Consider the following 115,343-nt stretch of genomic DNA (forward strand, 5'->3'; position numbering starts at 1 on the left):
ATGTTTGTATTTACGAAAGTTTTACGATTTCATCTGCATCTCGATAAAGTTGCCCTCCTTCATGATTTTCCCTCATGTCGAAAATAAGCGTCCTATACTATAATAAAATAGATGAAGTCCGTAAGTCCGTATTCTCACAACACGAAAGGTGATGGAGACACCAATGAACAAGTCTCGAATGTGGTCGCCCATTCAAAAAATATTCCATTCGTTCTCATTAAAACAAAGAATATGGCTTACCTTTGTCGTTCTGATCACCTTAGGTCTTATGGCAACGGGCAGTATTGCGTATTTGATAGCTTCAAAGGAGATTCAGCGTAATGCCCTGCAGTCTAGTCAAGATACCGTTAATCAGTCGGCGCAAATCGTGAATGAACGGTTGAAGAACATTGGTATTGCCATAAGAGCGCTGATGTTCAGCGATGCCTTCAAACAATTAATGAAAGATGTACAAGCTAATGATAGATCTAGCTACTATAAGTCATTAACCTCATTGCAGTATGTCTTTTCCCAGGTAAAATTCAACGATTCTATGATTGATAGCATTCTGATTGCCACACCGATCGGGGATTTTTATCCGACCTCCAGTGTGAGGAACACGGCGAATTCATTTTATAAATCGGAGATGTATGAGCACTTCAAGCAATTGAATCGTGGTTTCTGGAGTCCAGGTCATGTCGATCCATTTTTTACTGGCAAGCAAAGGGTGATATCACTCGTTACAGAAGGCGTAGGCGAAGACTCTTTTTTGGTTTATGAACCGACCAATGTATACGTCGTAGTAAATGTGAAAGAAGATGACCTGCGGGATCTCTTTATGGAAAACTTAACCAAAACGAACAAACAATATTATTTCATTGATGCCAAAGGAGAAGATGTGAATTACGCGGATAGGACGAGTACAGACCATTTCATTCAAAAGCCCGCATTTTTTGAGCAATTGAGCGATCAAATGAAAGGTTCTTTTTTCTACACGAATGATAAAAAGGACTATTTAGTTAATTATTCACGACTGGAAGTAAAGGACGATTGGATGATTGTCAGTGTTCAAGCGAAGTATGACCTGTTGGCCAAATTAAATGGGATTAAAAGAGCGACTACCTATGTGATTATTGGCTTTATTATTTTATCGCTATTCATAACGAATAATTTAACCTATCTGCTTTTAAAACCGCTGTACAGACTTCAAAAGTTGATGAAGCGAGTAGAAGAGAATGATCTTTCTGTTCGTTTTGAAAGCGTTTATAAGGATGAGGTATCCCAGGTAGGATTCCGTTTTAACCGGATGCTGGACGAAATCAAACAGCTGATTGAAGACGTGAAGAACCGTGAGCGTGATAAACGGAAGGCTGAAATTAAAGCGCTATCGGCCCAGATGGACCCTCATTTTTTCTATAATACGTTGAATACCATTTACTGCAAATCGGTTTTGGGCGAAAACGACGACGTGAACGAAATGATACTGGCTTTATCGCAAATGTTTCAATTAAGCCTTAGCGGTGGGCGCGATCTGATTACACTGGGGGATGAATTGGAGCATGTTCGTCAGTATTTGGCCATTCAGCAAAGGTCCTATGAGAATTTGTTCGTGTGCCAATTCGAGGTGGAACCGGAGCTGCTCACATGCTTGGTGCCGAAGATTATGATTCAACCACTCGTTGAAAACTGCATTTTACACGGATTTAAAGATATAACTTCGGGTGGGGATATTCTGATAAGCGCTCAAGCCGAAGAGGACTGGCTGCATATAACGGTGGAAGACAACGGGCATGGGCTAGTGCCTGAGAAGCTCCTTCAGGGTATTGTTCACCCGACAACGTCCAAGCATGGCTACGCGCTGCGCAATATTTATACCCGTTTACAGTTGTATTTTGGCGGTCAACAGCGAATGGAGATTACCAATAACGACTTAGGGGGAGCACGGATTGAACTATGGATCCCTAGCTATGAAGGAGAGGAGGACTTCCATGAACATGAACCGACTGGTTAAATTATGTGTCGTTGATGATATCCGAAGCGTTGTGGACATGATTACGAAGAAGATCCCTTGGCACGAGCACGGCATCGAAATCGCGGGAAGCGCAACGAATGGTGAGGAAGGGTTGTCTGTCATTCGTGAAAGCTTACCAGATATTATTCTAACCGATATTCGGATGCCTAAGATGGACGGATTAGAGATGACACGCAGTATATTAGAGGTGCTGCCTAACAGTAAGGTCATTATTTTAAGTGCTTATACGGATTTTGATTATGCACAAAAAGCCATTCAATATGGCGCGCTTGATTATGTGAAAAAACCTTTCTCCGTCGACCAAATCGTGAAAGCCGTTGTGAAAGCCAAAGAAGTATGGGAGCAGGAAAATCTTAGCCGCACACACGTGCTTGGGCTTCAGAAGAAGATCAAAGAAAGTATGCCAGCCCTGCGGCAGGAATACTTATCTCTACTCGTCCATCATCAAACCAGTGAAGCGGAATTGGCAAGATTATCAGACTTCCTGGACATTAATGAGTTGAATCCTCCCTTTGCGGTGATGACGATCCAGATCGATCAGTTCACGGACAAATACGGCGAGGTCCCTGTTAAGGAGATTGAGCTTGCGCGGTTCTCTCTGCAAAATATCGTGGAGGAGACGATTTCTTTCTACACGACGGCTGTCGTGTTCAGGGAAGCGTTTAATCGATACATTTGCATTTTGAATATGGAGTCGGACGAGCCTCTGGTTGAAATTGCGGATCATTGCTGTGCGAATATCGCGAGACATACCAAGTTCACGATTTCAATTGGCATCGGTCAGAGAGTAAGTGCGGTGCAGGAGCTTCCGAAAAGCTATCAACAATCGTTAAGCGCATTGTCTTATCACTTCTATACAGGCGGCAATGGTGCGTTCAGTTACAACGCCGATTCGCCAGAGCTCCCCGTGGAGTGGATTTATACCGAGGATAGCGAAAATGAGTTTCTGTTCGCTTTCCGTTCAGGTAATCTCGATAAATGTGTGGAGTGGGCGAAGGGCATTTTCAACGAGATGGGCAAAGCGTCTGTCTTACCTGAGCCTGGTGTCGTCGAACGTTTGCTGCAAGGACTGGTGCTACGGATGTTGCGGGTTCTATTGGAAAAATTTCCTCGGGTGAGTATGGTCGATTTCGAGTCGAAAGTCCATGAAATTAGAGGTGAGAGCGGTGCGGATCTGCAAGAGTATCGAGAATGGTTTGTTCAATTGTGCGATATCGGCTGCCGCATGATTAATCAGGAGAGAGCGAGCGAGTCGCAGAAAATCATCTATCGCTCTGCGGAGTACATCAAATCGAATCTTCATTTGGATTTGACCTTGGAACATTGTGCGAAACAGGCTAACTTAAGCTGGGGATATTATTCGAATTTGTTCAAGAAGGTGACCGGAACTGCCTTCCAGCAGTTCGTTACCATAGCGAAGATAGAACGGGCGAAATCAATGCTCATTGAAGACTACCAAGTGCAGGAAATCGCGCAGCAGCTCGGTTATGAGCATAGGCGGTATTTCAGTGAAGTATTCAAGAAACAAACAGGCCTGACGCCGACTGAATTTAAAGATATGTCTCTGGGCAAGTCCTCGAAGCCGTGAGGGCTTGCCTTTTTTTTTATTGAATACAGTAAAATGTAGAAATATCTGCCCTTGTTCATGAGTTGACCTCATTATCAGAATGAACGAATTCTTTTAGTATAAAAGTGTAAACAAAAGCATTTCCAGAACGATACAAAGTGTTCGTAAACAAAAGGGAGGATTACAAATGATAAAAAGAATTGGGACGGTCACTTTAAGCGTTTTACTGGCAGGCAGTTTGGCAGCATGCGGCAGCAACAATGCGGCAACTAGCCCGGCAGCATCCACCAAGGCATCTGAACAACCTGCTAGCTCAGCTCCTGTGAAGAAAGATAAGACGAAGCTTACTTATTGGACGGGTGACCGTCATGATATGGATTATATTAAAGGTGTTGTGCAGAAGTTTAACGAAACGAATGGCGAGAACATTGAAGTCGAAATGGTTGTGAAGACGGAAGATTTCAACCAAGCGATTGATTTGGCCTTCGCTTCCGGACAGGCACCTGATATCATCCGCGTGAAGGAAAACACGATCCAACCTTTTGCGCAAAAAGGATATTTGAAGCCAATTGATTCCTATTTAGATGATGCGATTAAGAAGAAATTCCCAGTCATTGATGATTTCAACCGGATTGATGGGAAAATGTACAGCTTACCGAACTATGGTTCAACACTGAGACTTGTTTACAATAAAGAGCTTTTTGCCAAAGCGGGCATTGCTGCTCCTCCGAAAACATTGAAAGAAATGGTCGAGGATGCGAAGAAAATTACGGCTGTAGGTAAAGCTTCCGGCTCTTATGGTTTTGCTCAAAACTTCAAAAGCCCGGAAAGCGCACTAGGTCGTTCGGCAAGAGTTATTGCTGAAACGAGCGGTTACGGCGGACTTGGCTTTGATTTCAAAACCGCGAAGTTTGATTTCACAGGATTCAAAGATGTTATTTCATCGTTCAAACAGATGGTAGATGACGGCAGTACGCTGCCAGGTATGGAATCGCTGGATATTGACCCGCTGCGTGCGCAATTCGCAGAAGGCAAAATCGGGATGTACATCTCATTCTCATCGGAACCAGGCGTGTATGCGAATCAGTTTCCAGCCAAAATCGAATGGGCAGCTGCACCGGTTCCAACGATCGATGGCACGATTAAAGGCGCTACCTCCTTCTTGGGCGGGCAATGGTTAGCCTTAAGCAACACAACCAAAAATGCAGACCAAGCTTGGAAGTTCATGGCGTACATGTATAATGACGAAGTTTTGAAAACGTATCATGAAAAAGGCTTCGGTCTATCCATGGTGCCATCTGTTTCTTCCGTAGCAAAGAAACCGGAAATCAAAGGTATTGATGGCTTCCTTCCAGTTGGAAACGACGGCACTTGGCCGTTGCAACCTACCGTAACTGTTGAAGGTATGAAAAAAGATGATGCTTTTTTCAAATACATGATCAGTGGTGGGAACTTGGATCAAATTATTCAAGATCTGAACAAGCGCTACAATGATGCTCTCGATAAAGCTGTAGCTAAAGGCTCAGTGAAGGTGCAGCCTAATCCAAGCTTCGATCCGATGAAGCTGATGATGAAATAATAGCTATTGATACGGCGAGAGTGGAGTGAATAGCTCCACTCTCGCTCTCTAAGTATAGATATTACAGGAGGGAACGGGATGAACAGGACACGCCAGATCGGGTTTTCATATTTATTTTTATTTCCAAGTTTTCTACTGACCATGGTGCTGGGCGTCTATCCGATTGCTTGGGCTATTCGATATATGTTTTATGACTACAAAGGGTTCGGGGAAGCGTCATTTATTGGGTTTGATAATTTCAGGAGGCTTTGGCAGGACACGGAGTATTGGCACTCAGTCTTGAATACATTCATTTATGCAGGCGGTAAATTAATCATAACTTTGCCATTATGCTTGGTTCTAGCCGTTATTCTGAATCAAAAGCTGCGCGGCCGCAATTGGCTGAGAGCCATCTATTTCATGCCGACAATTATAAGTTCATCTGTCATGGCTGTCGTATTTTTCATTATTTTCAACTCCTATAACGGCATTCTCAATCAATATTTGCTGAAGTTTAACATCATCTCCGAAAGAATCGATTGGCTCGGTCCCAAAAACGCCCTGTTTACGACGATCATCATCGCTGTATGGGGTGCGGTAGGCAACTACATGCTGCTGTTCCTTGCCGGTCTTCAAAATATCCCGAACGATGTGTATGAAAGCTCGTCGCTGGACGGCGCCAATAAATGGCAGCAATTCTGGTGCTTAACCATTCCAATGTTAGGGCCAGTGCTGCAAATCGTGATCATGCTGGCCATTATTAATTCGCTTAAAGGGTACGAGAGCATTATGGTGTTGACCGAAGGCGGCCCGGTAGGAAAGACGGAAGTGATGTATTTGTACGTGTATAAGCTTTTCTTTCCGACACCTTCAGGGACACTTGTGGACCAACAATTCGGCTACGGAAGTGCCGTTGGATTCGTTACAGCCGTCATTGTAGGCATCATCACACTAGCTTATCACGCGATGTCTAGACGTCTGAACAATCTTCAATGAGGGAGGATGCTGGGAAAATGGAAGTTACTGAAACGTTATCGAATGTACGGATAAATAAACAAACCCAGCCATTTTCATTTGCGAGAATAGGCGGGAGAGTACTGCTCTGGATCTTTTTACTGGTAACAGCCTTACTGATTGTGTTTCCTATTGTTGTGACTTTTCTTGGCTCCTTTATGTCCAATATCGAGATTACGAAAGGCGGGAAGATTTTCCCATCCTCCTGGCAATTCGTGAATTACAAAGAAGCTTGGGTGCAAGCCAATTTCGCTCGGTTTACATGGAATAGTCTATTTCTGAGCGGAGCAACAACGATAGGTACACTGATCGTAGCATCGATGGCCGCTTATGTAGTTGACCGGATTAAATTCCCGGGCAAAGCCATTTTCGTCGCGATTCAGGCATCTACCATGTTCATATCGATAGGCGCTGTTGTCATCCGACCACAATTTGAGCTTATGGTCAAGCTCCACCTGCACACGAATTTATGGGGTGTCGTCCTCATTCTGGTGAGTGGCCACGCGTATATTTTCTTTATTTTACTGAGCTTTTTACAAGGTATTTCCCGGGAATTAGATGAGGCTGCGCGTATAGATGGCTGCTCGAACGGCGGGATATTTTGGCGAATTATTTTACCTTTGATGCGTCCGGGATTGGGTGTAGGGGCACTGTTTACTTTTTGCGGAGCTTGGAATGAATATTTACGTCCATTAGTATTTACGATGACAAATCCCAAGCTGCAAACATTAACCGTTGGATTATCCTATCTTCGGTATGGGGCATCGGCTGCGGTTCAAACGCATTATATGCTGGCAGGAGCTTGTTTATCGATCTTACCGCTGCTTGTCGTGTATATGATCGCGAATAAATCGTTTATGCAGATGACAGCTGGTTCACTGAAAGGCTAGGAGGGGCAGACACTAATATGGATAAAAAACGTCAAGAGCAACTCCGCACAAACGCGGGTAAACCAGAGTTTAGTGAAGCGATGGCTTTCCTGCGGCAAGAAGTGGATGAGGCATCGCTGATTACTTATGAGATCAAGTCGGATGAGCAGGGGCAGTGGACGCATTATTATCATTGTCATGAGGATGGCACTCGATTGACATTTAATTGGGATACGCCACTTAACCATCGTTGCCCAACATGCAGCAAGGAATGTACGGGTGAACCTTTCGATTCCGCATGGACGTCGATTGCGCATTCGAAGATCGGTCGCGCGGTTTACCATATTGCTTTGTTGTACGCCATAGAACCCGATAAGCATCACTTAGATGTGGTGAAATCCTATCTAATGACTTATGCGAGTCATTATGGTACGTATCGTATCCATGGTGATATTCCGTATAACGGTCCAGGTAAATTGTTTGCCCAAACGCTGGATGAAGCTCATTGGATCACGGATCTTGCTCTGGGATTTGATGTCATTAAAGAGCATTTAACGCCTCAAGAAGTGGCTCACATTGGCAGTGGCTTGCTTAAGCCGTGTGCACGGTTTCTAATTGAACACAAAGAAAAGCAAATTCATAATCACTCCGTGTTGATTACATCGGCAATAGCCTCTATTGGCTTGCTACTTCATGATAACGAGATAATGCAGTTGGGACTCGAAGGAGAATACGGCCTGCTGGATCAAATCAGTCGCGGGATTTTTGAGGACGGTTTATGGTACGAAGGCAATGTTCAATATCACTTCTACGCATTCAAATCGATGCTGCATTATGCGTTGATTGCGGAAGGCACGGAGTGGGAGCTTTGGCATCACAAGGCTTTGAAAAGCATGTTTGATTTCCCGCTGTATCTCCTGTTACCAAATGGCGTCATGCCGATACTTAACGATGCGGGTCCGGGTGACCATATGGGCACCTATGCCCCTTATTATGAAATTGCTTTGGATATTTACGGGAATGACATGTACCGTTCACTCCTGCATACGGCCTATGGAACGGAGTGGGCAGATCAGCAATTTACTGGGGTGAACCACGTTAAAAGGGATTCCGTATATGCCTTGATGTTTGGTCAGGAGCTGAGTACTTCGAATGATGAGAGGGGCGTTTCCCTATGGGATACAGCTCATCATACCCGGTCCTTAACGTCTAGCGGCTTGACCAAATTGGTGAATGCAAAAGGGTGGCAGGTTATCCTCAAGCATAGCCGGTTCGGCGGTGAGCACGATCATATGGACCGGCTTGGGTTATCCGTTGTGCGCGGAACGGTTCCTTTGTTGATCGACCCGGGTACAACGGCTTACGGCATCCCGGCGCACTATGGTTGGTTTAAACATACTTATTCGCATAATACGGTAAGTCTGAACGGGGCCGATCAGCCACCACGTGATGGGCGGATTGTTCAGCTCGTTGAGGAGAACTGGGGCGTATGGGCGGAGACGGCTGTTGATTGGCTGTCTGAGGATTACCAGATGAAAGAGAGAATCATCCTGCCTCGTGAGCTTAGCCCATGGGATGATAAGGCCTTTAAGGGCGCTGTTATCCGAAGAATTAACGTGCTTATGGGGGATCAGCTATTGGATATCGTTAGCGTAACTGTTCCTGATACACGAGAAGTTCATCTGACGAATCATTTTAGCGGTAAAATGAGACAGGATTCTCTTGTCCGGTGGGAGTCGACGGATGAGCAGCTGAGCAAGCTTGATCAGAAGTGGCTGAAAGACAAACAAAAGCTGGTATCTGGCGCGCGTTCCTTTTGCTATGAGATGCAAGCAGGAATGTTAGAGCAGCATATCTGGTGTTCGAAGACGTCGGATATTTTCACAGCGTTATCGCCGGATAATCCACTGACTGTGGACCGAACATCACTGATTCAACGAGTCACCGTTGAGGGTAAAGTCCTGTTTGTGCAGGTGCTTAGTTATGACCCGGATCATGGAGAACGATTGAAAGCTGCCAACTCGGCTGATCTTGTTGTTGTTGAGCTGCAAGACGATACGTATCGGATTGAGTTGCAAACGCTGGAAGATCAGCCTGTTTTTTCTGTGGATTTAAGCGGAGGGAAGGCTACGCTCAGCAAGATGGATAAAGAAAGACAATAATCGATTGCATCGCCAAATGTCCTAAGTCGAGGCTATAACAATTGAAGTTATCAAGACATTGGAAGTATGTTCTTGTTGTAAAAAGTGCAACAATTGCGTCTCTATCATGCTTTTCTCCCTGTTTTGTTGCAGAAACTACAACTCCAACATGCAAAATGGGCCTTGGGAGTGGGAAATGTTGCAGAAAATACAACTTCGACATCCTCTGATGCTGACACCCATCTACTTCTACTTTTCCTACTTCTAGTTTAGCCTCGGCCGCTGAACAACTTTTCAACCGGAATTTAGAGTTTCCAGTTTCCTATCCAAAATTAACAATAAAGCCCCTTGTCGGGTAAAGGTGTGAATGATTATGCGAAATCGATTATCATTTCTTAGTCTTTGGTCGATCAATGACGCTCTAAATCTGGAAGAACTGAAAGCTGGGCTCGATGAGCTTCGTCTTGCAGGAGTAGAGGGCGTCATTTTTCATCCGAGATTTTATCCGAATACGCCCGTTTATATGAGTGAATCGTATTTGAACATCATATCTGACTTAATTATCTACGCGAAGACTAGGGGGATGATCTTCTGGATTTATGATGAAAATGGTTGGCCTTCCGGTACGGCAGGCGGTGAAGTCATGAAGAGACTTCCGAATTCAACATGTAATTGGGTCGAATGGGTTTCAGATCAGGACGAGCATGGAGGCCGAATCGCGTTTGGCTCGAAATTGGCGGTCTCCTCCTTAGATCCGGTAGCCACGTACACATTTATTGATATCACTTATGATGGTTATCGCAAAGGGTTATCCGCTGAAGCGTTCGACTATGTGACTGGCTTCTTCTCTGACGAGGTTGCATTTCTCGATGGGCATGGCATCACGGTCAAAACAGGCGCAATTCCTTGGGATGATCGGTTCGCGCAGCAATATGAAGCGAAATACGGGGAAGCGCTGCTTCCTTTATTGTCGCTTCTGTTTATCGAAGGAGAAGGCTATGAGCGCTTCCGTGTCCGCTACTGGGAGCTGTTGACAGACGCGATCCTTGCAGGTTTCTATCATCCAGTGGCAGATTGGTGCGAAACCTATGGCAAGAAATTTACAGCTCATCTTAAAGCGGAGGAAAGTCCATTCTTTCAGCTCTCTTATAGTGGCTCTTGCTTTCAGGTGCTAAAAGCGGTTGAAACGCCGGCCATCGATGCTTTGGAGCGTTACCCAGGGAACAATTACTATCCACGGATCGTTCACTCTGTTGCTATGCAGCAGGGACGGAGTGCTTCTCTCGTTGAAGCCATGGGCGGTAGCGGTTGGGGTGTTTCCCCTGAATCCTTCACGAATTATGTCATGTGGCTGGCGAATCACGGTATTGAGCAATTCGTGCTTCATTTAAATCAACTAAAGCTGAATACGAAAGCCATTCAAGACTGGCCGCCGTCTATGCCCAGCCATGTGACGTGGAAAGATGCCTTTCCAGCGCTGCTGGCATCGCTCCAAGATCAAGCAGCGTTGCTGCCTGATTTGAAGGCGAAACCAGATGTCTTGATCGTTACGCCAACTCGCGGCATTATGGCAACTTTCGACCCAAAAGACACAATGCAAATGAATGAACACGATGGCTCCAACATTCCGAGATCAGCCTCCGGTATCATCAATGAGAAGCTGCTGGCGCTAGTGGAAGCTTGTTATGCGTCTGGGATTCATTACGAATTATCCGAGGAGCGGGTGATCGAGGAAGATGGTATCCTCATGAATGGCACTCTACGGATCGGGAAGCGTGACTATGATCATGTGCTAGTGGCTGATGGCTGCAGATGGAACGATACGGGGATGGAGGATAAGCTGCGCTCAGCAGGCATCCTTATTTATGGTTCGGACAACTGGCAAGAGCTGTTGCCAAGTAGTAGAGTACCTGAGGTGTCGAGCGAAAAGGAAGGTTCTCGTCCGCTGCAGACACCTTGGATGGTTCAACCACCACAGAGAAATCAAATCTATGTAGAGTTTCAAGATCAGCTAGATGGTAAATTAACGGCAGAATTGTCCTTGGAACAGCCGGTGAAGATCAGCGGTATGTCGCTCTTTTTACACGATCTGGTGCAGGAGGTTCGGATTAACGGACAAATGCTTACGATCGTTCCTCAGCATGGCGGTTTTGAAGTCAATGTGCCAGAGATTGTTTTTGCCATAGCAAGCAAGCTAACCATCGGGGTTTCTCCGCTAGAGGGAGGGGAAGGTTGTCCAATTGCTTTTCTGCGCGGCCAATTTGCAGTAATCAGTCAAGATGAGCCGGTGGAAAAGGATGAACATCAGTGGATGCTGAAGGGAGCATTTAAGCTAGTTCCCATGCCCGCATCTATTGACGGGGCTAACCTCATTTCAGCCGGTTTTCCGTTTGCTGGCTTACCGATCACCGTGAGCAAAACGATTCAGATGGATGAAAAAGGCATCACGACCTTGCAGTTAACTGATGTTAAGGCCGCTGCAGCGCATGTTTGGTTGGCGGGTGAAGAGCTGGGATGGTGCTGGGGACCAGACTTTCAAGTTCCGATTCCGAAGGGGCTGGCTGCAGGTTCTTACGAACTAAAGGTTAATCTTTATCCCAGCACATTCAACATGTATGGCCCGCATCGCCACATCGACGGAGATCGATACTTGACTAGTCCTGACCAATATAAAGGAATCAAAAATTTTGCAGATCGCGCGGATGCTCCAGAGCTAACCAAGGTGATAGAGTCGCATTTCGTCAAATGGGGCATTTCGGGTGATGTGCGGCTTATCCATCAGAAATGAGTATGATAATATGACGATTGCAGATCCAAACTCGTATCTGGCCGATAGGGTGGAGGCGTGCAAACGCCACGGGCCTGATAACCAAACGATAATCTAACGGATGTATTGACACAGCGAGAATATCCAATTCAAAGAGGGAATCTACTGATAGAACGAGAAAATGACCCGCTAAGGCTGTTGGCCTATAAGTGGGTCATTTTTTGTCGAATATATAAACTTTTTATCCGAAATAATGTAGCATTTCCACTGGTTTTCAGCTAGACTGAAGGAAGCTATTTACGAATATCATGTTAAATTGGGGTGGCAGCATGGCTAAAAAAGGTTTATCAATAGGGAAAAAGGCAGCATCATTTCGACTAGATTCTACACAAGGTATTAAAGGACTGGAAGATTTCAAGGGCAAGCCGCTAGTTATTATTTTCTTGCGTGGAACATGGTGCCATAATTGCCAGAAACAGATGCCAGAGTTAAATGAGTATTATGAACGTTTTTTGGAAAAGGGCATCAATCTCATTGCCATCGCTGGACAAAAGCTAGCCAACATCAAAGATTATGTGAACGCCAACGGCATCAAATTCCCCATTCTTTCGGACGAAACGAGAGAAGTCATAAAGTCTTATGAGGTTTTCACACCAATTAAATGGGACTCATTCCGAATTGCGATTCCAAGCACTTATATTATTGATGAGCATCAAACCATTCGCTATTCCTATATTGGTGAGAACCAAGCGGACCGACCAACTGCGAAGGAAATTTTAGAAGTGATTGATACCCTTTCTATTGTCTCTGATCAAGATAACTCGATTCAAGAGGAGCTTCCAGTTTTCTTAGCGAATATGAAATCCACCCTTCAACACGTGAATACTTCTGCTGCCTATGTGACGAAGAGTATAGAGAACAATTTACATAATATTGAAGGACTTAAGAAAGCTTCTCTAGGTAATTATGAGCAATTAGAGGAGTTTGTGAGCGATTATGAGAAAAAGTCTGAGGAATTAAACCAGTATAGTCATCAACTGAACACAACATCCAATGAATTCATGGATATTCAACAGTTGAATCAACAACTTAGTCATAACATTCAAACGACACGCGGATTGATGGATGAATTAATTAGTATGACTCTTGTCGTTAATGAGATGAGTGAGGTCATCTCCAAAATTTCCCGACAAACCAAAATTCTAGCGCTAAATGCATCCATTGAAGCTGCTCGTGCAGGCGAGCATGGCAAAGGCTTCGCCGTTGTCGCCCAGGAAGTGAGCAAACTGGCTCATGGAACGGAGGAGTCGGCAGGTAACATCACAGCGCAGCTGCAAGCGATTGATGAGAAAATTAATGAAAGCTTCTCGTCTTTCTCTACGTTTGAAGAAACGATGAATACGGTTAGAGAACGAATTTCCGTAAACTCAGCCCATATCCTTACCATATCGGATGGAGTTAAAGTGATCGCCAATGACACGCTGCAGCTAGGTGCCGAACTGAACCACATCAAGGATAGCCAGCACCAAGCGCAAATTGATCTGAGTGAAATTCAAGAAGTTGAAACGACGATAAATAGTGAAGTAAGTGAGATCTTACAGGATATGCACTATCATGTGGATCAATTGAATGCTTTGGATGAGAGAACGAAAAAGACGAAATAATGATCTCCAGAATAATCGGAAAACCTTTTCATGTACGCATTCTAGCGTATTTTGAAATGTGCATAGGCCTTTCTTGATGGCAATGTCATCAAGAAAGGCCTATGTTTACTTTCCCTTGTTTCTATGCCTGTTCGGATTTAAGCCTTATAACAAAACGGGCTGCCCCAGTTCCACGGATTTGTAACCCGCTAAGGCGACAGCGGTTGAACGTAATCCATCTTCCCCGGTGATCGGCACCTGTTCGCCATTCAGCAGCGCATGAACGAATGATCTTATCAAGTAATCATCCATGGAGTCACCCCAGAAATTCCATACGCCCTTTCCATTTTCCATACTATATAGCTCGTTTTTTTGAGCAAAACCATCAATCGAAATGGTGCCTTTCGTACCGATGATCGTCATCGTCACATCTCCCCAGGTAGGGAATGACGGGTTCCGCGACCAGCTTGTGTCTAAGACGCCAAACACCCCACTTACGAACTTGACATGAATCATACCAGCATCATCGATATCCAGATTATCGTTAAATAAAGTGGCTGAATATGCGTATACTTCTTTCACTTCGGATTTGGTAATCCAATTCATCAAGTCCATGACGTGTACGGTATGGTCCAACAAAGCTCCGCCACCGGATAACTCCGATTGGAGGAACCAACCTGAAGGAAGTGAACCGCGATTGGTACCCTTAATGGCTACGATATCGCCGATCTCTCCCTGTTCGACCGCTTCCTTCGCTTTAATAACCGAAGCCAAATACCGGCATGGAAAAGCAGTCATAAGCTGAACTCCGTTTTCCTTACAAGCGGAAATCATGGCTTCCATTTCGGAGACGGAAATGCCAAGCGGCTTTTCGCATAGCACGTGTTTACCGGATCTTGCAGCCGCTATCGTTATCTCTGCGTGATGGGCATTTTCTGAGCAAATGACAACTGCGTCAAGATCTGTAGCGAGCAAATCCTTATAATTTTCATAATATTGCAAGCCATAATTGGTTGTTACTTCCTCAACTCGGCCTTTGATTTCGTCCGCGATACCAACGATTTCGACATTCGACATGGCCCTGAGCGAATTCAAATAAGAGTATGCATGGCCGTGAGCAAAACTGATCATACCTGCTTTTAACTTCTTCATGTTGTCTCCTCCCCGAGCTTTGAGCTCAGCTGCAGTTGAACAGACTTTCCTGTCCGTACCGATTCCAGCGCAGCCATTGTAATTTCCAACGCTTTATAAGCATCACTAGCCGTTACGATGGATTCGCTTCCATCTCGAATGCATTGAATGAAATGAGCTATCTCCAAGTCATAGGGGCTAGAGAATCCTGGGCTTTGTGGAACTTCTGCGAAACGTCTGTCTTCTGAATCGGAAGGGGCCTTGCAGATTTGCAGAGAACTGCTTTTTTGGCTGTCGCTGCGTATGATGCCTTTGCTGCCCGCAATTTCCACGGCGGTTTGGAAGGGGCCTTGATATCCCCAAAATGCTTCCAGATTGGCAACTGCTCCATTTTCAAAAAGAAGAGTGACCAGTGCGTAGTCGATGTCATTTACGCGTTGATTCAAGCCATATACCGACTTAACTTCACCGACCGCCCAACGTAAAAAGTCAATATCGTGTATCATGAGATCGGCAATGACGCCGCCGCTTTTATCCGCTTCGTAGAACCAAGGTCTGAGATTCCCAGGATGTGAGCCTATCCGTTTGGCATGAACTACGCCGACTCGGCCTAACTTCCCCTCATCGATGGCTTGTTTCATTTGCACATATTCGGGAAAAAAACGAACAACGTGTCCGACAAAAAGATGAACGCCATTTTGTTCGCAGCATTGGATCATAGCTTCTGCATCTTCTAAATTAAGCGCAAGCGGTTTTTCACAAATCACATGTTTACCGGCTTCTGCCGCTTTCAACGTATATTCTTTATGTAAGAAGCTTGGCAATGTCACACTGACGACATCGAAATCAGTCTCTTCCAGCATGGCTTCAAAGGAATTAAAAGCAGGTGCACCTGATTTCGTGGATAGTTCTTGTGCTAGCTCGATATCAATATCGCAGACGCCAACTAGCTTCACATCAGGCATGTTAACGTAACTGAGAGCGTGTACATTTCCCATCCCCCCGCAACCGACAATGGCTACTTTCATGCAAACTCACTCCTCACTTTGATGTATAATTACTTCTAACTAAGTTATATCATATGCGTATTACTGGTTACCGTATATGCGGACATTTATTCTTTTTATATCCATATTAGTGCTGATTGAAAGTGCGGTGATTGATATCTATGGAAATTTTTAAAGAGCCGATCCCCTATCAAAACTCGTCGTTATGTATGAAGGTGTGGAGATTTAGCCAGTCGGGGAAAGAACAGAAGGACGTGAATCCCTGGCATTACCATAAAGAGGTTGAGTTCATTTTGGTTGAAGAAGGGACTCACGAAATTCAGACGCCTAATCACATCTACTCGCTTAATGCCGGGGATGTGGTGGTTATCGGTTCTTCCCAACTGCACAGAGGGCGAAAGATCAGCGACCAGGATCTCGTCTACATCGTGCTGCACATAGATCTTCAGCCTTATTTCGACCCGGCTATGATGATGTATTATAGGCATTTTTTGGAAATATTTCATCCTTTAGAAGAATTGAATTACATTTTCCGGGAAAACGAACAGGTGAAGAAGGAAATTGGCATGATCATCAAGGATACACATAGTGAGGTTATGGAGAAAAATAAAGGCTATGAAATCGCAGTCAGCATGCATATCAAGCATCTGCTCTTGCTGCTGCTTCGCTATGACAACCGGGAGTTGCTAACGACGCATGTCAATGTGGATGCCGATGCTGATATCATTCGATCGCTTGTAGCTTATGTGGACGACCATTTGACAGAGAAAATAGATATGGGAGCGGTGAGTCAAATCGCCGGTATGAGTTATTCTTATTTCTCGAAATATTTCAAAAAAAAGATGGGATCATCGTTTACCGATTACGTCAATCAAAAGCGTATTTCCAAAGCAGAGCGTATGCTCATTACCGAAACCCGTAGTGTGGGCGAAATTGCCGAATCTGTTGGGATAGAGAATATGGCCCATTTCTACGAGTTGTTTAAACGATTCAAAGGATGTACACCTAAACAATATCTTCGCAAAATGAGTGTGGACAGCCAAATCGTTACATAAATTCGGTTAGTGAATCGCTCCGAGGGAGAGATCGCTTTTTCATATATAAAGGTTGTTGAATATGTTACTATGATGAAAGACTCAGCCTTTGAATATAAAGGAGCCTACATCATGATTACCGTGACTGGTATCAAATTCATCAAGTCATTTTAAAGACCCAACGTTATCGTTCTTTTTGGTAAATTGCAGGTCAATAACCGAATGAAGCAGTAGGAATATAAGGACACATTGAAGACTTGTCTTTATTGTATTCGCTTCATACAATGGGAGTAAAGGTAACAACACTATAGGTTAGGAGAGCTGCATGATGCGTTTTAAAGATGTGTTTTCGATCATCGGACCATCTATGATCGGTCCATCAAGCTCTCATACCGCAGGAGCGGTCCGGCTGGGTCGTGTCGCCAGACAACTGCTTGGCGAACAGCCGAAGAAGGTTGAAATCACACTATACGGTTCTTTCGCGGATACCTACCGGGGACATGGAACCGATTTGGCGCTCATTGGCGGTCTACTGGATTATGAAACCGATGATCCGCGTATTCCTACTGCTGCTGAAGAGGCTGAAGCGCTTGGAGTGGAGATTGCCTTCCTTACAAGTAAAGATAAAGCTGATCATCCCAACACCGTTCGATTCCTTCTTTCATCCGATACACGGGAATTGAGTATGACGGGAGCATCGATCGGCGGAGGCAATGTTGAGATTGTTAATGTGAATCAATTTGATGTGAAATTTACTGCGGTATATCCTACGCTAGTTATTTCCCATCATGATCGTCCAGGGATGATTGCAGATATTACCGCCATATTGGGGCGCAGCGAAATCAATATTGGTTTCATGGATTTGGATCGGAAAGGCCGCGATCGGGAAGCGATGACAGTCATCGAAACGGATGTATCGATTCCGGATTCGCTTATACAAGAGCTTAAGGATTTAAGTATGATATACGAAATAAAAAAAGTGGACCTCGCAGAAAGAGGCGAATAAATGAGATTCCGGACATTGAAACAATTAACGGAAGTATGTGCTTCCGAAGGATTAACCATTGCAGAAGTCATGCTTGCTGATCAAAGCCAAGAATCGGGTAAATCGCCTGAGTATGTCTTTGAAAAGATGCGGGCGTATTACCAAATCATGAAAGAAGCCGTCGCCAAAGGATTGACAGAAGATACAACATCCCGAAGCGGGTTGACGGGGAAAGACGCTCAACGTGTTGCGAACTATATGACAACGACAGAAGCGTCTTTAGGCGAAGAAGCCTGCAAAGCGATGGCGTATGCACTCGCCGTTTCAGAAGTTAACGCTTCCATGGGACGAATCATCGCCACGCCGACGGCTGGCTCCTGCGGGATTATTCCAGGTGTTTTCATCAGCAGTCAGCAGCGATTTGGATGGGATGACGACCATATGGTCAATGGCTTGTTAAGCGCTGGCGCCATCGGTTATGTCATCGCCAACAACTCCTTCGTCTCCGGTGCAGAAGGTGGATGCCAGGCTGAAGTTGGGTCCGCCATTGGTATGGCAGCAGGTGCGCTCGTGGAGCTTCGCGGCGGTACGCCTGAACAGGCGATGCACGCAGTGGGGCTTGCGCTGAAGAACACCTTGGGGCTCATATGCGACCCCGTTGGCGGTTTGGTTGAGATTCCATGTATTGTCCGTAATGGTTTTGGGGCGGTTAATGCCATGGCAGCAGCCGACATGGCTTTGGCCGGTGTCAGATCCGTCATCCCTTCGGATGAAGTCGTTCAAGTGATGTATGAAGTAGGTACAGCAATGCCAGAGAAACACCGGGAGACAGCCAAAGGTGGCTTAGCTCAGACACCGACAGGCCAACAAATCATGAAAGAGCTGAATCTGGGTAAGAAGCAGCGGTAGTAATCAAGTCTGTGGGTGAGGTTCACCTGCGGTTTTTTTTTGTGTTGAAAATGTGGATTTCGGTCTTTGTGGATTAACTCCGTAACAATGAAAAACATGCTTAAATTCATCCGATTTGGCCCAATCTGACAAGGAATGCTGCTGAGACGATGTATTTCATCGCTAAAGTGTTTGGAACCCTGTAATCAGATACATGTTGTAGGCTTTTTTCATGTTTGTTTTTACAAAAATTTGGCATCCTAACAGCATCACATGACAAGGGGTTTATTGGATGACTTTGATGATGCGGAAAATCGTCTTTAGTTTGTTGCTGGCCAGCACATTTTCTATACTTAGCGGATGCTCCCAGAAATCAAAAATTGAGCAGCAGGGTATTAAGGAACATTCGAACCTTGCCATAGAGCGTGAGACCGATAATAGAATGTCGGACTGGAATTTAACGAGCAGCGATGCGGAGCTGTATATAGGGGATTTGGGGGTAGATCAGCTCTATACAAGCAACCAGGTGAGGAGCTTGGAGACTGGGAGTTCGAAGCAGGCACTCTTACCTAACGGCTTCCCCTTGATTCAGGCATTCCCCAATCCCTCCATCGTCCCCAAACAAGGAAGCTATGTAGAGAACTTGATAGATACGGCCATCAGTTACCTGGGGACACCTTATGTATATGGTTCTAACAGATTGGAGCCCTCTTCGTTTGACTGCTCTGATTTCACACGTTGGGTGTATTTGAGTGCACTTGGAATGGATTTGCCTTGGGATGCTAGAAATCAAGCCGCTTATGTAGAAGCCTTATCAAAACGCACGTATCGTGATATAAGTAAGGCCCGGCGGGGAGATTTATTATTCTTTACGAGTTTTCGAGGTAATCGGGCAGCGGATTACGCAGGATTGGATGCTTCCCAGAAGCCCATTAGTCATATGGGAATTTATTTAGGGGATGGGAAGATCATTCATTGTGCTTCGAAGAAAACGGGCGGGGTTCGGATTGATAAGATTGTTGAGAATCATTTTCATTTGCAGTACCGCTTTATATTGGGCGGCGGGATACTGGATTAGCAAATAAATGACCCACTACAAGGCCAATTAGCCTTGTAGCGGGTCATTTATTTAAGCACTCGTTTTCGTTAACGACTCGGATGGCTGTTTGATGCGTGTTACACTCTGTCGGCCATCAATCCCCACTGGAATATCGCCGTCTACAGTGACTCGGCGCACAATTCGATGCTGGTCACCGTAATCGTTGATCGCGTAGTGCTGTGTTGCGCGATTGTCCCAGATCACGACATCTCCGGCAGACCATCGCCAACGAACCGTATTTTCCAGCTTAGTAATATGCCCCTGAAGTAGAGACAAGAGTTGAGCAGAATCTGCGGAAGAAAGGCCCAGGATTTTCTTCACAAAATGGCCAAGCACAAGGGTGCGTTCACCCGTCTCGGGATGCACACGAACGATAGGATGCTCGGTTTCATACACCGTGGAAGCAAACACTTCCCGATGATGGCGCTCCTTCTCGGGAGAGACTTCAGGACGCTGCGCGGCATAATCGTAGTCGTTGCTGTGCAGTGCCCATAGCTGATCAACAAGGGTACGCAGCTCTGAGGGGAGGTGCTCATAAGCGGCTGCGGTATTCGCCCAAACCGTGTCACCACCGGAAGCGGGAACCACGACAGCACGAAGAACGGAGGCCTGCGGGTAAGCATCGACGAAGGTCACATCGGTATGCCAAGAATCGGCACGCCCGCCATGAGCGGAATCAAGCTCAAGAACATAATCAGTGCCGGTTTTAATTGGCACCGTCGGATGAGCAACAGGATCACCAAGCAGGCGAGCAAAAGCCTCCTGTCCCGCGTCATCCAGCTGATGCTGATCACGAATGAAAATGACTTTATGCTGCAATAACGCCTCGCGGATCGTCTTAACCGTCTGAGTATCCAGATCAGCGTTAAGGCTCACCCCTTTTATTTCTGCGCCAATTCTGCCTGCAATCGGAAGCACCTCAATGTGACCGGGAGTTACCTTAACTTGTTCATTTGTACTCATACGAATTACCTCCATTAAATTATATTTATGCGCCTCCAACGGCAGCAGTCGCATACTGATTAGCAGGTCGGGACAAGCCCAAATGTCCCCGCAGGGTAGTTCCTGAATATTCCGTGCGGAACAATCCTCTTCGCTGCAGCTCCGGTATGACGAACTGTGCGAATTCTTCCAATCCGGCAGGTAAATAAGGCGGCATCACATTAAAGCCGTCACTGCCCCCGTGTAAGAACCATTCTTCAAGCTGGTCGGCAATTTGGATAGGTGTACCAGCAAACGTACGATGACCACGTCCGCCTGCGAGACGATGAAGAAGGCCGCGAATGGTTAAATTGTCGCGCTTTGCTAAATCAGCGACCAGCTGGAAGCGGCTTTTATTCCCATTGATGTCGGACAAGCTTGGCAGCTCCGGCAGCGGTCCATCCAACGGATATGAGAATAAATCAATGTTCATCATATTGGACAACTGATTCAGCCCATATTCCGGAACGGTTAATTCGTTTAATTCTTGCTCTTTTTCTTTGGCTTCTGATTCGGTTCGACCGATAATAGGGCAGATGCCCGGTAAGATTTTCAACTGCTCAGGAGATCGGCCATACTTGGCAAGTCTTGATTTTACATCTGAATAAAACTGTTGGGCCTCTACAAGTGTTTGCTGAGCAGTGAATATGGCCTCCGCATATTGAGCGGCGAATTCTTTGCCAGATTCGGAAGAACCGGCTTGAACAAGCACAGGATATCCCTGTGGAGACCTTGGTATATTTAGTGGTCCGCGTACTTTGAAGGTGTCGCCGACATGATTGATTTCCCGGACTTTACTTCGATCTGCGAAGGTACCTGATTCTCGATCAATGATCAGGGCTTCATCTTCCCAGCTGTCCCACAGACTGGTCGTTACGTCTAGAAATTCTTTGGCCCGTTCATAGCGCTTGCTGTGCTCCAAATGGTCATCTTTACTGAAATTGCTAGCCTCAAATGAGCTGCCGGAAGTGACGATATTCCAGCCTGCTCGACCTTTGCTTATGTGATCCAACGAGGCAAATTTGCGGGCAACATGAAAGGGTTCATTATACGTTGTAGAGACGGTGCCGATAAGTCCGATATGATCAGTTACCGAGGCTAAGGCAGAAAGCAAAGTGAAGGGTTCAAGCCCAACAAACGCGCCATGCTTAATGTTTTGACTGACCGCCAATCCATCTGCCAAGAAGAGGGAGTCGAATTTAGCCTGTTCTGCAATTTGCGCAATCCGTTGAAAATAACGAATATCCGTAATATTCTCCGGCTCTGTGTTCTTATGTCTCCATGATGCTTCATGATGTCCCGTATTCATGATGAATACATTTAAATGCAGTTGTCTTTTCTCTTTGCTCATGATCACTCACGCACCCTTTTATTTTTTTACTCACTGTAGGTTTGCTTCCAGCCTGTTAATCTCTTCTCCAGCGTAACGAGTAGGTAATTAATGATTAAACCAATAACCGAAATAGAGATAATGCCTGCGTACATATTCGTGATTTGAAAGCTGAACTGTGTGTATTGAATTAAGTAACCGAGACCGGACTTCGCACCGACCATCTCAGCGGCAACGAGCACTAGAATAGAGCCGGCTCCAGCCTGCCGAATGCCTACGAAAATAGTCGGAGTTGCAGCGGGGATAATCACTTTGCGAAATAAGCTGACTGGCGATAAACCCATCGAACGAGCTGACTTGATCAAAAGTGGATCGACATTTTTGACGCCGCTAATGGTGTTCAGTAGAAGCGGGAAAGTGCAGGCATACAGCACGATGGCAATCTTCGAGGTTTCACCCAGACCGAGCAAAAGAATGAAAACCGGCAGTATGGCAAGTGCGGCCGTATTTCGCAATAATTCGAGCAAGGGATTGAGATACTCCGATACGGGCTTCCACCAACCGATGGCGAGGCCAAGAGGGATGCTGATGAGGATTGCCAGCGTAAATCCGCTCAAAGAACGCGATAAGCTGGCTATTGTATGCTCGGTAAGATCACCCGCCAGCAGCAACTGCCACCAAGCAGCCGCTATTTCGGAAATCGGAGGGAAGAACGTTCGATCAACGAGACCTACACGAGGCGCCACTTCCCATACGAATAGCAAGGCAACGATGACAATAGCATTTTTGAACAGTTTTCTGAGCTTCGCTAAGGACCATAGGGCGACATCAAAGCTTTCTTTTTCACGAAGAACCAGGGCTTTCCCCGCATTCACACTAGCCATTACTAACGCCCCCTTTTAACGCAGATTTATTGTGCTCAAAGCCATCCAAGCTCTTGGCTATTTCTTGCTGCTGGGCTCTTGTTACTTCGTCTTTAAGCAAATCCCACACCTCGTGGCGCAGCTTGACGAAGTCAGGATGAGATCGCAAATCTTCTTCACTTCTACGTGATTCAAAAGGGATATCAATGACTTTCTTGATTCTCCCTGGACGAGAGGTCATTACAGCGACACGCTGGCCTAAGTAAACCGCTTCTTCAATGCCATGCGTGATGAAAATAATCGTTTTTTTCGTAGCCTCCCAAATACGCAGCAATTCGCTTTGCAGGGTTTCACGTGTTTGCGCATCAAGCGCAGCGAAGGGTTCATCCATCAGCAGCACTTCGGGATCGTAGGCCAAGCTTCTGGCGATCGCAACCCGCTGTTTCATGCCTCCTGAAATCTCATGGGGATAACGGTTTTCGAAGCCGGCAAGCCCAACTAGATGAATAAACTCTAGGGCTATTTTGCGGCGTTCTTTGCGACCCACCCCTTTGGCTTCGAGGCCAAACTCCACATTCGCAAGCGTCGTCTTCCACGGGAAAAGCGCATACTGCTGAAACACGATACCGCGATCTAGATTCGGTCCTGTAATGGCCTTGCCGTCTAACAAAATCTGCCCGCTGCTTGGCTTCGTTAAACCCGCAAGTAAGTCGAGCAATGTTGATTTGCCGCAGCCGCTAGGGCCGACGATGACCATGAACTCGCCCTTCTTCACCTCCAAATTGATATCCTTTAGGGCGGAAATAGGCTGTGAATCTTCTTTCAAATGCCCTAGGTTTCTTTGGATTCGAAACGATTTCTGCACATGCTGAATGCTTATTTTAGCTGTCATTTGCAGCACCTCCATAACGGTTTCACAAGTCTGAACCAGGCTTCATAAGCCAGATACTTCATCTACTTCTTCTCATTTACAAAAGGATTGAATTCATTCGTGTACAGGTCTTTGATCTTCAATTGCCCTTCTTTAAGGACGCCTTCGTTCTCCAGCCAATGGATCCAAGTATCGAATTCCTTGTCAGAGATCAAGCCGCCTTTACCGGCAACACCGGTGCTTTTCCAAAACTTCACAGTAGAAGTATCTTCTTTTCTGCCTCGGGCGTTAATGATTTTCTCATAACGAGCAACGACTTCATCCCGCGGTGTTATGCGAGCCCACTCAATAGCTTTGGCGGTTGCCTCAACAAATTTACGCGAGGCATTCGGATTCGCTTTGATGAATTTATCAGTCAGCACGTAAACTGCCGGCACTAAAGGTGCCAAACAGATCGATATCCTTAAACAAAGGGTGAATGCCTCCGCGCTCCAGCGCTTTGTCACGCAGCACGCCGCCTAGTGTGGCTACATCGATTTGTTCTGCGCGCAGCGTCTGTTCCGTCGTGACCGGCGGTACGACAACTAGCGTTACTTGCTTAATCTCCTCCGTCGTTAGGCCGGCTCTGTGCAAGTATTCCTTAATGACGAATTCATGGTGAGCACCTAGTGTATTCACTGCAATCTTTTTGCCAATTAAGTCCTTTGCAGATTTGATCGGGCTGCCATCTAAAACGTAATATCCCGTCCACGTATTCTCATCGACACCATAGTAAGCAATAACTGGCTTAATCGGAGCTTTGGCAGATATCAATTTCACGATAGCCCCATTAAAAGCTCCGCCAAAGTCGGTATCCCCCGTAACGACGGCTTGAATATCTTGAGGACCACTAATCGTATTGCCGATAAATTTCAGCTTCAAAGGAGCTAAGTACCCCAGATCATCAGCTAATTCTGGAAAAGTAACGGAGCCAACACCTCCTTGATAACGAAGCTCAGTGACTTCAGGTGCGCCGCCGCTCGCAGATGCAGTCGCTTCTGTTTTGCCGCAGGCTGTCAATAGTAAAGAGGAAGCAAGAAGTAATACGATGGCTGTCGTGCAGCCTTTTTTAGCAAAATGAGTCATGTTCATATCCCCCTAACGATAATTTGCTTTCGTTGATTTCTAACCAAGTTATCTCCAGAGGTCTGGTCGTAAATTGCATAATTCCTATAGACTTACTATGAATATATTTCTATAATGAAATATAATCTCAGCCCACCCAACTGTCAATGAATTGGAAACACATGAACATGAATGACGATGAATGACCATCTTAACCCCGGCAGGAGGCGCGATGACCATGACCAACCAGCGATTCAACCTCATTTCTTTGCATGATGCGATCGATTTGCTTGGTGTAAGCCGATCCACCTTTGACAGATGGCGTAAATTAAAGCAGCTCCCTTTTGTGAAAATAGGGAAAGAAATCTTAATTGATAAGAATGAACTGGAGCAGTGGGTTCGTCTTCACTCTTTTAGCATACAGAATCCGCCATTTGCCTCAGGTGCAGCAACAACTGTCACTTCTCAGGAGCTATCGACGATAACGGTTGGTTATCAGAGCGGAACGGCCCATATGTGGACAGCACTCATCATGAAAGAGCTTGGCTGGTTGGAGGAAGAGCTCATCTTAGTCAATCCTAGCCGTTCTGTGCATGTAAAATGGTTGGATGCAGCTAATGGAACGTTGCTGCTGCAAGGATTGATTGGGGGCAGCATCCAGATTGCTTCCTTGGGAGACTATCCGATTGCACTTAGTCAATCACTGAGTCAGACGCTGCCTGCATTTCGCCCTATTCTACTGGCCTTTGACGGCAAAACCTCCGGTGGGCAAGGGATTTCACTCGTTATGCGCAAAGGGCTGGAGATCAACGATATTTCGGAGATCTGTCAATGGCCGCTTTCATCGGCAGCGCAATCGAGTGCGGGTTATCGTTTATCGAAGCTGCTTCAATCGCTTGGAGGTCATGAGAATCATTTTGAACATAAAGAAATGGATGAATGCATGGCGGGGATCGTGAAGCGGAAGCTTGCCGGAAGTGTCATGTGGGAGCCGTATATTAGCTTGGCTCAATACCACGGCGTAGGTCAGGTGCTTTTTCCAGAGGGAATAGGGGAGAATTATTTGACGGGAATTGTTGCGGATGAGAATTGGGCGCGACATCATGAAGGAGACGCAGTTGCTTTCTTAAAAGCACATGTTCGGGTCCATACGTTTATCCGCAATAATCCTCATGCAGCTGCCGAGCTTATTTCCCGAGCCAAAGGAATTCCTCCAGAAATTACAGCACGCATAATCGCTAAAGTTAGATGGGATGCTGCTTTTTATTCGAAAGATATGAACGCTCTACAGCAGCTATCAGTTCCATTATCCCAAAAAATTTGTTTCAAAGGTGAATATTTACAACAAGCCATTAAGGCATTAAAGCTGCCTCTAGTGAGCTGCGATCCGTTGGAAGGGGATTGGGCCGTGGAGCAGTTGTACTAATTTCAAAGAGGCTTTCGCTTCGCTTCATTTCGGTATATAGTAAAAAAGAATTGAAGTGTTGAAAGGAGTGCCGAATGCTTACAACGATGCGTGATGAACAAAATGGTATTTTCCCAGCCGTATGCTCACTGGATTGTCCAGATCAATGCGGCCTGCTGCTTCATAAAGAAGCTGGAAAGATCGTTAAAATAGAGGGAGACCCGAATCACCCGGTAACACAAGGGGCTATTTGCAATAAAGTCCGGAACATGACGGCACGTATATATGATGATAAAAGGCTGCAGTATCCCATGAAGCGCGTGGGTCCTAAGGGTGAAGGCAGTCAGTTTGAAAGGATTACTTGGGAAGAAGCGATCGAAACCATTACAAGTCGGTGGAAAAAACTAATCGAAGATGAAGGCACAGAATCTATCTTGCCTTACAGCTTTTATGGCAACATGGGTCGGATTGGGACGGAAGGGATGGATCGTCGCTTTTTTAATCGGATGGGAGCAAGCCGACTGCTTTATTCCATCTGCGAATCAGCAGGAACAGAAGGCTACAAGTATACAATGGGAGGCAGCTTCGGGACAGATCCAGAGGATACGGTTCATGCCAAGCTGATTATCATGTGGGGCATTAATGCTGTGAGCACGAATATGCATCAGGTTATGTTGGCTGAGAAAGCCCGTAAGAATGGTGCGCAAATTATCGTGATTGACGCTCATAAGAACCAAACAGGCCGCTGGGCGGACTGGTTTATTCCGATTTTGCCAGGAACAGACGCTGCCCTTGCTCTCGGAATCATGCATATCTTGTTCGATGAGAATTTGGTAGATGAAGCGTTTATGCAGCAATATACCGCTGGGCATGAGGAGCTAAGGGAGCATGTGCGTCAATATGATCCTTCTGTGGTATCTACAATAACGGGCGTACCTGCCCGAGACATTTACCGCTTAGCTCGTTTATACGGTCAGACTTCGCCATCTTTTATTCGAATTGGGAATGGCATTCAGCATCATGATAACGGTGGTATGTGTGTGCGGACCATAGCCTGCCTGCCAGCGTTAACGGGACAGTGGCTGCATAAAGGCGGCGGTGCGATTAAAGGAAATGGCAGCTACTTAGAGCACAATATTCCGGCTTTACAGCGACCTGATTTGCGGGAGAAGGAAGCTCGTCAAATTAATATGAATTTGCTCGGGAGCGCCTTGCTGGAGCTCGATCCGCCAATTCGTTCGCTTTATGTGTACAATTCCAACCCAGCGTTAGTTGCTCCTCATGCGAATAAGGTGAGGGAGGGACTTCAGCGGGAGGAGCTGTTTACCGTGGTTCATGACCTGTTTCTGACCGAAACAGCGAAGTTCGCGGATATTGTGCTTCCAGCAACGTCTTCCTTTGAAAATACGGACTTTTACCGCTCCTATTGGCATCAATATGTGCACCTTCAGCTTCCCGTCACAGCTCCTTATGGAGAAAGCAAAGCGAATGTGGATGTGTTTCGTTTGTTGGCGGCGGGGATGGGCTACGAGGAGGAAGCTTTGCGGGATAGCGATGAAGCTTTGATTCGCCAGGCTTTGGATCATCCTGGAAACCCAGCTCTGAATAACATATCGTACGAAACACTACTGGAAAAACAGTTTATCAAGGCGGATGTTAAGCCCTTGTTCCCTGGGGAATTAAAGACACCAAGCGGGAAGATCGAGCTTTATTCTCATGAGATGGAGAGCAAAGGTTTCCCGCCACTTCCGACATATACGCCACTAGTGGATGAAGGTGACCTGCCATTCTTGTTCGTTCCGGCACCGAATCATAACTTCTTGAATTCGACGTTTGCGCATAATGAGAAGCATATCCGAATGGAAAAAATGCCGAAGCTTCATATGAATGAGGCGGATGCTTCCGCATTAGGCTTGGTCAGTGGTGATGTTGCCCGTGTATGGAATGATCGCGGAGAGTGCGAATTAGTCGTAGCGGCTGGCTCGGATGTGCTGCGAGGCGTGGTTGTAAGCCAAGGACTTTGGGCGGATTTGCCGGGGAACAAAGCATTGGTTAACGCGCTCACGCCAGACCGGGTAGCCGATATGGGCGGCGGTGCTACGTTCTTCTCAGGGCGTGTGCGGGTGGAGAAGCGCGAAGTAAACTGAACCCTTGGGCGCCTCGCCGCATAAGGTACTTTAGGAGGTGATGACCTATGTCCTTACAGCATAAAGCGTATGCCTGGATCGGAAGCCCAGTAGGTGTATCCCTAATGGACGGGACTGGTGTTTCTGGTATTCTGTGCAGTATTCAAGAGGGGTCTATTTACGTAATCGAATATTTATATCACACCCAATTTGCTACCAAACATTATGCATTCAATCAAATTCGAGATATTCTACCGTTCCCGCAATGCACCCAGCCTCAACCGCCTGTGTACCAACCGAAACCTTTATATTAGTTTAAAAAAGAATATTAGTTAAAAAAGTTTCCAAATGCCGATCCGCATGGATCGGTTTTCTTTTTTGCTGCCTTGGACAATCCATCCTTTGGATTGAAAAGCGAACTGCTGCACGTTTAAATTTAGTTTCTCGATAACTCACCCTGTTGTTCCAGGACCATCCAATTAGGTCACACGCAGAGTATTATATCACTTAGAGCAGTTAGCTAGGTGTACTTGGACAGGTACCTGGACTCAGAGGAAGGGTGACAGGTACAGAAAAACAAGGATGAAGATGGTGCGAAAGTGGAGCGAGACGTTTGAAAAAGACTTCTCAACTGTCGAGAGTAGGTAAGTTAGTGGGTTTGCGGCTTGAGAAGGCAGAAAAGGCAGTCTCGGAGGCCCGAATGGAGCGAAGGTGGAGCGAGACGTCTGAAAAAGACTTCCCAACTGTCGAGAGTAGGTAAGTTAGCGGGTTTGCGGGCTTGAGAAGGCAGAAAAGGCAGAAAAGGCTATCTCAGAGGCCCGGTTGGAACGAAAGTGGAGCGAGACGTCTGAAAAAGACTTCTCAACTGCTGAGAGCAGGCAAGTTAGCGGGTTTGCAGCCTGAGAGGGTAGAAAAGGCTGTCTCGGAGGCCCGAATGGAGCGAAAGTGGAGCGAGACGTTTGAAAAAGACTTCTCAACTGTCGAGAGTAGGTAAGTTAGCGGGTTTGCGGCTTGAGAAGGCAGAAAAGGCTGTCTCGGAGGCCCGAATGGAGCGAAAGTGGCACAAGACGTCTGAAAAGGACTTCTTAGTTGCTGAGAGTAGGCAAGTTAGCGGGTTTGCAGCCTGAGAGGGTAGAAAAGGCTGTCTCGGAGGCCCAGTTGGAGCGAAAGTGGAGCGAGACGTCTGAAAAAGACTTCTCAACCGCTGAGAGCAGGTAAGTTAGCGGGTTTGCGGCTTGAGAAGGCAGAAAAGGCTGTCTCGGAGGCCCAGATGGAGCGAGACGTCTGAAAAAGACTTCTCATCTGCTGAGAGCACGCTGTCCGAGGCTAGACTGCACTTTTTGCCTATCGCTGCCTGATGCTTGCTGCCTAAGATAGCCAAATCCCAATAATACCCCTCTAAGACCTAAATAAATGACAATAAAATTAGCTTGAAAGAGAGTATGATGAGGGTCACAAGGCATCTGTATGCGCTTACATAAATATTCAAACATTAAACAGAATAAGGAGCTTGTTGACATGAAAATTTATCTCGTTCAAAGAAAGTTAGCCATGATGTTAATGATTTCAATGGTTTTCTCATTATTCCTCATCCCTTCGCCAGGAAAGGCGACTGATGTTGAGGTGGATGTGGCTGCTCTGCTGCCTACAGCGGATGCGGCTATCGCTATGGACACTACGAATACAGCGATTGCCAATACTAACTTTGATACCAAAACGAGCTCAACAACGGGTATATACAACATCTTGTCCAGCAGCACTGTCAAAAGACAGGCCTACTATAAATTTAACGTGGCTGCGGTTTCGGACAGTGCATACAAGTATTATTTGCAGGTATCTGCAAAACGGGGGAGCGGTGCAAATGACGTGGACACAGCTTTACAAGTGTTCGCTCAGAACGATATTACATGGCAGGAAGCAGCAATTACTTGGAATACAGCGCCCCAAACGGATCTGGCTCAATTAGCTAAGTTAGGGCAAATCACGGTCACTCAGCCTAATACGATATCCAAGCCGGCTCTATATACGGTAGACGTAACTAATTATGTAAGACAGCATTTATCGGATGGTGCAGTATCCTTCGTTGTCGGTGATTCACAAGGCTTAGGCAGATCGGTTAATGTGTATTCCAAAGAAACGACGGCAACCAATCCTAAGCCGCAGTTGGTGGTGAAACGAGTGGTACAAGGTGATAATACACCGCCTACTTGGCCATCAAACGCTGTCTTAAAGTCAAGCAATCTGGGAACGGATTTTGTCCAATTAACCTGGCCAGCAGCTACAGATGATACCTTAGTAACCAACTATTTGGTCTATCAAAATGACTCCGTTCTTTCTACCGTTTATGGGAGTACTTATTATAACGTCGAAGGATTAACACCAAATACGAGTTATACCTATAAGATCATCGCTGGAGACGCGGCTGGAAACTACTCCACAACTCCGTTGATCTACAGCGCGACAACGTTAACTTCTCCTGTTACTCCCCTACAGGTTGTGGAAGTTAATGCTAGCAGCAGCGATGGAAATGTAGAGAGCAATACGCTCGATAACAATCTATACAGCCGCTGGTCCGCTTCAGGTGATGGTCAATATGTGATGTTTGACTTGGGGCAAACGAGGAGTATCGGGTACGTGGGCATAGCTTTTTATAAAGGAGATCAACGCTCTACCCTTATAGATATTCAGACTTCAAATGATGCTATTTCATGGTCGAATGTGTTTAGTGGCAGCAGCCGCGCGAGTACGGTTAACATGCAGGCATTTGATTTCCCGGATATCAATGCTCGTTTCCTAAGAATTGTAGGACATGGCAACTCGGATGGCAGCACCTTTACCAGCTTAACGGAAGTGATGATTTACGCACCTTTTTTATCAGGAGATACACCGGTTGCCATTGTTCCGAATAATACACCTACGGCTCCCCCAGGGACAGTTCCTTTCACGAAGGCTGGCTTGACGAAACCAGATGGTTCCGAGCACCCTATGCATACACCTAACGCTGTAACGGGAAAAACGATTAATGTGGTAGATTATGGCGCCGACCCAGCGGATAATGAACAAGATGACCGGATAGCTATTCAAAATGCCATCAATGCTGCCGCTTTCGGCGATGAAGTCTTTTTACCGAATGGTGTGTATAATTTGAAAACATCGCCTGACGGGTTTATTAACATAAAACTCAAATCCGGAGTGAATGTAAGAGGAGAAAGCCAAACTGGCACGCTATTGAAATCAAGTATTGACGACGTCAAGAATAGTTCAGTCTTGAAGTCATCCAATCAACACGATATTATCGTTTCGTACCTTACAGTAACCTCAACTTGGAATCGTACATTTTCCTTAGAGCATGCTACGAATAATCCAGATGCCGGGGGACCCGACAGTATGATTGCCATAGCGAACTATGGTGAGAATCCGTCCTATAACGTGACCATTGATCAGGTTACTGTTGAACGGTTTAGACGGATGGCGATTCGGATTGAGAACAGCCATGATGTCGTAGTTCGCGGCAGTACGTTCCGCAATGCAACCGATCTCGGTGGCGGCGGAGCAGGTTATGGAACTTCCATTCAAGGAATGCCGAAGGTCGATAGGCTTGGTTTTGATAATGATACGTATTGGAATGTGGTGGAAAATTCTACGTTCGAAGGGCCATATTTGCGTCATGGTTCCCTCATCCAAAATGTAGCGCACAATAACGTTCTGAGAAATAATCTCTATACCAATACCAAATTGGATGCTATTGATCTTCATGGTGAGCTGGAGTACCTGAACGAAGTTCACGGCAATACGATCGAAAACATTTTTACCGGCGGGGGCATAGGTCTTGGAAATACAGGCGGTACAGCGCCAAGCAACCATAGTAAAACGGGTCCTAATAACTACATTCATGACAACCTAATTCGAAACTCACGTGAAGGCATAGTCGTTTCGATGGGTACTCCGGATACATTGATCGAGCACAACACAATTGAAAACACGATAACTGTCAATAATGGCGTTGGGATCAACATTTTAAACGGACCAGGTACTCGGATTATTAATAATCTAATTCGCAATAATACAGCGGGCAATTACTGGGGAATTCTGCTCGAACACGACAACGGTGACCAAAATGCCAATAGTGTAGGACAGGGAGACCCTCAAAACGTACAAATTACAGGGAATACGTTAACAGGAAATACGAATGGGATTCAGCTGCAGGCAGGCTCAAATATTATGGTCAGTAAGAATTTCTTAAACAATATTGGAACCAATTATGAAAAGGCAGCTGGTGTGACGGCTACGGAAATATGGCCTTCGACCGACAACGCGTTAAGCAGTTTGACGATAAGTACAGGTACATTAAGTCCTGCATTTGATGCAGCTGTAACCGAATATACGTCAAGTGTGTCTAATGAGATAGCTCAAATCAGCATCCATCCAACGGCAGCAGACAGTCAAGCGAAGATAACGGTGAACGGAGCATTAGTTATAAGTGGAGAGGTTTCCAGTGACATTCAGCTAAATGTGGGCGAAAATAGGATCGACATTGTTATTACCGCCGAAGATCATTCTGCAAAGACATATCAACTGACAGTAACTCGGCTGTTATCAAACAATGCGAATCTAAGCAGCTTGACGATTAGTGCGGGAACATTAAGTCCGGGATTCGGAGCGAATGTAACAGCATACACGGTGCCAGTGTCAAATGGAACCAGTAAGATCACCGTCACGCCAACTGTTGCAGACAGCCGAGCAAAGGTAACGGCTAACGGTGCATTAGTTGTAAGTGGAGCAGCACCTGAAGTTATTCACTTGAAAAAGGGTGAGAACACGATTGATATTCAGGTGACAGCTGAGGATACCTCCACTAAAACATACAAGCTCATTGTGATGAGAGGCAGCGACAAGGATAGAGACAAGGACAAATAAAGCACTGAACAAGAGTCGGCGGGGTCTTCCCTCCCGACTCTTTACATTGTACGAAAGGCGAAGGAATTTCACATCAAGATCGACCCTATGATACAATACGGAAAAATGAATGTTGAGTGGTGAATCTATGACATTTGAAGAGGTAATGAATAATCTAGAGGAGCTTGGAAGCGAGCAAACGAAGAAAACGTTTCTTCGGCATGGTGCGCAGGAGCCTTTTTTCGGAGTAAAAGTAGGCGATCTGAAGAAGTTGGTCAAATTCGTCAAAAAAGATCGTGAGCTAGTCCTCACTCTTTACAATTCAGGCAATACGGATGCGATGTACTTGGCCGGACTTTCCGTTGATCCAAAAACAATGACGAAGCAAGAACTTCAGAATTGGGCGAAGCAAGCCTATTGGTATATGCTCACCGAATATACGGTAGCGGGCGTGGCTGCAGAAAGCAGCAGCGCGCTTGAATTGGCACGGGAATGGCTGCAATCTCCCGATGAATTAATTGCCACATGTGGATGGAGCACTTATGCCAACTATATTAGTATCACACCAGATGAGAAGCTCGATCTTCATGAAATTGCGCAGCTGTTGGAGCAAGTGAGAACAACGATTCATGCGGAAAGAAATCGCGTTAGATATACAATGAACACCTTCGTTATTACGGTGGGTGCGTATTGTGTTCCTCTATTTGAAGCTGCGACGGAAGTAGCTAATGAGATTGGCAAGGTTCATGTTGACGTCGGTCAAACGGCTTGTAAAGTGCCACTCGTGAGTGAATATATTCATAAAATAGAATCGATGGGCCGAGTAGGGAAGAAGAAGATGACGTGTATTTGTTAATATGCTAAAAAGCTATGACTGAAACGGCAGCGAAAGATGCCGTTTTTAGTCATAGCCTTGTCGTAACGAAAGTTGAGTTGAGTATTAGTCATTGGAATAAATGCGGTCAACGGCTTCTAAATGAATATCCAACTGCAGAGAGTATTCATCACGCAGTTGTTTGAATATCTCAATCGTAAACGCAATTTGTTCATTTGTGTGTGAAGCTGTGGGAATAATTCGGAACATAATTAATTCTTTTGGAATGACAGGATACATCACACATTGTAAAAAGACCCCATGATCCCTTAAAAATTTAACCCAATATTTACCTACAGCCAGATCTCCTCCAGGAACATATACCGAAATAATCGGAGAGGCTGTTTGGGCTACATAGTAACCAAGGTTTCTTAATCCGTTTGATAGCAATTCGGACACTTCAAACAATCTTTCCCGCCTGACGTGGCCCTCTTGGACTAGCTCGAGGGTTTTTCTTAAACTCTTTACATACACCATTGGCAAGCTTTTCGCAAAGATTTGGGTTCTTGCATTATATTGAATCCAATCTACCACTTCTTTTTTAGCTGCTGAAAAGCCGCCAATGGCCGTAAACGCCTTTGCAAATGTCGATAAATAAATGTCTACCTTGTCCTGAACCCCGAAATGCTCAGCAGCCCCTCTGCCATGCGCCCCCATCACACCAAAGCCATGAGCATCATCAACGAATAATCTGGCTTCATACTTGTCCTTGAGCTCACAAATTCGATCCAGTTTGGCCAGATCTCCCGTCATACCGTAGACCCCTTCTGTTAACACGAGGACTCCTTTTTTTCTTGTTTTGTTCACTGTCTGTAACAGCTTCTCGAGACTATCCATATCGTTATGCCGAAAAACTCTCAAATTTCTTGGGTCGGATACAGCCAAACGGGCTGCGTCGATAATAGAAGCATGACACAATTTGTCCATCACGATAATGTCGTCTTTACCTACCAATGAAGCAATCGTTCCAATAATACCCAAGTAACCAAAGTTAAATAAAACGGAGGACTCCTTCTGCGCGTAGGCAGCCAACTCCTCTTCCAATGCTATGTGCTCATGGGTATTACCGCTCACCATTCTACATCCCATGGGGCCGCTTACCCCCCATTCCATAGCGGTTTCCACAGCAACTTGCTTTATTTCATTATTGTCAGCCAGTCCAAGGTAATTATTCGTCGCCCACATGACTTTGTCGTTTCCTTCAAAACGCATAACTGTTCCCGGAACCGATTCTAATACGGGAGAAACAAAATAATTGTCCCCGGCTACTCTGAAATCACCGAAATAACCTTCATTGGTTTGGCACTTGTCAAAAATATCCGTGTATTGTTGCATCGTTTTTTGCATGAGGTTTACTCCTTCTCGATTAAGGCTTGAATTTTTTTATACATAAGATCAGTGGCAAATTGCTGACGACCAATCGATACGTCTGGTTTTATTCGATTTATGCCAAAGTCCCCCTTAATGTTTTTATAGCCGCCACCTGTAATATTTAGTAGGATCGATGACTGCTTGGCAACACTTCCACTGTTTATATTCTTGATAAGCGCCGCAACGGCAGCTCCCGATTCTGGCAAGATATCACAGCCTTCCAGCTTTTCGAATAATGCGCACGCCTCTTTAATCTCCCGGTTGGTGACGCTGAATACATTTCCTTCCGATTTCGTCAGTGCGTCGTATAAGCCTCCAGCCAACCCATAGGGAGGATTTCGATTCGAAAGCACTTTAGCACAGATTTTGCCGATCTGGTACTTCGCATGCTCTTCCTCGATATCTACAGTTCTTATGCGTTGTTTCCAAGCGTCGGCAATAGGTGTAAAAGGGATGTTTTGACTCAGATGCAATTTCATCATTTTGTATCTATAATCTCCACTCTCCACCAATCGCAAATTTGCTTCATATGCCGCAATGGCACCGGCTCCACTACCTATCGCCTGATAGTAGTAGTCTGGAATTTCGCCCATCATCGAAATGGCTGATAGAACGGTTACACCTAACCCATCACGTTTGGCTACATTTCTTGTCCCGCCTGAGTTTTGGAACCCATCCATCGTACTAATCAAATCACTTAATTTAATGGCATCGGAATAATCACAATCTCCGTCGGCTGAAATAACTTTCACACAGTGATTCACCCTGGTAGTTGACCAAAGACGGGTAAGAAGTTTATTAGGAACTACGAGTACAAGAGGCAATTGATTCTCTGAGCATACCTTCATGTACGCTCTTGCCGTATTTCCAGCTGATGCTACAACAAGCGTTTTGCCCAGTTCCCATGGAAACCTGGAACACACCGTGTAGGCCTCACATTCCTTGAAGGTACCCGTTGTCATATCGGCATTACGTTCTTTCCAATAGCCATTGAATGTAATGTGTAATTTCGATAACCCTAGGTAGGACGCCAATTTTGTACTTCGGTAGGTTGAAGGTAAACTGGAACCTTGCAGAATACGACGGATTGGAAGCCAATCTGAATATTGATATAAACCCGGGTGATGATTAATGTTTAGTTTCTTATTCAAATAGATCGTTCTAAGGAGCGAAGGTTCTTCAATTGCACGGTTATGAAATACAAGACCGTCATCATCGATTTCCATTCCTGTTGCCATACACCTTAATTTTTCGTGATTTTTTATCATGGGCATTATCATCGTTTGGTCGACATCCTTTTATGCTCGTAGAATCAATGTGAGAGCGTTTACATTATAGTGGAATAGCCCTTTGGATAGAAATGTTTTTAGGTGTTTTTGAATAATATTTACAGTAATATTTTACCACTCGTCTTAACCCTGTCAAGTAAATATAGTATAATGAAAACCTTGAATATGTGGAACTGAACTAAATCGGGAGAGATGATTATGGATACTAACATGTATGTAAGCATAGCCGTAAAATTGGTTGTTGCTTTGGTTGGACTACTAATCATGACACGGCTTCTGGGAAAGAAAGAGATTTCTCAGCTTACGGCGTTTGATTTTGTCTCCTCCTTAATGCTCAGTGAGTTAGTTGGAAATACGATTTATGATGACAATGTTCATCTCAGCCATCTCGTTTTCGCACTTGTGATCTGGACACTGCTTGCACTTGGCCTCGAGAAGTTTATATGGACCGTCCCTTGGATTTCTCGATATGCAACAGGAACACCCGATTTGCTTATCCGTGATGGGATTATTGACTTTAAGGCGATGAAGCGTAACAATCTAGACTTTGGTCAACTTAGTATGCTGCTGCGGGAAAATGATGTGTTCTCTATGAGGGAAGTCGCCTATGCGTTGTTCGAAACGAATGGTAGTATTAGCGTGCTCCGCCAAAAGGATCCGGCAAGCCAAAACAATGAGGAGGCAGATTCCCCTAAGAAAAGGGTCTGCCTGCCGGAGAGTATTATTGAGAATGGGAGTATCAATGAAGCAGCACTGGAGCGTCTCGGCCGTGACTCGGAATGGCTGAAGCAGCTTTTGCAGCTGAGTGGAATCAGCCATCATGAACGGGTTCTTTTTGCCGAATGGTCTGATTCAAACGGACTTTTCTATCAGCTTAAATAGATTTATTTCTCGATTTTACCTGTGTCAACAACTTCGAAATCGCTGCCCTTCAGCTTACCGAGGTTGTGCAGGTCGTCGTCATCCCATTTCGGATTCGGCGCACCGCTGAGGTAGAGATTACTGCCGTTATCGGCGACGATCATGCCGTATTTCTGCAGTGCGCGAATGATGGTCCGATTCGTTGGCGAAAAGCCTGAGACATCGAAATCGCTTCGCAGTCGCAGCCGCAGTCCCATTGGCGGGTGATTGGGATCCGTACTGCTCGAGGCATAGTGAGTAGCGGGGGCGATGAACCCGCGCTGTGTCTTTTGCACGGTGAAACGCAGTGCATGATTGATTTCTCCTGCGGCGGCTTCTTCATATCGGACGAGTCCTGGGAAAATGGGCAAGCCCGCTGCGTCTGCCGACGTCCAATATTTCGTCCTTAGAGCATTGGAGGTAAGGTCCCATTTGGCACCATTCGAAGCTGTCCACCCATCACTTGTAGAACGCGCATTGTACAGCTCATATAGAAGATGGTTGCTTTTATCGACCACGAGAACATGACGATCGCCGTCGCTAGCGGAGCCTCCCTCTATCGGGGCATTCGCCGGAATGGGGTAAGGCCCCGGATCACTTTCGTCGGCGTAATCCGTGAAGGTAACATTCACTTTGGGTTGATTGCCATCAACAATCGTGTACGGAATGCCAATGGGAGCACCCTCCCAGACCGTCCCGAAATCGGCATGCATCTTCGTATTCAAGCCGATCGAAGCGATGAACCCTGCAGAGTTTGCGTGAACCGGATACTTGGATATGTCCGTATTCCAAGGGTTATCCTTGGGGAATACTTGCAAAGCCGTAGAACTGGATCCGTTTCCCGGCTGTTCAGGCACAGGCAGCTGTTTGGGCTTGTCCCCGACATAGATGGAGCTGGTGGCATCCTCCCAATCGACTGGCTTACCCAACGCTTCAGACATGAAGCGCAGCGGCACATAAGTCGTATTTTTATAAATGAATCCTTGTAATTCAGATGAGGGCTGCTTGTTTAACCCGTCAAAATAATAGCGAATATCGCGTAAATAAACGTTGATGCCAACTGCACCTGACGCCGCGTAGGTAAGCCCGGAGAAAAACACAGCTCCACAAACGAAACCAACTGCGCCTGCCTTCCAACGTCCCATCGTGTTCAACTCCTCATGAGGTTCAGTCAGTTTTGTTCTTAACCTGCTGTATCTCCCATTCTAGCTGTGTAAACTTGGGACAACCATAGGGCATCGAACTCATTTTGTGCCTAGATAAGAAGCAAAAAAAGCCTAACCAACCCCTATTATCCAAGGGACTGACTAGGCTTAATGTTTATAATCAGCCAATTAGCGATTATCAATTTTTTCCGGATAGAGATCATGGTTCATCAATCGATGTTCAGCCATCGCTTCGAACTTCGTGCCGGGTTGACCCCAGTTGCAGTAAGGATCGATTGAAATGCCGCCACGCGGAGTGAATTTGCCCCAAACCTCGATATAACGAGGCGCCATCAGCTCGATCAAATCATTCATAATAATATTGACGCAGTCCTCGTGGAAATCACCATGATTCCGGAAGCTGAATAGGTACAGCTTAAGGGATTTGCTCTCAACCATTTTAATATTCGGGATATAGGAGATGTAGAGTGTAGCAAAATCCGGCTGTCCGGTTACAGGACACAAGCTGGTGAATTCAGGGAAATTAAACTTAACAAAGTAATCCCTGTTCGGGTGCTTGTTATCGAATGCTTCTAATAAAGTGGGATCATAGTTGAACACATATTTGGTTCCTTGATTGCCTAATAAGGTAATCTCTTTCAAATCTTCATTGCTTCTACCTGCTGACATGGGTGGTTCCTCATTTCATAGTTTTTTAGAGAGGGAGTTTGCGAACCTCTTGTATTTTTCATTAGAAATGTACCATATACGTTGAGAAAATGCATCCTTATAGCCATTGGGATTTCGTGGAGGCTTTTATTTTAAGTCAAATTCTTAAATTGTTCACGATTGTGTATGACATGCAGCCAATAAGAGAAAGAGTGGTACAGGAAGAAGAATCTGTGTCGCTCTTTTTTTAGTTATGGGCTTTTAGAATGAATTTATGTGATGTAAGGTAACATTGAATGTCATATATTTTTTGTAATTATGATAGCTATCAGGTATGATCTTAGTAATTATAGTGTTGGACATAGGTAATCTTAGAGAAAGGGGCCCGTATACATGAGAAAATGGTACAAAAAACAATTGCTTTCCTACTTTCCTCTCTTTTTGTTAACCATTTCTATCATGGTACTGCTTGGTCTATTTGTCGTATCTGACATCTCACGGAAGGAAACGAAAAAGGCGAACAGCATATCCGCAGCCTATGTGTCTGACACGATGTCGCGGTCCTTGGCCGAAGTTCAGAATGCGCTCTTGAAAGAACTCGCCACGAATGATCATATTAAAGAGTTTGTCGAACATGAGAAGCAGAAGCCTAGAGACGAAGGTCTGCTTCTGTTCTATATATCGGAATCCTTGAATGATCTCGTTCTTAACAATCATTTGATTCAATCGATTTACATGTATCGTGCGGATGATGGATTAATCCTTAAGGAAAATCAGAAGGATTCACTGGATACGTTTCCGGATAGGGAGTTCGTAAAGAGCATGTGGACGAACCCGCAAACAGATCGGTGGTCAGATGTGAGAATTCTTCACGATTCGAGTACAGCGGGGGACATTCCCGTCATTTCCTTGGTGAAAAAGCTCCCAATCCCTTTTGGCAGTCAAGGTATTGTCGTCATAAATGTCGATGTCCGGGTGCTGCAAGAAAATTTGGACACGCTTAGCGACCATAAAGTGACTTTTTTGCGTGTGGTCAATGAGCAAGGGAATGTGGTTATGTCTTCCGAACCGCTGAATGACAGAAATAATGAATCGAATCAGGGGGAAGTTATCTCGAAAATTCCCATTTCGAAAACAGGTTGGAGCGTTCATAGTGGAATTAAGGCGGGTCAGCTTTTTGCGTGGGTTTCGCTCCTCTCCTATGTTTGGGTTGCTAGCGGCATCGCGACGATTGCCGCTTCCTTAGGCTACCTGATCTATATTTCGAAACGTAATTACCGGCCGATTCAACTCATGCTTAATAAGCTGGAATCGATCCAACTGCGTTTTCTTCCGGTTGGCCGCGAAATAGACGATTTGTCTTTTATCGGACAAGCCATGGAAGGTTTGATTGAGAAGGCGCAGCATTATGAACAGCAGAATCACACTAACCTGCTTATTCGGCGCAGGCAGCTGTTTTCAGAGTTGATAAACGGTGTAAGCACGATAACGGAGAAGGATTGGGAGGAAGGGGTACCGGCATTTCAAGAAAAGGTACTATTTCAAGAAATGGGCGTTATCGTCGCTGAAATGGAAGGCTACGATGCCTTTATGAAACAACACGTGCCAGAGGATCAAACCGTTCTCAAATTGGCACTGCAAAATATTGTTCAGCAATTTTTTAATGCTCATTTGTCAGTCTGGAGTGAATGGATCAGCAGTAACCGATTGGGTATCGTCTATGCAGAGCCCCAAAACTCTAAGCCTGGCACAAGTCATCTTGTCGACCTTATCGAAACCAGTCAGCAGTGGATTGAAGAGCATTTTGGCATAACCTTTGTCTATGCGGGAGGCACCACCGTTCAGGATTGGCAAGAACTTCACGGTTCCTATCGCGCCGCTTTGCAAGCACTCGGGCATAAGCTGACGCGGGATCGTAAAGCTTTGATCATGATCGAGCAGCTGTCAGGCCGTCCTGCAACAGAGACTTACAGCTATTGGCCTAAGGCGGCGGATGTCGCCAAATCATTCCGGCTGACTCAAGATGGTTGGCGGCAGCAGCTTGCCGAATTGTTTGCTGACTTCAAACTCTACGTATTGCGTGATGAAGACATTACCATGATCCTTGAAACGATGATTAAGCTGCTGGAGCGGGAAATTGGCAATGGGATAGGCGCATCGGATAATATGAGACTGGCTTGGGAACAGTCGGATTTGCAGCGCATCGTTCGGGACAGCGCTACGCTTCAGGAACTTGAAGCCAGAATGATAGGTTCTTTAAATGAATTGTACCGGACGTATGTATCCGTTTGTGAAGCCAACAGCTATCAGGCTGTTATTATCGAAATGAGAAATTATATCGAAGAGCATTTCGAAGACCCTGATCTCTCCTTAAAGCATTTGAGCGACAGGTTTGGGATTAGCGGCAAAAATGTCAGCCATATGTTTAAAGAAGCTTTCGGCATGAAGTTCGTAGATTTTCTTATGGATTTAAGGACCGAAAAGGCGAAGCTTTTATTGACGGAAACCGAATTGGCCCAACAAGACATTGCTCAGCAAGTAGGATATTCCAATTCCATTACATTTGGGCGCATGTTTAAAAGGATTGTTGGTGTAACACCGGGTGACTACAGGAAAAAGCATTCGCTTTATCGATAACTTATCAGAGTAGCTGTCTGTTAAACATACGTTTAGCAGACTATTTTTTTGGGTTATATGATAGATTATCTTACATTAATATCCCAGGAAAATTGTTTATTGCATATTTTCGATGTAATACCGAGGAAATCACAATAGTTCATATTAATTTATGTTAGTTTATATGACGGAAACTAGTTTATTGTCGAATTTGGAAGCTGAGTGACATACTGAGGGTGTTCCTGGACGGACAGGGACAACGAAAAAATAGGGAGATTGGGAGTTGAGGGGAAATGATGAAAGAGTTGACAAAAAGAAGACTTGGTACACAGGCAGTCGTTATGCTTACACTCGTAAGTGTGTTATCTGCTTGCTCTAGTTCATCCGGCAGTTCTGAGGTAAAGACCAGTAAAGAGACAGAGGCGTCAACAAAAAAGCCCGTAACGATCAAAGTCGAAGTGTTTGACCGCGGTAATTCTCCAACAGGCAAGTCCGTAACAAATAACTATTTAACGAAGTATGTCGAAGAAAACTTTACAAAAAAGACGAACATTAAAGTTGAATATGTACCGGTGCCTAGATCTCAAGAAGTCGAGAAATTAAATGTATTGATGGCGAGCGGCGATGCGCCGGATATCGTATTCACGTATGATTCGAACGTCATTTACAAGTATGTGCAGCAGGGTGGGGTAGCAGAGATTGGAGCTTTGCTTGATCAGTATGGTTCAAACCTGAAGACCTATCTAGGCAAAGATACACTGGCTTATGGAACTTATGACGGCAAACAATATGCCATTCCGGGCAAACGGGTCTATTTAGGCAAATATTCTTCCGAAATTCGCCAGGATTGGCTGGATAAGCTCGGCCTCCCGGTTCCTAAAACGACGGATGAGGTCTACCAGACGCTCAAAGCTTTTAAGGAAAAGAAACCTGGCGGCGAACAAACGATTCCACTAGGCTTCTCCTTAACAAATGCGTCTTATGAGCCGATCATTTGGTCATTCATCAAGAAAGTAAGTGAAGAAGAGCGTTATACGCTGACTCAACAGCTCGGTTCCAGTGAATATACGCTTTTGCTGCCTGGGCATAAGGATGGGGTTCGTTTCCTGAACAAGCTTTATAGCGAAGGCATGATCAGCCCTGACTTTGCATTGGACAAGGATAAAAAGAAAATGTATCAGGATGTTGCAACAGGAAAAGTTGGGATGTACGCAGAGGATGCGGGTGAATCCTATCTGACCAGCCCTCCTGATACGTATACGGTTCTGCAAAAAACAGTAGCAGGCGCGAAGCTTGCACCTATTGATCCATATACGAGTGTGGAAGGAAAGCATCCGAAGCCTGCGTATATTCCGGCAGCACTAAATATTATTATTCCTAAGACTAGTAAAGTTGCCGCTGAAGCGGTGAAGTATTTGGATTGGATGGCTCAAAAAGATGTACTGTACGCGATGACGTACGGTGTGGAAGGCAAAAACTTCTCGACGACTAACGGTTTACCGGTACCTCTGGATAATGAGGAAACGAAACAAAGCTTCTACAACAAGGGCGACTACACGATTATTACGAATGGTACAGATTTTGGCAGCAGCGATAAAAACACGGAAGCGCTATCTCTGGCCTTCGTTGAAGCTAACCGCAAAGATGCGACTCAAGCCTACAAAAACGGCATGGCGGATGGTCTCTCACCTGTCCGATTCCAGCGTCCGATTGAAGCGGAAGGGAAATACGGCAAAGCGCTCCAAGACAAATATGAGCAGCTTATTGTGAAATCGATATTGGCCAAGCCTGCAGATTTCGACAAAACGTATGACGATATGCTGAAGGATTATATGACAAACGGCGGCGAGGCTATCCAAAAAGAACGCACAGAAGCCTACAAAAATATTAAAAAGTAATCAGAAGCTGTTGGTTTCATGCATGGAAGCGACTTGGTTTCCATGCATGAACCTTTTAGTGAAAGCGAAGGAAGGTGGAACGGTTGAAAAATTACAATGTATATGTAAACAGATATTGGCAGCTGTATGCCATGCTCTTGCTCCCTGTCGTTTTTTTTATCATTTTCAAATATGGTCCCATGTATGGCGTTTTGATCGCTTTTAAAGACTTTAACCTTTTTCAAGGCATTACGAAGAGTCCCTGGATCGGGCTTGATACGTTTCGGGCCGTATTCAAAATGCAGGATTTTTATACAGCGTTAAAAAACACCTTCATGCTTAATTTTTTGGATTTGATTGTCTCATTTCCGGCACCCATTTTGCTGGCAATTATGCTTAATGAGTTGAGAGTCGCCTGGTTTAAGAAAGTTTCGCAAACGATACTCTATTTGCCGCATTTCATATCTTGGATTATTATCGGCGGGATCGTCTATCAAGTATTCAGCACGAACACAGGCATTCTCAATCACACGCTTGGTAATTTGGGCATCGGCCCGATTCCGTTTTTATCGGATAAATTTTATTGGCTGCTTACTTATTTAGCGACGGGTGTATGGCAAAGCGCAGGATGGGGCACGATCATTTATTTGGCTGCTCTGACCGGCATCAGCAAGGAGCTATATGAGGCGGCTGAAGTCGATGGAGCGGGACGCTTGAAACGCATTTGGCACATTACGATACCGGGCATTAAACCGACTATTATTGTTCTACTGATTTTGAAATTGGGTGAAATGGTGCAGATTGGCTTTGACCGCCCATTTGTCATTGGCAATGTGCAGGTTCGCGAGTTTTCGGAAGTGTTAAGTACTTTTGTTTATAAAATGGGCATGCAGTCCGGAGAGTACTCCGTAGCTACGGCGGTAGGCTTTTTTCAAGCGGTAGTAGGACTTGTCTTTATTCTTGCTTCCAATTACATTTCCAAGAAAACCACCGATCAAGGCATTATCTAAAACGCCAAAAAAGAAAGGAGTGGCAGTATGAGCGCCAAAACGGCTAATCGTACCTTCGATATCATCAACACCGCATTACTGATCCTGTTTTTATTTTTGAGCTTAGCACCTTTTTTGCATATTATCTCGATCTCGCTTAGTTCGAATGCGCCGATTATGACTGGCATGGTCAGCATTTTTCCTGTGGATATCAGCTTTGAAGCCTATTCCCGAGTGCTGATGGATCCGATGATGCTTAAATCCTTGGGATATTCCATTTATTTGACGGTCCTCTTTACGATTGTTTGTATGGTAATGACGATTGCAGCTGCCTATCCGCTTATGAAAACCGAGCTTAAAGGCAGAAAGCTCATCATGTATTTAATCGTTTTTACGATGTTTTTCAGTGGGGGAATCATACCGGAATATATTCTGATTAAAGAGCTTCACTTGGTGAATTCGACCTGGTCGCTGATCTTGCCAATGATGATCAATCCTTTTTATTTAATCATTTTGATCACTTTTTTCCAATCGATCCCCAAGAGTCTGGAGGAATCCTCCGAACTTGACGGAAACAGTCATTTCGGCACATTGATCCGAATTATTTTGCCGCTGTCGATGCCGATTGTTGCTACTCTCAGCTTGTTCTATGCGGTTAATCGCTGGAATGGCTTTATGGATACGCTGTTTTATATTACAGATCCGGAGTTATATCCGCTGCAGCTCAAGCTGTATCAAATGATTATGAACAGCCAAATTAGCGATCAATTGCAGATGGAAGGCATGCAGATTGTTCAAGTCTTACCGGAAAGCTTAAAGGCGGCCAGCATTATGTTCGCTACGGTGCCGATTTTAATCATATATCCATGGCTGCAAAAATATTTTGTATCCGGCATCATGCTCGGTTCGGTCAAAGGTTAAGGTGAAGCCAATGATGGATAAAGGTGAATATTCATTTTCCACGTGCTGGAATATTAAGAGACATGCGACAGGACGGGAAATGATTGAAGAAATACGTTCTCTTGGCTTTCGTCGAGTCGAACTGAACTATAATGTCAATCAGGAGTTCCTATCGACGATCGAACCTATGATCGAAAAGTCCGAAATCCGTATATCCAGTGTGCATAATACATTCCCGCATATTCCGGATCCTGATTATGGCACCGACTCGGTGCTGTTAGGTTTTGACGACGAGGAGAAGCGCAGCAGAGCTATTGAGCTCCTTATTCAGTCGGCTGAATATGCTCACCGTTATGGCGCGGAGGCGGTTGTTGTTCATCCTGGTGAAGTGCCGTTCGACTATAACATAGACGAGGTCTTGAAGTCGCTCTATAAGGCTGAAGGTAGGGAATCCGAAGCTTATCAGAAGCTTTGGAAAGAGATGCTGGAGCGGAGGAAAGATCAGAGTGGTCATTATCTGGACCGTATCGTCGAGAGTCTGGATACGGTTTGCAACCACATCGCACAGAAGGGCTGGAAGATCAACATCGGCATTGAAACTCGATCTCGCTGTTATCAGATGCCGACGCTTCAGGAGGCGAATACCATGATTGATCGGCTGCAGGGAGCAGGTCTTGGTTTATGGTATGACATCGGACATGGCATGATGATGGATCGAATGGGTCTTTATGACAACGTGGCCGAAGCGAATGCGATGATCGAAAGGGTCGTCGGCGTTCATATTCATGAAACGGTCGGTCTGTCCGATCATTGGTGTCCCTATGTGCATAGCGGGGATATGAGCTTCTTTGATCGGTTCCTGCCGATTATCCAAGCAGCGCCGGTGAAGGTTTATGAACTGAAAGCGGCCTGTGATCCGGATTCCATTGAACTTAGCCATAAATTCATTGTGAACCGAATCGCACAAGGCATCCAATGATGAGATCCATGAGGTTTTCTACATTATTTAAACTCCGAGGTTCATACTTATTTATGGGGCTGGCTGGAGGCACACTCAATCCTTATATCACAACCATTTTCGTTCATGGAGGCTTGGCTAAGAGTCATATTGGATTGATGATGTCTATTGCTTCTCTAGTGATTCTGGGTGCGCAATTTCTTTGGGGGCGGTTAGCGGATCGTTATCAGATGACGAAATCCATCCTGCTCCTTAGTCTGGCTATTCCCGCTCTGTTATCGATCCTGTATCAGGCGCCGTCTGTATTCTTGATGATCGCAGCTTACATGACCGCTATTATTTTTACGGCTCCACAGGCTCCGATTGGCGATGCTTTTGCTGTATCGGCAGCAAGGGCTGCGGGTTCATCCTACGGTTCGATTCGCAGCTTCCAAAGTGTAGGCAACGCGCTGGGTGGCTACGGAGCTGGATTTTTTTTATCCTATTATTTGCCTAACCATTTATGGATTCCATTCCTTCTGATATCCTGTATAGGGATTATCATGGTGATTGTTCTGCCCGCCCAAAAGGAATATCATGTCAAAAGTCGACCCTTCATTAACGGAATCGGGGAATTGTTACGGAATAAACGGTTTGTCCTTTTTCTGGGCGCGTGTTTTCTTGTCAATCAGACGTTAACGGCGTTCAATACGTATTTCGTTGTCGTGTTCCAAATGGTAGGCGGCTCGTATGCCCTCTCGGGAATCGCACTGATGATTGCCGCATTTTCCAATGTGCCTGCGATGTTCGCGGCATCACTCGTCATCAAACGTCTCGGCAATGAGAAAACGATGCTGCTTGCGACACTTGCTTATATGGTTCGTTGGGCAATCCAGTACGCTTTCCCTATTCCAGGCGTGATGGTCGCCGTACAAGTATTACAAGGGTTATCGTTTGGCCTTTTTTACGTTGCCGCCGTTGAATATGTCTCGCGAATTGTGCATAAAGAGATGCAAGCAACAGGACAAAGCGTATTTAACATGGTTTTTGTGGGACTTGCGGGTATCGTGGGCAATATGTTGAACGGTCTTTTATTGGAAAAGGGAGGACCGTCTTCGATGAATTTGGTTTGTGCCTTAAGTGCGCTGCTCGGAGCCATCTTATTGATCTTTGTCGCCTACGGCTTCAAATCGCGTGAGTCGGATGTGATTCCAAAGGAGGTGCAGCGCAAGCGGTTTATCGCTTTTGATATCGGCGGCACAAGCGTGAAATACGGAGTTGTCGATGAAGCGGGCGAAGTGCTGTCGCGCGGTTCCTTATCTAACGAGGAGTCCGATGACAGCGAGCTTTTTATAGAGAGGTTAGTAGGAAAGGTCAACCACTTTAAAGAGGCGAGAATTCCAATTACCGGTATTGCCATTAGTACGGCGGGTATTGTGGACGATTCAGGTAAGATCGTGGGGGGCATCGAGAACATCCCTTATTTAAAAGGCGTCAACCTGAAGTGTGAACTTGAGACCCGCACGAAGTTGGTGACCAGGATTATCAATGATGTCAATGCGGCTGCGCTTGGTGAGGCATGGAGGGGAGCAGGAAAGGGCGAGAAGACGTTTTTTTGCATCGCATTAGGAACGGGCATTGGCGGAGCCATCGTTTTGGATTCCAAGCTCTACAAAGGATCTCACTTCCGCGCTGCCGAAATTGGATATATGCATATGAATCTCAGGCATACTAGCAATTATGAGATGAGAGCCTCCACTTCGGCGCTGGTCAGCAAGGTTATTGCCGGACAGAACGATAAAGATTCAGCGGGCATTACCGGTAAAGTTATTTTTGATCGTGTCAAAAGCGGAGATTCCGCATGGTATGAGACTGTCGATCTATGGATGAATGAGGTGGCCAGAGGCATTGCCGATCTCATCTATGTGTTGGACCCTGGATTGATTATCGTTGGAGGGGCTGTCTCCGAGCAAAAGACGTTCTTAACCGATCGCCTCTCTGCCAAAGTAGAGTCCTATTTAACGAACGATTTTAAAGGGCTGACACGTATCGTACCTGCGCTTTGCGGTAATGAAGCAGGAATGCTGGGCGCAGTTTCTCTATTTATCAACTTGAACAACCAGGATGAAGGGAATGTGAAGACAAAGTATGACCGAGCAAATGAGGGATGAACAACTTTACTTGATTCATCACGCAATGGTTGATATGGATCGGAACTATGACCATGCAATGAAATTGTTACGGGACAAGGATAACCCGGATCAGCATTATACACGGGGGAGCGCCCACTATGCTTTGGGACTCCTCATCCGGAACGCACCAGGAGATTATGAAAGAGCTTGCGAAGTGCTAGGAAAGGTCATAGACCTGCAGTATGACTGTCCGGATGAAATTTATCATGGAACTTTTCGTACTGCACCTCAGGAGCCTCATCCTCCAATTGGCAACCTTCCTTGGAAAACCTTTGCGCCGGGCTTTGCCTACTTTCTGAATGATACGTTTGAAAAGATATCGGCACAGCTCGTCGATATGTTATCCGCAAATACGTCTGAGGCATCTAATAATGTAGATGTTAAGAACATCTTTCAATCGGCTGTGAATCAAGTGCTTCCTCCCGTGTGGAAAAGCTATGATCCGAATTGGCGCGAATTTATTGCTTGTGCCTTTGCCGTTATCCTTGCAAATTTTGAAAGAATGCTGCCAGATAGTCTTATTGATCGGATGGATGCTAGCATGATCAAAGCCGTTGGCGCTTCCATCGACCGGCGTTTGTCGGATGCTATACCAATGAATTCGAATATCGAATTGATGCATATATTCATCTGCCATTTTTTTGGTCACCGATACGATAATGAGGACTGGGTTTCGCATGCCGAGCATGAAGCGCTGAAGTTTTACGCAGCATTCAAAGAATTTGGTTCGTTTGCAGAATTTAACACAACAACTTATTATGGCGTGGATCTCACTGTGCTGGGGCTTTGGAGAAAGTATGGAAAATCAGATGCGTTTAAACAAATCGGTCACGAAATTGAAAAAGGTCTTTGGGAAAATATAGCGTTATTCTATAACCCTAACCTGGAAAACCTTTCAGGCCCGTTCTCGCGTGCCTACGAAATGGAAATGACAGCCCATAGTTCGATTGGCGTGTTTCTCTTCCTCGCATTAGGGAAAGGGTATGAGTACCTTGCAGCCATCAACTGTGAATCCGAGCACGATCCGATGATTGCATTGGTCGATGTTGACGTGCCGCTGGCGATCAAGCCGTCGCTAATCACACATCATAGTGATCGACTGGTCGTGAAGCAGTTTAGGGAGCTTTGCGAACGAGACGAGCCTGGTGCGAACACGAATCTTTGTACAGCGACAGCTTGGATTGAGAAGACTCTCATGATCGGCGGTATGTCCGGAAGCCGTAATACAAATGGACAGATGCATCCTGCAACCATACATTGGATAACGGAGCGTGGGGACAAGTATTATATGAGGTTAATCCGTCGTGAATTAGGCGGACATTGGAACTCGCATATAAGAGGCATCACATACGAAGCGAAAGCGGACAAGGATCTGTTAGTTGTTGATGTTCATTTTGACACGGATAAGGAAATTGAGCTGTATTTTGAAATCAGAGGCAAGAACTTACTCGCGGAAAGCTTGGCTCCTGATGTTTGGACATTCCCAGGATTGACTTGCAAGGTAGAAGCGGACGCGCCAGCACCTTCAATCAACAAATATGATGAATACATTGAAATGATATATCTATATCAACCTCAAGTATTGAGCAATCATATGAGCTTTATACTCCGTTTTCTTATTTGATAGCTGCCCTCGTGCAGCTTTTTTGCATGTCGGATCAAATAAACCATAATTCCGAATATGGAGTTCCTCTGTTATAATGAAATTTATAATAACTATGAACCATGAGGTGCCAGATGAGGGCTTATTTAGATTTATTAAAAGATATTATGGAACAAGGGGTACAAAAAGAGGATAGGACGGGGACGGGGACACTTTCAGTCTTTGGACGCCAAATGCGTATAGATTTATCACAAGGGTTCCCATTGTTAACAACCAAAAAATTACATGTAAAGTCTATTGTTCATGAATTGCTTTGGTTTTTAAGCGGAAGTACAAATGTTAAATACTTGCGAGATAATGGGGTTACAATATGGGACGAGTGGGCAGACGAGGAAGGTAATTTAGGCCGAGTTTATGGTTCTCAGTGGAGAACTTGGCTGGGTCCCAATGGTCAGATTATTGATCAAATATCATCACTGATTACGCAAATCAAAAACAATCCTGATTCGCGGAGACATTTGGTTAGTGCATGGAATGTTGCAGAGATTGAAAGTATGGCATTGCCGCCTTGTCATTATGCTTTTCAGTTTTATGTGGCAAATGGACGTTTGTCGTGTATGTTTCAAATGAGATCCGTAGATACTTTTCTCGGTTTGCCATTTAATTTAGCTTCCTATGCGTTATTAACCTACATGGTAGCACAACAGTGTGATTTGGAGGTTGGGGATCTAATTTGGACCGGTGGTGATGTACACATTTATCTGAATCACATCGAACAAGTTAAGACACAACTTTCCAGAGAGCCATTCCCGTTTCCTAAACTTGTAATCAAACGGAAGCCGGATTCAATCTTTGAATACGGTTTTGAAGATTTTGAATTCGTTGACTATCAATCGCATCCTGGCATCAAGGCGCCAATCGCGATTTAAACGAGCTATTCTATAATCATGTGACGAAGGGAGGGGCTCAGGCATGAGTATTTCATTTATTTTTGCAATGGATCGCAACCGAGCCATCGGTGTGAATAATACACTGCCTTGGCATCTGCCAGGGGATCTGAAGTTTTTCAAATCCGTGACAATGGGTCACCCTATTCTTATGGGGCGGAAGACGTATGAGTCCATTGGCAAGCCGTTACCGGGCAGACGTAACATCATACTCACTCAAAATCCGCAGTTCCATGCAGAAGGCTGTGAGGTCATTCACTCCGTGCAAGAAGCGGTGGACGGCTTCCGTGATCAGGAACTGTTCGTCATCGGCGGGGCGGAAATCTTCCAACTGTTTACTTCCGTCGTGGACCGCATGTACATTACGCACATCGAGCATGAGTTTGAAGCGGATACGTTTATGACCGAGCTAGACTTGTCCGAATGGACGTTGGTATCCAGTGAACAAGGCGAACGGAACGAGAAAAATCCTTACGAGTACTACTTCCGAATCTACCAAAGAAAACAAGCTTAAGGAAATAAGTAAAGGCCCTGAGTTATCTGTTATGTTCACAGAGAGCTCAAGGCCTTTTTATTATTTACGCTTTTTTGTAAGCGACACGATCAGAGATAAAGCTCCAAGTACGACTGCCGCAATGGAGAGGTAGAGGGAAGTGTTGGATGAAGTGCCACTGGCTGCAGCACTGCCAGGCGTTACTTGTCCGTGGCTGTCTGTCGTAGCACCGGTTGCTGCTTTGGCTTTGACAGTCGTTACAGAAGCGGGCTTGTCAGATCCATTAGCGCCAACCCATTCAACTACGCTGCCATCCTTATAAGTTTGATAGGCTTTCCACACGATCTCGGTAGCAGCATCCGCTACTTTGCCCTGCATATTGAATTCACCGAATTCTGTACTAGCCAGTCCATCTCCGGTTGCTTTCCAAGTAACACCTGTAATTTTACCAGCAGTATCTTTAGCTAGCTCATAGGTCCAACCTGCTTTGGGCTCGAAGCGAGAAACCGCTACAGCATCCATAGGGAATTTCACTTCTACTTTCACAGTAGGAATGTCTTTCTCTGAAGGTACACGTACCGTGAATTTCTCGTAGCTGCCTTGTGTGGATTCTTTCGGATATACAGTAACGTGGGCGCTGGCGATTCCCGCGAGAAGCATGGAGCCAATTAGCATAATACTTGCATTTAACATCAGTTTTTTAAACATAAAACGTGTTCCCCCTTCAAGTTAACTCTTATCATGTTGTCCATATTACCTGATCGACAAGCAATAGAGTATGACTCGACTGGGCTATTTTTTCGACTAGTTTTGTCCTTTTCGTGTCAGTCCGTACTTAATGGCGAATGCGGTGAGTTGGACACGATTCTCGAGTCCAAGCTTTACCAATATATTTTTCATGTGGTTTTTAACCGTATGTTCGGAAATCAGCAGCTTTTCTGCAATCTGCCGATTGTTATCCCCTAAAGCAACATAGGCGGTAATTTCCTGTTCCCGAGAGGTCAACATGCTCGGTGTTGGGCCCTCTGTATGCGTACCAATAGGTGCGCGGAATCTTTGGAAAAGCTTATCCGCCATCCCTCTAGCGGCTTCTGAATTATCGTCGAGAAGCGCGCGCAGGTAAGTGAGCCATTCGTCAGGGTCCATGTTTTTTAATAAATAGCCTTGAGCTCCGAATTGCAGCGCTGTAAAGAGGTCGGCTACATCATCGGACACGGTGAGCATGACAATACGAATAGCCCCGTATGCTTGCTTAATGCGCCGCGTTGCTTCAAGTCCATCCATAGGGGACATATGTATATCCATCAAAACCACATCAGGCGCGACCTCGCCGCAAAGAAGAATAGCTTCTTCACCGCTGCTCGCTTCCCCCACAATATAGAAATCGGATACAGGCTCCAGCATACTGCGAATCGCTTTCCTAGCTAGTGGATGATCGTCTACGATGAGAACGCGAAACGGCTGATTGCTCAGCATTAGTTCCTCCTCCTATCTGCTTGTACCAAAAGTGTAGTTCCCGTTACCATCTCGTCCGTTTCCTTCATCTTAAGCTCGAAAGATGCACCTAGCTCGGCCGCACGCTTCTGCATCAATTCAATGCCATAGGTCTTCCCTTTTGACTTTACATGATGAAACCTATTTCCGTTATCAGTAATCTGTAGTCGCCATGCCTTTGGATTAGCTTCCAAAACAATTGAAGTTTGCGTTGCCATGGAATGCTTGCGTATATTGGTGAACGCTTCTTGTATAATGCCGAAAAGCTGAACTTCTTCTCCAGAAGCGAAGCTGTTCTCTTCCACAGTTAACTTCTCATGAAGCTCAATACCCGTCACCAATTGCCAATTCTCCAGAAATTTATGGATGCGCTGCTGGAAGTTAGCTCCTTCCTCAGGTGGTGTTCTTAGATTAAAAATGGCCTGTCGCAGCGAGTTATCGATTTCGGACACCGCTGCTTTGGCTTCTTCTAAATCTCCTTGCTTCAACTTCACATTAAGAAAGAAAAGCGTTTGAGCCAAGTCATCATGGAGCTCTCTGGCCAAACGCTCGCGTTCTTCATATACGGCTCTGCGGGCTTCACCGATTGTCACCTTCTCATTGCTGCGCTCAATACTTTGAAACATCCACGAAGCGAAGAGATACGAAAGCAGCAAAGTAATAATGGTAATCGTGAAATTCCCGGCTTCCATGGTTAAATAATTAAGTAAAAATTCATGACGAATATACTCAAAGCCGCCGATGATGAGAACAGGCACTAGAATCGTAAAAAGCTTAAAAATACGAAGAGACATAGGGCGGATCCATTCCTTTCCGTAGTCCATCTTTGGAACGGTTTCTATTATATCAGATATGTGTTAGATTTCTTCACAAAAAAATGAGGTAAGTACTTCTCAATTCATGCACACGTGTGCTACATTATTATTAAATCGTAACACGCACAGAAAGGCATGGTGTCAATCATGTGGAAATCAATTCTACAGCAGAGAAGAAGCTGGGCTGGATACGTTGTTGTGATCGTCCTCTTACATATACTTGGGATTATCGGTTTATATAGTGTAGCGAAAATGACGCCTGCCTTTTGGGGAATTGGGCTCCTTGCCTACACATTAGGGATGCGGCATGCTTTCGACGTTGACCATATTGCGGCGATCGACAATACCGTACGCAAGCTCGTTGGGCAGAAGAAGAATCCATTAGGTGTTGGTTTCTACTTTTCATTGGGACACTCCTCTGTCGTCTTCGTCATGGCCATTGTGACTGCATTCTCCGTACAATGGGCAGCACGTGAGCTGCCTTGGATGCAGCGTTTTGGAGGTGTTATCGGCGCTTCGGTTTCTGGTCTGTTCCTTGTCATTATTGGCATTTTAAATTTACTCATTCTTATCAATTTATATAAAATGTTCTTGAAATTTCGTGGCGGCACAAATGATGATAAAGAGTTTGAAGAGCTTCTCGAGTCCCGTGGATTCATTGCTCGAATGATCAAACCTCTCTTTTCTTTCATAGGAAAAAGCTGGCATGTATACCCGTTAGGTTTTCTCTTTGGTTTAGGTTTTGATACGGCGAGCGAAATTGCGCTGCTAGCGATCTCAGCCCATGCGGCGAAGGAAGCGATCCCTTTCATTGGCGTCATTTCACTTCCGCTGCTGTTCGCTGCAGGGATGAGTCTCTTCGATACAGCCGATGGGATGTTCATGACCAAAGCTTACAAATGGGCTTTCCATACACCGGTACGTAAGCTTTATTACAACTTAACAGTGACTGCTTTGGCCGTCATTGCTGCTTTAATCATTGGCGTGATCGAGTTAGGTCAAGTTCTCTCCGAAGAATTCAAATTGGAAGGGACCTTCTGGACGTGGCTGCAGGAGATTGATTTCGGGACATTAGGCTATATCTTAGTTGCTCTGTTCGTGGTGGCATGGGCCATTTCCATTGCGGTTTGGAAAGGGATGAAGATTGAAGAACGCTGGCGTGCTAAAGTATAATCCATCGTGATGATTGTGGTCTCAGTTCGCTTATGAGGCCACTTTTTTGTTATGGATAACAATGGAATATGAATATTTTCTAAAGGTTAGGAGAGAAAAAAGGATTTTGCCGAAATACGTTGAAAGTAGTCTGTCTAATCTTCAGATACTCTGTAAAAGAAAGTAGGACTTATATGATTGAGTTTAAGCATATTTCCAAAGTATATCCTAACGGAACTGTTGGTTTGAATGACATTAACTTAACTATCCATCCCGGAGAATTCGTTGTTATTGTAGGCCTATCTGGAGCAGGTAAATCTACTTTGCTGCGTTCCATTAACCGTTTGCATGAGACGACCGAAGGAGAAATATTGATCAACGGTAAATCGATTACAACGGCGAATGGTGCCGAATTGCGCCGCATGCGCAGAGATATCGGGATGATCTTCCAAACCTTTAACCTGGTCAAACGTTCTACGGTAATTCGAAACGTATTGTCAGGACGTGTAGGCTATCATTCCACCCTGCGTACAGTTCTTGGTTTGTTTCCTAAACACGACATTGAGCTTTCCCTGAAAGCACTAGAAAGAGTCAATATTCGAGAAAAAGCTTATTCACGCGCCGATGAATTGTCCGGCGGTCAACAGCAGCGTGTTTCCATAGCAAGAGCTTTGGCACAAGAAGCGAAAATTATTTTAGCGGATGAACCGGTAGCCTCCCTTGATCCATTAACGACAAGACAAGTTATGGATGATTTGAAACGGATTAATACAGATCTCGGCATAACGACTGTCGTTAACCTTCACTTTATTGACCTTGCACGTGAATATGCAACTCGAATTATCGGACTTCGCGCAGGTAAAGTCGTATACGACGGACCCGTTTCGGAAGCAACAGATGATGTATTCTCCGAGATTTATGGCCGTGCGATTAAGAAAGACGAGCTCTTGGGGGTGCTGGAGGAATGAGTGTAACGACAGTCAAGAAGCCTCCTCGTACCAAGATCTATCTCATTGCCCTGATCATGGTGCTTTTCCTGATTGGGAGTATTTATCAGACAGATGCGACACTGACGAAACTCGTTACCGGTACTCCGGAGATTCTTAAATTCATAGCCGAGATGTTTCCGCCGGATTGGCTGTTTTTCGCTGATATATGGAAGCCAATGGCACAAACACTGCAGATGTCCATTATTGGTACAGCAATTGGAGCACTGTTTGCATTCCCGATGGCACTGCTAGCGGCTCGTAATGTTACTACGGCGCCATGGTTGTTCTATCCATCTAGACTCATCATGAATCTATTCCGTACAATTCCAGATCTGCTCTACGCAGCACTTTTTGCCGTTTTGGTAGGCTTTGGCCCAACGGCTGGTACACTTGCACTTATCTTCTTCACCTTTGGTATCATATCTAAGCTCTCTTACGAATCAACGGAAGCTATTGACCCGGGACCACTTGAGGCCATGACAGCAGTTGGCGCCAACAAACTCAAACTCATTCGATTCGGCGTCATTCCTCAGGTTGCTCCTACGTACTTGGCTCATTTATTGTACACATTCGAAGTTAGTATTCGAGCCTCAGCCATTCTCGGATTAGTTGGCGCCGGTGGTATTGGCTTGCTGCTTAAAAACACGCTGGATCTGTTCCGTTACGATCAATCCTGTGCCATTGTTATTTATACCCTATTAGTTGTTGTTATTATTGATTTGGTCAGCACACGTTTCCGTTCCTATTTGCTAAAAGGAAGCGCGAAACCGATGTCAGCTTCGCGTGCAGCTACGTATAAGGTAGTAGGTTGGATTGCCGTTATTGCCTTATTCATATGGTCACTAACCGGCCTTGAGTTGACTGGCTTCCAACCAACGACTTGGATTCTCACGAAATCCATGTTATCCGGTTTAGTACATCCTGACTGGGCTTATGTGTATATCCCAGAAGGGGAAGATTTACTTCGATCCTTGCTTGAAACCTTATCTATTTCCTACTTAGGAAACTTTGTTTCAGCGGTTGTCTGTATCCCGTTTGCCTTCTGGGCAGCAGCCAATATGAGCCGATTTCGTGCAGTATCAGGCACTGGGAAATTGTTCTTAAGTGTCGTACGAACAATACCGGAGATTATTATGGCTTTGATCTTTATTAAAGCAGTAGGCCCTAATGCCTTTGCTGGGGTTATGGCATTAGGACTTCACTCCGTAGGGATGCTCGGCAAACTTTATGCAGAGGCCATTGAGAATATGGATATGGGACCTACGGAAGCCATGACAGCTGTGGGTGCAAACATCTGGCAGCGGATGGCGTTTGCCGTGGTGCCGCAGGTCATTCCCGATTTCATATCATACACCTTATATCGCTTTGAGATTAATGTCCGTTCAGCGACGTTGCTAGGTGTTATTGGTGCAGGTGGTATCGGTACGCCACTCATCTTCGCGCTCAACGCGAGGCAGTGGCCGCGAGTAGGTATCATCCTCATTGGTATTATTGTCACCGTCTCAGTCATTGACTACATCTCAGGTACACTCCGCAAACGCATTGTATGAGGACATGGGAAAGTCTTTACAAGTGAATTTTCAGTTGAAAATAACTCCAACACCAGCTATTATAGTGGTTTTGGAGGCTTATTTGTTCATAAATGGGGGCTTTTATTTAGGATGGCCCATTTAGGGCAGTAACGTTTTTTTTTGTTTTGGGATAACAGGATAACGGTTTTCGCGGATTGTGGAAAAGATGAGTTGGAGAGTTGTATAACGTGCAACAATTTCTCGGTTTTCGTCAGGATTTGTTGAAGATGTTGCAGTTCATACAACAATTTAGCCGCATTAATATGCAGCATGATCAATGTTGGCGTAATTGTTGCATTTTCTGCAACATTAAGCAACAAACCCGCGACTTTCTAGCCTAAAAGCTGTACAAAATACAACTTCCCTTGAGGGGATTTTTTTTATCTACGCATTAGCTGTAATGCCTTCCTTGGGCTACCAAGCGGAGTGACCTACTTTCACGGTTGGTCTTTGATGGGGTGAATGAATCCAAGACCGGTTCTAACACCTCAATTTGTTCGATCAGCTCTATAGGAATCAGGACGTTATTCAATTTCAAAAGTCGAAAAGTAGGATAGTAATTTGTAATAACCCCCCTTATCTCGTCTTTACCGCACCGGATAGAGACTTCTTTTTTGCAGCTAATAAGCATTTCGAACATCCAATTTTCACCTCACTATGATATATGACAGGTCCAGGTAAACGTTTGTCATGCAAAAGTAAAAAAAAATTTACACGGACGTGCCACATTCATAGTATGCGAGGGAGGTTTGGAGTAGAATGCAAAAAAAATACCTCTACATAATTCGAAAGAATCATGTAGAGGTATTTTCATTTCACAGGAAACCAAGCTTATTTCAAGCCCATTTCTTTATTAACGCTGCGAACGATGTCGAATTTGGCATCGTCAGAAACTACATAGCCTTTGTGTGAATAAACATCGAAAATGATTTTTTGACCATCTGGGTCGTTACCAATAGCGATGAATGCGTCTTGGATTTTCTTTTTCCATGCTGCATCCATATCGGAACGAACAGCGATGGTATCATTTGGAATTTTGTCAGAGTAGCTAAGAACGCGAGTTTGTTTGAATACATCTGGATAATCTTTAGTCATATTCGTACGGATGTCTTGGAATACGCCTACAGCGTCAACTTGACCGTTAAGAAGAGCGATAACTGCTTTATCATGGCCTTGGAATGGAACGCCAGTTACATCTTTAACTGGATCTACGCCAGCTTTTTTCAGTACGAATCCTGGGTAAGTGTAACCAGCAGCGGATGTAACACCTTGCCAGCCCATTTTTTTGCCTTTCAGATCAGCAACTGATTTGATTGGGGAATCCGCTTTAACTAGAATCTCTGATTTATAGAAATCAACTAGATCCTTCGTTGGTTGACCTGTTGCATCGTCAACGCCTAAGCGCGTTGCTTGTAAAAGCAGGTCTGCTGCTTTACGAGTGTCATGAGCAACAACGTAGTTGCTTGGAGGCAAGAAGCCAACATCCACTTGTTTGGAGGCCATTGCTTCGATAACAACGTTATAATCTGTTGATACAGAAACCTTAACTGGGATGCCAAGTTTGTCTTGAAGCAGTTTTTCAAGTGGCTTTGCTTTTGCTTCAAGCGTCTCTGCATTTTGGGAAGGAACGAACTGTACTTTAAGCTCTTTAGGTACGAAGCCTGCAGCAGCAGCCGGCGTAGCGGAAGCTTTCGTAGATGCGGATGCAGCAGGAGCTGTTTCCTCTTTTTTTGCGCAGCCTGCAAGAACACCTGCAGCAACGATCATGGACAAACTAATGACAGTGAATTTTTTCATCATCTTTTTTTGACCTCCGTTTAATTTTATACTTTATCTATGATGTACTATAACATTATCATATAATATATGGAAGATTGTGTGAAGTATTTGTTAATCTGACAATCGATATGTATGGCGTTACAAAATAACATGCTTGGAGTGGGTAATTTGACTCAATCTTGTAAGCTGCAGAAAAGTAGAGTAACTATATTAGAAACAAGTGATCTGCATGGAAATATGCTGCCAATTCACTATGCAAATAATCAACCTAACGATGTGGGTCTATCCAAAGTGGCTGCGCTTATTGCCGCAGAACGTAAGAAAGAAGCCCATGTTATTGTGATTGATAATGGGGATCTGATTCAAGGAACGCCACTTGCGTATCATCATGCTAGATTGAATAACGAGCCGATGGATCCAATGGTCCTTGGTCTGAACTATGTGGGTTATGATGCGGCCGTTATTGGCAATCATGAATTTAACTATGGACTTCGTGTGCTGCAAAAAGCGGTTCAGGAATCAAAGTTTCCTTGGTTATGTGCCAACATTGTGGATGCAGTGAGCGGAGAACCGTTCCTAGGAAAGCCATATCTAATTAAAGAATTACCGGACGGCGTTCGCATAGGAATTCTGGGCTTGACAACTCCCTATATTCCGAATTGGGAAAATCCCGCTCATATCGAGGGATTGCGGTTCGAAGATGCTTTGGAGTCGGCTAAGAAATGGGTAAAGTTCCTCAAGGAGCATGAGCAAGTGGATGTCGTTGTTGTCTCCTACCATGGTGGTTTTGAAAGACATCTAACGACGGGTGAGCCAACCGAGCCTCTAACGGGAGAAAATCAGGGCTTTCAACTATGTATGGAAGTAGAAGGTATAGATGTTCTGCTTACAGGGCATCAACACCGAAGCATCGCGGGAGTAGAAATCAATGGTGTTGTCATTGTACAACCAGGAACTGCTGGTGTAACACTTGGTAAAGTTGAATTAAAGCTCTCGAAGGTAGATGGCAAATGGCGCATCGATGCCAAGAAATCGGAGCTGCTTTCTGTGGCTAATATTGAAGCGGACAACAAATTGATAGAGCTTGTTAGTGTGTATGAAGCGAAGACACAGGAGTGGCTCGATCAACCAATTGGTAAGCTGTCCGGAGATATGCTAGTCAAAGATCCCATGCACATTCGCTTGAAGGACAATGCGCTGATCGAGTTCATCAATCGTGTTCAGATGGAGCTCTCGGGAGCAGCCATTTCAAATACAGCGTTGTTTGATAATGTATCGCCAGGATTTCCATCGGATATTACAATGAGGGACATCGTCTCCAACTACATTTACCCGAATACACTGAAAGTGATACGGATTTCCGGACAAGACATCAAGGATGCTTTAGAGCAATCAGCAGAATACTTTGAACTAACATTAGTTGGTGAAGTTCAAGTGAGCAGCAAGTTTAGAGACCCGAAGCCGTCGCATTATAACTATGATATGTGGGAAGGGATTACCTATAAATTGAACATATCCCGCCCAATTGGCAAGCGTGTCGTACAACTGGAATATGAAGGGAAACCGCTGGATCTCGAGGCCTCCTACGATGTTGTTATGAATAATTACCGAGCTGCAGGCGGAGGCAATTATGGGATGTTCCAGGATAAACCGGTCATCAAAGATATCCCGACGGATGTAGCTGAATTATTGGCAGGATACATCATGGAGCGCGGTACCATTGAAGCTAGTGTGAACGAAAATTGGGAAGTCATCTGGGACTAGGTTGGCATTAGGATTCGCGAATGTATTCCCGGTCCCCTGATCTAGGATTGTAATACACGCGATAAGTGGATCCATCCTTTGGATCACTTCCGTGACTTCATAGCCTGCGATGTTTTCTGTTGTAGCTATCATGAAGAATCATCTCCTTTTTTTGTAAAATAGACTCTTGCTACTTGATTAAGATTCGATATTATTAACTTAGTACGAAAATGAAAATAGGGGGTTTCGCATTGAGTATAATTAAAACGATCGAATTATGGCCCGGAGCATCCAAGGATAGCATAGGTGATGATAACCAAGGATGTCCGAGTCTGACTTTGTATCCCACGTCTAAGGAAGGCTTGAGCTCTGCAGTTATAGTATGTCCCGGAGGAGGCTATTGTAGGCGTGCTGCTCATGAGGGGGAGCCCATTGCCAAATGGTTAAATGGACTTGGAATTTCAGCTTTTGTTTTGAATTATCGCGTAGCTCCCTATGAACACCCGATTCCACTCCAAGATGCACAACGGGCAATTCGAACGGTAAGGCATCACGCTGAAGAGTGGCAAATTGATCCGAACCGTGTTGGTATTCTCGGCTTCTCGGCAGGTGGACATTTAGCTTCTTCAGCCGGTACACATTACGATAAAGGAGATCAGGAATCAGTCGATCCGATCGAAAGACAAAGCAGTCGTCCCGATGTGATGGTGCTCTGTTACCCAGTTATTACTTTCTCCGGAGAGTATGGACATGAAGGTTCAAAGCTTAATTTACTAGGAAAAACACCGGATGAGAAGTTAGTCTCGCTGCTATCCAATGAGCAACAAGTAACAGCGCATACGCCACCGACTTTTCTCTGGCATACAGCTGATGATGCGGCCGTTGCCGTCGAGAACAGTTTGCTTTTTGCAGGGGCGCTAAGCCGTCATAAAGTGCCTTTTGATCTGCACGTGTTTGAGAGCGGACGTCATGGTATTGGAATAGCTGATGATCATCAGGAAGCTTACATTTGGCCTGAACTCTGTGCGAATTGGCTCAAAAAGCAACATTTTGCATGACCAAACTCTCTTACGAATGCGACATGCTTGGAGATTCGGCTATTGTGATTAGGCTTGGTGCGGACATTGATTTATCCATTCTGAATCGAGTACGTCAGGTAACAGCTTACTTAGAGAATAATCGTTTTGAAGGTTTTACCGAAATAGTAACGGCATATACAACAATCACGATTTATTATGATAGTTTCCAGGTTTACAACTACTATTCAGAAGAGGGAACTACCCGAAAAAATGGGCGTGCCAGCTGGACGAATACGTTACTACCCTATGACATTGTCTTATTACATATTCAAAATCTTTTGCATAAGTTTGAACATACAAATGAGGTTCATATTAACGAGCCTGGGACAACAATTGAAATCCCTGTTTGTTACAGTGAGGATTATGGTCCGGATCTTGCGGATGTCGCGGCCTATCATCGTGTCAGTAAGGAAGAGATCGTGCACCTGCATACCTCACAGATTTATCCGGTATATATGATTGGCTTTGCACCTGGTTTTCCTTATTTGGGCGGATTGGATGACCAGCTGGCTACACCAAGGAAATCGGTACCTCGGACGAGGATACCAGTTGGTTCGGTAGGCATTGGCGGCGCTCAAACAGGCATTTATCCCTTTGAAACGCCTGGCGGCTGGAATTTGATTGGTCGTACCCCATTGGCTTTATTTCGTCCGGAATCTGATCCACCATCTCTACTAAAGGTAGGAGATCAAGTAAGATTTGTATCCATTACGGCAGAGCAGTTCCAATATGAAAAGGAGAGGAACATGGGAAATGGGCTTTGAGGTCATCAAGCCGGGATTATTATCTACCTTGCAGGATGAGGGGCGGTATGGACAGCGGAAATATGGCGTCATTACATCAGGCCCCATGGACCTCTTTGCGCATCGAGCAGCCAATATACTCGTTGGGAATGATTGGGACGCAGCTGCTCTAGAAATGACTCTGCTAGGACCGAGTATGGTAGCGCAAAAGGATATGCTGTTATCTTTATGCGGAGCTGATATGGAAGCAGATAGGGACGGTATTCGAGTGCCACTGTGGCGACCATTTCTAATCCGTAAAGGAGACCAGCTAAACGTTCATTATGCAGTTATGGGGTGCAGAGCCTACTTAGCCGTATATGGTGGTTTCGAGGTGAAACCTGTAATGGGCAGTAGAAGCACCTATTTACGTGCGGGCATAGGAGGTCACCAAGGCAGAGCACTACAAGCGGGAGATGATTTGTCGGTAAGTAATGACGTGGTAGGCGATTATCTTCACCATCCAGGGTCTGTGAGTGCCTTTATTCGTCCGGGCTATGAAGAAAATCCAGTTGTAAGAGTCATACAAGGGAGGGAAGCTGCCCTTTTCACCGAGGCAAGCGTACGCAGCTTTCTGGCTCAAAACTATTTCGTTACTTCGCAATCGGATCGTATGGGTTATCGCTTGGAAGGGATGAGGCTCGAACTATCTGATGGCGTGCCGAGTGAGATGATCTCAGAAGCGGTCGTCCAAGGGACGATTCAAGTGCCCCCAAGTGGCCAGCCCATCCTGCTGATGGCGGACTGCCAAACAACCGGAGGCTACCCGCGCATCGCGCATGTCATCACGGCCGACCTTCCCTTAGTAGCTCAGGTGAAGCCAGGCGGAAAGATTCGTTTCCGGGAAGTCAGCCACCGGGAAGCCCAGGAGCAGATCTTGCTGCAGACGATGGATTTGCGGCTGCTTGAGGCTGGGGTTCGGGCTTGGGTTCGGGATCGTGGGGGGATTTAGGAACTGGAGAGCTGAAAGAGCTGAAGAACTGAAGGATTGAGGGATTGATGAGCTGAGGAACCGAGAAACTGAGGAACTGGGAGTGAGAATTCTGCGTATTGACTTAAATTGTGATATGGGCGAAGGCTTCGGCGCTTATCGCCTTGGACGGGATGAGGAGCTGCTTGACTTCGTCAGCTCCGCCAACATCGCCTGCGGGTTCCACGCAGGCGATCCCGCAACCATGCGCAGCACAGTGCAGCTGTGCTTGCGCAAGGGCGTCGCGATCGGGGCCCATCCGGGCCTTCCCGATCTACAGGGCTTCGGCCGGCGCGAGATCGCGATCACGCCGGCGGAGGCTTACGAGCTGACGTTGTATCAGCTCGGGGCGCTGCAGGCGTTCGTCCACGCCGAAGGCGGACGCCTGCAGCACGTCAAGCCGCATGGCGCGCTCTATCACATGGCTGCGAAGCGCCATGATCTCGCCGCGGCCATTGCGGCTGCGACCGCCAGCGTCAGCGCGGAGCTGACGCTGTTCGGCCCGCCCGGCAGCGAGCTGCTGCGGGCGGGTGCCGCCGCGGGGCTGCGGACCGCGAGCGAAGCCTTCGCGGACCGCAGCTACCAGCGGGACGGCACACTGACGCCCCGCGATCAGCCGGGGGCGCTGCTGTTGAGCGCCGCCGATGCTGCGGCGCAGGTCGTAAGGCTGGTCCGCGAAGGGAAGGTCCTCTCCCGAGAGGGAGAGGACCTGAGCATGCGCGCGGACACGATCTGCATCCACGGCGATGGTGTGCACGCCGTGGAATTCGCGCGCGACATCCGCGCGCTGCTAAACAGCAGCGGCATCGCAGTGCTGGCGCTCGGGCATTAATCACGGCGCTCGACACCGTCGTAACATCCCTTAGCATCGCTATAAAAGAGCCTTACGCCGCGTTCCTCAAACCGAGCGTCCAAGCCGAAAAACATGTATTTCCTACATGATTTTCGGCCATCAACGCCCGTTGAGCGCTGTTTACCTCCATTTTTTACATCAAATATCCCCCAATTCTCTGTAAACACACTTTTTAGCCAATTCTGATGCACTTTATGCATCTAATGATCCAATTTTGCTTCAGAGAATTCCACCTATATTGATGTACCTTCTGCAGGTAATGATCCAATTCTAGACCTCCTCCATGATTCTGAGTGCATTATGCAGTATCTGCTTTACTTCCTAGGCAGCTATGCTCTAGGTTCTTCGTGCACTTTTAGCAGCATTCCAATCATTCTGTTTCCCAGAACCACCCCTTCCTAGGAAAGAATCTTTATAACCATTCTTTCACTTGAGAACAAGCTGGAAATATGAGTAAATATAAAGGTAGCCGGCCGGCTAATTACTTCGGAAAGGAGTGATCAAAGTGATTACAACAAAAGCAGAGGTGGTCTCTGCGTAAGCAGAGTCCATCGTTCCAAACGGGGGTCGCTAGGCCCCCGCATATTTTTCCTGAATGAGTAGACAGCGAGATGCTTTTTACATATAATGAGAATGTGAACACGTAGTGAACACCATAAATTAGGAGAGACTTTGCTCTCCAACCCAAATTCAAAAATTAAACTATCTGGTGAAAGGAGTGCTTTTTAATGAACACAATGACAGTAGCGATGAATGTTGCGGCCGCCGCAGAGGTACTCGTCTCCTAACTGAATATCATTCGTGGAATAACCGTTCACCTGAATTGTATAATTGCATATACAACCGACAGGCACGATTATGATCGTGTTTTTTTTATTCCATTTTTTGAGAATGGTAGGAGGTTATGGGGCGATGAAGATACTCTCTGCAAATCAGACAAAGTTTAACTTTGCTCGACAATTTGAGGAGGTTTTCATCCATGAGTTACAAGAACGGGAAAGACGTTCTTCCCCCTAACCTATTAAAACAATTACAAGAATATATCCAAGGTGAAATTGTATATATCCCTAAGAAAGAGCAGAAGCGCGCTGGATGGGGAGAAAATAACGGAACACGTATTATCATTGAGCGCAGAAATCGAGAAATTTTCCGGTTGTACCAAACTGGTTCCACTGTGATGGAACTAATCAAAGTCTTTCATTTATCGGAAGACAGCATCCGCAAAATCATCGTGAAAACACGCGAATTAACAGCCAATCAAGCATAGAAGCAGCATCCCTAGAGGTGCTGCTTTTTTTTCGTTAGCCTGCTTAGTATAAATTGTCGTCAAATTGAAGGAAATGTTTTTAATTTCTTGAAATTAAAAAGAAAGAAAACGTTAGCAAGCGTCCGATCGCTTTTTGGAGGTGGTGCAAGACAAATGCAAGATGAGCTGGATATACGAAGTTTTATCGGCACACATGATGCCGATTTTTATGATGATGGATTTCACCGTCATTCGGCTGTTGAAATCAGTATCGTGCTGGAAGGACGGTGCTTGTTCGAGTGATCGAGGCGAAGCTGGATGGAAGCAGGGCATATCGTCATTATCCCGTCAGACTTGTCACACAGGTTTGAAGCCGTGACGAATGTGAGGTTCGGGGTTATTTTGCTGCAGGGCGTAACGGCTCGTACGATGGAGCTGGTTGCGAAGCTAGGAGGCAGCGGATTTACTGGCTACGGGGGCGGCGCAGATAGCTCGCCTTTATTCCTTGCTTTATCCAGATTGGACAAAGAGCGATTCGAGCGATTGTTCCGGGAGTGGCTGCGGATGAAAGCGTCGTTCTTAAAGGAAAAACAAGCCAATTATTCGGCATGGATGGAAGTGCTGCTGCTTTTTTCACTTGAACATTCGCAGCAGGATTTGCAGGGGATGACGGTGACGAAAGCGGCTGACTACATTCGTGAAAATGTGCAGGAATCGGTTCACATTTCTGATTTGGCAGAGATGGCCGGTTTTACGGAGGCCGCTTTTCGTCGCGTTTTTGAACAAATGTACGGCGTTAGCCCAAAGCAATATCAGCAGCAGTGTCGTTTGCAGGAGGCAAAATGGCTGCTTAGCTCAACAGATAAGGATATACGTGAAATCGCCGAGCAGGTAGGCTTTTTCAGGTTGCATTCCTTTTCACAGTGGTTTAAGGAACAAGAAGGTCTCCCGCCTACCGTTTGGCGGAAAAGTCAACGGTTGCAGCACGGTTCGATGTTGGACTAGTTGCGTTTTGCGTAAATTGTGGTTCGGTTTCCCTAAATACAAGCGCTTTCTGATTCGATATGCTAATGGAGTAAACGTAAACACTTAGGGAGGACACGACGGATGGAAAAAGTAAGAATTGGATTTATCGGTGTAGGCGGCATGGCAGAGTACCATATGAAAACATTGCAGCAAATCGATGACGCAGTGATTACGGCCGTATGCGACATGAACGCGGATCGGGCGAGGGAGATAGCTGAGACTTTCGGCGCAAACACGTACGAAACTGTGGAACAAATGATGGATGCGGGAGTTATCGATGCGCTTTATATATGTACGCCGCCTTTTGCTAGGGAAGGGATTGAAGAAGCGGCTGCAGCACGGGGCATACATCTGTTATCGGAGAAACCAATCGGCTTACATATGGAAGAGGTACGTCGTAAAGAACAGATCATTCGCGATTCGGGTATTATTCATTCGTCAGGCTATTGCTTGCGTTATCTGGATACTGTGCAGAAGGCAAAGCAGTATTTGGCTGATAAGCAAGTAGATATGGTGATCGCGTACCGAATTGGCGGCATGCCGGAAGTAGGTTGGTGGAGGCTCATGAATCGCTCGGGCGGCCAACTTGTAGAGCAATCGACACATCAAGTGGACTTGATTCGTTATTTGGCCGGTGAGTTTGACTACGTCCAAGCGAACTATGAGCAGAGACACATCCATCGGATCTATCCTGAGGCAACCGTGTATGATGTGGGTATCGTATCTTTCGGGCTACGCAGCGGAGCACTTGGCACGATTAGCAATACGAGCTTGTCTCGTCAAATTGGACGCGGGGACGTGGAGTTTTTCGGGCATGACTTCTACGTGTCAATAAGCGGTATGACGGTTCGGATTGTGGATGACACGCAAGACGTGACTTTGACGTCGGAGATGGATTTTTACCTTGAGCAGAATCGGGCGTTTGTCGCAGCTGTGAAAACAGGACTGCAGGAACTAGTGCTTGGTGATTATAGTGAAGCGGCAGCGACGCTTGAGGTTACGCTGGCGGCGAATGATTCGGCGGTTGCGAAGCGAACGATAACGATCACTTCGGCATAAGAGTACGAATGTTTCCATTTTGAAATACACGAGGAGGTTAAGGCATGTTAAAAGGAGTAAATCAATGGTGCTTCCCTGAAGGAATGCCGCTTCAGCAGTTATTCTCGATTAGCCGTGAGGCTGGTTATGACGCGGTTGAACTGAATGTCAATCCGTTAGGCGGTGTTGGCTTGACCATGGAGACGACTGCAACGGAAGCTGAGGAGATTGGCCGCATGGCAAAAGAGTTCGGTATTCAGCTGCGAAGCTTGTCTACCTCTCTGCTGTGGCATACTCCGTTATCTTCGGCGGACGCGTCTGTACGAGAGCAGGGGCGTCGCGTTGTAGAGAAACAGCTTGAGATAGCGGAACTGCTAGGTATTGATACGGTGCTTATCGTGCCTGGAGCCGTCAACGAGGAAACCTCGTACGACGATTGTTATAACCGCAGCTGTGGGGAACTAGCTTTGCTGGTGAAAGAAGCAGAAAGACGTCGCGTTCGCATTGGCATCGAAAACGTGTGGAACAAATTTTTGCTTTCGCCACTTGAAATGCGTGCTTATGTCGACGATTTGCAGTCTTCTTATGTCGGGGTTTATTTTGATGTAGGCAATATTTTGCATAACGGTTATCCACAACAGTGGATCAAAATTCTTGGTTCCCGTATTTTCAAAGTGCATGTGAAGGATTACCGACCAAGTGTAGGCACAGGCAATGGTTTTGTCCCGCTGCTCTCGGGCGATGTCAATTGGACGGCAGTTCGATCGGCGTTAGAGGATATCGGGTATACCGATACGGTAACGGCTGAAGTCGGTCTGTACGCAGAAAGTCCTCTGCAGACGGTATATGACACTTCTCGGCACTTGGATATTATACTTGGCGGAGCTGCACGATAGTGGGGAAGCCAGAAGAATCGCTTTCTTATAACAAAGTGATCGGACTCCAATTTTTCAATTTCGTCCTTCGTCAGCCAGGTTACCTCCATGATAGTGGGAATGTCTAATTTCTTGTACATGATCATTGGCATTGATCTAACTGGTAAAGAGATTTTCACTCATCAAGTGCGTAAATATATTAATGAGTAATTGATTTTGTTTAACTAGCTACATTGTTTGATGCTGCAATTCAAAATTGAGGAATTTTTTGGTGCTTAAACATTGACTTTGGACGTCAATGTTTAAGCACTTTTTTTGTTAAGGGATGTAGTAAAACAGTTCTTTGAGACATTATATATTGTTGTGCATGAAAATGCATTTAGCTCTTTGCGGATATTCTCACAATTGTTTCCGCCGCAATTGAGGTGTTTGCCGAGACCGGTTATTACAGAGCAACTACAGCACAGGTTGCTGAACGAGCTACAATATCGCAGCCGTATATATTCCGATTTTTCCGAACGAAAGAATTAAAAGAAACGTAAGGGAGGCAAAAGAGAGTCTCCTTCATAAAAAAATTTCCCATTTAGTGATTGACCAATCAATAACAAAATGATAAGATGAACTCAAGTTAGTAATTGATCAATAACAAATTAAGAATACGAAATGAGGCTGATGAAAATGGAAAAAGCGATTGTAATTGGAGCAACGGGCGGGACTGGAGCAGCAATCACGGAAGAACTTGTCAAACGGGGGGTATCAACCATTGCGTTTGGACGTTCACGCCAGAAATTGGAACAGTTTGCTGAAAAACTTGGAAATCCGAAGCATTTGACGCTCGCCTTTGGGGACGCAATGTCTCCTGACGACATTGTAGCTCAAGCAGGCGGTGCTGACGTATTGTTCCATTGCGCGAACGTACCCTACCACGAGATGGTGAATAAACTGATTCCGCTAGGCGAATCAGTGATGGAGGCGGCAGAACGGCTTGCGATTAAAGTAGTAGCGATTGATGGGATCTATCCTTATGGGAGAAAACAGATGGATCTTGTCACGGAAGAACATCCAAAGAAGCCTCATACGATAAAAGGAAAAGTACGCCTGAACTATGAACGGATGTTGTTAAGTAATCGATGGACTAAGGCAAAAGTAATGATTGTTCGTTTGCCTGATTATTATGGACCTACGGCTAATGAAGCCTCGTATTTAGGTTCAACCCTGGAAGCGATAGCTGCCGGCAAAATGGCTTTTTTCGTCGGCAACATGCATGTTCCCCGCGAATTCGTTTATTTACCGGATGCAGCTGCGATGGTTGCTGAGCTGGCAGGTAAAGACCTCGCATATGGACAGAACTGGAATATACCGGGTGCTGGGCTTATATCGGGGCGAGAGATCGTACGGATTGCACAAACGGCAAGCGGCCATGTTAAACCGGTCATTCCGCTGAAAAAATTAGGTTTATCGTTGATAGGTATGAGCGTGCCCGTGATGAAAGAAGTCGTCGAGATGCTTTATTTAACCGAAGAGCCGCTGACTTTAAGTGGAGAAAAATACAAACGGTTCATCGGACCGATCACTGCGACGCCGTTCCAGGAGGGGATTACTTCGACTGTTTTGGCATTGCAGGATAGTAAGGCAGCACAAAATAATTGATCAATCAATTACATTAAGAAGATGAAATATGATGTTTAGATCGTTTAATTTAAAGACATTCACAATGAGCTTTCTTCTGCTGATAATCATTCTGATTGGTGTGGGCATTTTTGCGGGTCCCTTTGATGATTCCCAACGGGCCACCATCGATGTCGACCGAAACGCCCAGGTCATCGTCGACCTTTCCATCGATATCGACGCACCACAGGAGACCGTATGGCGGATACAGACTGGCATCGACCAGTGGCCAACTTGGCAGAAAAATGTCTCACAGGCGCGGTTATCCGGTCCAATCGCGGTGGGAAGCACCTTCCAGTGGGAGACGCATGGGCTACCCATCGTCTCCACCATCCGAGAGGTTGATCCCATGCGGCGTATCGTTTGGGGGGGACCAGCACTAGGCATCGAGGGCATCCACGTCTGGACCATCACTCCCACCCCCAAAGGAGTCGTTATGCACACCACGGAGTCATGGGACGGTCCGCCAGTAGCAGCCGACCCCGACGGCATGCGCGCGGCACTCACGTCCTCGCTCAATGCCTGGCTCGCCGACCTCAAGATGACTGCCGAGGCGCAGAAATCATGAATCCCGAAGAAAGAAAGATGTTATTTTTGGCTAGAAGGATGCTATGCAGCATCGCGGAAGCCATTGGTGTACCCGAATTAAAAGGAACGTAAGTAGAGGATTAAGTTAGTGATTGATCAATAATAAATTAAGAAAACGAAATGAGGCTGATAACAATGGAAAAAGCAATTGTAATTGGAGCAACGGGCGGGACGGAAGCAGCAATCACGGAAGAACAGGTACGGGCCACCATCGATGTCGACCGAAACGCCCAGGTTATCGTCGACCTTTCCATCGATATCGACGCACCACTGGAGACCGTATGGCGGATACAGACTGGCATCGACCAGTGGCCAACTTGGCAGAAAAATGTCTCACAGGCACGCTTATCCGGTCCAATCGCGGTGGGAAGTACCTTTCAGTGGGAGACGCATGGGCTACCCATCGTCTCCACCATCCGAGAGGTCGACCCTACGCGACGCATCGTTTGGGGGGGGCCAGCACAAGGCATCGAGGGCGTCCACGTCTGGACCATCACTTCCACCCCTAAAGGAGTCGTCGTGCACACCACTGAGTCCTGGGACGGTCCGCCAGTTGCAGCCGACCCCGACGGCATGCGCGCGGCACTCACGTCCTCGCTCAATGCCTGGCTCGCCGACCTCAAGATGACTGCCGAGGCGACCAACTAAAAAGTAGCTGTCAAAAAAAAATTAGTATTAGACTGGAAATGTTGATTCCTCGCGGATTTTTGAATTCAAAACCTTCAGACTCCAAAAAATAAGTAGTAGACTGTGCCTAAAATTAAAAACAGCGACAGCCATGGGCGAGAAAAAAAGTCCAAGACTGTCGCTGTCGTCAATCCCGTCAAACCAGGATACGGCGTTTTCGGACAGCTTACGCTCGCCTGTTCCGTCAAGAGCGGATGAATATAAGTCATTGTCCATATCCTTGATATAATATAGCTTCTCTCCCAAAACCGGAAACGGCTTACCTCCGTGTTCACGATTTTCTTCGTTTCGTTCGTCTTTAACTCGATTTTATAAATCTTGTTCAAATCGCTGTAACCCTTCGAATCGGCGTAGGTAGCCCTGATATAAACATCGTCACCAATAACCTCTGCAGAATCACCGGTCCCGATGCCGGCGACTTTGAAGCTGCAGGCAGGTCTGGAATCAGGATCTGTCATTTGTGCGCTTGAGAGAAGGGATGCTTTCATGTCTCAGCGAATTAATGGAATTAAATGTGAAACATCTGAATTCATCGATTAGGTAGGAGGAGTCATTATGATTTCCGTATTCGTTTATGGCACATTGCTTGCGGGAGAGAGTAATCATCATGTTGCTGCACCTTTTTTACTCTCCGTGCAACCGGGTACGATATTTGGACGTCTATATGATGTAGGACTCTATCCAGCTCTTGCTCTTACGGAAGGGGGTCATAAAGTGATTGGCGAGTGGTTTGAAGTAACAGAGGAAGGGCTGCAAGCGATGGATATTCTGGAGGGTTACAACGGTCCCGGTGCCTCTAATGAGTATGAAAGAGTGTGGGTCAGCGATGTTAATGGCTTGCGTGAAGGCTGGGTTTATATCTGGGAAACCATTAGCGGGCTCAAAGAGATTAATAGCTCCTCATGGATAGCCTATTCAGCCCAAAAAAATAAGTAAAAAGTTCGGTTTATTTCGACAAATTCCTATCCTGCCAGAATGCATGATGCTATAATTAAGTTAATTTATTTAGGTTGAGGAGTACGCCATGTATGTTTATAAAATATTACTTGCAGATGACGAAATCGCGCTACGTTTTCTGCTTACTGAAACTCTTTCTGATGAAGGTTATGCCATCTCGGAAGTTGAAGATGGTCAACAAGCGATGGAGCAATTGCAACTAGAAACCTACGATCTTATCGTACTTGACTATATGATGCCGGAGCGGACGGGTGTTGAAGTCTGTGAATGGCTGCGGCATAGCGATAATGCCAATCGGGATATACCGGTTATTTTGCTGACGGCTAAAGCCTTAGAAAAGGACAAAGAAAAAGCCAAAGCAGCAGGCGTAACCACCTATATTGTTAAACCATTCAGCCCTCTTCAATTAATTGATACGGTCGGACAATTATTACAACGTTAGTTCGAACTATATAGAGATTATTTTATATATAAAAAAGGGTGATTGGCTGTCATGAGTAATACGAATCTAGAGGGGTTGAAGGACTCCAAGTCAGAATCGGATAGAGATGCAAAAATTCTTAGACAAGGAAGAAAGCTGTTTATTCGTGAATTCGAAAAGCAGCTTAAACAGCTTAACTCGCTGCTTGATACGGTCCAGTCAACGGCTGTAGCTGATGATTTAAAACAGTTTTATCGCATTGTTCATACGCTTAAAGGCAGTGCACCTATTTTTGGTTATGTCCGGATCGGTAAACTGGCTGAGGATATGGTTCGAGCCTGGGAATGGACACAATCCATGGATAATGACGGAGAAGAGTTACTCTTGGCGATCAACCCGATAATTGAAAGCGCAGAACGCAGTAAACAAGCACTTCGTGAAATGAATATGGAATATGATATCGGTGTTACGGAAATCCAGATGGATGAACAGCAGGATCCTGGAGGCGGCTCTTTGCTGGGGTCCATGAAGAGTCGATTGCTGCTTGTGGATGACGATGAGGTGCTGCGCACTTATTTGACCCGTCGTCTTCAACTCGATGATTGTATTGTTGATGAAGCAGCCGATGTGGAGAGCGCTATGAAGTTATTACGTGAACATACGTATGATTTGGTGACGCTGGATCTCATGATGCATCCTCAGTCTGGCTATGAGCTATTTGAATTTCTCAAAGAAGATCCTACATTGAAATGGTTACCGCTTATTGTATTGTCGGGACGTAACGATTTGAATGATAAAGTCCGCTGTTTTCACTTGGGAGCCGATGATTATGTGACGAAGCCATTTCAATACGAGGAATTGGCCGCAAGAATCTATGGGCTGCTCAAAAGAACAAAAAATTTCGAGCAGCTTGCCTTCCGTGATCCGCTGACCGGGGTGTTCAACCGTCGCTATTTTGATCTTCAAATTGGTATGGAATTACAGCGTATTGAGCGCTATCCGGCACCAATCTCGCTTGTTTTTATTGATATTGATTGCTTTAAACGGATTAATGATACTTATGGGCATCACGTGGGAGACTTGGTGCTCCAAGGCTTGGCTCATTTGCTGCAAGTGAACTTGCGTTCGACAGACCTGTTAGCACGTTTTGGCGGCGAAGAGTTCGTTATTGCCCTTCCGAATACAACGGTGGAACAGGCAGTTGAAACCATGCAATCCATACTTAATAAAGTACGTTTAAATGCAGTTGCACAGTACGAGGGACAAACCTTCTCGATCACCTTTTCAGCAGGTGTTGCAGAGTGGCATGAGGGGATGACGGTTGCGGAGTGGGTGGCTAAGGCTGATGATGCGATGTACCAAGCTAAGCAACAAGGCAGGGATAGGATTGTTAGCGCTTTGGAAGAGGATGAAGAAACAGAGCAACGTAAGTTGGCTGCCAGTCCGCAAATTGACAAGAAAAATTTGCTCATTGTGGACGATGATCCGATTTTACGAGCGATTCTCACTTCACATTTAGAGCATTTACCAATTACAATTACCCATGCTGCCGATGGTGAAGTCGCGCTCGGCTTGCTGCTCGCCAATACCTATGATGCTTGTATTCTCGATGGAATGATGCCGAAACTTGATGGGTTCTCATTGTTGTCGCAGATAAAGAAAGATCCGCGTCTAACCGTTCAAGACATGAAAGTACTTATGCTTTCAGGTAAGAAGAAGGAAGATGATCTAGCCAAGGGTTTTCAAATGGGAGCTGACGACTATATGACGAAGCCGTTCTCTCTCGTTGAGTTGGAAGTTCGAGTGAGAAAGTTAATGAACTTAGTGTGATAAAACAAATAATAAACTCAAAGCTGCTTCTGCCATATTATGGCGAGCAGCTTTTTATTTCGTCAACTTTGTATTTGACTTCTAAAAAACAAAATGAAGGATTTGCGGGTTTGCATCATGCCAGCTGTTATCTCTTTGACAGGGTGGAGGAAAGGGCAGGGTGAATGTGAAGCGATTAACGGAACACCTTATTGATCTCTTTGATTGGGTTTGGTCAGTCTCGACTATGGCAAGTGTTTTGGTTGTGCTGATTATAGTGATGCAGCAAGTGCTAAGACATCGTTTAAAACCAAGATGGCATTACTTGATGTGGCTGTTGGTTATTGTACGCTTAATTTTGCCATGGGGCCCAGAGAGCGAATTCAGTATTTATAATTGGATCGGTTACACTGATGCCGTTCATTCGGCTGTACAAGTTAGTCAGGAAGAAATACTTACAAGAGCTGTTGTATCGGAAACTGCTGCCTATTCTGTTTACCGGAATTTAGTTGTTGTATGGCTGGTTGGCGTGTGTTTTTTGGGGATATATACAATCCGGATCAACAGGAAATTTGCCCGAAAAATGAAAAATGAAACGGTTGCGATAACCGATGAAAGAGTACTGGGGCCTTTCAATCAATGTAAAAAAATGATGTCGATAAATAAAACCATTGCTCTTGTTGAATCTTGCAATTTGGCAACACCAACCCTATTTGGTCTTGCAAAACCCCAATTGATTATGCCCAAAACCATTTTAAACAGCTTGAATGACGATCAATTGCAGCATGTGTACCTACATGAACTGGCTCATAGCAAGCGTAATGACATTGGAGTCAATTGGTTCATGCATGCTCTACTGATTATACATTGGTTTAATCCAATTCTTTGGTATGCATATCGTCGAATGCGGGAAGATCAGGAAATCGCAAGTGATGCTCTCGCACTCAGCTGCCTTACTCCTGATAAAAGCCAGGACTATGGATATACGCTTATCAAATTGTTGGAAAATTTCTCGCGACCTGTTCAAGCTGTTGGAAATGTAAATTTAACAGGAAGCAAAATACAACTGCAAAGGAGAATTAAAATGATCAAACAATTTAAAACAAATTCGTATCGTTGGTCGTTTCTTGGGATAGCAACTATTATCTTCATAAGTGGGTGCGCGTTAACGAATCCTAAGGACAGTTCGACATCTACACCATTGCAAAGTACGGCAGTTACCGAAGAAAAAGTAAAACAGCAGGATTCTGTAGATTCAAATGTGACGGCTTCTGAAGAGACAACGAAAGTGGCCGTTTCCGTAGTACCGCAGACAACTCCCTCGGATGAGAAGTCGAGACCGGCGGCATCCGTTGGGGTGCAGTCAACGGTGTCGGATGACAAGCCCAGAGCGGCGCCGGTAAGTCCGGGACCAAGAGTGTTGGATGACAAGCCGAGAGCGGTGCCGGTAAGTCCGGAACCAAGAGTGTTGGATGACAAGCCGAGAGCGGTGCCGGTAAGTCCGGAACCAAGAGTGTTGGATGACAAGCCAAGAGTGGCATCTCCCTTAAGTCCGCGACCAACGGCCGCTGCTGCTGACTAAACTAACTGTCTTTTATATTATTTATCAGGAAGAAGAGAACGACCAAATCTAAATAATTGTTAAGTAGAGGAGTTGCTAATCGGCAGCTCCTTTTTTTGTTTACTAAAGGACTTATTAAATGGAATAAAAAACCAATAAGTTTTTTGAATAATAAATGCTATAATCAAATTCGTCTATATATAATGACCGCTAGTTAATTATCCTGTGTGTTCAGTTAGAGTGAAAAAAGGAAGGTTAAGGAAGAAATATATGCATAATTGGTCAAAGGCACTTAATTTTAGAACTCCTTTTAAAATCTCTTTGGTCTATATGCTTTTGGGAAGTCTATGGATTATCCTGTCCGATAGATTTATGGACATTCTTAACTTATCAGGGGCAATCACTATTCATTCAACTAAGGGTCTATTTTATGTTTTTCTTACAGCATTGGTTCTATATTTGTGGGTAACACGTTTGAAAAAGGCCCTTACGGAAAGTGATGAACGATACCGAATACTTGTAGAACACTCACCAGAACCGTTAGTTGTTCACAGTAAAGGGAAAATAGTCTATATCAATCCTGCCGGTGCCGAAATATTTGGCGCAGCTAGCCCAGAGGAACTTATTGATTATCCCGTAATGAATTTGGTGCATCCCGATTATATTGACATTGCCAAAGAACGAATTAGGCCTCTCGAAGAGGAGAGGGTACCGGCAGCTCCCATTGAGCAGAAATTTCTTCGCGTCGATCGTCAAGTTATTGATGTAGAGGTCATAGCGGTACCTATTATCTACTTAGGTAAACCGGCCGTACAGCTTATATGTAGGGATATCACTGAGCGTAAACGAGCCCAACGTATGTTGGAAGAAAGAGAGCAGAGTTATAAGTCCCTTGTTGAAAATAACCCCGATGCTATATTTGAATTGGATCTTAATGGACGAATACTTAATATGAACCCAGCTACAGAAAGAATTACGGGCTATCAGCAGGAAGAGCTGCTTCATCAAAGCTTTTGTCATTTTATGGTAGACGGTGATCACTTTAAAGCATTAAATTTGTTTGAAGCGTCGACAAAAGGTGAATCAAACAGCATCGAAGTCGCCATTACGAATAAACGAGGCTACTTTGTCGAATTAAACTTAAAGATGGTTCCTATTATCATAAATGATAAGATCGATGGCGTTTATGGTATCGCTAAAGACATCACCGAACGTAAAAGGACAGATGAGCTTCTGCTTAAATCAGAAAAACTATCGGTAGTGGGGCAGCTAGCCGCCGGAGTTGCTCACGAGATTCGAAATCCATTAACTTCTCTTAGAGGATTTGTTCAATTATTACAAACCAAAACGGATAATTATGATGAGTATTTTCAAATCATGTTGACTGAATTAGACCGAATTAATTATATCGTGAGCGAGTTTTTGGTTATTGCCAAGCCGCAGGCCGTAAGTTTTGAGATGAAGGATCTTCGCAAAATTCTTCATGATGTGATCTCGCTGTTTGACACACAAGCAATTCTTAATGATGTGCAAATTCATACGACATTTGATTCGGACATTCCGTTAATCAATTGTGAAGAAAATCAATTAAAACAGGTCGTTATTAATATTCTTAAAAATGCGATTGAAGCGATGTCAGAAGGCGGTACTATCGAAATTCTAATGAAGGTAGACGACGATAAACTCGTTATTCGGTTTATTGATCAGGGGTGTGGAATTTCGGAAGAACGAATAGCGATGTTAGGAGAACCCTTTTATACGACAAAAGAAAAAGGGACCGGATTAGGATTGATGGTGAGCCAAAAAATCATTGAAGCACACCACGGGAGACTTCATATAAAGAGTCAGATCGATATAGGAACAACGGTTGATCTTATTTTACCTTTAGATCCCAATGGATAGGCTTATATTAATGAACTCCTAGATAGGGGTTTATTTTTTTATAAAAAAGACGATTACTTGACAAACAAATTAGCCTAAAGTTAGCATAGTGTTATGATGACAACTCGATGTAGAGAAGAATAGGAATAGATTTACACCAAAGGAGGAACGATCATGTACCAGGGAGACGAACAAAGCCAGCTTGATTTAAGATTATTCCGAATCTGGAGTAGAGCTTCCAAAGCTATTGCTGATAATACCAAACGAGATATCGAAAGTCATGGAATCAGTCCTGATCATTTTATGATTCTAGAGCTTCTCTATAACAAAGGACCTCATCCTATACAAAGGATTAGTGAAATATTTAGTATTCCAAGCGGGAGTATTACTTACGTGGTAGACAAGCTTGAACAGAAAGATTATGTAAGACGACAATCAAGTCCAACGGATAGAAGAACTTCCAATGTCGCCCTTACTGAAAAGGGTGAAACCTTATTTAATGAGATTTTCCCGAAACATGCTGCCGTTATATCTGAGAATTTGTCCTTTATAAGCAACGAAGAAAAACTTCAGATGATCGATCTATTAAAGAAACTGGGGTTTGGAGCACAAGAACTCAGTAAGGATAGATAAAACAATGCAAATCAATTTCAAGTTATCCAGGCGTTACTGGATAGCTTTTTTCATTTAGATGCCTTGTTAAAAATGGTTGACAAATAAATATCCTAATGTTAGTGTATATTGTAATAACATAAGGATATCTAATTGTAGTTTATCTATGATTAGGTGAAAAAAGGGGAGAGTTTAGATGAATACAGCAGTAATTATTATTCAAATCATTTTAGCACTTGGGTTTTTGATGTTCGGTGCCATGAAGTTCGGTTCAAAACAAATGGTGGATGAGTTTACACGTTATGGGATGCCTCAGTGGTTTAGGGTAATCACTGGCTTGCTCGAAATTGCCGGAGCCGCACTACTGGTTGCAGGAATTTGGAACGACAGTCTTATTGTTATTGGCGGATTGCTATTGGCCGTTATTATGGCTGGAGCCGTCATAACGCATCTACGTATTAAGGATCCTGTATCTAAAATAGGTATGCCCATTATTTTATTCATCCTTACGTTGGCTGTCTTGTTTATAAAATGAGAAGTATTGCTGTAATGTTCGAACCAATAAATGCCGGGTCCTGTTTAATAGGATCCGGCTTTTTGATTGTTATTTTGCTTATACCCACTCGCCTTTAGCTGTATATATCGTTTTACCGCCGATTTGAATAAAGATGTGGTCTTCTTTCTGAGATGCCCGATGATACAGAATGGAAGGACGCATGATTTCAAAGCCTTGCTCAACGCTGATATCGATGGACTCATTGCCGAAATAGCGATAATTGACCAAGTATCCGGCCAAATCGCCATTGGCGCTCCCTGTAGCTGGATCTTCGGGAGCGCCGAAATATTCACCGAATACCCTTACATTTAAAGTGTTACCTGCCTGATAAGTCTCTGGACAAAAGACTAATATCATTTTAGCTGAAAGCTTTTCAATCAGATGGAAATATAGATCGCGATTCACAGTGCATCGCTGAACGTCTTTCAAGCATTTTAGTGGGACGATAAGGGCTGGTAGGCCAGTGGAAACCTCCTGAATGGGATACCGCGAATCAATGGCCAACGCTGGAATTCCTAAAACAGCTGCGATCGTATCTAGATCGATAATTTCTCCGAAAATAGGCGGCTTCTGCTGCATCCAAGCCATGCCGGGATTCTTTTCATCAAAAGTGACCGGTATTTGACCGATTTTTAAGTTAAGCGCAATTTGCTGGACAGGGTGTCCTATGATATCTTTTTGAATGATGTAGGCTGTCCCCAAAGTCGGATGTCCAGCGAACGCAACCTCTTCTTTCGGGGTGAAGATACGCACATCATATCCACCATTAATAGGCTCTTCCGACAGGATAAACGTTGTTTCGGAGAAGTTCATCTCGCGGGTAATGGCAAGCATTTCCTCTGTGGATAGGTGGGCAGCATGACGAAAAACGGCGAGCTGATTGCCTTCATATTTATGCTCGGCAAATACATCAACGATCGAAAAAGATAATGGCTGTTTAGACATGATCCCCACTCCTATGAATGAATTTATAGATGAATACACCTTACCATATTGTGTTTAATTTGCGAATTCGCTCCGGGTAAGGTTTGCGACAGAGCTGCTTTCTGCTAGAGTAAGGGTATAGGAAATGTTACACGAAAAGGAGTGGGGCGGATGTCTGACAAAGAAAATCTGGTGCGCTTCGGTATCTCCATGCCGCAATCTCTCATAGAGCAATATGATAGGCTCATTGCCTTGCAGGGCTATGATAATCGCTCTGAAGCCATACGTGATCTTACGCGCAAAGCGCTGTTAACGTCCAGCAGCATGCAGCCCGACGAAACCGTGGCTGGAACGATCGTGATGGTGTATGACCATCATATTCGCGATTTGCCGATTACCTTGATGGAACTTCAACATGATTATCACCATGCAATTATTTCAACGATGCATATCCATTTAAACCATCAGCAGTGCTTGGAAATATTAGTAGTTCGCGGTAAGGTACAGAAGCTTAGAGAGCTTCAACAGCGGATTCAAGTACTCAAAGGTGTAGGATATGCGGAGTTATCTGTCACTCATGTGGACGAGCAGGGTCACTCGCATGAGCATCCTTATTCTCATTTGTAGAATTCGTAGATGTCCTGTTTTTTTGATAAAATTAAGGCACGGAGGTGCGATATGTCAGTTAAAAAGTGGTTCAGTTTAGAAGAGGCTAATGAAATGCTGCCGTTTATCGATCAGGAATTGAAGAAAATGCAAGCATTGAAGCACATTTTTGAGGAAAAATATACAGAGCTCCGTATAAAGAAAAATGAGCATGCAGAGAAACCCGGCGCTGAGAAGGATCCGTTTTTCGTCATGGAAGCAGAGCTGGAATTCCTTCAAATCGAAGCGCGCGGGCTTATTCAAAATTTTCATCTTACGGGTGTAGAACTCAAGGATATAGATACAGGTCTTGTCGATTTTCCAGCGTTGATGGAAGGACAAGAAGTACTGCTTTGTTGGAAACAGGGAGAGGATAGAATTCGCTATTACCATGGCAAACGGGATGGATTTGCTGGACGTAAACCGATTTCGGAATAGAGGACATACGATGCAAAGATCTTTACGTTACACGGCCAAACGCTTTTTGGTCATGCCTTCATTGTTTATATGCATGTTCGCCTTTATTCTATTGAGCGCAGTTGCTGTTCCTCAAACGGCATCTGCTCATGCGTCATTAGTACAGGCCCAACCTGAAGCGGGCACCAAGCTTGAAAGCTCACCGCCTCAAGTAGCCGTTACTTTTAATGAACAGTTAGACGCAGGACTTTTTTATATCAAAGTATTGGACCATAACGGTGACGAAATTACAAGTAATAAAGCTTATATGAACAAAGAGCAGACAGGTTTAATTCTTGATCTGCCGAAGTTATCTGAGGGCTTTTACTTGATCAGTTATCACGTTATTTCAGCTGACGGACACCCCGTTGCAGGTAGTTATCCGATAACGATTGGCAATCCACCGCAAGAAGAAGCTCTCGATCTGCCTTCTGTATATGGCGGGCACAATCATGGAACTGGTCAGTTAACAACGAAAGATATCCTGCAATATGCGTCTCGCGGACTGTGGTATTTGATGTTGTTGACGTTGACGGGTTGGGTTATCTGGTTAAGGTTGTCGGGAGCAGGCGGGACCGGTACCCGAAAAGCACCTTCAGCTTGGACTCTCAATCTGCAGCGTGCACAGTTAGTAGCCCTATTGCTGGTCATTTTCACACACATCGAAGCTCTACTTGGTGGTGGAGGGGCCCAAGAGATATGGAAACTATTTAGTGCAACCACTATCGGTATTTCCTGGGCGCTTTTGTTAGTGTTATCCTTCCTTGGATTTGTACTTGTAGGTAGGGGGAAGTGGCTAGATTTATTATGGCCTTTGAGTTTACTAGCGGTGAAAAGCTTTAGCGGTCACGCGGCTTCATTCACTCCAGTATGGGCAACAATCGGGCTAGATTTTATCCACCTGGTCGGCGCGGCATGTTGGGTTGGGGGCTTAGTGCTGCTTTATGCGAAATGGCGTCAGAAAAGTGATGATGTCAGTTCCTATATGCAGCAATTTTCGAGAATGGCTTTGATCTCCATTCTTGTACTTACTCTATCAGGTTCCTTATCCGTCTTGTTGTTCCTGCCAAACTTACGTTACTTGCTTTACACTTCGTGGGGAATATTGCTGCTTGTGAAAATAGGTGCTGTTGCCCTTGTTGTACTCATAGGTTTTATTATTCGGCTCCATTTGCGCAAACAGAAGGCCAAACAATCTGTTCTTTGGGTAAAGGTTGATCTTACCTTTATGGTCATAATCGTGCTGCTGGTAGGGCTCATCACTTATATGGCGCCAATTCCTGTCAACGAACCGCTAGCGTGGCATCAGATGGGTGAAAAGGTCCATGTATCTGCTGATATTACGCCTAAAATCCAGGGAACCAATACTTTCGTAGCGAAAGTATGGCTCCCAGAAAAAGCAGGGAAACCGAAGCAAGTGCTCATGCTGCTTCATTATTTAGACGATAAAGAAATGGCGCCTATTTCTGTGCCAATAACCATTTTCGAGGATAGCACACAAGAAGAATCTTACGGCTTTGTGAAATTCAGCTATAAAGCGCAGGGCGCGTACCTGCCGTTCCGAGGCAATTGGGAATTAGAGATGCGTGTCATGGATGCGGATGATAATGAAACGGTGTACAACAAAGAATTCATGGTGTATTAAAATTGTTTGAATATTTGATGGCTGAAAGTGGGTGGCGATAATGGCATGGATTCAAGTGCTCGATAAAGAACATTTGTCGGTCAAATTTGATGACAAGGATGAGGTGGCATTGCTGGAGATTAACGATGGCGGCATCTCGCCTAATTATGTAACCATTCGTTTAAATGAAATAGAGATTGATGATCTGATCGAGGCTTTACAACGTATTAAACAAGCCATTCAATAATAATGGCTTGTGTAGGAGGAGGGGCACATTGTGCCCCTTTTTTGCGTTGATAATTAGATAAACCCGCCATTGACACGGATTGTTTGACCCGTAATCCATTGGGATTCTTCACTTGCCAGAAATAAGACAATGTTCGCAATATCGTCAGGCTCACCGATTCGCCCAAAAGCGTTCATTTTGCGCATAACTTCTATTTGCTCCTCTGTTTTTCCCACTGTAAAGAGTTCCGTGTTAACTGGACCGGGGGCCACTGCGTTAATCGTAATGCCTTTCGGGCCAAATTCCTTCGCAAGTTGGCGAGTGAACTGTTCAACAGCTCCTTTGGTACCGGCATAAACGCTGTATGTCGGGAACATACTACCGAGGACCGAGGTTGAGAAGTTAATGATTCGGCCATTATTACTCAAGTATTTGGCTGCTTGTTGGCAAGCAAAGAAGGTACCTTTGACATTGACATTAAACTGCTTGTCGAAATCTTCTTCTGTGATACTAGCTATAGGTTTAGTTATCATGAGGCCAGCGTTATTGACTAGAATATCAACTTTACCATAGGCTTCAATCGTTTTCTGGAACATGAGCTCAATGTCAGACACGCGGCTAATATCAGCGTGAATGGCTGTTGCGATTCCACCGTTCTGTTCAATCCCATGAACGACCTCTGCAGCTTTCGCTGGATTGCTGGCGTAGTTTACAACAACTTTGGCTCCGTTTCGAGCCAACTCCTCTGCGATCTCACGTCCCATTCCTCTAGACGCTCCTGTGACTAACGCAACTTTACCGACTAATTTTTTCTCCATTTTAATTCCTCCTCATATGGGTTCAAACGATCCGTTGATTCAAACTTGGTTGATATTGATTTGATTATAACAGGTTGGAAACGAAAATCAAGTGACAATATTATATTTTTGTCATTGATTTAAACGTTACTGTCCATAAATTTGATTGGATGATAGTTTTCCATCAAGTCATTAAGAGATAGTAGCTTAGCTTCTGGACTCTATCCAAAATGCGTATATCATGATATATTAATGGTATCGTATGATATAACGTTTGGTTAGATGCAGGGGGTAGATAGCATTGTCAACGGATTCGAGACCCATTTACGAGCGAATATTCGAAACGCTGCGTGAAGAAATTATACAACGTAAATATAACGTTGGAGACCGCGTTCCTTCAGAGAAGGAACTGGCGGATGAATATAACGTGAGCCGTATTACGAGTAAAAAGGCGCTGGAGATGCTGGCAGAAGAACGTCTCATCGTGCGTAAGCCAGGGAGAGGCTCCTTTGTCATGGAAGGAGGGGGAATTCCGTCTGAAGGACCATCTTCGGGTGAGAGAACCAAGCATACGCTGATAGGCTTAGTCATAACGGATTTCGGCAATACCTTCGGTACGGAGATGATTTATGGCATGGAGCAGGCTTCCGCTGAGCACGATAGTTTCCTAGTATTACGCAGATCGTTTGGTGTGCCTGAGAATGAAGTAAAGGCAATTCGATCGTTTCTTGAATTAGGCGTGGATGGCATTATTGTGTTTCCTGCACAAGGGGAGTTCTATAATGATGAACTTCTTAAGTTGGTCATACAGCAATTTCCCTTAGTCCTGGTTGACCGTCATCTCAAAGGGGTAGCCGCGGCTTCGATTAGTACAGATAACATAACCGCTGCTCGCACGGGTGCTGACTATTTACTTGATTTGGGGCATAAACAGATTTGCTTACTTACGCCGCCGCCTATGGATACAACAGCTATTGAGGACCGTATTGAAGGCTTCGTCCGAGCTCATGCGGAACGCGGGGTCATGGTTGACCGATCGCTCTGGTTAGATGAAATCACCTCTACGCTGCCAAATTCATTTCATTCACCTAATATTGATAAAGATATCGATATGATTAAGGAGCACCTGCGAAGCAATCCGCAAATTACCGCCTTGTTCGCTATGGAATACAATATTGCTCTATTAGCTAAGGCTGCTGTGGAACAAATGGGACTTCGGATACCTGGGGATATTTCAATTATTTGTTTTGATAGCCCTCCTACGACGCTTGGCAGCGGCTATCGCTTTACCCATCTGATCCAAGCGGAGGATGAAATCGGCAAGCTCGCTGTAGAGAATGTGCTAAAGCTGAAGCGAGGCGAGAAGGTAGCCAATAAAATAAGTCTGGACGCCAAATTAATCATTGGGGAGTCAACAGGACCCTCCAAATGATACGGCGGATAATCATCATGGATATCGAAACTTGAGACTGCTAATCTAGTAGTCTCTTTTTAATTGGTATATCAAATGATTTAAATAGTATGTAAATAGTATGATAAATATATATTGACATACTGTATACATACCAATATAATCGTAAATGTAAGCGGTTTATTTATCGGAATAGAGAGGAGCGAGCCCGATGACGAATGAGGCTAAGTTACCTGCATCAATGAGTAAACTCATTGAGCAAGTAAGTAATGAATTACTGAAGAAACAACGGCCGAAGCTAGCTGCCATGTTCCGCGATTGCTTCTCCAACACGTATCAAACAACGATTCAAAGCCTAGAGGACGGATCAACTTTTGTAATCACCGGTGATATACCTGCCATGTGGCTGCGTGACTCATCGGCTCAGGTTCGAGCTTATCTGCTTCTAGCGAATGAGGATCCCAACTTGGCGGATATGATTGAAGGTGTCGTTAAGCGGCAAATGCAATATATTCAACTTGATCCGTATGCCAATGCATTTAATATGGAGCCAACCGGCGCAGGTCATGGGCAGGACTTGACCCATATGAGCCCTTGGATCTGGGAGCGTAAATACGAAATCGATTCGCTGTGTTATCCTATTCAACTCAGTTATTTACTTTGGAAAGCAACAGGGAGAACCGCACATTTCAATGAGGCCTATCGATCTGCTGTTCGTGCGATCCTTAATCTTTGGCGGGTTGAACAAGACCATGAAACGAAGTCTCCTTATCGCTTCCAGCGACTGCATTGTCCTCCGACAGACACGTTAACGAGAGATGGAAAGGGCAGTCCAGTAGGCTATACAGGAATGACTTGGTCAGGTTTTCGCCCTAGCGACGATGCTTGTTCGTACGGATATTTGATTCCGGCAAACATGTTTGCCGTTGTGGTGCTGGGTTATATCGCTGAAATCGCAGAGCAGGTGTGGCAGGATGCCAGTCTAATCGGTGAATCACTTAAGCTTGCCTCTGAGATTAAACAGGGAATAGAAGCATTCGGAATGATTGAGCATCCCAAGCTTGGTACAGTGTTTGCTTATGAGACGGACGGACTTGGCAACTTCAATCTGATGGATGATGCCAACGTACCTAGCTTGCTCTCGATTCCATACTTAGGATATGTCGGCGAATCCGATCCCATTTATCAGCATACACGCAGCTTTATACTTAGTGATGAAAACCCTTACTTCTATAAGGGGAAAGCGGCTCAGGGAATCGGCAGTCCGCATACGCCGGATCGCTACATTTGGCATATTTCACTTGCGGTTCAAGGCCTTACTGCTTCAAGCCGGGAGGAAAAGCTGCGTATCCTTGATATACTAGCCAACACCGATGCAGGAACGGGATTGATGCATGAGGGCTTCCACGTAGACGATCCGTCGCAATATACGCGGCAATGGTTCTCTTGGGCGAACTCCATGTTTAGCGAGTTGGTGTTAGACGTATGTGGCCTATCGATTAAGGAGCTGTTGAATGATCGCGTAAACGCATCGTACTCATCCTAGGTTATTCAGGGGGTGGAACCCCTTTTAACTAGCAACTGCACTTATAACGTTTACTTAAAAAGGGAGGAAGAAACATGAAAAAATGGATGACCGTTTTAACTGCTCTCTCGCTCACGTTTAGTTTGGCAGCATGCAGCACTAAAACTGGCGGGGATCAAACGGCTGAAAGCAAAAAGCCTGAGGCCACGACAGCACCGGCAGCATCGACAGCCGCCACCAAAGGAGCACCGGTAGAAATTACGTTCTGGGGAGACTGGGGCGGAGAAGGTGAAAAGCAGTTTGTGATGATGGCTGATGCTTTTAATAAATCCCAAGACAAGATTAAAGTTAAATATGTTTTGCAGGAAGATATGATCACGAAGTTTCTAACTGCGGCTACCTCAGGCGGCTCACCTGATATTATGTTCTGGGATAGATGGCGTACTTCGCTGTATGCATCCAAGAACGTGCTCCACCCGATAGACGATTATTTGAAAAAAGACAATATTAACCGTGGTGATTATTACGATGAAGCCTTGAAGGAGCTTTCCTCTGGCGGCAAGCTGTATGGTCTTCCTTTGACGGTTGATGCACGCGCACTGTTTTATAATAAGAAATTGTTCGCCGAGAAGGGTCTTCAGCCGCCGAAAACCTGGGATGAGCTGGAAAACGCAGCCAAGCAGTTAACGGTATGGGAAGGCGATAAGCTGGTTCGTTCCGGGATGTCGATGCAGGATAATGGCCTGTTCAATATGTGGCTGCAGCAAGCAGGCGGCTCCATGATGACAAGCGATCTAAAGAAAACGAATTTCAATAATGATCAGGGCAAGCAGGTCCTCGATTTCTGGGATAAGCTGATCAATAAGGATAAGGTGTATAAAGTTGGGTTTGAAAAGGGGCTTGGCGAAGGTACGGATGCTTTCGTAACCGGCAAAGTAGCTATGACCTATACAGGTCCATGGATGCTATCGACTTATAAGAAATACGGCAAGGACCTTGATTTCGGTGTTGTTCCTCCACCAACTGGACCTGGCGGCGCCAAAGGAAGCGTAATGGGCGGCTTCGGTCTTGTAATCCCAGCGGGCTCCAAGCATAAAGACGAGGCATGGGAATTCGAGAAGTGGTGGTTAGCGAATAAAGACAACACGCTGCTATGGGCGAAAACAAGCTTAAACCTGCCAGGCTTCAAACCGGCGCTGCAGGATCCGTTCTTCAAGGACGATCCGAACTGGAAGCCATTCATGGATACACTGGAATTCGCGAAGATTCGTCCGCAGCATCCAGGATACTCGGTTATGGAAGGCGATGGTCTGATGCCGAATATTGAGCTATTCATTCAAGGTAAGCAGGATGCGGCTGCGACGCTCAAGAAGGGGCAAGAGCAAGGTGATAAGCTGCTAGATCAGAACGCAGCAGGGAAGTAACTAGAAATGTGGGGGAGGGTTAACCCTCCCTTTTTGTGGAAGGGGGAATTCTCTTGGCATCGATAACCAAGCTGGGTCGACATCAAGCTAGGATGGGTTATCTCTTTATTACGCCAACGATTTTGCTATTTATTATTTTTACGATCATTCCGGTCATCATGGCATTCTATCTAAGCTTCACGAATTATGACATTGTGAGTAAAAATGATTTCGTTGGATTGGATAATTACAAGCGGTTGGCCGAGGATAATATCTTTTGGACGACGCTGAAGAACGTTTTGTTTTACTCTGTCCTTTATATTCCGCTGAATATTGCCATTTCTTTATCGATGGCCTTGCTGTTTATGCGCAGCCGCTTCGGCGTAAAGCTGTTTCGTACAGCTGGGTATTTGCCAACGTTAACCTCTGGCGTTGCTGCGGCCACGGTTTGGATATGGCTGCTAAACCCAGAGTTCGGACTCGTGAACGATATCCTGAGCAAGTTCGGAATCACAGGACCTTCATGGTTGGCTGAAATGCCCTACGCCATGCTGTCCATTGTGTTAGTGACCTTGTGGCAGTCCGTTGGATCGAACATGATCATTTATTTAGCGGGACTTAATGGGGTTCCCGATCATCTGTATGAATCCGCAAAGCTGGATGGAGCTAATGCTTGGCAGTCCTTTCGCTATATTACTTGGCCAGTGTTAAGGCCAACCACCTTTTTTGTAAGTACAATGGCCATTATTGGTGCGCTGCAGTTATTTGACCAGGCGTTCGTATTGACCAAAGGCGGTCCTGCCAACTCAACGAAAACAACGGTGTATCACATTTATCAGCAGGGCTTCAACCAGCTCCAAATGGGCTATGCCGATGCTATGGCGTTTGCGCTGTCTATCATTATTTTAGTATTTTCGCTCATTAATATGAGACTAAACAAAGAGGAATCCGTGATCTAGGAGGGATGGAAAGTGAAACAACAAACCTATTGGCAAACGACAATCATGTATATCATTTCCATCGCCGTCTGCATCGTCATGGTCGTCCCGTTTGTATGGAGTCTTATCACTTCCATCCGTCCGGATGAAGAGATTTTCATGCTGCCGATTCAATGGATTCCTTCTAGCATAACGTTGGAGCATTATCGCAAGGCGTTTGAGCTCGTTCCATTTGGTCTGTATTTTTGGAATTCCTTTTACCTTGCGTTCATGGGAGTGCTCTTCAACTTGCTATTTGGCTCTTTAAGCGGTTATGCCTTCGCTAAGCTTCATTTCCGTGGAAGAGATACGATGTTCAAAATTCTGCTCGCTGCCATGATGATACCTGGTGTTGTGACGATGATCCCGCAATTTTTTGTGCTGAAGCACATTCCTTTCCTGGGAGGAAATGATTGGCTGGGCGGTGGCGGCAATGGCTTGCTCAATTCATTTTGGGCGATTATTTTGCCAGGAGCGTCGGGATCCTTTGCGGTATTTTTTATGAGGCAATTTTTCGTCTCTTTACCTAGTGATTTGCAAGAAGTGGCTCGAATTGAAGGCAGCGGGGAGCTTCGTATCTTTTGGAACATTTATATTCCACTCGCGAAGCCGGCGTTGGCTACACTCGGCATATTTACCTTTCAAGCAGGCTGGAACAGCTTTCTCGGCCCGCTCATTATGCTTAACGACCCTGCCAAGAAAACGATTCAGCTAGGCTTAGCTGCTTTTACTTATAACAAACAGGTCGACTTCGGCCCGTTGATGGCAGGTGCTTTAATTGCGGTAGTGCCGATCCTGATCTTGTTCCTGCTGCTGCAGAAGTATTTTGTGCAAGGAATCGCTTTTACAGGAACGAAAGGATAGTACGCAAGTCGGACAGATAGGTGAAGCGAATTGACAATTCGATTAAAAATGATCATAGCCCTGATGATTGTTGGGATAGGCATCATCATGGCTGCTAGCTGGGGAGTGGAGACAATGGACAATAACAATAAGATGACCGATGTGCAAGTGAGCACAAATAGAGAAACCTGGGAGCAGCGTGCGGATCTTGCGCAAGCCGGTCTGCTAAAGCAATATTGGAATGGAAAGTTGAACTTATTCGATAATTTGTCGCCTTGCAACGATCTATGCAATGAGAAGTTCCATTATTGGTGGCAAGCGCATGGTGTAGATACGCTGGTGGACGCTTATGCGAGAACGGGCGATGCGGCGTATAAGGGATACCTGGCGAACATGTATCAGGGGATTTTGGACCGCAATGGCGGCGTATTGCCGAATGATTTCTACGATGATATGGAATGGTTGGCTTTAGCTTGGCTCCGTGCTTATAACGCTACAGGCGAGGAGAAATACAAGGAAGCCGCGATTGAGCTTTGGGAAGATATTAAGACGGGCTGGAACGAAGAGCAAGGCGGGGGCATTGCATGGCGCAAGCCGCAGCTTGATTATAAGAATACGCCGGCGAATGCTCCAGCAGTCATTCTAGCTGCTAGATTATATAAGCAGTTCGGCAAGTCGGAGGATCTAGCTTGGGCGAAAAAGATTTACGATTGGCAGAAAGCCAATCTCGTTGATCCGGACACGGGCTTCGTCTGGGATGGGAAAAACCGAGAGGGAGACGGCAAGATTGATAAGGGTTGGGAATTCTCTTATTGCCAAGGTGTTTACATCGGAGCAGGGGTAGCGCTGTATCAGGCGACTGGGGACAAGAGCTATCTGACCGATGCAGCCCGGACGGCACATGCTTCCAAGATCAGGCTGGCCAGTCCGGCAACAGGCATGCTGCCAAGTGAAAGCAATGGAGACGGCGGCTTGTTCAAAGGGATATACGTCCGTTATTTGGCGGAGCTCGTTCTTGCGGACCCTGGTCAGAAGGAGTCGCTTGAGCTTCTTGTAACGAATGCAGACAGTCTCTGGAAGTACGGGAGAGATGAGCAGCGCGTAATGTTCAGTAAATCATGGGCGGCAACACCTGAGCCTGCTGAGGATTTGAGCGTGAATCTGAGCGGCGTTATGCTGCTGGAGCGTATGGCTACGCTGGAGAAGCAAGGATTGCTGAAACAGAACGAATAAATTAAGAACAGGGGCAGCCGAAAATCTGTCCCTTTATTTTCAATACAGAGGAGTCGAGGGATAGATGAATGCGGCAGCGATGGCAGAACAACTGCAAACGACTTTGCACAAGCTTTATTGGAATCCAGATATACAGATTATGAATCAATGGGACGACAGTTTAACAGTCAATCGCCCTGACGAAAATTACTATTATTGGTGGCAAGCACATGCTGCGGATGTATTACTTGACGGCTACGCGCGAAACGGCAATGTGGACTATTTGAACCGATTAGAGCAGCTGTTCCACGGCATTCTTCGCTCTAACGGAGGAACGTTTCGCCATCAGTATTATGATGATATGCAGTGGATGGCTCTGGCTTGGCTAAGGGCTTACGACATGACTGGTGCTCAGATGTACCGGGAGAGTGTTGCCGACTTGTGGGAAGACATCCGAGGTGGATGGAATGCGTATATGGGCGGAGGGATTGCTTGGCGAAAAAATCAGCTCGATTACAAAAACACGCCAGCTAACGCTCCAGCGGCTATCCTAGCTGCACGCTTATTTCAACGATTTGGCGATGAGGCTGATCTGGCGTGGGCGCAAGAAATCTATGATTGGAACAAAAGGATGTTAACCGATCCCGCTGACGGGTTCGTGTGGGATGGCATCAATCGGCTCGGGGACGAGAAAATAGATAGGGACTGGCAGTTTACTTATTGTCAGGGCGTCTTCATTGGGGCAGGACTCGAATTATACACCTGCACAAGGGATTCAACTTATCTAGAGGGTGCCTGCCGCACGGTAATTGCGGTGAAGAGCCGATTGTGCGACAGTGCTACGGGGATGCTGCCCGATGAAGGAATCGACGATACAGGTTTATTTAAAGGAATACTGATCAGGTACCTGCTGAGGTTGGTGGATATTTACCCCGAATTTGAGCTGCCAGCTGAGATTATTGAACAAAATGCGATCATGCTAATGGAGCATGGCCTAGACGGCATCGGACGTGTCGGTACAGATTGGAGAAAGCCCCCTGAAGGTTCCATTCAGCTAAGTGTTATGCTAAGCGGCGTTATATTACTGGAGGCGTATGCATCACTTCAAACGAAGTAGAGACAAATTGGAGCTGAAGAGAGGTGAAATTTTGTAAAAATGAAAGCGTATTCATAGCGACTAGTTTTAACGAAGGGCGGTAAGACTATGGCTGACAAAAGCGCCTCATTGGCGGACGGTGAAGACGTGATTCAATGGCCTTTATCGGCAGCGGATAATATGACGACCAGTTAATTCCGTTAAACTAATCAAGCATTTTTCCTATATATCAAAAAAAGCGAAAGAACCTATCCCAACCGAATGGGAAGGTTCTTTTTAGTATTATTTAAACTCTACTGTATCTAAAATAAGCTCCAATCAAATTCCTGCGACAGCGTACCCAAAAGGTGAACGCCAGCTGTGCTGTTGCCTTTGCGGTTCAACGCCGGGCCGACCAAACCGATCCCGTATTGTCCGGGAACCATCGTTAAAATGCTCCCTGACACGCCGCTTTTGGCAGGCAGCCCAACGTTCATGGCGAATTCACCAGAGGCGTTGTACATACCACAGGTAAACATGAACGTCTTAGCGATCTGCACGAATCGCCGCGGAATAAGGCGTTGATTACGAATCGGATCTACGCCATTATGCGCTAGTACGAGGGCCATTCTAGCCAAGTCGGTACAACTCACTTCGACGGAACAATGGCTGAAATAGACGTTGAGGACGTCCTCAACGTCCCTATCCAGCACACCGTTGTCTTTCAGGAAGTAAGCTAATGAACGATTCCGGTGTGCGGTATCCGACTCAGATCGTAACACACTTTGATTAATTTCAAGTGAAGGATTATGAGCGATATCTCGGAAAAAATGTAGAATCCGTTCAACCTGCTCCGTAGGATCACTACCTGCAATCAAGGATGAAATCGCAATTGCCCCAGCATTGATAAGCGGGTTAAAGGGGATGCCGGGCTCGACGAGTTCGAGCTTCAGCATCGAGTTGAAATCGTCTCCGGTAGGCTCCATTCCCACCTTGGAGAATACAATCTCTTCACCGTTATCCATTAAGGCCAAAATTAGCGTAAATACTTTCGAAATACTTTGTAAGGTAAAACGGAAATCAGAATCGCCGGCCACAGAGATATTTCCTTCAGTATCCATAATACAGATACCTAAAACATCGGCTGGAGCGTTAGCAAGTTCAGGAATGTAGGAAGCAACATGTCCGTCTGATGTATGTGCCTTGCTCTCCGTAACCCACTGAGGCAAGTGTTCCTTGAGATGTTTCCATGTTTCTGCGTGTTGTGTATGACTCATTCAGAAGTCATTCCTTCCTCATTCTCTTATGCTTTCCAAGCCTGTGGATGGTTATCACTGATAAGCTCCGTTGCACTTGCATTCGCAATAACCTGTTCAGGGTTTTTACAGCCTGGAATGACCGTTGTAACGGCATCATGTTTCAAACACCAAGCTAATGCCCATTTGGCCATATCCATTCCTTCAGGAACTTCTTCTTTTTGGATGCGCTGCACATCCTCAAGCTTCTGTTTCACACTCTCGGCATCATGACGATGGCGAACGTCTGTGTTGCTGAATACCGCACCAGGCTTATATTTACCGCTCAAATAGCCGCTAGCCAAAGGGACACGTGCTAATACGCCAAGATCTTGATTCACACAGGAAGGGAAAACAAGCTCTTCTGGGGCTCGATCCAAGCGGTTGTACACAACTTGAGTGGCTTTGGAATTGACCTTGCTGGAGGCGTCGGTTTGATGAATATTAGCATTACTACCAATGGATGTTCCCAGATGACGGATTTTCCCGGCTTGAACTTGTTTGTCTAAAGTTGTCCAAAGCACATCATTATCAAATAAAGCATCTGGTCCGGAATGGAATTGATATAAGTCAATGTAGTCCGTTTGCAAAGCTTTCAGAGAATCGTCCAGTTGTTTGATAACGCCTTCGGAACTGAAATCATCTGTTCGGGTGAACAGATCGTGGAAATGGTGGCCAAATTTTGTAGCCACGATCCAGTTATCGCGATTGCGGCGGGATAAGTAATTACCGATAAAAGATTCCGATAGATGGTCACCATAGCATTCTGCTGTATCGATCAGATTTATACCAAGATCGGCTGCTTGATCGAGAATAGCATCTACTTCAGCTTGTGAGTAAGTAAGTCCCCACTCTCCGCCGAACTGCCAAGTTCCAACACCTACAATGGAAACTTTCAAATCCGTTTTACCAAGTCTGCGATATTTCATGGCGAGCACTCTCCTTTTTTTAAGGTATCCAAGTTTATTAAACGCTATAGCTTGCTTCGTGTCAAAAAGAAAAGGCTCTTTCCTCTCCAATTAGAGAAAAGAGCCTTTTTGTATTAAGCGATTCCTGGCGAAAGTTCATTTTCGTTTTCTTTTTGGTTATTTGATTTCTTGGATTTGCGGTCAGAAACTTTAATGTTACCAATAACAGTGTCAGAACAGCCCCAAGTAAAACGAACACTAAGCCTACAATAAACACTTGGTGAAGCGATGTAACCAGGGCATTTTTTAGAATTGGCAGCATGTGCTCCACGAATTCTTTTGGCATTTTGGCCAAGGTTTCAGGACTTAGTAAGGAAGAATATAAAGTTTGTGGATTGGTATGAATCATATCCGTCATTTCTGTAGCCAGCCCGTTTGCTTCCGCGGGAAGCTGATTGACAACAGGAGTTAAATCTTGTTCTAACAGCACAGTTGACTTGTGGTTCATAATGGCTCCGAGAATCGTCATACCGAATGTACCGCCAATTTGACGGAAGAATTGACTGGATGACGTAACGACACCAAGCTCGGATTTCGGAAAGCTCTCTTGTAAAGCAAGTGTTAGGATTGGCATAACTAGACCCATACCTAGACCAAGAATCAACATATAACTTGAAGCGATCAACTTCGTCGTGCTTATGCCCATGGTGCCAAGGAAATAGAAACCGATAGCCATAATAATCATACCACCAAGCATTTGCTTACGAACACCGATTTTTTGAATGAATTGACCGGAAACAACGCTGGCTGCAATCATTGTAATCATGAGCGGCGTCATCACTGTACCTGATGCTGAAGCACTGATACCGACAATGCCTTGCATGAAGAGAGGAACGAACATAATAGCTCCGAACATACCGACAGCCATAAGGAATCCTACACCGTTAATTGTTGTAAATGTTCTATTTTTAAATAACCGAACAGGAAGGATCGGCTCATCTGCTTTACTTTCAATAATAACGAAGGAAACCAAGGATACAATGGCCAGCGCAAAAAGCCCAATAATTTGCCATGAGAACCAAGCAAAATCTTTACCGCCAAAAGTTAATGCAAGCAGTAAGCTGACGACCCCGACAATCATGGTGACAATACCCGGAATATCGAACTTTACTTTGCCGTTTGCTTTATGCTTCGGTAATGCAATTGCAATTAAGACAACAGCAAGGATACCGACAGGAAGGTTGATGTAGAATACCCAACGCCAATTCAATGCGTCAACAATCCAACCACCGACTTGGGGGCCAATAACCGATGATAAACCGAAGATCGCACCGAATACGCCCTGCCATTTGGCACGTTGTTTACCTGTAAATAAGTCTCCGATAATAATCATCGCCATGGGCATCATAATACCACCGCCAACACCTTGCAAACCGCGGAATAGGATCAGCTCGGTCATGTTTTGAGACATCCCGCATAAGGCGGAAGCCGCGATAAAGATAACTAAACCTGTTACATAAATGACACGACGACCAATTAAATCAGCAAGTTTACCTGCAATTGGAACGACAACCGTTGATGTTAACATGTAAGCAGTAGTCAACCAAGCCATGAGACCAAGACCGCCGAATTCACCAACGATACGCGGCATAGCCGTTCCAACAATTGTTCCGTCTAAAGCGCCAAATAGCATGGCAATAATAAGTCCGGTAAGCAGGAGACCACGATTTTTGAGTTCTGGTGCTGCTGCTTCTATAGATTTCTCTGAAGCTATTTTTTGTATGTTTTCCAAATGTACCACTCCTTAATGAGATGAAATTAATAATAATCAGTAAGTTTTTCAAAAGCACTCACAAGAATTCGCATTTCTTCAGGGGGAAGCTGTGACAGTCCACGAGCAATCACTTCTTTCTGGACATCTTCCGCTTGTTTGAGTATGGCTTTCCCGGTTTCGGTTATTTCAACCAGCACGATCCGTCGATCTGTCTCATGGTGTTTCCGAATAACATGCCCACTTTGGACAAGTCGATCAATCATAACAGTGATCGCACTTGGTTTAACGCCCAGTTTCTCAGCAAGATGAGTTTGTTTCGGAGCGCCTTCTTTAGAAATCATGAATAACATGAATATTTGTGGCTTCGTTAACTCCGAATTTAACTGGCTAAGTACAGTGTGGCTAATTTTCCGATGTGCGGTTTCAAATGTTGTGCGGAAACGATTCGTATAAGCAATCAGTTCATCTTCCATATCGAAATCCTCCTTACTACTTAATTAAAGTATAAAATCATTAAACAATAAAATGTTTATATGAATTAATATTTAAACTGTTTAAGTAAAATATACGCCGATGATGTTTCGAAGTCAACAGGGAAATTCAGTGCCCAAGGCTAGTTCACTTGCATATCAGGCATATCTTGCATATAATAATTGATACACATACGCGAAAATGCTTTGACGGAGAAGAGTACGCAGTGCTTCTTGACAGGGAGGGAAAGCCAATGATTGAGAGCTATCCCCGAGAATTAGGCTGCTGAAGTTCGCTCCCGAGCAGTCCTTTGAACGGAAGCTTAACCAATAGCTTCTAATTAGAAGGAACCGGACACATCGTCCGTTATCTGAAATGAAGTGAGAATCGTTTATTTGGCTTATTTGCCGGTGAATGAATCTAATTAGGGTGGTACCACGGCTTTTCGTCCCTTGTGAGGGAGCGGAAAGTCTTTTTTGTGTTTTCATTTAGGGTGATTCAGGGGCCTAATTCAGGAGGGATTTCGATGAAAGAGCGGTTGGAAGCTTTAAAGCAGGAAGCGCTGCAGGAGCTAAGCGGCGTACAAAGTCAGCAGGAGTTGAACGATTTACGTATTAAGTATTTGGGCAAAAAAGGACCATTAACCGAGGTGTTACGCGGTATGGGCGCATTAAGTGCAGAAGAAAGACCCCTTATCGGCCAAGTAGCGAACGACGTTCGTGCAGCCATCGAAACCGTTATTGAAGAGAAGCAAGCAGCGTACCAACAACAAGAAACAGAGAACAGACTTCGTGCGGAAATGATTGACGTAACGCTGCCAGGTCGTCCATCACAGCAAGGGGCCGTACATCCATTAAGCAAAGTTATTCAAGAAATTGAAGACATTTTCATTGGAATGGGGTACACCGTAGCTGAGGGTCCAGAGGTAGAGCAGGACTACTACAACTTTGAGGCGCTTAATCTGCCGAAGGATCACCCAGCTCGCGATATGCAGGACTCGTTCTATATCACGGATGAGATTCTAATGCGTACACAAACCTCCCCAGTTCAAGTTAGAACGATGGAGAAACGCAAAGGGGAAGTTCCGATCAAAATCATTTGTCCGGGCAAAGTGTATCGCCGTGATGACGATGATGCAACACATTCCCATATGTTTACCCAAATCGAGGGTCTGGTGATCGACCGTAACGTGCGAATGAGTGATCTGAAAGGAACCTTGCTCCAATTCGTTCAAGAAATGTACGGCAAAGAGACGAGAATTCGCTTACGCCCAAGCTTCTTCCCATTCACAGAGCCAAGCGTAGAAGTGGACGTGAGTTGTGCGATGTGTGGCGGCGTTGGTTGCCGTACATGCAAACAAACAGGATGGTTAGAAATTCTTGGAGCGGGCATGGTACATCCACGCGTTCTGGAGATGGGTGGATATGACCCGAAGGAATACACAGGATTTGCATTCGGAATGGGCGTTGAGCGCATTGCGATGCTGAAATACGGGATTGAAGATATTCGTCATTTCTACACGAACGATTTGCGGTTCTTAAAGCAATTCTTACACTTGTAAGCATCAGGAAAAGGAGGGGTTAAGCATGAAGGTTTCTTATCAATGGTTATCGGAATATGTCGATGTATCAGGTTTCACAGCCGAGGAATTAGCAGAAAAACTTACCCGAAGCGGCATCGAAGTGGATATCGTGGAAGATCGCAATAAGGGTGTAACGAACGTAGTCGTTGGATTTGTAAAATCACGCGAAAAACACCCAGATGCAGATAAATTAAGTGTGTGTATCATTGATGCCGGACAAGGCGAAGATTTGCAAATCGTTTGCGGGGCTAAAAATATAGATGCAGGACAAAAGGTGCCTGTTGCCATGATTGGAGCCGTGCTGCCTGGCGGATTACAAATCAAACGCGCTAAGCTGCGCGGCGTAGAGTCACAAGGCATGATTTGTTCAGCCAAAGAGCTTGGTCTGAACGACAAGCTGCTGCCGAAGGAAATTCAAGAAGGCATCCTAGTACTGCCTGAAGATACCGAAATCGGCAGTTCAATTCTTGATATCCTTGCTATCAACGACAAGGTACTAGAGCTTGATCTGACACCAAACCGCTCCGATTGCTTAAGCATGCTCGGAGCTGCTTATGAGATCGCAGCGATCCTCGGACGCGGCGTCAAACTGCCTGATGCGGAAGCAGCGCGCGGGGCGGCTGGAACAGCCGCAGTGAAAGCTGCTGATCGCATCAGTGTGAAGATCACAGCGACGGAGCAGTGCTCGCACTACGCGGCTCGCCTTATCGAAGGCGTACGCGTCGGCACTTCTCCGCTGTGGATGCAGAACCGTTTAATGGCGGCTGGTATCCGCCCGATCAACAACATCGTAGACATCACGAATTTCGTGATGCTTGAATTCGGTCAACCGCTCCATGCTTTCGATGCTGAGCAGTTGGACAATGGCCACATCGATGTACGCCTCGCTGAGGCTGGCGAGAAGCTCGTAACGCTCGACGATGTGGAGCGTACACTTGAGCCGCACATGCTGCTCATCACGGACGGCACGAAGCCGGTAGCGATCGCAGGTGTTATGGGCGGCGCTAACTCCGAAGTAACAGAAGGCACAACGCGGATCTTGCTTGAATCCGCCAAGTTCGCAGGCAGCTCTGTACGCCGAACGTCGCGCCAGCTAGGGCTCCGCTCTGAAGCGAGTCTTCGCTTCGAGAAAGAAGTGAACCCGGAAGCGGTGCTTCCGGCATTAAACCGTGCAGCTGCGTTAATGGCTCAGTACGCAGCAGGTCAAGTCGCTGACGGCATCGTTGAAGCCGTAGCGGGCTCACAAAAACCGGTCAGCATCGAGCTTGCAGCTGACCGTGTGAACAATTATCTCGGCACTGAACTTTCTTTGGCCGAGATGGGTCAAATCATAGAGCGCCTGCACTTCACATTCGAGCAGGCAGGCGAAGGCAAGCTGCTCGTGCATGTGCCGAGCCGCCGTGGAGACATCACACGGGATGTCGATTTGATCGAAGAAGTAGCACGACTTTTCGGCTACGACAACATCCCGACAACCTTAATGACCGGCGTGACGACACCCGGCTCCTTGACCAAAGAGCAGTCGATCCGTCGTATTACTCGGAATCTCCTGACTCAAAGCGGACTGCATGAAGTCATCACTTATTCCTTCACGCAGCCGGATCAAACCGTTTCGCTGCCGGGTCTATACCCAGCGGCAAAGCCAATCTCGCTCGCTATGCCAATGAGCGAGGATCGCAGCCAACTTCGTACTAGCTTGCTGCCGCATCTGCTAGACGTTGTTAGTTATAATCGTAACCGTACGATGGATGACGTGGCTATTTTCGAAATCGGCAAAGTATTCATTACAGATCAATCTTCACTTACAGCTTTGCCGAAAGAGAAGCTTCTCCTCTCCACTGTATTGACAGGCAAACGCCGTCAAGCACATTGGGCACAGAAGTCCGAGGCTGTCGACTTTTATGATATCAAAGGTGTTTTTGACCGTCTTGTAAGCTACCTAGGCGTTAAAGGACTCACCTATCAATCTGCCTCTCCAGATGGTTTCCATCCGGGCAGAACAGCTGAGCTCCTATTAAACACAGCTGAAGGTAAGCAGGTCATAGGTCGAATCGGCCAACTGCATCCTACAGTCCAACAGCAGCGTGATCTTGATGACACTTACGTACTTGAGGTTGAGCTTTCCCCAATCTTAGAAGCTGCTGGAGATGCAATTGTATATAAATTGCTGCCGCGTTATCCGTCCATTGGGCGCGATCTTGCTGTAGTAGTTAACGCTAGTGTACCAGTAGGTCTAATGGAGCAAACCATCACCGAAGTTGCCGGAGACTTGTTGGAATCTATTCAAGTATTCGATATCTATACAGGAGAACGTTTAGGCGCAAATCGCAAAAGTGTAGCCATTGCCTTAGTATACCGTCACGCAGAGAGAACACTGCAGGATGAAGAAGTAACAGAGCTCCATGCCAAAGTTGTTCAAACCCTGGAACAACAATATGAGGCAGAGTTAAGAAAATAGTGTAACTTTCATTTAAGTTGCAGGAAAACAGGCTGGTCTTATCGAAATTACACTCGATAGGGCCAGCCTTTCATCTAAGGGAGGATATAAAAAAGTGAACGCTGAAGATAAAACGAGGATTACCGTTGATATATATGGACACCAATACAAATTAAAAGCAAGCACCAGCACCAATTACATGAAGCGAGTAGCTGAATACGTGAACGACCAAATGTTTCGTATTGCAAAGGGCTATCCGCGGCTAGATTCACAGAAAATCGCCGTTCTAGCTGCCGTGAACATGGCTGATGAGTGCTTCCGTATGAACGAAATCATGGAGGAACTAACCAAAGCCCAAAAGGACCAAGAAGCGACCAAAGCTGCCTATGATAAATTAATCGTAAACTTTAACGATTTAAAACAAGAATACGAGCAACAACAGACATCCATAAGTGAACAAAATGCTCAGCTAGTACAAAGTAACCAAGCGCATGAGCAAATGAAACAAGAAGTGCAGAAAGCAAAACAAGAACAAGAGCAATTGAGGCAACAACTACAACAAGCTAAACAACAGCAAGAGCAAGCCAAGCAACAACTAGAACAAGTCAAACAACAGCTAGAGCAGGAAAAACGTCAACAAATACAAGTAAGACAACAGCTAGACCAAGAAAAACAACAACACCAACAAACAAAGCAACAATTCGAACAAGAGAAACAACAAAAAGCACATCAGCTTCAAAAGCTGAACGAACAACACAGAGTCGAAAAACAGTCCCTCTCAGAAATCCACTTGCAAGACAAAGAAATGTTACATCAGCAATATCAACAAGACAAAGAAGCATTAATGCAGCAACATCTGCAGGACAAAGAAATCATAAACATGCAACATCAAGAAGAGATCTTTAAGCTTTCGAATCAGCATCTAACGGAAAAGGAAACACTCGTTAATCAACATCAAGAGGAACTTGAAAACATCACAATCCAACATCAAACGGAACTTGAAACTATCAAAAACCAACTTCAAGAGAGAATAGATACAATTACGAACCAACATCAAGAAGAAATAGAAACTCTCACAACCGCGCACCAAGAGGAAATAGAAACACTCACCGCCCTTTATCAGGACGAGGCTGATGCTAAGGTTCTACGTTTCGAGCAAGATAAAGGCAATCTAGTTGGGGAATTCCAAGAACGACAAACAAACATTATTCAACAGCTTGAAGACCAAAAATCAACCATTATTACACAATATCAAGCCCAAATTGATGCTTTACTAGAGCAGCAGCAATTAGAACGAAGTGCCCTTGCTCAACATTTTGAAGAACAAAAAGAACGGATTTTAGCCCAGGCCCGCAGAGAAAAAGAAGAATTAATGCAACAAAGTTTGAACGATGAGGCTCAGCAAAAAGAACTTCAAAACATCAAAGAAGAGTATAAAGAACTGCGCGAGGAATATGCTAAACTGCAGAATGAATACAATGAGTGGATCGAGCTTGTAGAAACAGATAGCCCTGGCAGGTAATCCACAGTGACACTGAATACATTAGACTATGTCATGTTGTCGATAGTAGCTTTGGGTCTGTTGCTTGGTTACTTTAGAGGATTTATTGCCCAGATTGTTTCGCTCTCAGGTTTTGTTCTTGCCTACCTCGTTGCATTTTATTTTTACAGGGATTTTGCCCCTCTGCTTCGAAACGCAGTTTCACTGCCTACCTATCAAAATTACCAAAAATACGAATTTATCGTAAAAGGCCTTAATCTGGATACCTATATCCTGAACGCTTTAGCCTTTGCTATATTGTTTTTTGGCGTAAAATTCGCACTAGTCATCGTAGGCAGAGCACTTAATATTCTAGCAAAAACTCCTGGCCTAAACTTCATCAACCGTTGGAGTGGCGCATTGTTGGGCTTAGCAGAAGCACTTTTGATCATCATAATAGCCGTCAATGTTATCACCATCATGCCCTCAGATGGACTTCAAAAACTGCTCTCAAGCTCAACCATAGCTCCATATTTAATTAACGAATTACCTAATATAGCAGGAAAACTCCAAGAACTCTGGAAACATGGAATCCCCTTATAGAAGCTGCCTACTTTTCTTATATAGAAAGGGCAGCTTTTATCAGTTCCACAACGTAGCTCACTAGCAGTACCAGTACCAGTACCAGCACTCCCCAACTTACATCCACTAAATATATGAGTTCTGTAGTATTACAAAGTGACGAAATACCATAACCAAAACCGACAATGACAACGACACCACAACAATGATAACGACAACCGACAACCGACCTATGACAACTACAAAACCACAACCACAACCACAACCACAACCACAACAACCGACAATGACAACGACATCACGACCGCGACCACAACCACGACCACACCGACAACGACAACCACACCGACAACGCGAGCTTCGCAAACATTATTCCAGAAATTGAGGCTTGGAACATCTAATAAAACTACTTTTCAGAGGTGAAATCAAAAACCAGTAACCTTTGCGACATGGCCTGAACAGCAAACCCTATAATTGCGAAAATACCATCAATCGAACCGATATCTTCTGAAATTATGTTTTCTGTAGTATCTACAATCATCAAAAAACTTTACTGAAGCCTTAAAACATTCTTTGTCACTCACCGAGACCAAACCAAACAGACCAGACCAGACCAGAACAAACCAAACCGAACCGAACAGAACCGAACCAAACCAAACCTGACAGAACTACTGCTTACAAAGTTCCAAAACTAAAGTTTAAAATTAATGATATTGAATAGTCGATACTTGATTTGATATTTGCTTTGTAGATACTACAGAAAATAAATATTCATGATATTAATCTCGGAAACATAAATTCTTTACATACAAACAAATGTTCTGTATAATACAAATATAGGAAATTATTTAAACTCGCATTAAACATTGAGAGGGGTTAATTCTTGGATACATATTTATTTGAATCGTTGGTTGACACTTTCAACACAGAGGAAGATTGTGTAAGATTTTTGATGAAAAGACGTTGGGCAAGTGGGTTTTGTTGTCCGAATTGTGATTATCATTTATTTTATATAGTGAAGACTCGCAATTTATTGGAGTGTAAAGAATGCCGCACGCAAATTTCGTTAACCGCTGGAACGGTTATGCATAAATCTAAGCTTTCCTTGATGCTGTGGTTCAAAGCTATACGAGTATTGATCCAGGATCGCCAAACTTATTCGATTACAGCGTTTGCGGGCTTGCTTGGAGTGAATTATCGAACTTCTAAGTTGATGCTGGAGAAGCTACAACTAGCTTTATATAAACAATATTCACGCATGGGTTCAAGTGCGGACAGGAAGCGTAAACAAAAAGTAGAGTCCAGCCAAAATAAAAGGAAGCATACAACTTTTAACTCTCGAAAGATCAACACCAACTTTTGTACGTTTATGTTCACAAATTCCAAGAGCATAAAGTATGTTGAAGATGTTTTGTTTAGAAAGTGGATGGATGCTTTCTTATCTGTTTATTTATTTCCTGTTTTTTTAAGGTATTATCAAGTGCTTTGACATAAACGTTGATGTCTGTTAATGTCACTTATGAAAACATGAATGAACTTGCTGCTTAAACGAGTACACCATTCATATTTAGAGCTGGTGGTTACTTTACCGTTAAGATCTCTAGCTCTATTCCATCGCTGTTGTTGTTGTTGTTGATTAATGGTAAAGAGAGGAATTTTGAAGGAAATCAGAGGAAATGCCATACCATCATCCGTATAAAAAAGCCTTACCGCTATATTGCCGCGATAAGGACTTATGAACTGATGACTTAAACTATTCAACAATTAATGTTGTTTTCATATTAGCGTGACCACTGCCACACATGATGGAACAGTTAATTGGGAAAGTACCCGCTTTATCTGGCGTAAAGGTAACTGTTTTGTTGCTGTTATCGAGGTTTATTTTGAATTCTTTAATGGATGCACCATGAACGCCTTGAGCATTATCAAGCGTAATTGTAACGGGCTCTCCTTTTTTGACACGATATTCGGATTGGTCAAATTTGAAGTTAGTGGCTTTCAATAAAACTTGCTGGCCTGCGGCTTGTGTAGTAGCAGCGGGAGAAGTAGATGACTGTGCTGATTTCGTATCTTTGTTTCCACAAGCGGCTATCGCAATGACTAAGACTATTCCCATAAAAAGAACGAGTAATTTCTTCATGTATACCCCTCCGAAATTGTATTGGTTTCCTTCATCATTGTACACGACCTCTTCCAAAAAAACAGTGACAAACTAGTGAATGAGATTGTTAACATAGAAAAGATCGGTCCGGCGAGTGAATACGCGGCAGACCGATCTTTTTTGGGCTTTAGCATGGTTATCAGTTATCGAAACTGATAGGTTGTTATCGACGATCTTTTCCTGTGATCCCTTGTTCAAAAGGGGTTTTCACAGGGATGAATAGGTCGATGATTCCGATGACTAAAGCAGCTAAAACGGCACCTATTATGCTCGTAGAAACATTACTCACGACAAACTGGGCGGCCCAAATGACAAGCGCGCTCACCAGAAAGCCTATGATTCCCCTGCCAAAGGGAGTGATTTGTTTGCCGAAGATCCCTTCAATGATCCAAGCAGCAACAGCAATGACCAAAGCTAGAAAAAATGCGCTCCAGAAACCGCCGACTTGAAACCCTGGAACTAACCAGCTGACAAACATTAAAACCAAAGCAGAAACAATAAACCTTACCAGATGTCCGAGAAGATGCATCTCGTGAACCTCCTTCTTTTTGTGATGAGAATAAGTTCTCATGACAAGAAGTGATTTTTTGCAAACAATGCTTGGTGTGTCTAAATCTTGCAATTCCTTTTGGCAGGAGGATAGGTGCACAGCTTAGTGTATCCAAATCGAGTGAATATTATGGTAGGCAGCATCTTCCATAAAACGATTGTCTCCGTAGCTAATCATGCTTGTTTTGGTTTATAATATTGGGTAGAGAAATGAGGTTGGGATAGTTGAATAAGAAAATAATTAAAACATTAGATTATCAGAAGATTTTACATAAACTAGCTTATCACGCGTCTACTTCGCTGGGTAAGGATGCCGTGGAAAAGCTTGAACCTAAGGGTGATTTTGAACTCGTCAAGCTTCGGTTGCAAGCAACTGATGAGGCTGTGAATGTAGAGCGATTGAAGGGGAATGCCCCTTTTGGTGGGATTCGTGATATTAGATCTTCATTGCACCGAGTTAGAATTGGCGGAATGTTAAATCCCGCGGAGCTTCTGGATATTTCGACGACAATGTTCGGTACACGCAGGTTAAAGCGGTTTGTTCTCGCGGTTCATGAGGAATACACGATTCCGATGCTCAAAGGGCAGGTTGAATTACTCACAGAAAATAAGCCATTAGAAGATAAAATTAATAGTTGTATTGATGAGAATGCTGTTGTTGTTGACGGTGCGAGCCCTGAACTGGGACGTGTGCGAAGCGAATTACGCACAGGTGAAGGAAGAGTCCGCGAAAAGTTAGAACAAATGCTTCGCAATGCATCAGTTCAGAAAATGTTACAGGACGTATTGATCACCATTCGTAACGACCGTTTTGTAATCCCTGTTAAATCGGAGTATCGATCCAGCTTTGGCGGGATGATTCATGATCAGTCAGCATCGGGTGCGACGCTATATATTGAGCCAGATGCTATTGTACAATTAAATAACAAAATTCGTGAATTAAAGTTTAAGGAAGAAGTTGAAATTGAGAAGATTTTACGCGCACTAACAGAGCTCGTTGCTGAACAAGTGGATTTACTTGTGTTGGATGTGGATCAATTGGCTGAGCTTGATTTTACTTTTGCTAAGGCTGGTCTAGCTAGGGAACTGAAAGCTACAATGCCTAGAATAAATGATCGGGGCTTCATTAAAATTAAGCGAGGCCGGCATCCGCTTATCGCGGCTGATTCCGTAGTGCCGCTTGATTTGGAGTTGGGCAATGATTACTCACAAATAATTGTGACCGGGCCAAATACAGGTGGTAAAACAGTCTCCCTCAAAACAGTGGGACTCCTTAGCTTAATGGCGATGTCAGGGTTGTTTGTACCAGCTGAGGAAGGCAGTCAGTTATGTGTGTTCGATGCGATTTATGCGGATATTGGTGATGAACAGAGCATCGAGCAGAATTTAAGTACTTTTTCGAGTCATATGACGAATATCATAAGTATTTTAAGAGATATGACACCAAAAAGCTTGGTTTTACTGGATGAACTTGGAGCAGGTACCGATCCTGCTGAAGGTTCGGCTTTAGCAATCTCGATTTTGGATTATATTCATCAAATCGGTTGCCGAATCATTGCAACGACGCACTATTCGGAGTTAAAGGCGTATGCCTATCAAAAGCAAGGCACCATTAATGCAAGCATGGAATTTGATATACAATCGCTAAGTCCGACTTACCGCTTGTTAGTAGGTGTTCCAGGTCGAAGTAATGCGTTTGCGATTGCAGAGCGTCTGGGCTTATCTAAGCGCATTATTGAGCATGCACGTACGCAGGTGGGCGAAGAGGATAAGCGCGTTGAATCAATGATCGCGTCGCTTGAGGAGAACCGCTTAATTGCGGAAGCTGAGCGCCAAAGCGCTGAGAGGATGCGACGAGAGGCGGAAGAGATGCGCCTAACGTTGGAGGCTCAGCAAGCCAAGTTCGACGAGCAGCGCGATAAACTGCTCGAGAAGGCCGAACGCGACGCGCGTGAGGCTGTCGCCAAGGCGCGTCGCGAGGCAGATGAAATCATCGCAGAGCTGCGGCGCATGGCGCAGGAGGAAGCCGGTGGGGTCAAGGATCACCGGCTGGTAGAAGCGAAGCGCCGCCTCGATCAGGCGGCGCCGGAGCTGCGCGAGAAGCAGGTTCGCGCGGCGAAGAAGCGGCCTGAGAGAATCGAGGCCGGGGATGAAGTGCGTGTCGTGACCCTGGGTCAGAAGGGTCACGTCGTTGATATTGTTAGCGCCACAGAAGCAACGGTGCAATTGGGAATTATGAAAATGAAAGTCGAGTTGACGAATCTCGAGAAGATCGGCAGCACGGCACAGAAAAAGCCAGTTCATCAGGTAGCTACAACCGTCAAAAGAACACGGGATGATAACATCCGGATGGAACTGGATATGCGCGGCCTCAACATGGAGGATGCTCTAATAGAGGCTGATCGATTCCTTGATGAATCTTTCTTGGGCAACTTAGGTCAAGTGTACTTAATTCATGGCAAAGGAACAGGTGTGCTGCGTACTGGAATGCAGGAATACTTGCGCCGTCATAAACATGTGAAGAGCTACCGCATGGGGAACTACAACGAAGGCGGAGCAGGAGTTACAATCGTCGAATTGAAATAACTTTTTTAAATTTTTCATCTTTTTGAAACTCATTCTATGGGACTGCGTATGTAATATGTGTAAGCACCGGTGATTAAAAAATTAGCAATCGCAATACCCTAATTTTAAAATACATGTTTATAAACCTTAGGAGGAATTCAAAAATGGGAATTTTTAAAAGACTTCGTGATATGACAATGGCTTCGGTAAATGACTTGTTGGATAAAGCAGAAGATCCTATTAAGATGTTAAATCAGTTTCTGCGTGACATGGAAGAAGATATCATGGAGGCTGAGGCTGCAGTAGCTAAGCAAATCGCAATTGAGAAGAAATTCAAGCTTCAGTTTGAAGAATCCGAAGAGATGGTCACTAAACGTACTGAGCAAGCTATGAAAGCTCTTGAATCAGGCAATGAAGACCTTGCTCGCCGCGCTTTGGAAGACAAGAAAGAGCACCAAGGACGTTACGATGAATTGAAACGCCAATATGATCTTGCGAAAACGAATGCAGATCAACTTCGCAGCCAATTGACGGAAATGAAAGACGAGTTCAACAAAATGAAGAACAAGAAGGATTTGTTGATTGCTCGTGCTGAAACAGCAAAAGCTCAAAAGCAAATCAATCAAGCGATGTCTGGTTTTGGTACGGACAATGCAGCTAAAGGTTTTGACCGTATGAGCGAAAAAGTGCTTCAAATGGAAGCTGAAGCGCAAGCAAGCGGTGAAATTCGTGCTAAAAACCGCAGCTTAGATGATGAGCTTGACGGACTTGGCGGAAGCAGCAGCGGAATTGATGATGAGTTGGCCGCTATGAGAGCAAAGCTTGCTGAAAAAAAACAATCCTAATGATATACTAATAGTACCTGCGAGAGACTGAGTCAAACTCAGTCTCTTCTATCTTTCGCGAAGGAAGGCAGGAGACGATATGAACGAAGAGGTGGATGTATTGCTAAGTAACCCATATTTATCGACGCTTGCCTTTTTTGCAGTTGCTGTAATCGCGCTTGTTGTATTTCTAACGATTTTCGAAATGGTCACCAAATATGATGACTGGGCTGAGATCAAAAAAGGCAACTTATCTGTAGCGATGGCTACAGGTGGGAAGATTTTTGGGATTTGTAATCTGTTCCGATTCGCTATCCTAAACAATGACACGATGATTCATTCCCTCATCTGGGCAGGGTACGGTTTCTTGCTTTTGCTGGTTGCCTACTTCATTTTTGAATTCTTGACGCCTTATTTCAAAATCGATGAAGAAATCAAAAAAGATAATCGCGCTGTAGGTTTCTTGTCCTTGACGCTTTCTGTCTCCCTTTCCTACGTGGTCGGAGCTTGTGTAACTTAGAATCATACATAATCTTGGAGGCATGAACAATGAAATACCTGTGGGGCACTTTGTTTGCCATTGCATTTGTATTTATGGCGGCAGGGGTTTATTATTTATTGAAATATGCATGAATGCATTAGGTTGGAGGATTACGTAATGAGTGCCAATGAGGAAATAGTTTGTCCCTGGTGCCAAACGGAGATTGTTTGGGATCCGGAAATTGGACCAGAAGATGAATGTCCACACTGTTTTAATGAACTGAACGATTATAGAAGCATTGATTTAAAGGTGAAACAAACAGGTCAACCGCTCCGCTTTGATGAACAAGAATATGCCGATTCAGATGAAGATTTATCATTGGCTTGGGATGATTCGGATGAACCTCTCGATAAATACGGAGAAAAAGTTCAGCATATTACTGACGAACAAGAAGAGGCACCCGAGTGCTCAAGCTGTCATGAACTGTTGTTGTTTGCAGGTACTGAGGTCACGAGTGGCTCCTCTTTCACGCCTGTTATTCCCAAAACTTTAGGAAGTGCTTTCCTAACAGGTCCCTTTACTTCGAATGTCTTTGTATGTCCGTCTTGCTTTAAGGTGGAGAAAATCTTATCTGATACAGATCGACTACTTATGGTTGAACGTATTAAATCGGAGTAGCAGATGAAACCGAGTCCTTTATGGATTCGGTTTTTTTTATATGTCAAGCCTCATATTTTCACTCGATTGGGGAAGCTTAACAAGAGTTATTTCGATCTATGGGGAAAGGTGAGGAGGAGTATGCAAAAGGATCAGAGTAAGCAGTTTGTTCAACCAAGTAGGGTAATAGATGCCACTAGAAGCAATTATTTTGAAGATCGTGGAAGTGGAGCTATCGAAGTTAAGGGTTCACAGAAGAAAGGCCGGCTAGATGCTCAGGCGATTCTTTTGCTCATTGTTCATACGTTGTTTGGCAGTGCAAATGCTTTGTCGGGAACTTTCGTTGGTGTGTATTTATGGAAGGCCAAAAATGACTACGCTTTAATCGGTTGGTTTACGTTAACGACGCATTTGACAATGGCGCTGACCTTCTGGTTAGCAGGAAAATGGGTGAAGGAACACAATAAAATGAACTGCTTACGGCTTGGCGTAGCAGTTTCCGCGGGCTTTTATATGCTGGTTTTGTGGCTTGGAGTAAACAGTTTTCACTATTTTGTTTGGTTAGGTATGGTCCAGGGAATATCAGCCGGCTTATTCTGGATTGCGTTTAACGTTGTGTATTTTGAGGTGACGGATCCTGATAATCGAGATCGGTTCAATGGTTGGGTGGGACTATTAGGTTCTGGCGCAGGAATAGTTGCACCATGGATCTCCGGTTTACTAATTGTTAGTTTGGGAGATGGCGCTGGATATCGGTTAATTTTTTCCATCTCATTAGGTATCTTTTTGCTAGGCGTGATTATCAGCTTCTTTTTGAAAAAACGGAAATTACAAGGTACCTACGAATGGTTGTTTCCTTTTCGTTGTTTAAGGCAAGCTGAAACACCCTGGAAGCGCGTTTGCTTAGCCTTGGTATTTCAAGGAGTTCGAGAAGGGGTCTTTGGCTTCATGATTGCACTCCTCGTCTACATAGCCACATCAAGTGAAGCGAGCTTAGGTAAATTTGTACTGATTACTTCTGCGGTATCCTTAGTGAGTTTCTGGGCGGCGGGACGATTTATTAAGCCGCATTTTCGTAGGATCAGTATGCTGATTGGCGCTGCTATGATCGTTGCCGTTATTATTCCTTTTTTCTGGAAAATGGGGTATAGCACTTTACTTATTTTCGGCATAGGAGCTTCGCTTTTCTATCCGATGTATTCGGTGCCTATGGTGTCGACTGTATTTGATCTTATTGGTTCAAATGAAGCCAGTGCTAAACAGCGGGAGGAGTACATTGTGCTTCGTGAGCTTTCACTCAATGTGGGGCGTGTTTGCGGTGTGCTCTTATTCATTTGTGTCATTTCGTGGAGTAAGGCGCCGCTTGTGATAAACGTACTGTTATTGATCATTGGCAGCTCATCGCTGGTCAGCTGGTTCTTTATGAGGAAGCAGTTAGCAGTAATTAGACCTTGACATCTTTGGTACTTCCCGATAAAAATGTGGGTATAGATTGTTTGTTGGGAAGAGGAGGGGGTAACCCTTGACACATAAAAAAATGGTGAATAGTATCACAGAGCTGATTGGTGATACTCCGGCCGTACGAATTAATCGATTAGTAGGTCCGGATGATGCGGAGCTCTACGTGAAGCTTGAATACTTCAATCCAAGCGGCAGTGTTAAAGACCGCGCAGCGTTTAATTTAATCGAGCAGGCGGAGAAAGATGGACTGCTTCGTCCTGGCGCTACGATTATCGAGCCGACGAGCGGTAATACAGGCATTGGACTTGCCATGAATGCGGCAGCCAGAGGCTATAAAGCCATTCTAATCATGCCGGACAACATGACCAAAGAACGAATTAATCTGCTCAAGGCATACGGCGCAGAGGTCGTTCTCACTCCCGCCGCGCTGCGGATGCCGGGAGCGATTGAGAAAGCGAAGGAGCTGCGGGATCAGATACCTGGCAGCTATATCCCACAGCAGTTCGAGAATCCGGCGAATCCAAGCATTCATCGGACGACAACTGCTCCTGAAATTCTGGAGCAAATGGAAGGGCGTCTGGATGCATTCGTTGCTACCTCAGGTACGGGCGGAACGATCACCGGAACAGGCGAGGTGCTCCAGGCGAAGCTGCCGGATATTCAGATCTATGTGGTAGAGCCGAAGGGTTCACCGGTTCTGTCTGGAGGAAGCCCAGGTCCGCATAAACTCGTTGGTACGAGTCCAGGCTTCGTTCCTGCAATTCTGAACACAAGCATATACGATCAGATCGTACAGGTGACTGACGAAGATGCGATCCGAACCATGAAAGATCTGGCCAGCAAAGAAGGCATTCTTGTAGGACCTTCGGCTGGAGCCTCGGTGTGGACAGGTATGCAGGTTGCCCGTAAGTTAGGCGCGAGTAAGAGAGTGCTCTGTATTGCACCGGATACGGGCGAAAGATATTTGAGTATGGATATTTTTGATTAAACTTATGAATAAATTAGCAAATATAAGCGGCCCACCGGATCTAAATGATTCGGATGGGCCGTTCTATATGTTTTCTTAATAAAAAAAATATTGAAGGTGTTGAATAAAAATACATAATTGAGTATAATTATAAGTGTGAGATGGTTTAAAGTGAAAGGTGGAAATACTGTGAAATTAGCCTATATTAACGCGCTTCCTGAAGAAGGTCAATTTCAGGAATTTATACAGACATATACAGAAGAATGCATAACATTTGGAGCTCAAGCGACTGTGAATTGGAACGATTTCCAATCGGAGCACGTTATCTCGGTTTATGATGAGAATAAACTTGTCGGAATCGGTTGTATGGCGGGAGAATGTCATGTCCATGTGCGTCCTACGTATGAGCATCGTGAAATTGAAACCATGATGAACAAATTGCTGCAGGCCGAATTGAAGGTTAGTTTGATTCACGGCCAATCCTGATGCTGGTAAGCAGAGGCTATTCGGAGATCCGAGTGGCCTTTTTCCTTTTTGTGGGGTGGAAATTTCGGTTATACAAAAATATTCCGCTCTAAAACAAGCTCAGTAATTGAATTAGGACAGCAATTCATTGTAAGATTAAAGGATGAACGAATCAGATTTCAGAAAGGTAGGTTTAACCATGGATGCTTTGAAGCTTAAAATTCTCGAACTACTGAAGGAAGATGCCCGCAGGAGTGCGGACTTGATCGCCACTATGCTAGGAACGGCGGAGGCCGAGGTGGCGCGAGCGATAAGCGAGATGGAAGCGGATAAGGTCATCGTCAAATACGCGACAGTAGTTAACTGGAGTAAAGTGGATGACGAAAAGGTTACCGCCCTAATTGAAGTGCAAATTACGCCGGAACGCGGACACGGGTTTGATGCTATCGCGGAACGGATCTATTTATATCCAGAAGTCAAATCGGTTTATCTCATGTCTGGCGCTTATGATTTACTTGTAGAAATTGAGGGAAGTTCCCTCAAACAAGTCGCTTCTTTCGTGTCCAACAAGCTCTCGCCGATCGATCGTGTACTTTCAACAAAGACGAATTTTATATTAAAAAAATACAAACAAGACGGCATTATATTCGAGGATCAGGAAGACGATCACCGAATGCTCGTTTCGCCGTAAAGAAGAGGGAACGCCATGATCAAAGATGAGATAACGATCCAGCAGAACAAGGTAAAATCGATGCAGGACTACCTCGCTCCTGCCGTACGTGAAATGAAGCCTTCAGGTATTCGGAAGTTTTTTGATTTAGTGAGTAACAGCAAGGAAGATATTATTTCTCTTGGTGTAGGGGAACCGGATTTCTCAACACCTTGGCATGTTCGTGAAGCAGCTGTGCATTCCTTGGAACGCGGTAGAACGAAATACACGCCAAACTCAGGTATACCTGAGCTTCGTGAAGCGATTGCCGATTACCTTCATACGTCTTTTAAAGTGAAATATGAGCCATCGAATGAAGTCCTTGTTACGGTTGGCGGCAGTGAAGCGATTGACTTAGCTCTCCGAGCTTTGATAACGCCTGGCGACGAGATTCTTATACCTGAACCTTGTTATATTTCGTATTCCCCAATCACGAGCATAAGCGGCGGCGTACCTGTTGGGATCGAGACCTTCGCGAGGGACCAGTTCAAGCTGACTGAGAAAGCACTTCGCGACGCGATTACGCCACGCTCCAAAATATTAATTCTCTGCTATCCTAGCAATCCAACAGGCGGTATTATGACCTATGAGGATTGGCTTCCGATTGCCAAAG

The 115,343-nt window shown here is 45.1% G+C and carries 98 protein-coding genes, 3 pseudogenes and 1 riboswitch (1 of these 102 only partly in view); of the genes and pseudogenes, 77 read left to right on the forward strand and 24 right to left on the reverse strand.

The genetic code is table 11. The features are described from left to right. Nucleotides 1-163: 163 nt before the first annotated feature. The 8 genes from QFZ77_RS10295 (at nucleotide 164) to QFZ77_RS10330 (ending at nucleotide 13,591) form a co-directional block, all read left to right on the forward strand. Nucleotides 164-1,990, forward strand: coding sequence for a sensor histidine kinase (locus tag QFZ77_RS10295; protein ID WP_307439099.1), 1,827 nt, complete (start codon nucleotides 164-166; stop codon nucleotides 1,988-1,990). After that, nucleotides 1,968-3,599 carry a response regulator gene (locus tag QFZ77_RS10300; RefSeq protein WP_307439101.1) on the forward strand — a complete coding sequence of 544 codons (1,632 nt, stop codon included), beginning with the start codon at nucleotides 1,968-1,970 and terminating at the stop codon, nucleotides 3,597-3,599. The genes QFZ77_RS10295 and QFZ77_RS10300 overlap by 23 nt, the downstream gene beginning before the upstream one ends. A 166-nt stretch (nucleotides 3,600-3,765) precedes the next feature. Continuing rightward, nucleotides 3,766-5,157 (forward strand): ABC transporter substrate-binding protein, encoded by a 1,392-nt coding sequence (locus tag QFZ77_RS10305; protein ID WP_307439104.1) that lies wholly within the window; start codon nucleotides 3,766-3,768, stop codon nucleotides 5,155-5,157. Nucleotides 5,158-5,235: 78 nt separating this feature from the next. Beyond that, on the forward strand, nucleotides 5,236-6,132 hold the full coding sequence (locus QFZ77_RS10310; RefSeq protein WP_307439106.1) for a carbohydrate ABC transporter permease: 897 nt from the start codon (nucleotides 5,236-5,238) through the stop codon (nucleotides 6,130-6,132). Between the two features lie 17 nt (nucleotides 6,133-6,149). Beyond that, complete coding sequence (locus tag QFZ77_RS10315) at nucleotides 6,150-7,040, forward strand: carbohydrate ABC transporter permease (RefSeq protein WP_307439108.1); 891 nt, start codon at nucleotides 6,150-6,152, stop codon at nucleotides 7,038-7,040. Between the two features lie 17 nt (nucleotides 7,041-7,057). Further along, nucleotides 7,058-9,181, forward strand: coding sequence for a heparinase II/III domain-containing protein (locus QFZ77_RS10320; RefSeq protein WP_307439111.1), 2,124 nt, complete (start codon nucleotides 7,058-7,060; stop codon nucleotides 9,179-9,181). Between the two features lie 352 nt (nucleotides 9,182-9,533). Further along, nucleotides 9,534-11,948 (forward strand): hypothetical protein, encoded by a 2,415-nt coding sequence (locus QFZ77_RS10325; RefSeq protein WP_307439113.1) that lies wholly within the window; start codon nucleotides 9,534-9,536, stop codon nucleotides 11,946-11,948. Nucleotides 11,949-12,256: 308 nt separating this feature from the next. Beyond that, a complete protein-coding gene (locus tag QFZ77_RS10330; RefSeq protein WP_307439115.1) occupies nucleotides 12,257-13,591 on the forward strand; it encodes a redoxin domain-containing protein in 1,335 nt (444 codons plus the stop codon). A 144-nt stretch (nucleotides 13,592-13,735) separates the two neighbouring features. On the opposite strand, the gene QFZ77_RS10335 is transcribed toward QFZ77_RS10330, so the two are convergent. Continuing rightward, nucleotides 13,736-14,722 (reverse strand): Gfo/Idh/MocA family protein, encoded by a 987-nt coding sequence (locus QFZ77_RS10335; RefSeq protein ID WP_307439117.1) that lies wholly within the window; start codon nucleotides 14,720-14,722, stop codon nucleotides 13,736-13,738. Then, nucleotides 14,719-15,729, reverse strand: coding sequence for a Gfo/Idh/MocA family protein (locus tag QFZ77_RS10340; RefSeq protein WP_307439119.1), 1,011 nt, complete (start codon nucleotides 15,727-15,729; stop codon nucleotides 14,719-14,721). Before QFZ77_RS10340 ends, QFZ77_RS10335 begins: the two co-directional genes overlap by 4 nt. 140 nt (nucleotides 15,730-15,869) lie before the next feature. On the opposite strand from QFZ77_RS10340, the gene QFZ77_RS10345 reads away from it, so the two are divergent. The 4 genes from QFZ77_RS10345 (at nucleotide 15,870) to QFZ77_RS10360 (ending at nucleotide 19,693) form a co-directional block, all read left to right on the forward strand. Continuing rightward, nucleotides 15,870-16,763 carry a helix-turn-helix domain-containing protein gene (locus QFZ77_RS10345; RefSeq protein ID WP_307439122.1) on the forward strand — a complete coding sequence of 298 codons (894 nt, stop codon included), beginning with the start codon at nucleotides 15,870-15,872 and terminating at the stop codon, nucleotides 16,761-16,763. A gap of 307 nt (nucleotides 16,764-17,070) precedes the next feature. Then, nucleotides 17,071-17,748 carry an L-serine ammonia-lyase, iron-sulfur-dependent subunit beta gene (sdaAB, locus tag QFZ77_RS10350; RefSeq protein ID WP_307449393.1) on the forward strand — a complete coding sequence of 226 codons (678 nt, stop codon included), beginning with the start codon at nucleotides 17,071-17,073 and terminating at the stop codon, nucleotides 17,746-17,748. Further along, complete coding sequence (sdaAA, locus tag QFZ77_RS10355) at nucleotides 17,749-18,636, forward strand: L-serine ammonia-lyase, iron-sulfur-dependent, subunit alpha (protein ID WP_307439123.1); 888 nt, start codon at nucleotides 17,749-17,751, stop codon at nucleotides 18,634-18,636. Nucleotides 18,637-18,907: 271 nt separating this feature from the next. Continuing rightward, complete coding sequence (locus tag QFZ77_RS10360) at nucleotides 18,908-19,693, forward strand: C40 family peptidase (RefSeq protein WP_307439125.1); 786 nt, start codon at nucleotides 18,908-18,910, stop codon at nucleotides 19,691-19,693. 51 nt (nucleotides 19,694-19,744) lie between these two features. Here QFZ77_RS10360 and QFZ77_RS10365 read toward each other — a convergent pair whose 3' ends face one another. From QFZ77_RS10365 to QFZ77_RS10390, 5 genes and pseudogenes are all read right to left on the reverse strand, one after another. Then, the gene (locus tag QFZ77_RS10365; protein ID WP_307439127.1) at nucleotides 19,745-20,677 is read right to left on the reverse strand and encodes a TauD/TfdA dioxygenase family protein; all 933 of its coding nucleotides are present in this window, start codon (nucleotides 20,675-20,677) and stop codon (nucleotides 19,745-19,747) included. Nucleotides 20,678-20,702: 25 nt separating this feature from the next. Further along, nucleotides 20,703-22,046 carry an LLM class flavin-dependent oxidoreductase gene (locus tag QFZ77_RS10370; RefSeq protein ID WP_307439131.1) on the reverse strand — a complete coding sequence of 448 codons (1,344 nt, stop codon included), beginning with the start codon at nucleotides 22,044-22,046 and terminating at the stop codon, nucleotides 20,703-20,705. Nucleotides 22,047-22,072: 26 nt separating this feature from the next. Then, a complete protein-coding gene (locus tag QFZ77_RS10375; protein ID WP_307439133.1) occupies nucleotides 22,073-22,909 on the reverse strand; it encodes an ABC transporter permease in 837 nt (278 codons plus the stop codon). Beyond that, nucleotides 22,902-23,780 (reverse strand): ABC transporter ATP-binding protein, encoded by an 879-nt coding sequence (locus QFZ77_RS10380; protein WP_307439134.1) that lies wholly within the window; start codon nucleotides 23,778-23,780, stop codon nucleotides 22,902-22,904. The genes QFZ77_RS10375 and QFZ77_RS10380 overlap by 8 nt, the downstream gene beginning before the upstream one ends. A 62-nt stretch (nucleotides 23,781-23,842) precedes the next feature. Beyond that, nucleotides 23,843-24,884: pseudogene (locus QFZ77_RS10390) on the reverse strand (ABC transporter substrate-binding protein). Between the two features lie 217 nt (nucleotides 24,885-25,101). Between QFZ77_RS10390 and QFZ77_RS10395 the strand changes: the two are divergent. The 6 genes from QFZ77_RS10395 (at nucleotide 25,102) to QFZ77_RS10420 (ending at nucleotide 34,146) form a co-directional block, all read left to right on the forward strand. Further along, nucleotides 25,102-26,289 carry a helix-turn-helix domain-containing protein gene (locus QFZ77_RS10395; protein WP_307439139.1) on the forward strand — a complete coding sequence of 396 codons (1,188 nt, stop codon included), beginning with the start codon at nucleotides 25,102-25,104 and terminating at the stop codon, nucleotides 26,287-26,289. Between the two features lie 74 nt (nucleotides 26,290-26,363). Beyond that, complete coding sequence (locus QFZ77_RS10400) at nucleotides 26,364-28,415, forward strand: molybdopterin oxidoreductase family protein (RefSeq protein ID WP_307439141.1); 2,052 nt, start codon at nucleotides 26,364-26,366, stop codon at nucleotides 28,413-28,415. Between the two features lie 47 nt (nucleotides 28,416-28,462). After that, entirely contained in the window at nucleotides 28,463-28,708 is a 246-nt protein-coding gene (locus QFZ77_RS10405; protein WP_307439143.1) for a hypothetical protein, read from the forward strand. A gap of 645 nt (nucleotides 28,709-29,353) precedes the next feature. Beyond that, the gene (locus QFZ77_RS10410; RefSeq protein WP_307439145.1) at nucleotides 29,354-29,521 is read left to right on the forward strand and encodes a hypothetical protein; all 168 of its coding nucleotides are present in this window, start codon (nucleotides 29,354-29,356) and stop codon (nucleotides 29,519-29,521) included. A gap of 391 nt (nucleotides 29,522-29,912) precedes the next feature. Then, nucleotides 29,913-33,311 (forward strand): cadherin-like beta sandwich domain-containing protein, encoded by a 3,399-nt coding sequence (locus QFZ77_RS10415; RefSeq protein ID WP_307439147.1) that lies wholly within the window; start codon nucleotides 29,913-29,915, stop codon nucleotides 33,309-33,311. 127 nt (nucleotides 33,312-33,438) lie between these two features. After that, a complete protein-coding gene (locus tag QFZ77_RS10420; RefSeq protein ID WP_307439149.1) occupies nucleotides 33,439-34,146 on the forward strand; it encodes a DNA alkylation repair protein in 708 nt (235 codons plus the stop codon). A gap of 84 nt (nucleotides 34,147-34,230) precedes the next feature. On the opposite strand, the gene QFZ77_RS10425 is transcribed toward QFZ77_RS10420, so the two are convergent. Further along, on the reverse strand, nucleotides 34,231-35,511 hold the full coding sequence (locus tag QFZ77_RS10425; RefSeq protein WP_307439152.1) for an aminotransferase class I/II-fold pyridoxal phosphate-dependent enzyme: 1,281 nt from the start codon (nucleotides 35,509-35,511) through the stop codon (nucleotides 34,231-34,233). A 5-nt stretch (nucleotides 35,512-35,516) separates the two neighbouring features. Then, the gene (locus QFZ77_RS10430) at nucleotides 35,517-36,815 is read right to left on the reverse strand and encodes a cysteate synthase (RefSeq protein ID WP_307439153.1); all 1,299 of its coding nucleotides are present in this window, start codon (nucleotides 36,813-36,815) and stop codon (nucleotides 35,517-35,519) included. A 207-nt stretch (nucleotides 36,816-37,022) separates the two neighbouring features. On the opposite strand from QFZ77_RS10430, the gene QFZ77_RS10435 reads away from it, so the two are divergent. After that, entirely contained in the window at nucleotides 37,023-37,706 is a 684-nt protein-coding gene (locus tag QFZ77_RS10435; protein WP_307439155.1) for a DUF421 domain-containing protein, read from the forward strand. A gap of 2 nt (nucleotides 37,707-37,708) precedes the next feature. Here QFZ77_RS10435 and QFZ77_RS10440 read toward each other — a convergent pair whose 3' ends face one another. Next, on the reverse strand, nucleotides 37,709-38,869 hold the full coding sequence (locus QFZ77_RS10440) for a stalk domain-containing protein (protein ID WP_307439157.1): 1,161 nt from the start codon (nucleotides 38,867-38,869) through the stop codon (nucleotides 37,709-37,711). 189 nt (nucleotides 38,870-39,058) lie between these two features. Then, nucleotides 39,059-39,559, reverse strand: coding sequence for a preQ(1) synthase (gene queF, locus QFZ77_RS10445; protein WP_029198588.1), 501 nt, complete (start codon nucleotides 39,557-39,559; stop codon nucleotides 39,059-39,061). 11 nt (nucleotides 39,560-39,570) lie between these two features. Then, nucleotides 39,571-39,614, reverse strand: a riboswitch (PreQ1 riboswitch). Nucleotides 39,615-39,931: 317 nt separating this feature from the next. Between queF and QFZ77_RS10450 the strand changes: the two genes are divergently transcribed. The 9 genes from QFZ77_RS10450 (at nucleotide 39,932) to QFZ77_RS10490 (ending at nucleotide 52,113) form a co-directional block, all read left to right on the forward strand. Beyond that, nucleotides 39,932-42,175 carry an AraC family transcriptional regulator gene (locus QFZ77_RS10450; protein WP_307439162.1) on the forward strand — a complete coding sequence of 748 codons (2,244 nt, stop codon included), beginning with the start codon at nucleotides 39,932-39,934 and terminating at the stop codon, nucleotides 42,173-42,175. 272 nt (nucleotides 42,176-42,447) lie between these two features. Continuing rightward, nucleotides 42,448-44,052 (forward strand): extracellular solute-binding protein, encoded by a 1,605-nt coding sequence (locus tag QFZ77_RS10455; RefSeq protein WP_307439163.1) that lies wholly within the window; start codon nucleotides 42,448-42,450, stop codon nucleotides 44,050-44,052. Nucleotides 44,053-44,183: 131 nt separating this feature from the next. Continuing rightward, nucleotides 44,184-45,041, forward strand: a complete 858-nt coding sequence (locus QFZ77_RS10460; protein WP_052228915.1) for an ABC transporter permease — start codon at nucleotides 44,184-44,186, stop codon at nucleotides 45,039-45,041. A gap of 27 nt (nucleotides 45,042-45,068) precedes the next feature. Beyond that, nucleotides 45,069-45,941: a carbohydrate ABC transporter permease gene (locus tag QFZ77_RS10465; protein WP_307439165.1), complete on the forward strand. Its 873-nt coding sequence runs from the start codon at nucleotides 45,069-45,071 to the stop codon at nucleotides 45,939-45,941. 10 nt (nucleotides 45,942-45,951) lie between these two features. Then, nucleotides 45,952-46,899, forward strand: coding sequence for a sugar phosphate isomerase/epimerase family protein (locus QFZ77_RS10470; RefSeq protein ID WP_307439167.1), 948 nt, complete (start codon nucleotides 45,952-45,954; stop codon nucleotides 46,897-46,899). 8 nt (nucleotides 46,900-46,907) lie between these two features. Then, nucleotides 46,908-49,028 carry an ROK family protein gene (locus QFZ77_RS10475; RefSeq protein WP_307439169.1) on the forward strand — a complete coding sequence of 707 codons (2,121 nt, stop codon included), beginning with the start codon at nucleotides 46,908-46,910 and terminating at the stop codon, nucleotides 49,026-49,028. Beyond that, the gene (locus tag QFZ77_RS10480; RefSeq protein ID WP_307439171.1) at nucleotides 49,006-50,673 is read left to right on the forward strand and encodes a hypothetical protein; all 1,668 of its coding nucleotides are present in this window, start codon (nucleotides 49,006-49,008) and stop codon (nucleotides 50,671-50,673) included. The genes QFZ77_RS10475 and QFZ77_RS10480 overlap by 23 nt, the downstream gene beginning before the upstream one ends. A 113-nt stretch (nucleotides 50,674-50,786) precedes the next feature. Continuing rightward, complete coding sequence (gene thyA, locus QFZ77_RS10485; RefSeq protein WP_307439173.1) at nucleotides 50,787-51,581, forward strand: thymidylate synthase; 795 nt, start codon at nucleotides 50,787-50,789, stop codon at nucleotides 51,579-51,581. 43 nt (nucleotides 51,582-51,624) lie between these two features. Continuing rightward, nucleotides 51,625-52,113: a dihydrofolate reductase gene (locus tag QFZ77_RS10490; protein WP_307439176.1), complete on the forward strand. Its 489-nt coding sequence runs from the start codon at nucleotides 51,625-51,627 to the stop codon at nucleotides 52,111-52,113. Nucleotides 52,114-52,173: 60 nt separating this feature from the next. Here QFZ77_RS10490 and QFZ77_RS10495 read toward each other — a convergent pair whose 3' ends face one another. The 3 genes from QFZ77_RS10495 to QFZ77_RS10505 all read right to left on the reverse strand — a co-directional run bounded on the left by QFZ77_RS10495 (nucleotide 52,174) and on the right by QFZ77_RS10505 (nucleotide 54,380). Then, a complete protein-coding gene (locus QFZ77_RS10495) occupies nucleotides 52,174-52,800 on the reverse strand; it encodes a YcnI family copper-binding membrane protein (RefSeq protein ID WP_307439177.1) in 627 nt (208 codons plus the stop codon). 96 nt (nucleotides 52,801-52,896) lie between these two features. After that, nucleotides 52,897-53,568 carry a response regulator gene (locus QFZ77_RS10500; RefSeq protein ID WP_307439179.1) on the reverse strand — a complete coding sequence of 224 codons (672 nt, stop codon included), beginning with the start codon at nucleotides 53,566-53,568 and terminating at the stop codon, nucleotides 52,897-52,899. Beyond that, on the reverse strand, nucleotides 53,568-54,380 hold the full coding sequence (locus QFZ77_RS10505) for a sensor histidine kinase (RefSeq protein ID WP_307439182.1): 813 nt from the start codon (nucleotides 54,378-54,380) through the stop codon (nucleotides 53,568-53,570). The genes QFZ77_RS10500 and QFZ77_RS10505 overlap by 1 nt, the downstream gene beginning before the upstream one ends. Nucleotides 54,381-54,548: 168 nt before the next feature. Here QFZ77_RS10505 and QFZ77_RS10510 point away from each other — a divergent pair, with 168 nt between their 5' ends. The 3 genes from QFZ77_RS10510 (at nucleotide 54,549) to phnE (ending at nucleotide 58,092) form a co-directional block, all read left to right on the forward strand. Then, nucleotides 54,549-55,574 (forward strand): HoxN/HupN/NixA family nickel/cobalt transporter, encoded by a 1,026-nt coding sequence (locus QFZ77_RS10510; protein ID WP_307439184.1) that lies wholly within the window; start codon nucleotides 54,549-54,551, stop codon nucleotides 55,572-55,574. Between the two features lie 173 nt (nucleotides 55,575-55,747). After that, nucleotides 55,748-56,521 (forward strand): phosphonate ABC transporter ATP-binding protein, encoded by a 774-nt coding sequence (gene phnC, locus QFZ77_RS10515; protein WP_307439186.1) that lies wholly within the window; start codon nucleotides 55,748-55,750, stop codon nucleotides 56,519-56,521. After that, complete coding sequence (gene phnE, locus QFZ77_RS37755) at nucleotides 56,518-58,092, forward strand: phosphonate ABC transporter, permease protein PhnE (protein ID WP_373462582.1); 1,575 nt, start codon at nucleotides 56,518-56,520, stop codon at nucleotides 58,090-58,092. The genes phnC and phnE overlap by 4 nt, the downstream gene beginning before the upstream one ends. 852 nt (nucleotides 58,093-58,944) lie before the next feature. Here the strand turns inward: phnE and QFZ77_RS10530 are convergent. Then, on the reverse strand, nucleotides 58,945-59,913 hold the full coding sequence (locus QFZ77_RS10530) for a phosphate/phosphite/phosphonate ABC transporter substrate-binding protein (protein WP_307439188.1): 969 nt from the start codon (nucleotides 59,911-59,913) through the stop codon (nucleotides 58,945-58,947). Nucleotides 59,914-60,042: 129 nt separating this feature from the next. Here QFZ77_RS10530 and QFZ77_RS10535 point away from each other — a divergent pair, with 129 nt between their 5' ends. The 14 genes and pseudogenes from QFZ77_RS10535 to QFZ77_RS10600 all read left to right on the forward strand — a co-directional run bounded on the left by QFZ77_RS10535 (nucleotide 60,043) and on the right by QFZ77_RS10600 (nucleotide 72,408). After that, nucleotides 60,043-61,656, forward strand: coding sequence for a bifunctional metallophosphatase/5'-nucleotidase (locus QFZ77_RS10535; protein ID WP_373462583.1), 1,614 nt, complete (start codon nucleotides 60,043-60,045; stop codon nucleotides 61,654-61,656). A 236-nt stretch (nucleotides 61,657-61,892) separates the two neighbouring features. Further along, on the forward strand, nucleotides 61,893-62,693 hold the full coding sequence (locus tag QFZ77_RS10540) for an alpha/beta hydrolase (RefSeq protein ID WP_373462731.1): 801 nt from the start codon (nucleotides 61,893-61,895) through the stop codon (nucleotides 62,691-62,693). Continuing rightward, a complete protein-coding gene (gene pxpB / locus QFZ77_RS10545) occupies nucleotides 62,690-63,478 on the forward strand; it encodes a 5-oxoprolinase subunit PxpB (protein WP_307439194.1) in 789 nt (262 codons plus the stop codon). The genes QFZ77_RS10540 and pxpB overlap by 4 nt, the downstream gene beginning before the upstream one ends. Then, complete coding sequence (locus tag QFZ77_RS10550; RefSeq protein ID WP_307439196.1) at nucleotides 63,444-64,448, forward strand: 5-oxoprolinase subunit C family protein; 1,005 nt, start codon at nucleotides 63,444-63,446, stop codon at nucleotides 64,446-64,448. Before pxpB ends, QFZ77_RS10550 begins: the two co-directional genes overlap by 35 nt. Before the next feature lie 88 nt (nucleotides 64,449-64,536). After that, the gene (locus QFZ77_RS10555; protein WP_307449399.1) at nucleotides 64,537-65,298 is read left to right on the forward strand and encodes a LamB/YcsF family protein; all 762 of its coding nucleotides are present in this window, start codon (nucleotides 64,537-64,539) and stop codon (nucleotides 65,296-65,298) included. A 1,000-nt stretch (nucleotides 65,299-66,298) separates the two neighbouring features. Continuing rightward, a complete protein-coding gene (locus QFZ77_RS10560; RefSeq protein WP_029194044.1) occupies nucleotides 66,299-66,586 on the forward strand; it encodes a CD3324 family protein in 288 nt (95 codons plus the stop codon). Between the two features lie 153 nt (nucleotides 66,587-66,739). Continuing rightward, nucleotides 66,740-66,868, forward strand: a complete 129-nt coding sequence (locus QFZ77_RS10565; protein ID WP_307439200.1) for a hypothetical protein — start codon at nucleotides 66,740-66,742, stop codon at nucleotides 66,866-66,868. 15 nt (nucleotides 66,869-66,883) lie between these two features. Beyond that, on the forward strand, nucleotides 66,884-67,570 hold the full coding sequence (locus tag QFZ77_RS10570) for a helix-turn-helix domain-containing protein (protein ID WP_307439202.1): 687 nt from the start codon (nucleotides 66,884-66,886) through the stop codon (nucleotides 67,568-67,570). A gap of 102 nt (nucleotides 67,571-67,672) precedes the next feature. Next, nucleotides 67,673-68,650 carry a Gfo/Idh/MocA family protein gene (locus tag QFZ77_RS10575; protein ID WP_307439204.1) on the forward strand — a complete coding sequence of 326 codons (978 nt, stop codon included), beginning with the start codon at nucleotides 67,673-67,675 and terminating at the stop codon, nucleotides 68,648-68,650. A 44-nt stretch (nucleotides 68,651-68,694) separates the two neighbouring features. Continuing rightward, nucleotides 68,695-69,525: a sugar phosphate isomerase/epimerase family protein gene (locus QFZ77_RS10580; protein WP_307439206.1), complete on the forward strand. Its 831-nt coding sequence runs from the start codon at nucleotides 68,695-68,697 to the stop codon at nucleotides 69,523-69,525. A gap of 374 nt (nucleotides 69,526-69,899) precedes the next feature. Beyond that, a pseudogene (locus QFZ77_RS10585) lies at nucleotides 69,900-70,031 on the forward strand (helix-turn-helix domain-containing protein); the annotation flags it as partial. Between the two features lie 151 nt (nucleotides 70,032-70,182). Further along, nucleotides 70,183-71,154, forward strand: coding sequence for an SDR family NAD(P)-dependent oxidoreductase (locus QFZ77_RS10590; RefSeq protein WP_307439208.1), 972 nt, complete (start codon nucleotides 70,183-70,185; stop codon nucleotides 71,152-71,154). A 28-nt stretch (nucleotides 71,155-71,182) separates the two neighbouring features. Next, on the forward strand, nucleotides 71,183-71,740 hold the full coding sequence (locus tag QFZ77_RS10595; protein ID WP_307439210.1) for an SRPBCC family protein: 558 nt from the start codon (nucleotides 71,183-71,185) through the stop codon (nucleotides 71,738-71,740). Nucleotides 71,741-71,895: 155 nt separating this feature from the next. After that, entirely contained in the window at nucleotides 71,896-72,408 is a 513-nt protein-coding gene (locus QFZ77_RS10600) for an SRPBCC family protein (protein ID WP_307439213.1), read from the forward strand. Nucleotides 72,409-72,482: 74 nt separating this feature from the next. Here QFZ77_RS10600 and QFZ77_RS10605 read toward each other — a convergent pair whose 3' ends face one another. Beyond that, the gene (locus tag QFZ77_RS10605; RefSeq protein ID WP_307439214.1) at nucleotides 72,483-72,905 is read right to left on the reverse strand and encodes a hypothetical protein; all 423 of its coding nucleotides are present in this window, start codon (nucleotides 72,903-72,905) and stop codon (nucleotides 72,483-72,485) included. A gap of 97 nt (nucleotides 72,906-73,002) precedes the next feature. On the opposite strand from QFZ77_RS10605, the gene QFZ77_RS10610 reads away from it, so the two are divergent. The 7 genes from QFZ77_RS10610 (at nucleotide 73,003) to QFZ77_RS10640 (ending at nucleotide 80,223) form a co-directional block, all read left to right on the forward strand. After that, nucleotides 73,003-73,383, forward strand: coding sequence for a gamma-glutamylcyclotransferase family protein (locus QFZ77_RS10610; RefSeq protein WP_307439216.1), 381 nt, complete (start codon nucleotides 73,003-73,005; stop codon nucleotides 73,381-73,383). An 88-nt stretch (nucleotides 73,384-73,471) separates the two neighbouring features. Further along, on the forward strand, nucleotides 73,472-73,846 hold the full coding sequence (locus QFZ77_RS10615; protein WP_307439218.1) for a response regulator: 375 nt from the start codon (nucleotides 73,472-73,474) through the stop codon (nucleotides 73,844-73,846). A 51-nt stretch (nucleotides 73,847-73,897) separates the two neighbouring features. Then, the gene (locus QFZ77_RS10620; RefSeq protein ID WP_307439220.1) at nucleotides 73,898-75,655 is read left to right on the forward strand and encodes a response regulator; all 1,758 of its coding nucleotides are present in this window, start codon (nucleotides 73,898-73,900) and stop codon (nucleotides 75,653-75,655) included. A gap of 160 nt (nucleotides 75,656-75,815) precedes the next feature. After that, on the forward strand, nucleotides 75,816-77,216 hold the full coding sequence (locus QFZ77_RS10625) for a M56 family metallopeptidase (RefSeq protein WP_307439222.1): 1,401 nt from the start codon (nucleotides 75,816-75,818) through the stop codon (nucleotides 77,214-77,216). Nucleotides 77,217-77,435: 219 nt separating this feature from the next. Further along, nucleotides 77,436-79,097, forward strand: a complete 1,662-nt coding sequence (locus QFZ77_RS10630; protein WP_307439223.1) for a PAS domain-containing sensor histidine kinase — start codon at nucleotides 77,436-77,438, stop codon at nucleotides 79,095-79,097. Between the two features lie 153 nt (nucleotides 79,098-79,250). After that, nucleotides 79,251-79,709 (forward strand): MarR family winged helix-turn-helix transcriptional regulator, encoded by a 459-nt coding sequence (locus tag QFZ77_RS10635; protein ID WP_307439225.1) that lies wholly within the window; start codon nucleotides 79,251-79,253, stop codon nucleotides 79,707-79,709. A 175-nt stretch (nucleotides 79,710-79,884) separates the two neighbouring features. Beyond that, nucleotides 79,885-80,223: a DoxX family protein gene (locus tag QFZ77_RS10640; RefSeq protein WP_307439227.1), complete on the forward strand. Its 339-nt coding sequence runs from the start codon at nucleotides 79,885-79,887 to the stop codon at nucleotides 80,221-80,223. Nucleotides 80,224-80,301: 78 nt separating this feature from the next. Here QFZ77_RS10640 and QFZ77_RS10645 read toward each other — a convergent pair whose 3' ends face one another. Continuing rightward, nucleotides 80,302-81,189, reverse strand: coding sequence for a PhzF family phenazine biosynthesis protein (locus QFZ77_RS10645; protein WP_307439229.1), 888 nt, complete (start codon nucleotides 81,187-81,189; stop codon nucleotides 80,302-80,304). 150 nt (nucleotides 81,190-81,339) lie between these two features. Between QFZ77_RS10645 and nikR the strand changes: the two genes are divergently transcribed. The 4 genes from nikR to QFZ77_RS10665 are packed head-to-tail and all read left to right on the forward strand — an operon-like array spanning nucleotide 81,340 to nucleotide 84,140. Beyond that, nucleotides 81,340-81,795, forward strand: a complete 456-nt coding sequence (nikR, locus tag QFZ77_RS10650) for a nickel-responsive transcriptional regulator NikR (protein WP_307439231.1) — start codon at nucleotides 81,340-81,342, stop codon at nucleotides 81,793-81,795. 51 nt (nucleotides 81,796-81,846) lie between these two features. After that, nucleotides 81,847-82,251 carry a DUF2203 domain-containing protein gene (locus QFZ77_RS10655; protein WP_307439233.1) on the forward strand — a complete coding sequence of 135 codons (405 nt, stop codon included), beginning with the start codon at nucleotides 81,847-81,849 and terminating at the stop codon, nucleotides 82,249-82,251. A 10-nt stretch (nucleotides 82,252-82,261) separates the two neighbouring features. Next, nucleotides 82,262-83,914, forward strand: coding sequence for a copper resistance CopC/CopD family protein (locus QFZ77_RS10660; RefSeq protein WP_307439236.1), 1,653 nt, complete (start codon nucleotides 82,262-82,264; stop codon nucleotides 83,912-83,914). Nucleotides 83,915-83,954: 40 nt separating this feature from the next. Continuing rightward, nucleotides 83,955-84,140, forward strand: a complete 186-nt coding sequence (locus QFZ77_RS10665; protein ID WP_307439237.1) for a hypothetical protein — start codon at nucleotides 83,955-83,957, stop codon at nucleotides 84,138-84,140. A gap of 53 nt (nucleotides 84,141-84,193) precedes the next feature. On the opposite strand, the gene QFZ77_RS10670 is transcribed toward QFZ77_RS10665, so the two are convergent. Continuing rightward, the gene (locus QFZ77_RS10670) at nucleotides 84,194-84,937 is read right to left on the reverse strand and encodes an SDR family oxidoreductase (RefSeq protein WP_307439239.1); all 744 of its coding nucleotides are present in this window, start codon (nucleotides 84,935-84,937) and stop codon (nucleotides 84,194-84,196) included. 280 nt (nucleotides 84,938-85,217) lie between these two features. On the opposite strand from QFZ77_RS10670, the gene QFZ77_RS10675 reads away from it, so the two are divergent. The 7 genes from QFZ77_RS10675 to QFZ77_RS10705 all read left to right on the forward strand — a co-directional run bounded on the left by QFZ77_RS10675 (nucleotide 85,218) and on the right by QFZ77_RS10705 (nucleotide 93,404). Next, the gene (locus tag QFZ77_RS10675) at nucleotides 85,218-86,348 is read left to right on the forward strand and encodes a GntR family transcriptional regulator (RefSeq protein ID WP_307439241.1); all 1,131 of its coding nucleotides are present in this window, start codon (nucleotides 85,218-85,220) and stop codon (nucleotides 86,346-86,348) included. A 190-nt stretch (nucleotides 86,349-86,538) separates the two neighbouring features. Continuing rightward, nucleotides 86,539-87,873, forward strand: a complete 1,335-nt coding sequence (locus QFZ77_RS10680) for a glycoside hydrolase family 125 protein (protein ID WP_307439242.1) — start codon at nucleotides 86,539-86,541, stop codon at nucleotides 87,871-87,873. A 74-nt stretch (nucleotides 87,874-87,947) separates the two neighbouring features. Then, nucleotides 87,948-89,276 carry an ABC transporter substrate-binding protein gene (locus tag QFZ77_RS10685; RefSeq protein WP_307439243.1) on the forward strand — a complete coding sequence of 443 codons (1,329 nt, stop codon included), beginning with the start codon at nucleotides 87,948-87,950 and terminating at the stop codon, nucleotides 89,274-89,276. Nucleotides 89,277-89,368: 92 nt separating this feature from the next. Continuing rightward, nucleotides 89,369-90,214, forward strand: a complete 846-nt coding sequence (locus tag QFZ77_RS10690) for a carbohydrate ABC transporter permease (RefSeq protein WP_084160062.1) — start codon at nucleotides 89,369-89,371, stop codon at nucleotides 90,212-90,214. Nucleotides 90,215-90,259: 45 nt separating this feature from the next. After that, a complete protein-coding gene (locus QFZ77_RS10695; RefSeq protein ID WP_307449403.1) occupies nucleotides 90,260-91,096 on the forward strand; it encodes a carbohydrate ABC transporter permease in 837 nt (278 codons plus the stop codon). Between the two features lie 30 nt (nucleotides 91,097-91,126). Continuing rightward, nucleotides 91,127-92,308, forward strand: a complete 1,182-nt coding sequence (locus tag QFZ77_RS10700; RefSeq protein ID WP_307439245.1) for a glycoside hydrolase family 76 protein — start codon at nucleotides 91,127-91,129, stop codon at nucleotides 92,306-92,308. A gap of 64 nt (nucleotides 92,309-92,372) precedes the next feature. Beyond that, entirely contained in the window at nucleotides 92,373-93,404 is a 1,032-nt protein-coding gene (locus QFZ77_RS10705; protein ID WP_307439247.1) for a glycoside hydrolase family 76 protein, read from the forward strand. A gap of 281 nt (nucleotides 93,405-93,685) precedes the next feature. Here the strand turns inward: QFZ77_RS10705 and glsA are convergent, their stop codons facing one another. The 4 genes and pseudogenes from glsA to QFZ77_RS10725 form a co-directional block, all read right to left on the reverse strand. Then, on the reverse strand, nucleotides 93,686-94,639 hold the full coding sequence (glsA, locus tag QFZ77_RS10710) for a glutaminase A (RefSeq protein WP_307439249.1): 954 nt from the start codon (nucleotides 94,637-94,639) through the stop codon (nucleotides 93,686-93,688). A 26-nt stretch (nucleotides 94,640-94,665) separates the two neighbouring features. After that, entirely contained in the window at nucleotides 94,666-95,586 is a 921-nt protein-coding gene (locus tag QFZ77_RS10715) for an aldo/keto reductase (RefSeq protein WP_307439251.1), read from the reverse strand. A 113-nt stretch (nucleotides 95,587-95,699) separates the two neighbouring features. Beyond that, nucleotides 95,700-97,258 (reverse strand): annotated as a pseudogene (locus QFZ77_RS10720) (MDR family MFS transporter). A 125-nt stretch (nucleotides 97,259-97,383) separates the two neighbouring features. Then, nucleotides 97,384-97,812 carry a MarR family winged helix-turn-helix transcriptional regulator gene (locus QFZ77_RS10725; protein WP_307439254.1) on the reverse strand — a complete coding sequence of 143 codons (429 nt, stop codon included), beginning with the start codon at nucleotides 97,810-97,812 and terminating at the stop codon, nucleotides 97,384-97,386. A 524-nt stretch (nucleotides 97,813-98,336) separates the two neighbouring features. On the opposite strand from QFZ77_RS10725, the gene pheS reads away from it, so the two are divergent. The 5 genes from pheS to QFZ77_RS10750 all read left to right on the forward strand — a co-directional run bounded on the left by pheS (nucleotide 98,337) and on the right by QFZ77_RS10750 (nucleotide 105,380). Continuing rightward, a complete protein-coding gene (gene pheS / locus QFZ77_RS10730) occupies nucleotides 98,337-99,371 on the forward strand; it encodes a phenylalanine--tRNA ligase subunit alpha (RefSeq protein ID WP_307439256.1) in 1,035 nt (344 codons plus the stop codon). 25 nt (nucleotides 99,372-99,396) lie between these two features. Continuing rightward, nucleotides 99,397-101,850 carry a phenylalanine--tRNA ligase subunit beta gene (pheT, locus tag QFZ77_RS10735; protein WP_307439258.1) on the forward strand — a complete coding sequence of 818 codons (2,454 nt, stop codon included), beginning with the start codon at nucleotides 99,397-99,399 and terminating at the stop codon, nucleotides 101,848-101,850. Nucleotides 101,851-101,944: 94 nt separating this feature from the next. Continuing rightward, the gene (locus QFZ77_RS10740; RefSeq protein ID WP_307439259.1) at nucleotides 101,945-103,351 is read left to right on the forward strand and encodes a cell division protein ZapA; all 1,407 of its coding nucleotides are present in this window, start codon (nucleotides 101,945-101,947) and stop codon (nucleotides 103,349-103,351) included. A 6-nt stretch (nucleotides 103,352-103,357) separates the two neighbouring features. Continuing rightward, the gene (locus tag QFZ77_RS10745; protein WP_307439261.1) at nucleotides 103,358-103,912 is read left to right on the forward strand and encodes a CvpA family protein; all 555 of its coding nucleotides are present in this window, start codon (nucleotides 103,358-103,360) and stop codon (nucleotides 103,910-103,912) included. Nucleotides 103,913-104,774: 862 nt separating this feature from the next. Continuing rightward, entirely contained in the window at nucleotides 104,775-105,380 is a 606-nt protein-coding gene (locus QFZ77_RS10750) for a transposase (RefSeq protein ID WP_307439263.1), read from the forward strand. Between the two features lie 264 nt (nucleotides 105,381-105,644). On the opposite strand, the gene QFZ77_RS10755 is transcribed toward QFZ77_RS10750, so the two are convergent. Beyond that, on the reverse strand, nucleotides 105,645-106,031 hold the full coding sequence (locus QFZ77_RS10755; protein ID WP_307439265.1) for a cupredoxin domain-containing protein: 387 nt from the start codon (nucleotides 106,029-106,031) through the stop codon (nucleotides 105,645-105,647). A gap of 184 nt (nucleotides 106,032-106,215) precedes the next feature. After that, nucleotides 106,216-106,581: a phage holin family protein gene (locus tag QFZ77_RS10760; protein ID WP_307439268.1), complete on the reverse strand. Its 366-nt coding sequence runs from the start codon at nucleotides 106,579-106,581 to the stop codon at nucleotides 106,216-106,218. A gap of 245 nt (nucleotides 106,582-106,826) precedes the next feature. On the opposite strand from QFZ77_RS10760, the gene QFZ77_RS10765 reads away from it, so the two are divergent. The 9 genes from QFZ77_RS10765 to QFZ77_RS10805 all read left to right on the forward strand — a co-directional run. Then, nucleotides 106,827-109,187, forward strand: a complete 2,361-nt coding sequence (locus tag QFZ77_RS10765; RefSeq protein WP_307439270.1) for an endonuclease MutS2 — start codon at nucleotides 106,827-106,829, stop codon at nucleotides 109,185-109,187. Between the two features lie 143 nt (nucleotides 109,188-109,330). Further along, a complete protein-coding gene (locus tag QFZ77_RS10770; protein ID WP_307439272.1) occupies nucleotides 109,331-110,011 on the forward strand; it encodes a PspA/IM30 family protein in 681 nt (226 codons plus the stop codon). Nucleotides 110,012-110,090: 79 nt separating this feature from the next. Then, a complete protein-coding gene (locus QFZ77_RS10775) occupies nucleotides 110,091-110,510 on the forward strand; it encodes a DUF350 domain-containing protein (RefSeq protein WP_029194077.1) in 420 nt (139 codons plus the stop codon). Nucleotides 110,511-110,648: 138 nt separating this feature from the next. Further along, the gene (locus tag QFZ77_RS10780; protein WP_307439275.1) at nucleotides 110,649-111,149 is read left to right on the forward strand and encodes a hypothetical protein; all 501 of its coding nucleotides are present in this window, start codon (nucleotides 110,649-110,651) and stop codon (nucleotides 111,147-111,149) included. A gap of 120 nt (nucleotides 111,150-111,269) precedes the next feature. After that, nucleotides 111,270-112,583 carry an MFS transporter gene (locus QFZ77_RS10785; protein ID WP_307439277.1) on the forward strand — a complete coding sequence of 438 codons (1,314 nt, stop codon included), beginning with the start codon at nucleotides 111,270-111,272 and terminating at the stop codon, nucleotides 112,581-112,583. A gap of 82 nt (nucleotides 112,584-112,665) precedes the next feature. After that, the gene (gene cysK, locus QFZ77_RS10790; protein WP_307449407.1) at nucleotides 112,666-113,577 is read left to right on the forward strand and encodes a cysteine synthase A; all 912 of its coding nucleotides are present in this window, start codon (nucleotides 112,666-112,668) and stop codon (nucleotides 113,575-113,577) included. Between the two features lie 168 nt (nucleotides 113,578-113,745). Then, nucleotides 113,746-114,042 carry a hypothetical protein gene (locus tag QFZ77_RS10795; protein ID WP_307439279.1) on the forward strand — a complete coding sequence of 99 codons (297 nt, stop codon included), beginning with the start codon at nucleotides 113,746-113,748 and terminating at the stop codon, nucleotides 114,040-114,042. Between the two features lie 178 nt (nucleotides 114,043-114,220). After that, nucleotides 114,221-114,712, forward strand: a complete 492-nt coding sequence (locus QFZ77_RS10800; RefSeq protein WP_047677420.1) for an Lrp/AsnC family transcriptional regulator — start codon at nucleotides 114,221-114,223, stop codon at nucleotides 114,710-114,712. 15 nt (nucleotides 114,713-114,727) lie between these two features. Next, a protein-coding gene (locus QFZ77_RS10805) for an aminotransferase class I/II-fold pyridoxal phosphate-dependent enzyme (protein ID WP_307439282.1) crosses the window boundary here: on the forward strand, nucleotides 114,728-115,343 show its 5' portion. The gene runs 590 nt beyond the window's last position; 616 of the gene's 1,206 nt are visible here — the first part of the coding sequence; it begins with the start codon at nucleotides 114,728-114,730; its stop codon lies beyond the right edge, outside the window.

Source organism: Paenibacillus sp. V4I3, assembly GCF_030817215.1.
Taxonomy (GTDB): Bacteria; Bacillota; Bacilli; order Paenibacillales; family NBRC-103111; genus Paenibacillus_E.

Bases quoted from the DNA above. Each gene is read 5' to 3' on its own strand.
- QFZ77_RS10295 (WP_307439099.1), top strand. From the start codon at position 164: ATGAACAAGTCTCGAATGTGGTCGCCCATTCAAAAAATATTCCATTCG.
- QFZ77_RS10300 (WP_307439101.1), top strand. From the start codon at position 1,968: ATGAACATGAACCGACTGGTTAAATTATGTGTCGTTGATGATATCCGA.
- QFZ77_RS10305 (WP_307439104.1), top strand. From the start codon at position 3,766: ATGATAAAAAGAATTGGGACGGTCACTTTAAGCGTTTTACTGGCAGGC.
- QFZ77_RS10310 (WP_307439106.1), top strand. From the start codon at position 5,236: ATGAACAGGACACGCCAGATCGGGTTTTCATATTTATTTTTATTTCCA.
- QFZ77_RS10315 (WP_307439108.1), top strand. From the start codon at position 6,150: ATGGAAGTTACTGAAACGTTATCGAATGTACGGATAAATAAACAAACC.
- QFZ77_RS10320 (WP_307439111.1), top strand. From the start codon at position 7,058: ATGGATAAAAAACGTCAAGAGCAACTCCGCACAAACGCGGGTAAACCA.
- QFZ77_RS10325 (WP_307439113.1), top strand. From the start codon at position 9,534: ATGCGAAATCGATTATCATTTCTTAGTCTTTGGTCGATCAATGACGCT.
- QFZ77_RS10330 (WP_307439115.1), top strand. From the start codon at position 12,257: ATGGCTAAAAAAGGTTTATCAATAGGGAAAAAGGCAGCATCATTTCGA.
- QFZ77_RS10335 (WP_307439117.1), bottom strand. From the start codon at position 14,722: ATGAAGAAGTTAAAAGCAGGTATGATCAGTTTTGCTCACGGCCATGCA.
- QFZ77_RS10340 (WP_307439119.1), bottom strand. From the start codon at position 15,729: ATGAAAGTAGCCATTGTCGGTTGCGGGGGGATGGGAAATGTACACGCT.
- QFZ77_RS10345 (WP_307439122.1), top strand. From the start codon at position 15,870: ATGGAAATTTTTAAAGAGCCGATCCCCTATCAAAACTCGTCGTTATGT.
- sdaAB (WP_307449393.1), top strand. From the start codon at position 17,071: ATGCGTTTTAAAGATGTGTTTTCGATCATCGGACCATCTATGATCGGT.
- sdaAA (WP_307439123.1), top strand. From the start codon at position 17,749: ATGAGATTCCGGACATTGAAACAATTAACGGAAGTATGTGCTTCCGAA.
- QFZ77_RS10360 (WP_307439125.1), top strand. From the start codon at position 18,908: ATGACTTTGATGATGCGGAAAATCGTCTTTAGTTTGTTGCTGGCCAGC.
- QFZ77_RS10365 (WP_307439127.1), bottom strand. From the start codon at position 20,677: ATGAGTACAAATGAACAAGTTAAGGTAACTCCCGGTCACATTGAGGTG.
- QFZ77_RS10370 (WP_307439131.1), bottom strand. From the start codon at position 22,046: ATGAGCAAAGAGAAAAGACAACTGCATTTAAATGTATTCATCATGAAT.
- QFZ77_RS10375 (WP_307439133.1), bottom strand. From the start codon at position 22,909: ATGGCTAGTGTGAATGCGGGGAAAGCCCTGGTTCTTCGTGAAAAAGAA.
- QFZ77_RS10380 (WP_307439134.1), bottom strand. From the start codon at position 23,780: ATGACAGCTAAAATAAGCATTCAGCATGTGCAGAAATCGTTTCGAATC.
- QFZ77_RS10395 (WP_307439139.1), top strand. From the start codon at position 25,102: ATGACCAACCAGCGATTCAACCTCATTTCTTTGCATGATGCGATCGAT.
- QFZ77_RS10400 (WP_307439141.1), top strand. From the start codon at position 26,364: ATGCTTACAACGATGCGTGATGAACAAAATGGTATTTTCCCAGCCGTA.
- QFZ77_RS10405 (WP_307439143.1), top strand. From the start codon at position 28,463: ATGTCCTTACAGCATAAAGCGTATGCCTGGATCGGAAGCCCAGTAGGT.
- QFZ77_RS10415 (WP_307439147.1), top strand. From the start codon at position 29,913: ATGAAAATTTATCTCGTTCAAAGAAAGTTAGCCATGATGTTAATGATT.
- QFZ77_RS10420 (WP_307439149.1), top strand. From the start codon at position 33,439: ATGACATTTGAAGAGGTAATGAATAATCTAGAGGAGCTTGGAAGCGAG.
- QFZ77_RS10425 (WP_307439152.1), bottom strand. From the start codon at position 35,511: ATGCAAAAAACGATGCAACAATACACGGATATTTTTGACAAGTGCCAA.
- QFZ77_RS10430 (WP_307439153.1), bottom strand. From the start codon at position 36,815: ATGATAATGCCCATGATAAAAAATCACGAAAAATTAAGGTGTATGGCA.
- QFZ77_RS10435 (WP_307439155.1), top strand. From the start codon at position 37,023: ATGGATACTAACATGTATGTAAGCATAGCCGTAAAATTGGTTGTTGCT.
- QFZ77_RS10440 (WP_307439157.1), bottom strand. From the start codon at position 38,869: ATGGGACGTTGGAAGGCAGGCGCAGTTGGTTTCGTTTGTGGAGCTGTG.
- queF (WP_029198588.1), bottom strand. From the start codon at position 39,559: ATGTCAGCAGGTAGAAGCAATGAAGATTTGAAAGAGATTACCTTATTA.
- QFZ77_RS10450 (WP_307439162.1), top strand. From the start codon at position 39,932: ATGAGAAAATGGTACAAAAAACAATTGCTTTCCTACTTTCCTCTCTTT.
- QFZ77_RS10455 (WP_307439163.1), top strand. From the start codon at position 42,448: ATGATGAAAGAGTTGACAAAAAGAAGACTTGGTACACAGGCAGTCGTT.
- QFZ77_RS10460 (WP_052228915.1), top strand. From the start codon at position 44,184: ATGCTCTTGCTCCCTGTCGTTTTTTTTATCATTTTCAAATATGGTCCC.
- QFZ77_RS10465 (WP_307439165.1), top strand. From the start codon at position 45,069: ATGAGCGCCAAAACGGCTAATCGTACCTTCGATATCATCAACACCGCA.
- QFZ77_RS10470 (WP_307439167.1), top strand. From the start codon at position 45,952: ATGATGGATAAAGGTGAATATTCATTTTCCACGTGCTGGAATATTAAG.
- QFZ77_RS10475 (WP_307439169.1), top strand. From the start codon at position 46,908: ATGAGGTTTTCTACATTATTTAAACTCCGAGGTTCATACTTATTTATG.
- QFZ77_RS10480 (WP_307439171.1), top strand. From the start codon at position 49,006: ATGACCGAGCAAATGAGGGATGAACAACTTTACTTGATTCATCACGCA.
- thyA (WP_307439173.1), top strand. From the start codon at position 50,787: ATGAGGGCTTATTTAGATTTATTAAAAGATATTATGGAACAAGGGGTA.
- QFZ77_RS10490 (WP_307439176.1), top strand. From the start codon at position 51,625: ATGAGTATTTCATTTATTTTTGCAATGGATCGCAACCGAGCCATCGGT.
- QFZ77_RS10495 (WP_307439177.1), bottom strand. From the start codon at position 52,800: ATGTTTAAAAAACTGATGTTAAATGCAAGTATTATGCTAATTGGCTCC.
- QFZ77_RS10500 (WP_307439179.1), bottom strand. From the start codon at position 53,568: ATGCTGAGCAATCAGCCGTTTCGCGTTCTCATCGTAGACGATCATCCA.
- QFZ77_RS10505 (WP_307439182.1), bottom strand. From the start codon at position 54,380: ATGTCTCTTCGTATTTTTAAGCTTTTTACGATTCTAGTGCCTGTTCTC.
- QFZ77_RS10510 (WP_307439184.1), top strand. From the start codon at position 54,549: ATGTGGAAATCAATTCTACAGCAGAGAAGAAGCTGGGCTGGATACGTT.
- phnC (WP_307439186.1), top strand. From the start codon at position 55,748: ATGATTGAGTTTAAGCATATTTCCAAAGTATATCCTAACGGAACTGTT.
- phnE (WP_373462582.1), top strand. From the start codon at position 56,518: ATGAGTGTAACGACAGTCAAGAAGCCTCCTCGTACCAAGATCTATCTC.
- QFZ77_RS10530 (WP_307439188.1), bottom strand. From the start codon at position 59,913: ATGATGAAAAAATTCACTGTCATTAGTTTGTCCATGATCGTTGCTGCA.
- QFZ77_RS10535 (WP_373462583.1), top strand. From the start codon at position 60,043: ATGCTTGGAGTGGGTAATTTGACTCAATCTTGTAAGCTGCAGAAAAGT.
- pxpB (WP_307439194.1), top strand. From the start codon at position 62,690: ATGACCAAACTCTCTTACGAATGCGACATGCTTGGAGATTCGGCTATT.
- QFZ77_RS10550 (WP_307439196.1), top strand. From the start codon at position 63,444: ATGAAAAGGAGAGGAACATGGGAAATGGGCTTTGAGGTCATCAAGCCG.
- QFZ77_RS10560 (WP_029194044.1), top strand. From the start codon at position 66,299: ATGAGTTACAAGAACGGGAAAGACGTTCTTCCCCCTAACCTATTAAAA.
- QFZ77_RS10565 (WP_307439200.1), top strand. From the start codon at position 66,740: ATGCAAGATGAGCTGGATATACGAAGTTTTATCGGCACACATGATGCC.
- QFZ77_RS10570 (WP_307439202.1), top strand. From the start codon at position 66,884: ATGGAAGCAGGGCATATCGTCATTATCCCGTCAGACTTGTCACACAGG.
- QFZ77_RS10575 (WP_307439204.1), top strand. From the start codon at position 67,673: ATGGAAAAAGTAAGAATTGGATTTATCGGTGTAGGCGGCATGGCAGAG.
- QFZ77_RS10580 (WP_307439206.1), top strand. From the start codon at position 68,695: ATGTTAAAAGGAGTAAATCAATGGTGCTTCCCTGAAGGAATGCCGCTT.
- QFZ77_RS10590 (WP_307439208.1), top strand. From the start codon at position 70,183: ATGGAAAAAGCGATTGTAATTGGAGCAACGGGCGGGACTGGAGCAGCA.
- QFZ77_RS10595 (WP_307439210.1), top strand. From the start codon at position 71,183: ATGATGTTTAGATCGTTTAATTTAAAGACATTCACAATGAGCTTTCTT.
- QFZ77_RS10600 (WP_307439213.1), top strand. From the start codon at position 71,896: ATGGAAAAAGCAATTGTAATTGGAGCAACGGGCGGGACGGAAGCAGCA.
- QFZ77_RS10605 (WP_307439214.1), bottom strand. From the start codon at position 72,905: ATGACAGATCCTGATTCCAGACCTGCCTGCAGCTTCAAAGTCGCCGGC.
- QFZ77_RS10610 (WP_307439216.1), top strand. From the start codon at position 73,003: ATGATTTCCGTATTCGTTTATGGCACATTGCTTGCGGGAGAGAGTAAT.
- QFZ77_RS10615 (WP_307439218.1), top strand. From the start codon at position 73,472: ATGTATGTTTATAAAATATTACTTGCAGATGACGAAATCGCGCTACGT.
- QFZ77_RS10620 (WP_307439220.1), top strand. From the start codon at position 73,898: ATGAGTAATACGAATCTAGAGGGGTTGAAGGACTCCAAGTCAGAATCG.
- QFZ77_RS10635 (WP_307439225.1), top strand. From the start codon at position 79,251: ATGTACCAGGGAGACGAACAAAGCCAGCTTGATTTAAGATTATTCCGA.
- QFZ77_RS10640 (WP_307439227.1), top strand. From the start codon at position 79,885: ATGAATACAGCAGTAATTATTATTCAAATCATTTTAGCACTTGGGTTT.
- QFZ77_RS10645 (WP_307439229.1), bottom strand. From the start codon at position 81,189: ATGTCTAAACAGCCATTATCTTTTTCGATCGTTGATGTATTTGCCGAG.
- nikR (WP_307439231.1), top strand. From the start codon at position 81,340: ATGTCTGACAAAGAAAATCTGGTGCGCTTCGGTATCTCCATGCCGCAA.
- QFZ77_RS10655 (WP_307439233.1), top strand. From the start codon at position 81,847: ATGTCAGTTAAAAAGTGGTTCAGTTTAGAAGAGGCTAATGAAATGCTG.
- QFZ77_RS10660 (WP_307439236.1), top strand. From the start codon at position 82,262: ATGCAAAGATCTTTACGTTACACGGCCAAACGCTTTTTGGTCATGCCT.
- QFZ77_RS10665 (WP_307439237.1), top strand. From the start codon at position 83,955: ATGGCATGGATTCAAGTGCTCGATAAAGAACATTTGTCGGTCAAATTT.
- QFZ77_RS10670 (WP_307439239.1), bottom strand. From the start codon at position 84,937: ATGGAGAAAAAATTAGTCGGTAAAGTTGCGTTAGTCACAGGAGCGTCT.
- QFZ77_RS10680 (WP_307439242.1), top strand. From the start codon at position 86,539: ATGACGAATGAGGCTAAGTTACCTGCATCAATGAGTAAACTCATTGAG.
- QFZ77_RS10685 (WP_307439243.1), top strand. From the start codon at position 87,948: ATGAAAAAATGGATGACCGTTTTAACTGCTCTCTCGCTCACGTTTAGT.
- QFZ77_RS10690 (WP_084160062.1), top strand. From the start codon at position 89,369: ATGGGTTATCTCTTTATTACGCCAACGATTTTGCTATTTATTATTTTT.
- QFZ77_RS10695 (WP_307449403.1), top strand. From the start codon at position 90,260: ATGTATATCATTTCCATCGCCGTCTGCATCGTCATGGTCGTCCCGTTT.
- QFZ77_RS10705 (WP_307439247.1), top strand. From the start codon at position 92,373: ATGAATGCGGCAGCGATGGCAGAACAACTGCAAACGACTTTGCACAAG.
- glsA (WP_307439249.1), bottom strand. From the start codon at position 94,639: ATGAGTCATACACAACACGCAGAAACATGGAAACATCTCAAGGAACAC.
- QFZ77_RS10715 (WP_307439251.1), bottom strand. From the start codon at position 95,586: ATGAAATATCGCAGACTTGGTAAAACGGATTTGAAAGTTTCCATTGTA.
- QFZ77_RS10725 (WP_307439254.1), bottom strand. From the start codon at position 97,812: ATGGAAGATGAACTGATTGCTTATACGAATCGTTTCCGCACAACATTT.
- pheS (WP_307439256.1), top strand. From the start codon at position 98,337: ATGAAAGAGCGGTTGGAAGCTTTAAAGCAGGAAGCGCTGCAGGAGCTA.
- pheT (WP_307439258.1), top strand. From the start codon at position 99,397: ATGAAGGTTTCTTATCAATGGTTATCGGAATATGTCGATGTATCAGGT.
- QFZ77_RS10755 (WP_307439265.1), bottom strand. From the start codon at position 106,031: ATGAAGAAATTACTCGTTCTTTTTATGGGAATAGTCTTAGTCATTGCG.
- QFZ77_RS10760 (WP_307439268.1), bottom strand. From the start codon at position 106,581: ATGCATCTTCTCGGACATCTGGTAAGGTTTATTGTTTCTGCTTTGGTT.
- QFZ77_RS10770 (WP_307439272.1), top strand. From the start codon at position 109,331: ATGGGAATTTTTAAAAGACTTCGTGATATGACAATGGCTTCGGTAAAT.
- QFZ77_RS10775 (WP_029194077.1), top strand. From the start codon at position 110,091: ATGAACGAAGAGGTGGATGTATTGCTAAGTAACCCATATTTATCGACG.
- QFZ77_RS10780 (WP_307439275.1), top strand. From the start codon at position 110,649: ATGAGTGCCAATGAGGAAATAGTTTGTCCCTGGTGCCAAACGGAGATT.
- QFZ77_RS10785 (WP_307439277.1), top strand. From the start codon at position 111,270: ATGCAAAAGGATCAGAGTAAGCAGTTTGTTCAACCAAGTAGGGTAATA.
- cysK (WP_307449407.1), top strand. From the start codon at position 112,666: ATGGTGAATAGTATCACAGAGCTGATTGGTGATACTCCGGCCGTACGA.
- QFZ77_RS10800 (WP_047677420.1), top strand. From the start codon at position 114,221: ATGGATGCTTTGAAGCTTAAAATTCTCGAACTACTGAAGGAAGATGCC.